Annotated in this window: 97 protein-coding genes and 1 tRNA gene (2 of these 98 only partly in view); 53 read left to right on the top strand and 45 right to left on the bottom strand. The window is 61.5% G+C overall.

The window, feature by feature from the left end; all coding sequences use genetic code 11:
- The 5 genes from GR197_RS08425 to xylA all read left to right on the top strand — a co-directional run.
- Nucleotides 1-34 carry the 3' end of an HlyD family secretion protein gene (locus GR197_RS08425; RefSeq protein ID WP_164008418.1) on the top strand. The gene continues 1,175 nt to the left of window position 1, outside the view, so the window shows 34 of its 1,209 coding nt (coding positions 1,176-1,209); its start codon lies off the left edge, out of view; it ends in the stop codon at nucleotides 32-34.
- Between the two features lie 27 nt (nucleotides 35-61).
- Complete coding sequence (locus GR197_RS08420) at nucleotides 62-1,663, top strand: DHA2 family efflux MFS transporter permease subunit (protein WP_164008416.1); 1,602 nt, start codon at nucleotides 62-64, stop codon at nucleotides 1,661-1,663.
- 207 nt (nucleotides 1,664-1,870) lie between these two features.
- The gene (locus tag GR197_RS08415) at nucleotides 1,871-2,893 is read left to right on the top strand and encodes a LacI family DNA-binding transcriptional regulator (protein ID WP_164008414.1); all 1,023 of its coding nucleotides are present in this window, start codon (nucleotides 1,871-1,873) and stop codon (nucleotides 2,891-2,893) included.
- 19 nt (nucleotides 2,894-2,912) lie between these two features.
- Complete coding sequence (gene xylB, locus GR197_RS08410) at nucleotides 2,913-4,367, top strand: xylulokinase (RefSeq protein WP_164008412.1); 1,455 nt, start codon at nucleotides 2,913-2,915, stop codon at nucleotides 4,365-4,367.
- Nucleotides 4,368-4,546: 179 nt separating this feature from the next.
- A complete protein-coding gene (gene xylA / locus GR197_RS08405) occupies nucleotides 4,547-5,857 on the top strand; it encodes a xylose isomerase (protein WP_164008410.1) in 1,311 nt (436 codons plus the stop codon).
- An 81-nt stretch (nucleotides 5,858-5,938) separates the two neighbouring features.
- On the opposite strand, the gene GR197_RS08400 is transcribed toward xylA, so the two are convergent.
- Complete coding sequence (locus tag GR197_RS08400; RefSeq protein WP_164008408.1) at nucleotides 5,939-6,970, bottom strand: substrate-binding domain-containing protein; 1,032 nt, start codon at nucleotides 6,968-6,970, stop codon at nucleotides 5,939-5,941.
- A gap of 169 nt (nucleotides 6,971-7,139) precedes the next feature.
- Between GR197_RS08400 and GR197_RS08395 the strand changes: the two genes are divergently transcribed.
- The 5 genes from GR197_RS08395 to GR197_RS08375 all read left to right on the top strand — a co-directional run bounded on the left by GR197_RS08395 (nucleotide 7,140) and on the right by GR197_RS08375 (nucleotide 13,580).
- Nucleotides 7,140-8,666, top strand: coding sequence for a sugar ABC transporter ATP-binding protein (locus GR197_RS08395; RefSeq protein ID WP_164008406.1), 1,527 nt, complete (start codon nucleotides 7,140-7,142; stop codon nucleotides 8,664-8,666).
- Between the two features lie 59 nt (nucleotides 8,667-8,725).
- Complete coding sequence (locus GR197_RS08390) at nucleotides 8,726-9,730, top strand: ABC transporter permease (RefSeq protein WP_164008404.1); 1,005 nt, start codon at nucleotides 8,726-8,728, stop codon at nucleotides 9,728-9,730.
- 112 nt (nucleotides 9,731-9,842) lie between these two features.
- Nucleotides 9,843-10,790, top strand: a complete 948-nt coding sequence (locus tag GR197_RS08385) for a substrate-binding domain-containing protein (protein ID WP_164008402.1) — start codon at nucleotides 9,843-9,845, stop codon at nucleotides 10,788-10,790.
- 351 nt (nucleotides 10,791-11,141) lie between these two features.
- Entirely contained in the window at nucleotides 11,142-12,194 is a 1,053-nt protein-coding gene (locus GR197_RS08380; protein WP_164008400.1) for a sugar phosphate isomerase/epimerase family protein, read from the top strand.
- A 198-nt stretch (nucleotides 12,195-12,392) separates the two neighbouring features.
- The gene (locus GR197_RS08375) at nucleotides 12,393-13,580 is read left to right on the top strand and encodes a Gfo/Idh/MocA family protein (protein ID WP_164008398.1); all 1,188 of its coding nucleotides are present in this window, start codon (nucleotides 12,393-12,395) and stop codon (nucleotides 13,578-13,580) included.
- 75 nt (nucleotides 13,581-13,655) lie between these two features.
- Here GR197_RS08375 and GR197_RS08370 read toward each other — a convergent pair whose 3' ends face one another.
- Entirely contained in the window at nucleotides 13,656-14,060 is a 405-nt protein-coding gene (locus GR197_RS08370) for a DoxX family protein (protein ID WP_164008396.1), read from the bottom strand.
- A gap of 214 nt (nucleotides 14,061-14,274) precedes the next feature.
- Between GR197_RS08370 and GR197_RS08365 the strand changes: the two genes are divergently transcribed.
- Entirely contained in the window at nucleotides 14,275-15,648 is a 1,374-nt protein-coding gene (locus GR197_RS08365) for a GH1 family beta-glucosidase (RefSeq protein ID WP_164008394.1), read from the top strand.
- 137 nt (nucleotides 15,649-15,785) lie between these two features.
- Nucleotides 15,786-17,999 carry a bifunctional diguanylate cyclase/phosphodiesterase gene (locus GR197_RS08360; RefSeq protein ID WP_164008392.1) on the top strand — a complete coding sequence of 738 codons (2,214 nt, stop codon included), beginning with the start codon at nucleotides 15,786-15,788 and terminating at the stop codon, nucleotides 17,997-17,999.
- Nucleotides 18,000-18,047: 48 nt separating this feature from the next.
- On the opposite strand, the gene GR197_RS08355 is transcribed toward GR197_RS08360, so the two are convergent.
- Genes GR197_RS08355 through GR197_RS08345 form a run of 3 tightly spaced genes read right to left on the bottom strand, consistent with a single transcriptional unit; the run spans nucleotide 18,048 to nucleotide 20,408 of the window.
- Nucleotides 18,048-18,977, bottom strand: coding sequence for a rhodanese-related sulfurtransferase (locus tag GR197_RS08355; protein WP_164008390.1), 930 nt, complete (start codon nucleotides 18,975-18,977; stop codon nucleotides 18,048-18,050).
- 56 nt (nucleotides 18,978-19,033) lie between these two features.
- Complete coding sequence (locus GR197_RS08350) at nucleotides 19,034-19,942, bottom strand: CHAD domain-containing protein (protein ID WP_164008388.1); 909 nt, start codon at nucleotides 19,940-19,942, stop codon at nucleotides 19,034-19,036.
- Nucleotides 19,920-20,408, bottom strand: a complete 489-nt coding sequence (locus GR197_RS08345; protein WP_164008386.1) for a CYTH domain-containing protein — start codon at nucleotides 20,406-20,408, stop codon at nucleotides 19,920-19,922. Before GR197_RS08345 ends, GR197_RS08350 begins: the two co-directional genes overlap by 23 nt.
- 153 nt (nucleotides 20,409-20,561) lie before the next feature.
- Between GR197_RS08345 and GR197_RS08340 the strand changes: the two genes are divergently transcribed.
- The 4 genes from GR197_RS08340 (at nucleotide 20,562) to GR197_RS08325 (ending at nucleotide 22,999) form a co-directional block, all read left to right on the top strand.
- Nucleotides 20,562-21,200: a 2-dehydro-3-deoxy-phosphogluconate aldolase gene (locus tag GR197_RS08340; protein ID WP_164008384.1), complete on the top strand. Its 639-nt coding sequence runs from the start codon at nucleotides 20,562-20,564 to the stop codon at nucleotides 21,198-21,200.
- 113 nt (nucleotides 21,201-21,313) lie between these two features.
- Nucleotides 21,314-22,033: a tellurite resistance TerB family protein gene (locus GR197_RS08335; protein ID WP_164008382.1), complete on the top strand. Its 720-nt coding sequence runs from the start codon at nucleotides 21,314-21,316 to the stop codon at nucleotides 22,031-22,033.
- Nucleotides 22,034-22,100: 67 nt separating this feature from the next.
- Nucleotides 22,101-22,796 (top strand): GNAT family N-acetyltransferase, encoded by a 696-nt coding sequence (locus tag GR197_RS08330; protein WP_164008380.1) that lies wholly within the window; start codon nucleotides 22,101-22,103, stop codon nucleotides 22,794-22,796.
- On the top strand, nucleotides 22,793-22,999 hold the full coding sequence (locus tag GR197_RS08325) for a hypothetical protein (RefSeq protein WP_164008378.1): 207 nt from the start codon (nucleotides 22,793-22,795) through the stop codon (nucleotides 22,997-22,999). The genes GR197_RS08330 and GR197_RS08325 overlap by 4 nt, the downstream gene beginning before the upstream one ends.
- 2 nt (nucleotides 23,000-23,001) lie before the next feature.
- On the opposite strand, the gene GR197_RS08320 is transcribed toward GR197_RS08325, so the two are convergent.
- The 3 genes from GR197_RS08320 to GR197_RS08310 all read right to left on the bottom strand — a co-directional run bounded on the left by GR197_RS08320 (nucleotide 23,002) and on the right by GR197_RS08310 (nucleotide 25,739).
- Nucleotides 23,002-24,078, bottom strand: a complete 1,077-nt coding sequence (locus tag GR197_RS08320; RefSeq protein ID WP_164008376.1) for a nickel/cobalt transporter — start codon at nucleotides 24,076-24,078, stop codon at nucleotides 23,002-23,004.
- Entirely contained in the window at nucleotides 24,072-24,713 is a 642-nt protein-coding gene (locus GR197_RS08315; protein WP_164008374.1) for a DUF1007 family protein, read from the bottom strand. The genes GR197_RS08320 and GR197_RS08315 overlap by 7 nt, the downstream gene beginning before the upstream one ends.
- A 132-nt stretch (nucleotides 24,714-24,845) precedes the next feature.
- Nucleotides 24,846-25,739 (bottom strand): LysR family transcriptional regulator, encoded by an 894-nt coding sequence (locus GR197_RS08310; protein ID WP_164008373.1) that lies wholly within the window; start codon nucleotides 25,737-25,739, stop codon nucleotides 24,846-24,848.
- A gap of 529 nt (nucleotides 25,740-26,268) precedes the next feature.
- Between GR197_RS08310 and odc2 the strand changes: the two genes are divergently transcribed.
- The 3 genes from odc2 to GR197_RS08295 all read left to right on the top strand — a co-directional run bounded on the left by odc2 (nucleotide 26,269) and on the right by GR197_RS08295 (nucleotide 29,476).
- The gene (gene odc2, locus GR197_RS08305) at nucleotides 26,269-27,402 is read left to right on the top strand and encodes an ornithine/lysine decarboxylase (RefSeq protein WP_049734760.1); all 1,134 of its coding nucleotides are present in this window, start codon (nucleotides 26,269-26,271) and stop codon (nucleotides 27,400-27,402) included.
- 94 nt (nucleotides 27,403-27,496) lie between these two features.
- Entirely contained in the window at nucleotides 27,497-28,087 is a 591-nt protein-coding gene (locus tag GR197_RS08300; RefSeq protein ID WP_164008371.1) for a GNAT family N-acetyltransferase, read from the top strand.
- Between the two features lie 231 nt (nucleotides 28,088-28,318).
- On the top strand, nucleotides 28,319-29,476 hold the full coding sequence (locus GR197_RS08295) for a GGDEF domain-containing protein (RefSeq protein WP_164008369.1): 1,158 nt from the start codon (nucleotides 28,319-28,321) through the stop codon (nucleotides 29,474-29,476).
- Between the two features lie 284 nt (nucleotides 29,477-29,760).
- On the opposite strand, the gene cysE is transcribed toward GR197_RS08295, so the two are convergent.
- The 5 genes from cysE to GR197_RS08265 all read right to left on the bottom strand — a co-directional run bounded on the left by cysE (nucleotide 29,761) and on the right by GR197_RS08265 (nucleotide 34,216).
- Nucleotides 29,761-30,579 (bottom strand): serine O-acetyltransferase, encoded by an 819-nt coding sequence (cysE, locus tag GR197_RS08285; protein ID WP_164008367.1) that lies wholly within the window; start codon nucleotides 30,577-30,579, stop codon nucleotides 29,761-29,763.
- A 112-nt stretch (nucleotides 30,580-30,691) separates the two neighbouring features.
- On the bottom strand, nucleotides 30,692-31,189 hold the full coding sequence (locus GR197_RS08280) for a GNAT family N-acetyltransferase (protein WP_164008365.1): 498 nt from the start codon (nucleotides 31,187-31,189) through the stop codon (nucleotides 30,692-30,694).
- 15 nt (nucleotides 31,190-31,204) lie between these two features.
- A complete protein-coding gene (locus tag GR197_RS08275; RefSeq protein ID WP_164008363.1) occupies nucleotides 31,205-32,194 on the bottom strand; it encodes a WD40 repeat domain-containing protein in 990 nt (329 codons plus the stop codon).
- On the bottom strand, nucleotides 32,194-33,282 hold the full coding sequence (locus GR197_RS08270; RefSeq protein WP_164008362.1) for a CobW family GTP-binding protein: 1,089 nt from the start codon (nucleotides 33,280-33,282) through the stop codon (nucleotides 32,194-32,196). Before GR197_RS08270 ends, GR197_RS08275 begins: the two co-directional genes overlap by 1 nt.
- 145 nt (nucleotides 33,283-33,427) lie before the next feature.
- Nucleotides 33,428-34,216 (bottom strand): creatininase family protein, encoded by a 789-nt coding sequence (locus GR197_RS08265; protein ID WP_164008360.1) that lies wholly within the window; start codon nucleotides 34,214-34,216, stop codon nucleotides 33,428-33,430.
- Between the two features lie 85 nt (nucleotides 34,217-34,301).
- Between GR197_RS08265 and GR197_RS08260 the strand changes: the two genes are divergently transcribed.
- From GR197_RS08260 to GR197_RS08230, 7 genes are all read left to right on the top strand, one after another.
- Nucleotides 34,302-34,814, top strand: coding sequence for a MarR family winged helix-turn-helix transcriptional regulator (locus GR197_RS08260; protein WP_164008571.1), 513 nt, complete (start codon nucleotides 34,302-34,304; stop codon nucleotides 34,812-34,814).
- 116 nt (nucleotides 34,815-34,930) lie between these two features.
- Nucleotides 34,931-35,953, top strand: coding sequence for a LacI family DNA-binding transcriptional regulator (locus GR197_RS08255; RefSeq protein WP_007631775.1), 1,023 nt, complete (start codon nucleotides 34,931-34,933; stop codon nucleotides 35,951-35,953).
- Nucleotides 35,954-35,982: 29 nt separating this feature from the next.
- On the top strand, nucleotides 35,983-36,939 hold the full coding sequence (locus GR197_RS08250; RefSeq protein WP_164008358.1) for a 2-hydroxyacid dehydrogenase: 957 nt from the start codon (nucleotides 35,983-35,985) through the stop codon (nucleotides 36,937-36,939).
- Between the two features lie 223 nt (nucleotides 36,940-37,162).
- Complete coding sequence (locus GR197_RS08245) at nucleotides 37,163-38,338, top strand: Toxic anion resistance protein (TelA) (protein ID WP_164008356.1); 1,176 nt, start codon at nucleotides 37,163-37,165, stop codon at nucleotides 38,336-38,338.
- Nucleotides 38,339-38,360: 22 nt separating this feature from the next.
- Nucleotides 38,361-39,068 carry a TerD family protein gene (locus GR197_RS08240; RefSeq protein WP_164008354.1) on the top strand — a complete coding sequence of 236 codons (708 nt, stop codon included), beginning with the start codon at nucleotides 38,361-38,363 and terminating at the stop codon, nucleotides 39,066-39,068.
- Nucleotides 39,069-39,084: 16 nt separating this feature from the next.
- Nucleotides 39,085-40,119 (top strand): hypothetical protein, encoded by a 1,035-nt coding sequence (locus GR197_RS08235; RefSeq protein WP_164008352.1) that lies wholly within the window; start codon nucleotides 39,085-39,087, stop codon nucleotides 40,117-40,119.
- Nucleotides 40,120-40,121: 2 nt separating this feature from the next.
- The gene (locus GR197_RS08230; protein WP_164008350.1) at nucleotides 40,122-40,901 is read left to right on the top strand and encodes a VWA domain-containing protein; all 780 of its coding nucleotides are present in this window, start codon (nucleotides 40,122-40,124) and stop codon (nucleotides 40,899-40,901) included.
- A gap of 48 nt (nucleotides 40,902-40,949) precedes the next feature.
- Here the strand turns inward: GR197_RS08230 and GR197_RS08225 are convergent, their stop codons facing one another.
- Entirely contained in the window at nucleotides 40,950-41,729 is a 780-nt protein-coding gene (locus tag GR197_RS08225; protein WP_164008348.1) for a gamma-glutamyl-gamma-aminobutyrate hydrolase family protein, read from the bottom strand.
- 290 nt (nucleotides 41,730-42,019) lie between these two features.
- Here GR197_RS08225 and GR197_RS08220 point away from each other — a divergent pair, with 290 nt between their 5' ends.
- On the top strand, nucleotides 42,020-43,126 hold the full coding sequence (locus GR197_RS08220; protein WP_164008346.1) for a TRAP transporter substrate-binding protein: 1,107 nt from the start codon (nucleotides 42,020-42,022) through the stop codon (nucleotides 43,124-43,126).
- 91 nt (nucleotides 43,127-43,217) lie between these two features.
- Here the strand turns inward: GR197_RS08220 and GR197_RS08215 are convergent, their stop codons facing one another.
- Together GR197_RS08215 and GR197_RS08210 are read right to left on the bottom strand one after the other, a co-directional pair.
- Nucleotides 43,218-44,705, bottom strand: a complete 1,488-nt coding sequence (locus GR197_RS08215; protein ID WP_164008344.1) for a TRAP transporter large permease — start codon at nucleotides 44,703-44,705, stop codon at nucleotides 43,218-43,220.
- A 21-nt stretch (nucleotides 44,706-44,726) separates the two neighbouring features.
- Nucleotides 44,727-45,266 (bottom strand): TRAP transporter small permease subunit, encoded by a 540-nt coding sequence (locus GR197_RS08210; protein ID WP_164008343.1) that lies wholly within the window; start codon nucleotides 45,264-45,266, stop codon nucleotides 44,727-44,729.
- A gap of 328 nt (nucleotides 45,267-45,594) precedes the next feature.
- Between GR197_RS08210 and GR197_RS08205 the strand changes: the two genes are divergently transcribed.
- The 6 genes from GR197_RS08205 (at nucleotide 45,595) to GR197_RS08180 (ending at nucleotide 52,519) form a co-directional block, all read left to right on the top strand.
- Complete coding sequence (locus GR197_RS08205) at nucleotides 45,595-47,898, top strand: putative bifunctional diguanylate cyclase/phosphodiesterase (RefSeq protein WP_164008341.1); 2,304 nt, start codon at nucleotides 45,595-45,597, stop codon at nucleotides 47,896-47,898.
- Between the two features lie 143 nt (nucleotides 47,899-48,041).
- Nucleotides 48,042-48,794, top strand: coding sequence for an N-acyl amino acid synthase FeeM domain-containing protein (locus tag GR197_RS08200; protein ID WP_164008339.1), 753 nt, complete (start codon nucleotides 48,042-48,044; stop codon nucleotides 48,792-48,794).
- Nucleotides 48,795-49,132: 338 nt separating this feature from the next.
- Nucleotides 49,133-49,357: an aa3-type cytochrome c oxidase subunit IV gene (locus tag GR197_RS08195; RefSeq protein WP_007631760.1), complete on the top strand. Its 225-nt coding sequence runs from the start codon at nucleotides 49,133-49,135 to the stop codon at nucleotides 49,355-49,357.
- A gap of 210 nt (nucleotides 49,358-49,567) precedes the next feature.
- Entirely contained in the window at nucleotides 49,568-50,716 is a 1,149-nt protein-coding gene (locus GR197_RS08190) for a Re/Si-specific NAD(P)(+) transhydrogenase subunit alpha (protein WP_164008337.1), read from the top strand.
- Nucleotides 50,716-51,114: a proton-translocating transhydrogenase family protein gene (locus GR197_RS08185; RefSeq protein WP_164008335.1), complete on the top strand. Its 399-nt coding sequence runs from the start codon at nucleotides 50,716-50,718 to the stop codon at nucleotides 51,112-51,114. Before GR197_RS08190 ends, GR197_RS08185 begins: the two co-directional genes overlap by 1 nt.
- A 7-nt stretch (nucleotides 51,115-51,121) precedes the next feature.
- Entirely contained in the window at nucleotides 51,122-52,519 is a 1,398-nt protein-coding gene (locus GR197_RS08180; RefSeq protein ID WP_164008334.1) for an NAD(P)(+) transhydrogenase (Re/Si-specific) subunit beta, read from the top strand.
- Nucleotides 52,520-52,558: 39 nt separating this feature from the next.
- Here the strand turns inward: GR197_RS08180 and GR197_RS08175 are convergent, their stop codons facing one another.
- From GR197_RS08175 to rpsU, 4 genes are all read right to left on the bottom strand, one after another.
- A complete protein-coding gene (locus tag GR197_RS08175; RefSeq protein ID WP_164008332.1) occupies nucleotides 52,559-53,041 on the bottom strand; it encodes a DUF992 domain-containing protein in 483 nt (160 codons plus the stop codon).
- A 59-nt stretch (nucleotides 53,042-53,100) separates the two neighbouring features.
- Nucleotides 53,101-54,753 carry a sensor histidine kinase gene (locus tag GR197_RS08170; RefSeq protein WP_164008330.1) on the bottom strand — a complete coding sequence of 551 codons (1,653 nt, stop codon included), beginning with the start codon at nucleotides 54,751-54,753 and terminating at the stop codon, nucleotides 53,101-53,103.
- Nucleotides 54,754-54,988: 235 nt separating this feature from the next.
- Entirely contained in the window at nucleotides 54,989-55,855 is an 867-nt protein-coding gene (locus tag GR197_RS08165; RefSeq protein ID WP_164008328.1) for a tetratricopeptide repeat protein, read from the bottom strand.
- Nucleotides 55,856-55,990: 135 nt separating this feature from the next.
- Nucleotides 55,991-56,203: a 30S ribosomal protein S21 gene (gene rpsU, locus GR197_RS08160; RefSeq protein ID WP_007631752.1), complete on the bottom strand. Its 213-nt coding sequence runs from the start codon at nucleotides 56,201-56,203 to the stop codon at nucleotides 55,991-55,993.
- Between the two features lie 269 nt (nucleotides 56,204-56,472).
- Between rpsU and GR197_RS08155 the strand changes: the two genes are divergently transcribed.
- Nucleotides 56,473-58,644 carry a CHASE2 domain-containing protein gene (locus tag GR197_RS08155; RefSeq protein ID WP_164008326.1) on the top strand — a complete coding sequence of 724 codons (2,172 nt, stop codon included), beginning with the start codon at nucleotides 56,473-56,475 and terminating at the stop codon, nucleotides 58,642-58,644.
- A gap of 4 nt (nucleotides 58,645-58,648) precedes the next feature.
- Here GR197_RS08155 and GR197_RS08150 read toward each other — a convergent pair whose 3' ends face one another.
- Nucleotides 58,649-59,707 (bottom strand): FecR family protein, encoded by a 1,059-nt coding sequence (locus GR197_RS08150; protein ID WP_164008324.1) that lies wholly within the window; start codon nucleotides 59,705-59,707, stop codon nucleotides 58,649-58,651.
- 301 nt (nucleotides 59,708-60,008) lie between these two features.
- Here GR197_RS08150 and GR197_RS08145 point away from each other — a divergent pair, with 301 nt between their 5' ends.
- The 5 genes from GR197_RS08145 to GR197_RS08125 all read left to right on the top strand — a co-directional run bounded on the left by GR197_RS08145 (nucleotide 60,009) and on the right by GR197_RS08125 (nucleotide 65,686).
- Nucleotides 60,009-61,262 (top strand): sarcosine oxidase subunit beta family protein, encoded by a 1,254-nt coding sequence (locus tag GR197_RS08145; RefSeq protein ID WP_164008322.1) that lies wholly within the window; start codon nucleotides 60,009-60,011, stop codon nucleotides 61,260-61,262.
- A gap of 106 nt (nucleotides 61,263-61,368) precedes the next feature.
- Complete coding sequence (locus tag GR197_RS08140; RefSeq protein ID WP_164008320.1) at nucleotides 61,369-61,710, top strand: sarcosine oxidase subunit delta; 342 nt, start codon at nucleotides 61,369-61,371, stop codon at nucleotides 61,708-61,710.
- A complete protein-coding gene (locus GR197_RS08135; RefSeq protein WP_164008318.1) occupies nucleotides 61,707-64,700 on the top strand; it encodes a sarcosine oxidase subunit alpha in 2,994 nt (997 codons plus the stop codon). Before GR197_RS08140 ends, GR197_RS08135 begins: the two co-directional genes overlap by 4 nt.
- A complete protein-coding gene (locus GR197_RS08130) occupies nucleotides 64,693-65,241 on the top strand; it encodes a sarcosine oxidase subunit gamma (protein WP_164008316.1) in 549 nt (182 codons plus the stop codon). Before GR197_RS08135 ends, GR197_RS08130 begins: the two co-directional genes overlap by 8 nt.
- A gap of 46 nt (nucleotides 65,242-65,287) precedes the next feature.
- Nucleotides 65,288-65,686 (top strand): VOC family protein, encoded by a 399-nt coding sequence (locus GR197_RS08125; RefSeq protein ID WP_164008314.1) that lies wholly within the window; start codon nucleotides 65,288-65,290, stop codon nucleotides 65,684-65,686.
- 17 nt (nucleotides 65,687-65,703) lie between these two features.
- Here GR197_RS08125 and GR197_RS08120 read toward each other — a convergent pair whose 3' ends face one another.
- From GR197_RS08120 to GR197_RS08055, 14 genes are all read right to left on the bottom strand, one after another.
- Nucleotides 65,704-66,192, bottom strand: coding sequence for a MaoC family dehydratase (locus tag GR197_RS08120; RefSeq protein WP_164008312.1), 489 nt, complete (start codon nucleotides 66,190-66,192; stop codon nucleotides 65,704-65,706).
- Between the two features lie 89 nt (nucleotides 66,193-66,281).
- Nucleotides 66,282-68,261 (bottom strand): glycogen debranching protein GlgX, encoded by a 1,980-nt coding sequence (gene glgX, locus GR197_RS08115; protein WP_164008310.1) that lies wholly within the window; start codon nucleotides 68,259-68,261, stop codon nucleotides 66,282-66,284.
- Between the two features lie 12 nt (nucleotides 68,262-68,273).
- Complete coding sequence (locus GR197_RS08110) at nucleotides 68,274-69,905, bottom strand: alpha-D-glucose phosphate-specific phosphoglucomutase (protein WP_164008309.1); 1,632 nt, start codon at nucleotides 69,903-69,905, stop codon at nucleotides 68,274-68,276.
- A 6-nt stretch (nucleotides 69,906-69,911) separates the two neighbouring features.
- Nucleotides 69,912-71,354: a glycogen synthase GlgA gene (gene glgA / locus GR197_RS08105; RefSeq protein ID WP_164008307.1), complete on the bottom strand. Its 1,443-nt coding sequence runs from the start codon at nucleotides 71,352-71,354 to the stop codon at nucleotides 69,912-69,914.
- A gap of 3 nt (nucleotides 71,355-71,357) precedes the next feature.
- The gene (gene glgC / locus GR197_RS08100; protein WP_164008305.1) at nucleotides 71,358-72,620 is read right to left on the bottom strand and encodes a glucose-1-phosphate adenylyltransferase; all 1,263 of its coding nucleotides are present in this window, start codon (nucleotides 72,618-72,620) and stop codon (nucleotides 71,358-71,360) included.
- 18 nt (nucleotides 72,621-72,638) lie between these two features.
- The gene (gene glgB / locus GR197_RS08095) at nucleotides 72,639-74,846 is read right to left on the bottom strand and encodes a 1,4-alpha-glucan branching protein GlgB (RefSeq protein ID WP_164008303.1); all 2,208 of its coding nucleotides are present in this window, start codon (nucleotides 74,844-74,846) and stop codon (nucleotides 72,639-72,641) included.
- Nucleotides 74,843-77,305: a glycogen/starch/alpha-glucan phosphorylase gene (locus GR197_RS08090; protein ID WP_164008301.1), complete on the bottom strand. Its 2,463-nt coding sequence runs from the start codon at nucleotides 77,303-77,305 to the stop codon at nucleotides 74,843-74,845. Before GR197_RS08090 ends, glgB begins: the two co-directional genes overlap by 4 nt.
- A 273-nt stretch (nucleotides 77,306-77,578) precedes the next feature.
- Nucleotides 77,579-78,814 (bottom strand): TadE/TadG family type IV pilus assembly protein, encoded by a 1,236-nt coding sequence (locus GR197_RS08085; RefSeq protein ID WP_164008299.1) that lies wholly within the window; start codon nucleotides 78,812-78,814, stop codon nucleotides 77,579-77,581.
- Between the two features lie 113 nt (nucleotides 78,815-78,927).
- Nucleotides 78,928-79,806 carry a transglutaminase family protein gene (locus GR197_RS08080; RefSeq protein ID WP_164008297.1) on the bottom strand — a complete coding sequence of 293 codons (879 nt, stop codon included), beginning with the start codon at nucleotides 79,804-79,806 and terminating at the stop codon, nucleotides 78,928-78,930.
- A gap of 5 nt (nucleotides 79,807-79,811) precedes the next feature.
- Nucleotides 79,812-82,232: a circularly permuted type 2 ATP-grasp protein gene (locus GR197_RS08075; protein ID WP_164008295.1), complete on the bottom strand. Its 2,421-nt coding sequence runs from the start codon at nucleotides 82,230-82,232 to the stop codon at nucleotides 79,812-79,814.
- 50 nt (nucleotides 82,233-82,282) lie between these two features.
- A complete protein-coding gene (locus GR197_RS08070; RefSeq protein WP_164008293.1) occupies nucleotides 82,283-85,609 on the bottom strand; it encodes a DUF2126 domain-containing protein in 3,327 nt (1,108 codons plus the stop codon).
- A gap of 156 nt (nucleotides 85,610-85,765) precedes the next feature.
- Nucleotides 85,766-87,148 (bottom strand): sensor histidine kinase, encoded by a 1,383-nt coding sequence (locus tag GR197_RS08065; RefSeq protein ID WP_164008290.1) that lies wholly within the window; start codon nucleotides 87,146-87,148, stop codon nucleotides 85,766-85,768.
- A complete protein-coding gene (locus tag GR197_RS08060; protein ID WP_007631715.1) occupies nucleotides 87,145-87,822 on the bottom strand; it encodes a response regulator in 678 nt (225 codons plus the stop codon). Before GR197_RS08060 ends, GR197_RS08065 begins: the two co-directional genes overlap by 4 nt.
- 194 nt (nucleotides 87,823-88,016) lie before the next feature.
- Nucleotides 88,017-89,885: an adenylate/guanylate cyclase domain-containing protein gene (locus GR197_RS08055; RefSeq protein ID WP_164008288.1), complete on the bottom strand. Its 1,869-nt coding sequence runs from the start codon at nucleotides 89,883-89,885 to the stop codon at nucleotides 88,017-88,019.
- 363 nt (nucleotides 89,886-90,248) lie between these two features.
- Here GR197_RS08055 and GR197_RS08050 point away from each other — a divergent pair, with 363 nt between their 5' ends.
- Nucleotides 90,249-90,761 (top strand): GNAT family N-acetyltransferase, encoded by a 513-nt coding sequence (locus GR197_RS08050; protein WP_164008286.1) that lies wholly within the window; start codon nucleotides 90,249-90,251, stop codon nucleotides 90,759-90,761.
- A 91-nt stretch (nucleotides 90,762-90,852) separates the two neighbouring features.
- Nucleotides 90,853-91,899: an ABC transporter substrate-binding protein gene (locus tag GR197_RS08045; protein WP_164008284.1), complete on the top strand. Its 1,047-nt coding sequence runs from the start codon at nucleotides 90,853-90,855 to the stop codon at nucleotides 91,897-91,899.
- 6 nt (nucleotides 91,900-91,905) lie between these two features.
- Here the strand turns inward: GR197_RS08045 and GR197_RS08040 are convergent, their stop codons facing one another.
- Nucleotides 91,906-93,519, bottom strand: coding sequence for a right-handed parallel beta-helix repeat-containing protein (locus GR197_RS08040; RefSeq protein WP_164008282.1), 1,614 nt, complete (start codon nucleotides 93,517-93,519; stop codon nucleotides 91,906-91,908).
- A gap of 474 nt (nucleotides 93,520-93,993) precedes the next feature.
- On the opposite strand from GR197_RS08040, the gene GR197_RS08035 reads away from it, so the two are divergent.
- The 4 genes from GR197_RS08035 to GR197_RS31925 all read left to right on the top strand — a co-directional run bounded on the left by GR197_RS08035 (nucleotide 93,994) and on the right by GR197_RS31925 (nucleotide 97,375).
- A complete protein-coding gene (locus tag GR197_RS08035; protein ID WP_164008280.1) occupies nucleotides 93,994-94,938 on the top strand; it encodes a tripartite tricarboxylate transporter substrate-binding protein in 945 nt (314 codons plus the stop codon).
- A complete protein-coding gene (locus GR197_RS08030; RefSeq protein WP_164008278.1) occupies nucleotides 94,935-95,426 on the top strand; it encodes a tripartite tricarboxylate transporter TctB family protein in 492 nt (163 codons plus the stop codon). Before GR197_RS08035 ends, GR197_RS08030 begins: the two co-directional genes overlap by 4 nt.
- Nucleotides 95,427-95,515: 89 nt before the next feature.
- Entirely contained in the window at nucleotides 95,516-97,033 is a 1,518-nt protein-coding gene (locus GR197_RS08025) for a tripartite tricarboxylate transporter permease (RefSeq protein ID WP_164008276.1), read from the top strand.
- A 171-nt stretch (nucleotides 97,034-97,204) separates the two neighbouring features.
- Entirely contained in the window at nucleotides 97,205-97,375 is a 171-nt protein-coding gene (locus GR197_RS31925) for a hypothetical protein (protein ID WP_204330109.1), read from the top strand.
- Nucleotides 97,376-97,511: 136 nt separating this feature from the next.
- Here GR197_RS31925 and GR197_RS08020 read toward each other — a convergent pair whose 3' ends face one another.
- Complete coding sequence (locus GR197_RS08020; protein WP_164008274.1) at nucleotides 97,512-98,603, bottom strand: DUF475 domain-containing protein; 1,092 nt, start codon at nucleotides 98,601-98,603, stop codon at nucleotides 97,512-97,514.
- A 351-nt stretch (nucleotides 98,604-98,954) separates the two neighbouring features.
- On the opposite strand from GR197_RS08020, the gene GR197_RS08015 reads away from it, so the two are divergent.
- The 3 genes from GR197_RS08015 to GR197_RS08005 all read left to right on the top strand — a co-directional run bounded on the left by GR197_RS08015 (nucleotide 98,955) and on the right by GR197_RS08005 (nucleotide 100,506).
- Nucleotides 98,955-99,200: a hypothetical protein gene (locus tag GR197_RS08015; RefSeq protein ID WP_164008273.1), complete on the top strand. Its 246-nt coding sequence runs from the start codon at nucleotides 98,955-98,957 to the stop codon at nucleotides 99,198-99,200.
- A gap of 61 nt (nucleotides 99,201-99,261) precedes the next feature.
- Nucleotides 99,262-99,441, top strand: coding sequence for a hypothetical protein (locus GR197_RS08010; protein ID WP_164008271.1), 180 nt, complete (start codon nucleotides 99,262-99,264; stop codon nucleotides 99,439-99,441).
- A 339-nt stretch (nucleotides 99,442-99,780) separates the two neighbouring features.
- Nucleotides 99,781-100,506, top strand: coding sequence for a hypothetical protein (locus GR197_RS08005; protein WP_164008269.1), 726 nt, complete (start codon nucleotides 99,781-99,783; stop codon nucleotides 100,504-100,506).
- Nucleotides 100,507-100,629: 123 nt separating this feature from the next.
- Here GR197_RS08005 and GR197_RS08000 read toward each other — a convergent pair whose 3' ends face one another.
- The 5 genes from GR197_RS08000 to cpdR1 form a co-directional block, all read right to left on the bottom strand.
- Nucleotides 100,630-101,139 carry a hypothetical protein gene (locus GR197_RS08000; RefSeq protein ID WP_164008569.1) on the bottom strand — a complete coding sequence of 170 codons (510 nt, stop codon included), beginning with the start codon at nucleotides 101,137-101,139 and terminating at the stop codon, nucleotides 100,630-100,632.
- A gap of 394 nt (nucleotides 101,140-101,533) precedes the next feature.
- Nucleotides 101,534-102,577 carry a porin gene (locus GR197_RS07995; protein WP_164008267.1) on the bottom strand — a complete coding sequence of 348 codons (1,044 nt, stop codon included), beginning with the start codon at nucleotides 102,575-102,577 and terminating at the stop codon, nucleotides 101,534-101,536.
- 538 nt (nucleotides 102,578-103,115) lie between these two features.
- Nucleotides 103,116-103,310: a hypothetical protein gene (locus tag GR197_RS32725; protein ID WP_164008265.1), complete on the bottom strand. Its 195-nt coding sequence runs from the start codon at nucleotides 103,308-103,310 to the stop codon at nucleotides 103,116-103,118.
- Between the two features lie 176 nt (nucleotides 103,311-103,486).
- Nucleotides 103,487-103,561 (bottom strand) — tRNA-Val (locus GR197_RS07985).
- Nucleotides 103,562-103,645: 84 nt separating this feature from the next.
- Complete coding sequence (gene cpdR1 / locus GR197_RS07980; RefSeq protein WP_003542883.1) at nucleotides 103,646-104,008, bottom strand: response regulator CpdR1; 363 nt, start codon at nucleotides 104,006-104,008, stop codon at nucleotides 103,646-103,648.
- 188 nt (nucleotides 104,009-104,196) lie between these two features.
- Between cpdR1 and GR197_RS07975 the strand changes: the two genes are divergently transcribed.
- Both GR197_RS07975 and hisN read left to right on the top strand, forming a co-directional pair.
- On the top strand, nucleotides 104,197-105,078 hold the full coding sequence (locus GR197_RS07975) for an N-formylglutamate amidohydrolase (protein WP_164008263.1): 882 nt from the start codon (nucleotides 104,197-104,199) through the stop codon (nucleotides 105,076-105,078).
- 313 nt (nucleotides 105,079-105,391) lie between these two features.
- Nucleotides 105,392-106,165, top strand: a complete 774-nt coding sequence (gene hisN, locus GR197_RS07970; protein WP_164008260.1) for a histidinol-phosphatase — start codon at nucleotides 105,392-105,394, stop codon at nucleotides 106,163-106,165.
- A 21-nt stretch (nucleotides 106,166-106,186) separates the two neighbouring features.
- Here the strand turns inward: hisN and GR197_RS07965 are convergent, their stop codons facing one another.
- Nucleotides 106,187-107,161, bottom strand: coding sequence for an alpha/beta fold hydrolase (locus GR197_RS07965; protein WP_164008258.1), 975 nt, complete (start codon nucleotides 107,159-107,161; stop codon nucleotides 106,187-106,189).
- A 421-nt stretch (nucleotides 107,162-107,582) separates the two neighbouring features.
- On the opposite strand from GR197_RS07965, the gene GR197_RS07960 reads away from it, so the two are divergent.
- Nucleotides 107,583-108,053: an Hsp20 family protein gene (locus tag GR197_RS07960; RefSeq protein WP_164008256.1), complete on the top strand. Its 471-nt coding sequence runs from the start codon at nucleotides 107,583-107,585 to the stop codon at nucleotides 108,051-108,053.
- A gap of 67 nt (nucleotides 108,054-108,120) precedes the next feature.
- Here the strand turns inward: GR197_RS07960 and GR197_RS07955 are convergent, their stop codons facing one another.
- On the bottom strand, nucleotides 108,121-109,170 hold the full coding sequence (locus GR197_RS07955; RefSeq protein WP_164008254.1) for a bile acid:sodium symporter family protein: 1,050 nt from the start codon (nucleotides 109,168-109,170) through the stop codon (nucleotides 108,121-108,123).
- Nucleotides 109,171-109,218: 48 nt separating this feature from the next.
- On the opposite strand from GR197_RS07955, the gene GR197_RS07950 reads away from it, so the two are divergent.
- The gene (locus GR197_RS07950) at nucleotides 109,219-110,073 is read left to right on the top strand and encodes a LysR family transcriptional regulator (RefSeq protein ID WP_164008252.1); all 855 of its coding nucleotides are present in this window, start codon (nucleotides 109,219-109,221) and stop codon (nucleotides 110,071-110,073) included.
- Between the two features lie 51 nt (nucleotides 110,074-110,124).
- Here GR197_RS07950 and GR197_RS07945 read toward each other — a convergent pair whose 3' ends face one another.
- Entirely contained in the window at nucleotides 110,125-111,177 is a 1,053-nt protein-coding gene (locus tag GR197_RS07945; RefSeq protein ID WP_164008250.1) for a threonine aldolase family protein, read from the bottom strand.
- Nucleotides 111,178-111,714: 537 nt separating this feature from the next.
- Between GR197_RS07945 and gltB the strand changes: the two genes are divergently transcribed.
- Nucleotides 111,715-115,343, top strand: partial view of a glutamate synthase large subunit gene (gltB, locus tag GR197_RS07940; protein WP_204330108.1) — the 5' portion only. The gene runs 1,096 nt beyond the window's last position; 3,629 of the gene's 4,725 nt are visible here — the first part of the coding sequence; it begins with the start codon at nucleotides 111,715-111,717; its stop codon lies beyond the right edge, outside the window.

Raw genomic sequence — 115,343 nt, 5'->3', positions numbered from 1 at the left:
CGACGTCGATACCCGCACGGCGCCGAGCAAGTAAGCCTTTAGACAAGGCGGAGGTTCTTCGATGGCCGGAAGTGCGACAGCAACAGCAGGGACGATTCCGGCAGCGCCCGCCCCCCATGCCGAGGATCATATGGATCCGAGGAAGCTCATCGCCTTCTTCGCGATGGTGCTCGGCATGTTCATGTCAATCCTCGACATCCAAATCGTCTCGGCTTCGCTTGCCGAAATCCAGGCCGGCCTTTCGGCCGGCAGCGACGAAGTCGGCTGGGTGCAGACAGCCTATCTGATCGCCGAAGTGATCATGATCCCGCTTTCGGGTACGCTGGCGCGCATCATCTCGACACGTTATCTCTTCGCAATCTCGGCTGCCGGTTTCACCATGGCGAGCGCGCTTGCGGCGACGGCGACGAATATCGACCAGATGATCGTCTACCGCGCCATCCAGGGTTTTATCGGCGGCGGCATGATCCCATCGGTCTTCGCGGCTGCCTTCACCATCTTTCCGGCGTCGAAGCGCAGCATCGTTTCGCCGATCATCGGCCTGATCGCCACGCTGGCGCCGACCATTGGTCCCACGGTCGGCGGTTATCTCAGTCATGCCTTTTCCTGGCACTGGCTGTTCCTCGTCAATATCGTCCCCGGCATCATCGTCACGCTCGTCACCTGGAACTTCATCGATTTCGACAAGCCGGAACTGTCGCTCTTCAAGAAGTTCGACTGGTGGGGGCTTTTCTCGATGGGCATCTTTCTCGGTGCGATGGAATACGTGCTCGAAGAGGGCAATTCGAACGATTGGTTCAACGACAGCTCCATCGTCATCGCCGCCGTCGCCTCGGGCGTTGCGGCCGTCATCTTCTTCTATCGTGCCTTCACGGTGGAGTTCCCCGTCGTCGACCTCAGGGCCTTTTCGAACCGGAATTTCTCATTCGGCTCGATCTTCTCCTTCGTCATGGGAATCGGCCTCTATGGCCTCACCTATATCTATCCGGTCTATCTCGGACGCATTCGTGGCTATGATTCACTGATGATCGGCCAGACGATGTTCGTGTCCGGGCTTGCGATGTTCTTCACCGCGCCGATTGCCGGTCGGCTGTCGACGAAGATGGACCTGCGCCTGATGATGGTGATCGGTTTCACCAGCTTCGCCGCCGGTACCTACATCATGATACACCTGACGGCGGATTGGGATTTCTACGAACTGTTCATCCCGCAGATCCTGCGCGGTTTCGGGCTGATGATGTGCATGGTGCCGATCAACAATATAGCGCTCGGCACCATGCCGCCGTCGCGCATCCGCGGCGCATCCGGCCTGTTCAACCTGACCAGAAACCTCGGCGGTGCCGTCGGTCTTGCGGTCATCAACACCGTACTCACCAACCGGCAGGACGTGCACTACGAACGGCTGCGGGAGAATTTGGACTGGGGCAATCCGGCCGCGATCGACCAGATGAATAACATGACCGCCAATTTCAACACCTATGGCATGGATGGCGCCTCGGTCGCGATTAAGCAGATGGTCGGTCTGGCCACCAAGCAGGCGATTGTCCTCTCTTTCAGCGACGTGTTCCTCATCCTGACCGCGCTTTTCGTTGCGATGATCCTCGGTGTCGCGATGATCAAGAAACCTGCGCCGCAAGGCGGGGGAGGCGGTGGCGGCCACTGACCTCCGGCCTGCCGCCCCTTGAAAGGCCCTCTCCGGAGGGCCTTTTTGTTGCCGGTTTCCGACCTCTATGCCATCGGGCGGATGATCGCTGGCGGGATCAGTCCGAAGCAGGTATCAATGCCGGAAAATCGGTGAGGAAATCGGCTTGTTCGATTTTTTGATTTACGTACATCAAATTTGGCGCTAATTGTCTCGTCAGGAGGAACGATGAGGCCAACAGTTCACGATATCGCCGCTGCCGCCGGTGTCAGTCTCGCGACTGTCGACCGGGTTCTCAACCAGCGTCCCGGTGTGCGTCACGTCACGCGGGAGAAGGTCGAAACGGCGATCCGTGAGCTCGGTTATATCAGAGACGTCGCCGCCGCCAATCTCGCCAAGGGACGTACGTATCCATTGGTGTTCATCCTGCCGGCCAGCGACAATTCCTTCATGCACGGGCTCAATGCCGAGATCCGGCAGGCGGTGCTCCGCTCGCCGGCCGAGCGTACCGATATCCGCACCATCGAGGTGCCGGCTTTCGATCCGGCCGCCCTTGTTTTTGTGCTCGAAGAGCTTTCCCGGGAGAGGCCTTGCGGCATCGCGATGGTCGCGACCGATGCGCCTGAGGTGCGCGCCACCGTCGACAGGCTGGTGCGCGAGCGCTTTCCTATCGTCACTCTGGTTTCCGATCTCACCGGGTCGCTGCGCCATCACTATGCCGGCGTCGACAACATTGCGGCCGGCCGCACGGCGGCCCGCCTGCTCGGGCGCTTTCTCGGGCCGCGAAAGGGTGAGATTGCGGTGCTTGCCGGTTCCATGCTGGTGCGCGACCATCGTGAGCGGTTGGAGGGCTTTGCCGCTGTTATGGCCGCGGAATTTCCTCATCTTGCGATCCTGCCGGTTCTCGAAGGCCGCGATGACCCCGAAGTCGCCCATAGGCTCGTCGCCGACGCGCTCGGGAATGCCGGTATCATCGGCGTCTACAGCCTTGGCGCCGGCAATCGCGGTCTGATCCGGGCGTTGAAGGAGAAGGCCGTCGACCGGACGCTGACGGTCATTGCCCATGAGCTCACCGCCCATACGCGCGCAGCACTTGTCGACAATACGATCGACGCGATCCTCAACCAGGATGCCGGCCATGAGGTGCGCAGCGCCATCCGTGTATTGAAAGCTAAGGCGGACGGGCTTGCCGTCATCGAAGCGCAGGAGCGCATCCGCCTCGACATATTCCTGAAAGACAATCTGCCGTAACGGCAAAGGAGAATACCCCATGTATCTCGGTCTCGATCTCGGAACGTCCGGCGTCAAGGCGATGCTGATCGACGGCGATCAGAAGATCGTCGGCTCGGCCAATGGTTCGCTCGACGTCTCGCGCCCGCATTCCGGCTGGTCGGAGCAGGAGCCGGCCCACTGGGTGCGTGCGACGGAGGAGGCTGTCGCCGGGCTCAAGGCGAAACATCCGAAGGAGTTGGCTGCAGTCAAGGGCATCGGCCTTTCCGGTCAGATGCACGGCGCGACGCTCATCGATGCCACTGATAAGGTGCTGCGTCCTTGCATCCTTTGGAACGACACGCGCAGCCACGTCGAGGCTGCGGCCCTCGATGCCGATCCGCGCTTTCGCGCGCTTACCGGCAATATCGTCTTCCCGGGCTTTACCGCGCCGAAGCTCGCCTGGGTCGAGAAGCATGAGCCCGATATCTTCGCCAGGATCGCTAAGGTGCTCTTGCCGAAGGATTATCTGCGTCTTTGGCTGACCGGCGACTATATCTCCGAAATGTCGGATTCGGCCGGCACCGCCTGGCTCGATACCGGCAAGCGGGCCTGGTCGTCCGAACTGCTGGCCGCCACCAATCTTTCCGAGGAGCAGATGCCGGCACTCGTCGAAGGCACCGGGCAGGCCGGCAAGCTGCGGGCGGAACTTGCTGCGCAATGGGGTATTTCCGGCGATGCCGTCGTTGCGGGCGGCGCCGGCGACAACGCAGCCTCGGCCTGCGGCATGGGCACGGTCAGCGATGGCGCCGCCTTCGTCTCGCTCGGCACGTCAGGCGTGCTTTTTGCCGCCAACGGTTCCTATCTGCCGAAGCCGGAAAGCGCCGTGCATGCCTTCTGCCACGCGTTGCCGAACACCTGGCACCAGATGGGCGTCATCCTGTCGGCCACAGATGCACTTAACTGGCATTCCGGCGTCACCGGCAAATCGGCCGCCGACCTGACCGGAGAACTCGGTGAGACGTTGAAGGCGCCGACCGGCGTCAGCTTTCTCCCCTATCTCTCCGGCGAGCGCACGCCGCACAATGATGCCGTCATCCGTGGGGCCTTCGTCGGCCTTGAACATGAAAGCAGCCGTGTCGTTCTCACCCAGGCGGTGCTCGAAGGTGTTGCCTTTGCCATCCGAGACAATCTCGAAGCGCTGCGCTCGGCCGGCACCGGCATATCCCGCGTCACGGCGATCGGCGGCGGTTCGCGCTCGCGTTACTGGCTGGCGTCGATCGCGACCGCGCTCGGCGTTCCGGTCGACCTCCCCGCCGATGGCGATTTCGGCGCGGCCTTCGGCGCCGCCCGCCTCGGCCTGATCGCGGCAACCGGGGCAGATCCGATTGCCGTCTGCACGCCGCCGGTGACATCGGGCACGATCGAGCCAGTGTCAGCACTGAGCGGCGCTTATGAGGATGCCTACAAGCGTTACCGCGCACTCTATCCGGCGATCAAATCGCTGGCGCATTGAGAACTGGAGCCAGCGGCCCCCTCATCCGCCTGCCGGCACTTTCCCCCCGCTGGGGAGAAGAGACACGCGGCGGCGCCTCATCACCTTCTCCCCTGGGGGAGAAGGTGGCCCGAAGGGTCGGATGAGGGGGCCAGACGGCACAAACGACAAGACTGAACTACGACCCAAGGAGACCCAAGATGAGCACCGGATTTTTCGGCGATATCCAGAAAATAAAATACGAAGGCCCCGACAGCACTAATCCGCTGGCCTTCCGCCATTACCAGCCTGATGAAATCGTCATGGGCAAGCGCATGGAAGACCATCTGCGTTTTGCCGTCGCCTACTGGCACACCTTCACCTGGCCGGGCGGTGACCCCTTCGGTGGTCAGACCTTCCTGCGTCCCTGGTTCGAAGACACGATGAAGGCTGCCAAGCTTAAGGCTGACGTCGCTTTCGAATTCTTCTCGCTGCTCGGCTCGCCCTATTACTGCTTCCATGACGCCGACGTGCGTCCGGAGGGCAAGAATTTTGCCGAAAACACCAAGAACCTGAACGAGATTGTCGACTACTTCGCCGAAAAGCAGGCTTCCACCGGCACCAAGCTGCTCTGGGGCACGGCGAACCTCTTCTCGAACCGCCGTTACATGTCGGGTGCGGCGACCAATCCGGATCCTGACGTTTTTGCTTTCGCCGCTGCGACGGTCAAGACCTGCATCGACGCCACGCAGAAGCTGGGCGGTGAAAACTACGTTCTCTGGGGCGGCCGCGAAGGCTACGAGACGCTGCTCAACACCGATCTCAAGCGTGAACTCGACCAGCTCGGACGCTTCCTCAACCTCGTCGTCGAATACAAGCACAAGATCGGTTACAAGGGCACGATCCTGATTGAGCCGAAGCCGCAGGAGCCGACCAAGCACCAGTATGATTACGACGTTGCGACCGTCTATGGCTTCCTCAAGAAGCACGGACTTGAAAACGAGGTGAAGCTCAATATCGAGCAGGGCCACGCGATCCTTGCCGGCCACTCCTTCGAGCACGAGCTGGCGCTTGCCAATGCGCTCGGCATCTTCGGCTCGATCGACATGAACCGCAACGACTACCAGTCCGGCTGGGATACCGACCAGTTCCCGAACAATGTTCCCGAAATGGCGCTCGCTTACTATCACGTTCTGGCAGGCGGCGGCTTCAAAACCGGCGGCACCAATTTCGACTCGAAGCTGCGCCGCCAGTCTCTCGACCCGGCGGATCTGCTGATCGGTCACATCGGCGGGATGGATTGCTGCGCCCGCGGCCTGAAGGCCGCTGCCAGGATGATCGAGGACAAGGCTCTGTCGCAGCCGCTCGCCGATCGTTATGCCGGCTGGGAATCCGCCGAGGCGCAGAAGCTCTTCCGCGGCGAGTATTCGCTGGATGAGATCACGACCTGGGTCGAGACCAAGGACGTCAATCCGCAGCCGAGATCAGGCAAGCAGGAACTGCTCGAGAACGTCGTCAATCGTTACGTCTGATCAAGCGCGCCGGCGGCCAGCGGTCGCCGGCGCAACCCTTTCAGAATGGCTGCGGGCGCTCAGTCCTCAGCCTCTATCGGCTCAACGCTTCGACCAGTTGCGCGACGGCGCAGAGACGGAGTTTCGAACCACTAGATCCGGCCGGAGCAGGATTTCCGTTTCGGTCGGCCGGCCATCGGACAGGAGTTCGAGCAGCAGCGCCATCGCCTGTTTGCCGATCGCCGTTCTCGGCTGGCGGATCGTAGTCAGCGGCGGTGATATGAAGACGGCCTGCGGCACGTCGTCGAAACCGGTCACCGAGAAATCTCCCGGAATGTCGTAGCCTCGCGCGCCGAGCCCGACCATGACGCCGATCGCCGTCTGGTCGTTGACGCACATGAAGGCGGTCGGAAGCGTGTCGCGCATGAAAAGCTGTTCGACCGCATGCCGCCCGCTCTCGATCGTGCCATCGCCTTCGAGCACGATCCGCAAGTCCGGCGGGACGCCGGCGGCGTCGAGGCCGGCATCATAACCCATGCGGCGCCTGGTATAGGCAAGCCGGGTGCGCGAATCGCCGATGAAGGCGATCTTGCGATGCCCTTCGGCCAGCAGCAGGTCCACCGCTTTCCTGGCGCCCTCGGTATCGTCGACGCCGACATAGGGAATGCCGCCGTTGAAAACAGGCTCGAAAACGCCGACGCTCGGCGGCAGCCGCGCAGTCATCGTCTGATGCCCGAAGGGCAGGATGCCGGTAAACAGGATCAGCCCGGCTGCCTGGTTGGAATTCAGGAATTTCAGATATTCGAGGCCGCGCTGGGCGTCGTTCTGCGTGTGGCCGATCAGGATGCCGTAGCCGTGGGCGCGGGCCTCGTTTTCCAGCCCGACGAGAATGTTGGAGAAATTGGGGTCGCCGATATCGGGCGCCACGACGAGGATCATGTTGGAGCGGCCGAGCCTCAGGCTGCGCGCCATGGCATTGGTGGTGTAACCGGTGATGGCGATCGCCTGGTTGACCTTGAGGCGGGTGGAATTGGCGACCTTCTCTGGCATATGGATTGCCCGGGACACCGTCGCGATGGAGACCTCGGCGATCCGGGCGACGTCTTCGATTGTTGCGGGCGTGGAATTCGACACTGGGCTCTGCCTTGGGGCTGTCTTCGCCGCGACACTACACAGACTTGTCGGGAGGTCAAAGGCAGGCTTCAACTGATCTGTGTAAATCAACGATGTAAACCTTTACACGATGTATGTAAAGGTTTACATAAGGTGCTTAGCGGCCGGAGAACCGCTTGGGGAGGATCTGATGACCGTGGAGACTGCCGACACCGCACCCGTGGTGCTGTCCGCCAGGCGCATATGCAAATCCTTCAGTGGGGTGCAGGTCCTCTTCAGCGTGAATTTCGATCTCCGCGCCGGCGAAATCCATGCGCTGATGGGTGAAAATGGCGCCGGCAAATCCACGCTTGTCAAGGTATTGTCCGGTTTCGAACAGCCGAGTTCCGGCGAAATTCTGCTTGACGGCAAACCTGTCGTCCTGCCGCCCAACGGTGCCGCCGAGGCGCTCGGCATCGTCATCATTCACCAGGAATTCAACCTCGCCGAACATCTGACGGTGACGGAGAGCCTCTTTCTCGGGCGCGAAGTCACGCGCTTCGGTGTGCTCGACCGCAAATACATGCGTTCGGAGACACGCAAGGTTCTTGATGTGCTCGGTTCGCATGTCGATGAGAATGCGCTGATCAGCACGCTTTCCATCGCCGACAAGCAGATGGTCGAAATCGCCAAGGCAATCAGCCGCGAAGCGCGGGTGGTGTTCATGGATGAGCCGACCGCGGTGCTGTCGCGGGAAGAGACCAATATGCTCTTCAAGCAGGTTCGCAAGCTGCGTGACCAGGGCACCAGCTTCGTCTTCGTGTCCCACAAGCTCGACGAGGTGATGGAGCTGACCGATCGTGTCACGGTGCTGCGCGACGGCCAATGGATCAAGACGTCGCAGACATCGATTCTGGACGGGGAATCGATCGCGCAATTGATGGTCGGCCGCGAACTTTCCAGTCTCTATCCCGCCAAGGTCGAGCCTGATGTCGACGAGGAGATCGTCCTCAGCGTCGCCTCGGTGTCGACGGGTTATGTGAGGGATGCGAGCTTCGAGGTTCGCAAAGGCGAGATCATCGGTTTTTCCGGCATGATCGGCTCCGGCCGCACCGAGCTGATGGAAGCGATCGCCGGGTTGCGGACCCGTCTCGAGGGTGAGGTGGTCATCAAAGGGGAAACGGTTCCCTCCGGTGATGTCCATGCCGCCAATCGCTGCGGGCTCGCCTACATGACCAAGGACCGCAAGTCGAAGGGCCTGCTGCTGCGCTCCGGCATGATGGCCAATTTGACGCTGCAATCGCTCGGAAGGCATTCGCGCCGCGGTTATCTCAGCCCCGGCAGCGAAGCGGCTGCTCTGGCGAAGGCCAAGCGGCGTTTCGATATCCGGGTGCGCGACGGCAATATCGTCGCCGGCCGGATGTCGGGTGGAAACCAGCAGAAGCTGCTGCTGGCCAAGGTCATGGAGACCGAGCCCGACATCATCATCATCGACGAGCCGACGCGCGGCATCGATGTTGGCACCAAACAGCAGATCTATCATTTCATCTCGGCGCTGGCGCGGGACGGCCGCTCGATCATCGTCGTCTCGTCGGAGATGCCGGAGGTCATTGGCCTCTGCACGCGGGTGGTGGTGATGCGCGAAGGACATATCGTCGGCATGCTCGAGGGCGACGAGATTTCCGAGCAGGAGATCATGCGTTACGCCGCCGGGCTGAAGAAGAAGGCGGCGGCCTGAGGGCTGAAGCGGACAGATAAAATGCCCAAAAAAGATGGGGCGGGAGGTTGGTTTTGGAAATGAGCGTCAACGAGGAGACCAGGGAAATCCGGCGCCGATCCTGGCGGGATGTCGATCTGCGTGCGGTCGCGCCTTTCGTCGCCCTGGCGCTGCTTCTGATCGTCGGAGCCCTGGTCAATCCCAATTTCATCGGCATCACCAACCTTGCCAATGTCGCGACGCGCAGCGCCTTCATCGCCATCATCGCGGTCGGGGCGACCTTCGTAATCTCAGCAGGCGATCTCGACCTGTCGGTGGGCTCGATGGTGGCCTTCGTCGCCAGCCTGATGATCCTGCTGATGAATTCGGGCGCCATCGAAAACCCGGTGCTGATGCTGACGGTTGCGGCCGTCTTCACGATCGTCGCCGGTGCGCTCTGCGGCCTGGCAAATGGCCTGATCACCACGGTGGGCAAGATCGAGCCCTTCATCGCGACGCTCGGAACGATGGGCATCTATCGTGGCCTGACGACATGGCTGTCGCAGGGCGGCGCGATCACCCTTCGCTCCGCCGATATCCAGACGCTCTATCGTCCTGCTTATTTCGGCAGTATCGCCGGTGTGCCGGTACCGATCGTGCTGATCCTGGCAGTGACGGCGGTTGCGGCCTTTATCCTCTATCGCACCCGCTACGGGCGCCACGTCGTCGCTGTGGGATCAAACAGCGATGTTGCCCGCTATTCCGGCATCGCGGTCAATCGCGTCAGGACGATTGCCTTCGTCATCCAGGGCCTGTGCGTCGCCATTGCCGTGTTGCTCTATGTTCCCCGTCTCGGCTCGACGTCGGCAACGACCGGAATCCTGTGGGAGCTGCAGGCGATCACAGCCGTCGTCGTCGGCGGCACGGCGCTGAAGGGCGGCGCCGGCAGGGTCTGGGGGACGATCTGCGGCGCCTTCATTCTCGAACTCGTCGGCAACATCATGCTGCTGTCGAACTTCATCAGCGAGTATCTGATCGGCGCCATCCAGGGTGCGATCATCATCATCGCCATGTTCGTGCAACGCTCGCTGGTGCGCAAATCATGAATCGACCCGGTTTGCTTTGACCAAGCTTGCAATTGACGACCTTGCAATTGATCGGGCTTCAGGGCGTCCGGTCCCGATATGGAAAAGTCCCTGAAATTTGGGAGGAAATAGCATGCATAGATTGATGTTGGGCCTGGCGGTTGCGGCGGTGACGTTTGCCGGCGCCGCTCACGCCGAGGACAAGAAATTCACTATCGGCGTGTCCATTCCGGCCGCCGACCATGGCTGGACGTCGGGCGTGGTGTTTCATGCCGAGCGCACCGCCAAGCTGTTGATGGCCGAACATCCTGGTCTCAACGTCATCGTCAAGACCTCGCCGGACGCTGCCAGCCAGGCAAACGCTGTGCAGGATCTCGACACGCAGGGCATCGACGCTCTCGTCATCCTGCCGTCGGATCCCGATCCGCTCGTCAACGCCATCAAGGAAGTCAAGGGCAAGGGCAAGTTCGTCGCCCTCGTCGACCGCGCGCCGTCGAGCAACGACAACTCCGTGCGTGACCTCTATGTCGCCGGCAACAATCCGGCTCTCGGCGAAGTCGCAGGCAAGTACATCAAGGACACCACGCCTGATGCGCAGGTCGTCGTCATCCGCGGTCTGCCGATCCCGATCGACCAGCAGCGCCAGGACGGATTCGATAAGGGCATTGCCGGCTCGAACGTCAAGGTTCTCGACCGCCAGTACGGCAACTGGAACCGCGACGATGCCTTCAAGGTCATGCAGGACTACCTGACCAAGTATCAGAAGATCGACGTCGTATGGTGCCAGGATGACGACATGGCGGTCGGCGTTCTGCAGGCGATCGAGCAGGCCAAGCGCACCGACATCAAATATGTCGTCGCCGGCGCCGGCTCCAAGGACATGGTCAAGAAGGTGATGGACGGCGACAAGCTGATCCCGGTCGACGTCCTCTATCCGCCGGCAATGGTCGGTACGGCCATGGAGCTGACGGCGGCAGCACTCTACGATCAAGTCCCTGTTCACGGCAGCTACATCCTCGATGCGACGCTCGTCACCAAGGACAATGCCAAGGACTTCTACTTCCCGGATTCTCCGTTCTGATCCATCGACTGGAGACATGCGCCCATTCGAAAGGATGGGCGCATTTTTAATGCGTCGATCCAATGTCCAGCCGAAAATGCTGCACGTACCTCTTGCCCGCCAAAGCCCACCATGATTAGCTCGCGCCATCGGCTTCCGGCCTTGCGCCAAATCCGCAGGCTACTGCATAATTCCTTAAATCGGAATCGATTTAAGGATAAAATTATGCAGCGATTTTAAGTGTTACAGCGTCCTTTGCGCGTCTTTTCAGACGCGCGGCGCTGTAAGGTAAATAGGTGCCTTGCGCCCGCCAAATTGCGTGCTACAACACTTCAGAAACGTTTACGGTCGATATTCAGGGAGGAATCTGACATGAAGACGATCAAAGGCCCCGGCCTTTTCCTTGGCCAGTTCGCGGGCGATACCGCTCCTTTCAACTCGTGGGACGCGATCACCAAATGGGCGGCCGATATCGGTTACAAGGGCGTCCAGGTGCCGACCTGGGCAAGCCAGCTGATTGATCTGCGGAAGGCCGCCACGTCCAAGGATTATTGTGACGAATTCGCCGGCAAGGCCCGCGAAAACGGCATCGAGATCACCGAACTCTCCACCCATCTGCAGGGTCAGCTCGTCGCCGTTCACCCGGCCTATGACGAAGCCTTCGACGGGTTTGCCGCACCCGAGGTGCGGGGCAATCCGAAGGCGCGCCAAGAATGGGCGGTTGAGCAGGTCAAGATGGCGTTGACGGCTTCGAAAAACCTCGGCCTCAAGGCGCATGCGACCTTCTCCGGCGCGCTCGCCTGGCCGTTCATCTATCCCTGGCCGCAGCGTCCTGCCGGTCTGGTCGAAACCGCCTTCGACGAACTCGCCCGCCGCTGGACGCCGATCCTCAACCATGCGGATGAGAACGGTATCGACGTCTGCTACGAGATCCATCCCGGCGAAGATCTGCATGACGGCATCACGTTCGAAATGTTCCTGGAGCGGGTGAAGAACCATCCGCGCGCCAACATGCTCTACGATCCCTCGCACTACGTTCTGCAGTGCCTCGATTATCTCGACAACATCGACATCTACAAAGACCGCATCAAGATGTTCCACGTCAAGGATGCGGAATTCAATCCGACCGGACGCCAGGGCGTCTATGGCGGCTATCAGGGCTGGGTGGAACGGGCCGGCCGCTTCCGCTCGCTCGGCGACGGCCAGGTCGATTTCGGCGCGGTGTTCTCGAAGATGACGGCGAATAATTTTGACGGCTGGGCCGTAGTCGAATGGGAATGCGCGCTGAAGCATCCGGAGGACGGCGCCCGCGAAGGGGCCGAATTCGTTGCCGCCCATATTATCCGCGTCACCGAGAAAGCCTTCGACGATTTCGCCGGCAGCGGCACGGACCAGGCGGCGAACCGGCGGATGCTGGGGCTCTGAGACATAGGGTGTGCCGCGAGGGCTGCCCCTCACCCTAACCCTCTCCCCGTGAACGGGGAGAGGGGACTTGCCCAACGAAGTGTTGGAGTGGGACGGAGGCGGCGCGGCATATCCCTTCTCCCCGTTTGAACGAGGAGAAGGTGGCGGCAGCCGGATGAGGGGCGCATCCGCACCAAGTTTAAATTTCAGGAGGACAGAATGGCAATCGAAGCATCATCCGAACAGACCCGCGAGCCGCGCATCCGGCTCGGCATGGTCGGCGGCGGCGCCGGCGCGTTTATCGGTGCGGTGCACCGGATCGCGGCACGCATCGACGATCAGTACGAGCTCATCGCCGGCGCGCTGTCGTCGACGCCTGAAAAGGCGGTTCAATCAGGCCGCGACCTCGGCCTTGATCCGTCGCGGACCTATTCCAGCTACCGCGAGATGGCGATCCGCGAGGCGAAACTGAAGAACGGCATCGAGGCGGTGGCGATCGTCACACCGAACCATGTGCACTATGATGCGGCCAAGGAATTCCTGAAGCGTGGCATCCATGTCATCTGCGACAAGCCGCTGACATCGAACCTTGCCGATGCGAAGAAGCTGAAGAAGATTGCCGACGAGAGCGGCGCGCTCTTCGTGCTGACGCATAATTACACCGGTTATCCAATGGTCCGCCAGGCGCGCGAGATGATCGCGAACGGCGAACTCGGCGATATAAGAGTCGTCCAGGCCGAATATCCGCAGGACTGGCTGACGGAGGCGGTCGAGCAGACCGGCCAGAAGCAGGCCGCCTGGCGCACCGATCCGGCGCAATCCGGCGTCGGTGGCTCGACGGGGGATATCGGCACGCATGCCTATAATCTCGCCGCCTTCATATCAGGCCTGGAGCTCGACAGTCTCGCCGCCGATCTCGACAGTTTCGTTCCCGGCCGCCGGCTGGATGACAACGCCCATGTCATGCTGCGCTTCAAGGCCAAGGGCTCGGAGAAGCCGGCCAAGGGCATGCTCTGGTGCAGCCAGGTGGCGCCCGGCCATGAGAACGGCCTGATGGTCCGCGTCTACGGTTCCAAGGGCGGGCTGGAATGGACTCAGAAGGACCCGAACTACCTCTGGTACACACCGTTCGGCGAACCGAAGCGGCTGATCACCCGGGGCGGCGCCGGTTCAGGCGCGGCTGCCGGCCGCGTTTCGCGCGTGCCGTCTGGGCATCCCGAGGGTTATCTCGAAGCCTTCGCGACGATCTATACCGAAGCCGCGCATACGATCAATGCCCGCAAGAAGGGCAAAGCCGTCGACAAGGCAGTGGTCTACCCCACCGTCGATGACGGCGTGAAGGGTGTGGCCTTTGTCGAGGCTTGCGTCGCCTCTTCCAAGAAAAACGGCGCATGGGTCAAGGTCTGAGTTTACAGATCCGCGTCGCCCAATGAAAAACGCCGAGGCGGGCTCAAAGTCGCCTCGGCGTTTTGTTTATGGTGATCAGGCAGCAGCAGTGCGGCCACGCTTCAGCAGGTTGTCCACGCTCAACGGTCCCGCGCCTGCCGCCACCAGATACAGAAACACGAAGCAGAACAGGATTGCCGCGACGCCGCCGTTCTGGGCGGGATAGATGCCCTTCGGCGCATGCCCGATGAAATAAGCGAAGGCCATCAGGCCGGAGAGCACGAAGGCTGCGATACGGGTCTGGAATCCCACCAGGACCAGGAAGCCGAGGGTGAGTTCGATAAGCCCGGCAATCCAGGAGAGCGAGCCGGCAGACGGTACGCTTGCCGCAACCGGAAAATGCAAAATCTTCTGCGTTCCGTAGCTGAAAAGGACAAGTGACGAGACGATGCGCAGCAGGCTCAGCAGATGAGGCTGCAGCAGATGGACGGAAGACAGCATGGGATTCCTTTCACATTTGTGATGCCATTTCCCGTGTAAGGATCGTGGCCTCAACAGCAAGTCACGCCTGCTGACATTGCCGTTATGAGTGCGGGCAGATGGGAAGAGGGGGACTTCCTGCAACGTTGCAGTTTTTCTCGCCGCCAGCCTGTACTTTGCCTTCACGCTTGGCTAAATCCCGCGCAAACGGCCAAGCTAGAGATAGGATTTTAAGGTGATCGATCCGAAAAAACTCGCACAGCGCTTCCCCGGCGACTTCACCTTCGGCGTTGCCACCGCCGCCTTCCAAATTGAGGGCGCCAGCAAGGCGGATGGCCGCAAGCCGTCGATCTGGGATGCCTTCTGCAATATGCCCGGCCGCGTCTATCATCGCGACAATGGCGACGTCGCCTGCGACCACTATAACCGGCTGGAGCAGGACCTCGATCTCATCAAGGAGATGGGCGTTGAAGCCTATCGCTTCTCGATCGCCTGGCCGCGCATTATCCCCGACGGCACGGGTCCGGTGAATGAGGCCGGTCTCGATTTCTACGATCGGCTGGTCGACGGCTGCAAGGCGCGGGGGATCAAGACCTACGCGACGCTCTACCATTGGGATCTGCCTCTGCTGCTTGCCGGCGACGGCGGCTGGACGGCGCGCTCAACCGCCTATGCGTTTCAGCGCTATGCCAAGACAGTGATGAACCGCCTTGGCGATCGCCTCGATAAGGTCGCGACCTTCAATGAGCCCTGGTGCATCGTCTGGCTGAGCCATCTCTACGGCATCCACGCTCCGGGCGAACGCAATATGCAGGCCGCCCTTCACGCCATGCATTATATGAACCTCGCCCATGGCCTCGGCGTCGAGGCGATCCGCTCGGAAGCCCCCGATGTTCCCGTCGGGCTTGTGCTCAACGCCGCTTCGATCATCCCCGGTTCCGACAGCCCGACCGATCTTGCAGCCACTGAGCGTGCGCACCAGTTCCACAACGGCGCCTTCTTCGATCCCGTCTTCAAGGGCGAATATCCGAAAGAATTCGTCGAGGCGCTTGGCGACCGCATGCCCGCCATCGAGGATGGCGACATGAAGCTCATCAGCCAGAAACTCGACTGGTGGGGTCTGAATTACTACACGCCGGAGCGGGTCACCGACGATGCCGAACGCAAGGGCGATTTCCCGTGGACGGTGAAAGCGCCGCCGACAAGCGACGTCAAAACCGATATCGGCTGGGAAGTCTATGCGCCGGGATTGAAGCTCCTGGTCGAGGGCCTTTACCGCCGCTATGAACTGCCGGAATGCTACATCACCGAGAACGGCGCCTGCGACAACACCGATGTCGTTGGCGGCGTGGTCGACGATAAGATGCGCCTGGACTATCTCGGCGACCATCTCGATGTCGTGGCCGGTCTCATCAAAGACGGCTATCCCATGCGCGGCTATTTCGCCTGGAGCCTGATGGACAATTTCGAATGGGCGGAGGGCTACCGCATGCGCTTCGGTCTCGTGCATGTCGATTATCAGACCCAGCTGCGCACGGTGAAGAAAAGCGGCAAGTGGTATCGCGACCTCGCAGCACAATTCCCGAAGGGCAATCACAAGGCGGGTTAGATGGGGCGGTTGACATTGCTTTCCTGAATTTTCCGTCATCGGCAGGCAAAGAATAAGGTCTCGCAAAGATTCAACAGGCGGTTGCTTAAACGTTTTTGAACCCTTGACTGGCAAAGTCGGACGGTCAGGGAGCCGTAATGCAGACAGCCGGAAAGCCGCAGAGCAAGGGATTGGGAATAGGCCGTCACATTACCGTCACGGGCGTACTTTTCTCCTTTGCCGTCATCGTCGCAATCGTCACCGTGATGGTGCTGACGGCGCTCGAACGCGTGGCCGAGAATTCCAATCTCCTCGATGATGAGCGCTCGCGCGAAACGACGATCGGGGCGTTGAAGACTTTCGAGGACCAGCTCGGCGCGACGCTCGACGATTACGCCGCCTGGGACGATGCCGCCGTCAATGTCTATTCGCCAGACGGCATGGCCTGGACGGCGAGCAATTACGGCGAGATGTCGGTCAACAGCGCGCTTTTCGACATGGCGATCATCATCGATGACGGGAAGACGCCGATCATGGCCTATCGCGACGGCAAGCCGATGGAGGAGCCGCTCGCGGATTACTTCGCGCCGTCGCTCTGGACCCTGTTCGAGACGGCGAAGGCGGCCGGCCTAGCCGGTACTCCCCAAGCGGTCGGGTTCGTCACTACCAAACGCGGTGTTGCCGCTGTCGGTGTCGCCCTGGTGCGGAAAAAATCCGGCGCGCTTGATGTGCCTGCCGGCCAACACCGCTATCTCGTTTTTGCCCGCCATCTCGACAATGACCGGGTGGCCGCGCTCGGCCAGACCTATGTCATCGGCGGGCTGAGGCTGGCGCCGGCGAGCTTCGAGGCCGATTATTTCGTGCCGATCGTCGATCCGTCCGGGGGAATACTCAAAAAGCTCGTCTGGACCTCGCGTTCACCGGGTGATGTCGGCTACGCACAGGTGCGGCCGATGGTTATCCAGGCGCTCGGCCTGGTCGGGCTGTTCTTCGTGGTGCTGCTGGTCATCGGCTGGCTTGCCGGCCGCCGGCTGAAGGCCGAGGAAAACAGCGCCCGCGAGGAGGCGCTACGTGACCGGCTGAGCGGTCTTTCCAATCGCGATGGTCTCGGGCTTGCCGTCGACCGCTTCGTCGTCGAGGCTCGCCAGTCCAAGCGCAACGTGCTGCTCCTTTATCTCGACCTCGACGGCTTCAAGGAGGTCAATGACAGTTATGGCCACGGCACCGGCGACCAGTTGATCCGCGCGGTCGCTGCCGGTCTCGACGTGCTCATCCCGCAAGGCGCGGTTCTCGCCCGCATCGGCGGCGATGAATTCGCGATCGCCTTTCTCTCCGACGGCGAGAATGCCGCCGCACTGCAGCTAGCCGAGCAGATCCTCGATTTTCTTGTCGAGCCGCTGGAGATTGGCCGCCGCGTCGTTGTCGTCGGAGCAAGCATCGGCATCGCCATGTCGCCTTGCGGCATGATCGAGCGTGAAGAACTGGTGCGCCGCTCCGACCTTGCCATGTACAAGGCGAAGGAAGCCGGCCGTGCGCGGATGATGCTCTACGATCCGTCGATGGATGCGGATCGAGAGCAGCGCAATGCGCTGGAGCTCGATCTCCGGATCGCCATTGAGAGCGGCGACCTGACGCTCGCCTACCAGCCGCTGATCGATGCGGCCTCCCATGCGCCGACCGGTGTCGAGGCACTGGTGCGCTGGAACCGTCCGGGCCATGGCCCTATCTCGCCCGAGGTCTTCATCCCGATCGCCGAGACCAGCGGTCTCATCGAATCGCTCGGTCTGTTCGTGCTGCGCAAGGCCTGCGAGACAGCCAAGCAATGGCCGGAACTCAACGTCTCGGTCAACGTCTCGCCCGGCCAGTTCCGCAATCCCGCCTTTGCCGACTATGTGCGCTACGTGCTGAAGCAAACCGAAATCGAGGCCGGCCGTATCACGCTCGAGATCACCGAAGGCTACATGATCCAGAATCCGCAGCGCACCCGCCAGTCGATCGACCGGCTGAAGGCGCTGGGTGTCAAAGTGGCGCTCGACGATTTCGGCTCCGGCTTCTCCTCGATCGGTTATCTCAGGCAGTTCGGTTTCGACCGGATCAAGATCGACCGCTCGCTGGTGATGGGTGTCAACGAGGACAAACGTCAGCGCGAGATGCTGCAGGCGACGGTGGCGCTTGCCCGCTCGCTCGACATTCCGGTGACGGCCGAAGGCATCGAGACCGAGGAGCAGGCAATAGCCATGCGCCTCTTCGGCTGCGATTGCCTGCAGGGCTATCTGTTCGGAAAGCCGGTGACGGCCGAGCTTATCACTGAGATGCTGAACGAGCGACGCGCAGCGGAACCGGCGGCCCGGCGCCGCATCGGCGCAGCCTGACCGGCAACGCCTGCCTCAGACAGCAAGGCTGATCCCCTGAATATCGGCTCAGCTGCCGATATGCCGCTGGCCGCGCTTTCGTGCGAGGGCGATCTGGTGCTGCCGCTGACGATAACGCAGCCGGTCTTCTTCCGTCCGCGTGTGATAGCAGTGGCTGCAGGAAACGCCTTCCTCGTAGTGCGGCGAGGTGACCTCCTCTGAAGTGATCGGGTTGCGGCAGGCGTGGCATAGCCGGTGTTCGCCTTGCTTCAACCCATGCTCGACGGACACGCGTTCGTCGAAGACGAAGCAGGCGCCATCCCAGAGGCTTTCCTCCTGTGGCACCTCCTCGAGATATTTCAGAATTCCGCCCTTCAGGTGATAGACCTCGTCGAAGCCCTCAGCCTTCATGAAGGCCGTCGCCTTCTCGCAGCGTATGCCGCCGGTGCAGTACATGGCGACCTTCGGCTTATTGTGCAGGCCGGGATTGTCGCGCACCCAATCGGGAAATTCGCGGAAGGTCTTGGTTTTCGGGTCGAGCGCGCCGCGGAAGGTACCGATTGCCGTTTCGTAGTCGTTGCGGGTGTCGATGACGATCGTATCGGGATCGGAAATCAGCGCGTTCCAGTCCTTCGCCGCGACATAGGTGCCGACCACCTTGTTGGGGTCGATGTCCTCGACGCCCATGGTGACGATTTCCTTTTTCAGCTTCACCTTCATGCGCAGGAAAGGCATTTTCGAGGCGCGGCTTTCCTTATGCTCCAGGCTTGAAAATTCCGGCTGGGCGCGCAGGAAGGAAAGCACGGCGTAAATGCCGGCATCCGGGCCGGCGATCGTGCCGTTGATACCCTCATGCGCCACAAGCAGTGTCCCCTTGACGCCGTTCTCCTCGCAAAGCGTCTGCAACGGGCTCTGCAGGCTCTCAAAGCGCGGCACGGAAACGAAATGGTAGAGTGCGGCCACGAGGAACGGGCTGGTGTGTGTGAGGCTGTCGGTCATGGGGCGGAAATACAGAAAATCGGCGGGTCGCGCAATTGCCTTCGCTGGTGCGCCTCTCACCTCCCGGCCGTCAGCCAGAGAAGCTCGATGCGTTGTGCTTCCTCGTCGGGATCATCGGCGAAGACGGTTTTGGCTTTAAGAAGCGCTTGCCGCCGGTCTTCCTGCTGGCGGAAGATGATGGCGTCGAGCAGATGGGCGAGGTCGTCATTGCGGGGGAAGAGCTGCGGCTCGGCCTCGACCAGTTCGCAGAGCACGGCAAGATCGTGAATGTGGCCGAGATCCTCGGCGAGTTCCTTGGCCGCATCGCGCTTGGCCTTCATCGCGCCGGGCCAGACGTCGCGCAACAGGCCGTGATAAAGCTGATAGTCGTAGGTGCGTTTGCGCAGATCGTGGAAATCGTCGGCCGATGCCTCGCCGTGGCAAGCTGCGAGTGCTGCCTTGGCCTTCCCAGCGGTGCGGCGCCAGCTCTTTGCCAGCATGCGGGCATTCTTGCGGTGGCCGCCATCAAAGGAGACCGCATCCAGGGCGGTGATCGCCGCCTTCAGAACGTCGGAAGTTTCCTTCAGCCGCTGTTCCAGGCCGCTTTCGGCTTCCACCATCCAGTCACGGCGGCCCTGGAGAATCGTGACGATACGGGCGAGTGCCTCGCTTTCCTCGTTCCCGCGGGCTGCATGCTGCAGATACTGCGCCGTGCCGATGAGGGCAGCCGCGTCGCGGATTGCTGAGAGCGAGCGTGCGGCATCGCGCAGCCTGGCATTTTCGCGGTCCTGGAAATCCGGCACCTCGCGCGCCACGAGGCGGTAGAGCGAGCGCAATCGCTTCAGGTTCTTGCGGAAGGAATGGATCGCCTTATGCGCGCCGTCCGGCTGCTCGTCGAGAACGATGACGGCGCGTTCCAGCTGATGCGTCGCGACGCTGCGGAACGCCTTGGTGAAATCGGCGTCAGGCCGAATGCGATAGCCCATGCCTGTCGCGCTCGTATTCTGTGGCAAGGGCTTGGTTGGAATAGCGGAAATCGCCGGTCACTTCACGGCCAAGCCAACGGGGCAGGGCTGGATTATCGGTTTCCGACCTCATCTCCACCTCGGCAATTACCAGTCCGCGATGCTCGCCGGCAAAGACATCAACCTCCCAGACGAAGCCCTCATACGGGACGCGGTAACGGGTCTTCTCGATGACGATGCCGATGGCGTTCTGCAACAGCTCTTTGGCCTCGGCGATCGGGATATCATATTCGAATTCGTCGCGGGTGATGGTGCTGCGGCCGATCTTGATCGTCAGCCTTGCCTTCCTGCCGTCAAGGATACGCACGCGGACGGACCGGTCGTCCATCGAGGCGATGTAACCCTGCCTCAGGGCAGACTTCGTCTCGACGGCTGAACGCCATCCATCGCTGCGTACGAGAAACTTCCGCTCAATCTCTTTCGCCATACGGTGAACCTTTGGTGACGATGACGGCACGGTAGTCCAATTTCCGCGCATTTCCTACCCATCTTGACATATCGCCCGGTTTTATCTCGACAAGGTTCCGCGAGGGCGTTATTCGGGAACCGAATTCAATCGTTTCAAGGAAGTCGCGCGACCATGGGCGAGAAAACAGAGAAGCTCCTTTCCATTCTGAAACTCCAGCCGGTCGTTCCGGTCCTGATCGTCGACGATGTGAAGTCGTCTGTACTGCTGGCCCGCGCGCTCGTTGCAGGCGGCTTGAGGGCGATCGAGATCACCATGCGCACGCCGGCGGCACTCGAGGCCGTACGCGCCGTCGCCGCCGAGGTCGAGGGCGCCGAAGTCGGCGCCGGCACGATCCTCAATGCCGCTCATTGGGAAGCCGCTGTCGAGGCCGGTTCTAAATTCATCGTCAGCCCGGGCACGACCCAGGAACTGCTCGATGCCGCCGCTGATTCGAACGTGCCGCTGCTTCCTGGTGCTGCGACTGCCAGCGAAGTCATGGCGCTGCGCGAAGAAGGCTACCAGGTGCTGAAATTCTTCCCGGCCGAGCAGGCCGGTGGCGCCGCCTATCTCAAGGCGCTCTCCTCGCCGCTTGCCGGCACGCTGTTCTGCCCGACCGGCGGCATTTCGCTGAAGAACGCCCATGATTATCTCTCGCTGCCGAACGTCATCTGCGTCGGCGGCTCTTGGGTGGCGCCGAAGGAGCTGGTCACAGCCGGCGACTGGGCGGGGATCACCAAGCTTGCGGCCGAAGCGGCGGCACTGAAGGCCTGACGTTCGGTAGACGGCGGGGAGCCTCGCGCTACAACCCCGCTTGCCCCCGATTTGTATTCCAGCCGTCGCAAACCTATGTACGCTTCCAGCTTCAAACAGGGAGATGACGAGGAATGTTCGACGCAAAGAAGCTTCTCGACCAGTTCTTGGGTTCGCAGGTGCCGGGTCTTGGTGGTTCGGTCCGCGACCGGGCAGGTGATGCGGCTCAGACGGCCAGAAACAATCCGCTGGCGGCAGGCGCGATCGCCGCCGCGCTTCTCGGCACCAAGACAGGCCGGGGTATTGCCGGCAATGCACTGGCGATCGGCGGTCTTGCCGCCATCGCCGGCCTCGGCTACCAGGCCTACAAAAATTATCAGTCAGGGCAGGCGCCCGCAGCCCCTTCGGATGCGCCCTCGGCCAACAATCCGGTTCTCCTGCCGCCGCCTGTCGAATCCGGTTTCGGGCCGGCGTCGCCGGCAGGCAGCAACGAATTCGTGCTGGTGCTGATCCGCGCGATGATTGCCGCCGCCAAGGCCGACGGCCATATCGACGATGCCGAACGCGCCCTCATTATGGACAAGGTCAAGGCCGCCGATGTCAGCGGCGAGGCTGCCGCCTTCATCGAGCGCGAACTCGCTTCACCGACCGATATCGATGCGCTGGTGGCCGCCGCAACGACGGAAGAACAACGGGTCGAACTCTACACCGCCTCGCGGCTCACCATCGAGCCGGATTCGCGCGCCGAGCGCGGTTATCTCGATCTGCTTGCCGGCAGGCTCGGCCTTGCCGACCAGCTGGTCGACCATATCGAGGCGACAGTGTCTTCCGCCAAGGTTACCTTGTCACAGTAACATCAGGCCGGTTGCCTTTGTCGGGCGGCTGGCCTATCCACTCCACTCCTGGACAAGGGGAGTGAACATGCGCGATCTAACAAATTTCAAGGGCTGCCCGGCGCCGAAGCCGGTGACACTGAAGGGCCGTTTCGTCACCGTCGAACCCTATCGGCGCGCCGAACATCTCGAAGCGCTGTGGGACGGGCTTGGCGGCATGGGCATCAATCCGCTGCTTCTCTATTTTGCGCAGGACGATTTCTCCGGCATCGAGGATTTCGCCAACTGGCTGGAAACCGTCTACACCAAGTCCGGCTGGCTCACCCATATCTTCCGCGACAATGCCACCGGCAAGATTCTGGGCATGGCGAACTATATGAGGGCGGACCCGGCAAACGGCGTCGTCGAGATCGGCGGGGTAGCGCACGGGCCTGAGATGAAGCGTTCGCCGCTGTCGACGGAAGTGCATTACCTGATGGCCAAGCATGTCTTCGAGGATCTCGGCTACCGTCGCTACGAATGGAAATGCGACAATAACAACGAGGCGAGCAAGACGACGGCCGCCCGTTACGGCTTCAGCTTCGAAGGGGTTTTCCGCCAGCACATGATCTCCAAGCGTCGCAACCGTGACACTGCCTGGTTCTCGATGATCGATACGGAATGGCCGCTGATCAACGATGCCTTCGAAACCTGGCTTTCGCCGGAAAATTTCGACGCCGCCGGCAACCAGATCCGTCGCCTGCAAGATATCCGCGCCGATCTGGAAAAGGAAAGGCTCGCGTGAGCCCGGAGAGCCGCTCGCAGGCCATTGCCGCCGCCGTCATCTTGCTTGGCGCCGGCCTCGTCATCTATTTCCTGCCAAGCATCGTGCTTTGGATCGGCAATTTCTCTCCGACGCTCGGCATCGCAGTCGGCGCCGGCCTGATCCTAGCGTTTTTCGCGGTCTTCTGGCTACGAGCGCGCTATCAACGGAGCAGGGGAAAGTAGGCCTACCCCTGCAGCGAGGCCGCGAGCAGCAGGGCGCCCATCAGCATGACGAGCACGGCGCCGAGGATTTCGATGGCGTTGCCGATCCAGATCGAGGCGGTCGAGCCGCGCCCGGAGAGGCGCACGGCGGCACTCTTGGCAGTGACGGCAAGCGTGGCAAGCAGGGAAACGGTAATCGCCGTGCCGAGCGACATGGCGGCGACCGACAACACGCCACCGAGATAGAGCCCGTTGAGCAGCGAGAAGGTCATGACCAGCAATGCGCCGGAGCAGGGGCGAAGACCAACGGCGACGATGGCCGACCAGGCCTCGCGGGCGCTGAACCTGTCGCCGGCGAGCATGGCGGGATCAGGCACATGGGCATTGCCGCAGGTCTCGCAGGCCATGCCGGGAACGAAGGTATGGGCGGCGTCGACAGGCTGCGCCTTGCCGTTGAAGGCATAGGTCTGGCGTTCGACGGCATTGTCCTTCCAATCGAGCATCATGCTGACCGAACCGGCAGGTGTCGCCACCAGACGGCGACGCGGTATGTTGGCCGTCATCGAACGCAGTTTACGGAACAGCAGCCAGCCGCCGAACAGGATGACCATGACGAAGCTTGCGATCTCCATCGCATGGGTCGCCGCCGTCAACGTGATGCCGGTGCCGCGCAGCACCAGCCAGGCGCCGCCGACTAGGGCCACCGCCACCACGCCCTGGACGAAAGCCGAAATGAAGGAGATCACCACGCCGCGCTTCAGCTCGATCTCGTTGGCGATCATGTAGGAGGAGATGACCGCCTTGCCGTGGCCGGGGCCGGCGGCATGAAAGACGCCATAGGCGAAGGAGAGGCCGATCAGCGAGGTCAATTGCCATGGGTCTTGGCGCATGCCCTTTAATGCGTCGGTCAGCGCCCGGTAGAAGGCCTGCTGCTCATAGTTCACATAGAGCAAGAGGGGTGCGAGCGGCCCGCCGGTCGGCTGGAAGCTTGGCTCCGCCGTGCCGATGCCGAGCGGCGATTGCGCATGGACAAGACTTGCCGCCGCCAGAAGCGCCAAGACCGCGGCAGAAAAGATGACGCACACGCGTTTCGTCAGCATGTGACCTCCAGCCGAGTGGCGAAGAGTTTGGACATGTTGGTGCCAGTGGGATCATTGAAGAAGGCGTCGGTCAGCGATTGCTTGTTCTGCGAGATCACCTGGTCGGCATCCGGTCGCACCACCTGATGTTTGCAGGCCTTGAAGCCGTCGCCGACGATTGCCAGTTCGTTGTCTGTGGGAAAGTCGATTGAGGTGTAGAGCGTCGGGTCGTAGACGCCGAAGGTGAGCCTGCCCTTAAGCGGCATCTTCTCCACCGGCTTGACCGCGAAAAACATCAGCAGCTGGCCGTCCTTATAGTCGACATGGATGATGTCGGGCTTCTGAACGGTGATGTTTTTCCCGTTGATGGTCAGGTTCATGTAATAATCATATTCGGAAAGCGACTGCTTCACCGTTTTGCCGACCTCCGCGAGCTCATTCGGCTCCAGCTTCAGGTCGGTGTTCTTGTCGAAATCCATGACCACTGAGGAAGAGAAGACTTCGTCGAAGCGCCAGACGTTGCGCAGTTCCTCGACGTTGCCATCCTTGTCGGCGACGACCTCGAGGCGGGCCTCCACGAAGATGTGCGGATGGGCAAGGGCGGCGGCCGGCGCCAGCGAAACAAGCGCGGCCATCAGTATCGTCGAATATCTCATCTAGTCCGCTGCCCTGTTCGGTGACCCTGACTTCTTGCCAGAAATTGGGACGGAATTGGGACCGGATTCGCTACTGGATTCAGATAGCCGCGGGTTGGCACGGGTCGCGATGTCGCAGCCGCAAGGGCGGCGCTACGGATGTTTCTTGAACCAGTTGTTGAGGTAGTCGACGAAGATCCTCACCTTGGCGGGCAGGTAGCGGCGGTGCGGATAAACGGCATAGATGCCGCGGTCGGTCGGGATATAGTCATTGAACAGTGTGACCAGTTCACCGTTCTCGATCGGCTTGCGAGCGATGAAATCCGGGATGAAGGCAATGCCGATGCCGGCGAGTGCGGCGCGCAATGTCGCATGCGGACTGTTAATCTCTATCGGCCCGGAAACGGCAACGGCGAACGAGGTATTATCGGGGTTGTGGAAGCGGATGCTCGCCTGGGTGCGCGCATTGGTATCGACGATGAAGGGGACGTTGGAAATATCGGTCGGATGCTCGATGTTGGGATAGCGCTCGAGAAATTCCGGCGTGGCGCAGAGATGGATACGGAAATCGGAGATCTTGCGGGCGATCATGCCGGAATCCTCGAGCTTGGTGATGCGGATCGCCACGTCGAAGCCTTCTTCGATCAGATCGACAAAGCGGTCGTCGGCGGCGATCTCCAGTGAAAGGTCCGGGTTCTCCTTGGCAAAATCGATCAGCGACTGGCCGACATCGGCATCGACGAAGGTGCGCGGTACGGAGATGCGAAGCCGTCCTTTGAGCTGCGCATTGTTTTCGCGCACGAGATCGGCGAGGTTGTCGATCTCCTTGAGAATATCGGAGGCGGTGCGGTAGTAGGTGTGGCCGGCCTCGGTCATGGAGAACTGCCGGGTGGTGCGGTTGAGCAGCAGTGCGCCGAGCTCATCCTCCAGCTCACGCACGTATTTGGAAAGCAGCGCCTTGGAGCGGCCGGTGCGCCGCGCGGCGGCGGAGAAACCTTCGGCTTCGACGACATCGATGAAAGCACGTATGCGGGTCAAGGTATCCATGGACATCCCTTACGCTGTTTCGGAATGTTGAACAAATCGGCTCGTTTTGTTCAATTATTTTTTTGGCCCCGCGATCAAAAAATCGCTTGATTATGAAGGCGAATATTCTTATCTCCACCTCAGCCCAAAGTCGCACGTGCCCATGGGTGTCCGCCGAACCCTCGAATTGGTGAGGAAATCGGTAAGGTACCTGGAATTAACCCCTCCAGTCGCTATTCCGGCCAACCGGAAAATGCGAGGACGCCTGAAGCAACGACGGTGCGGGCCTTTTTGTTCTCTCCCTGCTTTCCATCAGCGGGGGTTACTGAAGAGGCACACCATCATTGCCGGAAGTGCGGTTGGGATTCTCCCTCCAATCCATGGCAGACAAAGCCGAACTTACACCGCATGGCGGCGTTGGTTCACTATCTGCGCATCGAGCGTTTGCTATGGTTCCGGGGTCTCCACCGGCTGGTTCCAATGCGAGTTCCCGTATGCCCTTTGTCCTCCGGTTCATGCCGGAGCTCTGGAACTGGAAGAGGGAATCGATATGACCACCCAGCGCATCCGCGACTTTCTCGCAACCCGACGTCCCGATGGTCCCTGCCTCGTGGTTGACCTCGACGTCATCAGCGACAATTTCCACGCCTTCCGTCACGCAATGCCGGACAGCGCCATCTACTACGCCGTCAAGGCCAACCCGGCCCCGGAAGTGCTGAAGCTGCTCGCAGGCCTCGGCTCCAATTTCGATTGCGCATCCGTTGCCGAAATCGAAATGGCGCTCGAAGCCGGTGCGACCGCCGCCCGCATCTCCTACGGCAATACGATCAAGAAGGAACGTGACGTTGCCCGCGCGCATGCGCTCGGCGTCAGCCTGTTTGCGGTCGACAGCCACGAGGAAGTCGAGAAGATTTCGCGCGCCGCTCCCGGCGCCCGCGTCTTCTGCCGCGTGCTGACGGATGGCGAAGGGGCTGAATGGCCACTGTCGCGCAAGTTCGGCTGCGTTCCGCAGATGGCTGTCGACGTTCTCGTCTACGCCCATCAGCTTGGCCTGCAGTCCTACGGCGTCTCGTTCCATGTCGGTTCGCAGATGACCAAGGTCGATGCCTGGGATTCGGCGCTTGCCGATGCCAAGCGCGTCTTCGTCTCGCTTGCCAAGCAGGGCATCCACCTGCAGATGGTCAACATGGGCGGCGGCTTCCCGACCAAGTACCTGCGCGACGTTCCGTCCGCAGAAGCTTACGGCAAGTCGATCTACCAGGCGCTGCGCACGCATTTCGGCAACCAGATCCCGCAGACGATCATCGAACCGGGCCGCGGCATGGTCGGCAATGCCGGCGTCATCAAGGCGGAAGTCGTGCTGATCTCGAAGAAGTCGGACAATGACGATGCGCGCTGGGTATTCCTCGACATCGGCAAGTTCGGCGGTCTCGCCGAGACGATGGACGAAGCCATCCGCTATCCGATCCGCACGGAGCACGACGGCGATGAGATGGAGCCCTGCGTCATCGCCGGCCCGACCTGCGATTCGGCCGACGTGCTCTACGAGAAGAACCTCTATCCGCTGCCGATCTCCCTTTCGATCGGCGACGAGGTCCTGATCGAAGGCACCGGCGCCTATACGACGACCTATTCGGCGGTCGCATTCAACGGTTTCGAGCCGCTGAAGGCCTACGTCATCTAAGGTCGTTTCCGCCGGCCCCGTAACCAACCGGGGCGGCAATTTCACAATTTTCCTTCATCGCCGCTGATAACGGTATTGGGTACGGGAGGCCAAGATGGCCGCTGTTCTTGATTCTGTCCGCGCATTCTTTGCGCCTACCACTTTCGCCATCGACGCCGAAAATCCGTCGGACGTCGTTGCCCGTGAAAACCTGCTCGACCGGGTCATGGGCGCAGACCGCCGCAAGAAGTCGTCGGAAAAAATCCGCCGCAACCGTGTTCCGGCCGAGGGCCTGGCGCTGGTCGCGCGCGATCGCGACGGCCATGTCATCGGCTCGGTGCGGCTCTGGAATATCGAGGCCGGCGTCAATGACGAGGGCACGCCGATCAATGCGCTGCTGCTCGGTCCGCTCGCCGTTGCGCCGCATCACGGCGGCAAGGGGATCGGTTCGGCGCTGATGCGTGCGGCGATACTCGAAGCCAAGAAGCGTGGGCATGGTGCCGTCCTGCTCGTCGGTGACGCCGCCTATTACGAGCGTTTCGGCTTTTTTGCCGAGAAGGCTCGCCATCTCGTCATGCCGGGTCCGTTCGAACGCTCGCGCTTTCTGGCGCTCGAACTCACGGAAGGCTGGCTCGACGGCGCGGCCGGCATGATCGTCCCCTCGGGACGCATGCTGGCTGGCGCGCCGGTTCGCCGCGCAGCCTGAAGCAACGTCCGGTCGGGTTGGACTCGTTCCACCTGGCCGGCAATATCCGCGCCGCTTGACCATGGAGGCAGGCGGGCCTGCCGTGGTTGCGGCGCGGATTATTTTTCGGGTGCTGCGGCGCGTGGTGGCGTGCAGCGGGGAAAAAACCACAATCGTTAAATTTTTAGCGAAGCCCCCAATCAAACCGCAAAACGCCTCCTGTATGTTCCGAGAGAATTTCGAGAAAGCGTCATGCTGCTGGATCTCAGGACAATCTATTTCATTGTGGCCGTGAGCTGCTTCGTGCTGGGCATTCTCCAGCTTGCAGCCTATGCGACCGGCCGCTTCGAGAGGTGGCCGCTGTGGTGGGGCCTGAGCAATATTCTTGTCGGCGTCGGTTCCTTTCTCGTCGCCTTGCGCAATCTCGTTCCCTACTCCGTCTCGATCGACGGTGGCAATGTAGTGACCATCGCCGGCTACATGCTGATGTTCTTTGCCGTGCGCGTCTTTTCGGGCCGGGCGCTTGAGCAGCGCTATTTCTGGCTTGCCATCTTTCTCGTCAGCGTGCCTGTCGCACTTATCGTCAGAGATCCCTCGGCAGTGTCGGCGAGGCTTCTCTATGTCTCGGTCATCTGCTGCCTCTGCGATCTCGCCGTCGCGGGGGAGGCAATCGGTATTGCCCGGCGCGAGAGGCTGTATTCGGCAGCCCTGCTCGTCGGCCTCTATGTCTGCACTGCCTCGATCTTTGCGGTTCGCAGTGTTCTTGCGGCGACCGGCGAAATCGGCGGGCCGGATCCTTTCGGCAGCAGTGTCGTTCATAGCTGGATGGCGGTATCGGCGGTTGCTTTCATCATGCTTCGCAGCATGGCCATGGTGCTGATGGCTGCCGAGCGCAGCCGAAATCAGTTAACCGAACTCGCCCACCACGACCCGCTGACCGGCGCGCTCAATCGCGGTGGCCTTGCCCAGCATCTGCCCGCTCTCAATTCGCAGCCGGTATCGCTGCTCATCATCGATATCGATCATTTCAAGCAGTTGAACGACCGGCATGGCCACGCCGCCGGCGACGATATCCTGCGGCTTTTCGCCAGCGTTTCGAGAGGCATCATGCGCTCGGACGATCTGCTCGCCCGTCAAGGCGGCGATGAGTTTCTGGCCGTGCTGAAAAATTTCTCCCTCGAAGATGCTGTGGTGATTGCCGAGCGCATCCGTCTCGCCTTCGCCGCCGCCGTGATGCAGCGGCCCGATCTGGCCGTCTTTCCGACACTGAGTATCGGCGTTGCCGCGTGTGGGCAAAACGGCGGAGATTTTGAAAGACTGATGCAGAAGGCGGACGAGGCGCTCTATCGTTCGAAGCGGGAAGGCCGCAACCGGGTCGAAGCCTTCGGAGAAACGCACCAAGCCGCGTAGGAACGGCGCGAACTCGCCGATCTCAAAGGGGTTCTAGAGCCTTTCCTGGTTAGATTGAAGCATTCTGCCGGAGCAGGTTTTCGTCAGGGCAGAGGCGATTGGCGAAAGGCATACCCCTTGGTACGTCCGAGCCGATCGCCTCTGATCCTGGCGGAAAGATGCCCGGCCCTTCGGGTTGGCTGAAACGGGCCGGCTGATCGACCGGCCGGCTTGGCCGTAGAGCTGGGCTACGACGCGCACCGGCCGGTCGACCATCCGACTCCGTTTGAGCCAACAGAATGATTCTAGATATTTTGGTCCATCGTCTCGGCCGGGATTTCGTCGGCGCGGTGGACGCGCACGAGCGTTGCCGGCACGCCGGCGACCGTGCAATGTTCGGGAACCGGCTTCAGTACGACGCTGCCGGCGGCGATCTTGCTGAAGGCGCCGATTTCGATATTGCCGAGGATCTTGGCGCCCGCGCCGATCATCACGCCATGGCGTATCTTCGGGTGGCGATCGCCGGTCTCTTTGCCGGTGCCGCCGAGCGTGACGTTCTGCAGGATCGATACCTCATCCTCGATCACCGCCGTTTCGCCGATGACGATGCCCGAGCCGTGATCAAGCATGATGGAAGCGCCGATCCGCGCGGCCGGATGGATATCCGGGCCGAAGACCAGCGAGGCGAGATTGGCGAGCCACGAGGCGATCTCCGGCCGGCCGGCGTTCCAAAGCGCGTGGGCGATGCGGTGGGTCTGCAGCGCATGGAAGCCCTTGAGGTTCAGGAGCGCGTGCAGACATGTCGTGCAGGCCGGATCGCGTTCACGGACGGCGACAAGATCCGCCTCGATCTTCCGCATGATATCATCATCAAGCATGGACAGGATGAGATCGAACAGATCGCCCGCTGCCACCTGCGTCACGGACAGGCGCGCGGCCAGCACATGGGCGATGATTTCTTTGTTGCCTGCAGCGTTGGTTATCTGCACCGCAAGCAATTGCTGCAAAATCGGCTCGCGTGCGGCAAGCGCAATTGCCTCGGCGCGGATGACGGCCCAGACGGATGCGCCGCCCAAAGGCTGCGGCTGTTGCTCGGCCAAACCGAGGTCGGTCGATTTCGACATTCTCGTTTCCTCTGTCAGCAAAGCGGTGCAAGGCGCTCCCTGCGTAGGCTCATGTTTCGTCCGGGCAAGACATTTGGCAAGCCCGGCATTCTGCGGCCTTAGGTCCGTTGTTTTAGCCGCCAGACGGCTGCAGGCCGGGTGTCAGCTCCGGAAGCCTGCGCCAATGATAGAGCACATCCGGCTCTCTTTCCTCATTATCAGCACCGTCGGTCTCCTCCTCGGCGGCAAAACCGTGTCGTACGTAGAACGCCCGTGCGCCGGTATTGCGCTGAAACGCCCAGAGCCTGATCTCGTCCATTTTCTGCTTGGCACAGCCGAGGAGCAGAGAGCCGATGCCAAAACCCTGGAAATCCGGGAGAACGTAAAGCTGCTCTATCCAGCCGTCGCCATAGGCGATGACACCGACGAGCCGGTTTTCCAAGGCGGCGCCAAGGATCGTGCAGTTCGGCAGCAGATGCATGCGCCAGTACTGTTCTTCCTCTTCGGGCGTATGCAGATCCGGCAGCCAAGGCAGTCGTTGCCGGAGGGAGACACGCCTGATTCCGGCTGCGGCTTGCATGTGGTCGGCGGTGAGCGTCACGACTTCAGGCTCAATCGGGATGTCGTCCATTGCCGCCAATGTGCGTCAAGACGAAATATCGATGACGCCGCAATCGCCGGCTTCGGAAGCGAAGGCGAGCAGCTTGCCGTTCTTGCTCCAGCTCATCGCCGTGACGGCGCCTTTGCCTGGGCGGCGCAACAGCGCCTCCTTGCTGTCGGCGATGCGGACGGCCAGAATCATGCCGTCGATGAAGCCGATGGCGAGGATATCTTCCAGCGGATGGAATTTCACCGCGGTTGCCATGATATTGGCGCGGGTGCCGAGTTCGAGCGGCGCCTTGCCCATCGGTCCGTCCTTGCCCTGGAAGGGCCAGACGATGGCGGCCGGCGCGCCTGACGAGGCGAGCCATTTGCCCTTGACCGACCAGGAGAGCGATTTGACCTTGGCGGGGTAGCCGGTCATCCGCATGTGGCGGGCTTCGGAGCCCGGCTTGCTGTCGAGTTTCCAGCCGTGCAACGCGTTTTCCTGCATCGAAGTGACGAGGAAATTACCATCCGGCGAGAAGGTGACGCCGGTATGCGCACCCTTCCATTCCAAATCGACCGGTTTGGCGGTCATGCCGATCCAGTGCAGCGACACGCCGTTATACCGCGCGGCCGCGATGCGCAGGCCCTTCGGCGCAAAGGCAAGGCCTTCGACGGTGCGCTCCTCGGCAAATTCCTTCGTCGTGCCATCGGCAAGGCGCACGAGCGAACTCTTGCCGTAGGAATAGGCAACGGCCCCTTGCGGGCCGGCTGCGACCTGCGAAATCCACTTGCGCGGCGCGGTGGCAATCTCGCTGACGCTGCCGTCGGCCGAAATGCGCAGCACCTTGCCGTCCTCGCCGCCGGAGATCAGGCTCTCGCTATAGGGATCGCGGATGGCGGTGAGCATGCCCTGATGGGCTTCGCAAACCCTGTCGCCGCCGTCTAGCCGGTGAAACGTGCCGTCGGCGCTGGCGAAGAAGGGGACATCACCTAAAAATTCGACGGCCAGAACGTGGCCGTCGAGATCAAGCGGCGCAACTGTCGGCATCAGGCGGCTGCCTCGCAGGCCTTGAAGGAGGCTTCGAGCTTCTCGCGGTCAAGATCGCGGCCGATGAAGACGAGACGGCTCTCGTGCTTTTCGCCTTCCTTCCACGGCCGCTGGTGATCACCTTCGATGATCATGTGCACGCCCTGCACGACGTAACGCTCGGGATCATCCTTGAAGGCGATGATGCCCTTGAGGCGGAGAATGTTCGGTCCCTGCGTCTGGGTGATCTTCTGGATCCAGGGGAAGAAGCGCTCCGCGTTCATCTCGCCGCCGCGCAGCGATACCGACTGCACCGTCACATCATGGATCGCCGACATGGCGCCATGGTGATGATGCTCATGCCCATGGTGATCATGATCATGATCATGATCGTGATGATGGTGGTCGTGATCACAATCCGGGCCGCAGACATGGTCGTCGTGGCCGTGCTCGAGGAAATGCGGATCGTTTTCGAGCGCGCGCTCCAGGTTGAAGGCGCCCTGATCGAGCACGCGGGCGAGGTCGACGCCGGAGCGGCTGGTCTTGTAGACGCGGGCGGCCGGGTTGATGGCGCGGACGATGTCGTCGATCACATCAAGCTCTTCCGGGGTCACGAGGTCGGTCTTGTTGATAATGACGACGTCGGCGAAGGCGATCTGGTCTTCGGCCTCGCGGCTGTCCTTCAGGCGCAGCGGCAGGTGCTTGGCGTCGACCAGTGCGATGACCGCGTCGAGCTCGGTCTTGGCGCGCACATCGTCGTCCATGAAGAAGGTTTGGGCAACCGGCACCGGATCGGCAAGACCGGTGGTTTCGACGATGATGCCGTCGAAGCGGCCGGGACGGCGCATCAGCCCTTCGACGACGCGGATCAGGTCGCCGCGCACGGTGCAACAGACGCAGCCATTGTTCATCTCGTAGATTTCTTCATCCGACTCGACGATCAGGTCGTTGTCGATGCCGATTTCGCCGAATTCATTGACGATGACCGCATATTTCTTGCCGTGGTTTTCGGAAAGGATGCGGTTGAGCAACGTCGTCTTGCCGGCGCCGAGATATCCGGTGAGCACGGTAACGGGAATAGGCTTCTGGGTGGGGATCGCGTCGGTCATGAGAACCTCTAGGATTAGGCGTGCGGCCGAGTAGCTTCAGATCGGCTGCTTGAACGGTTGGTCTCATATAATGGCATGGGCGCGGCAGTTCAAAGGGTTTTATAATGTTATAAGATCACATCATCCGTCCGGCGCAGATGACCATTCATCGGAGCTGCGTGACATCGAAGGCATCGACATCTTCCAACAACTCCACCAGTCCCTTGACCGCATGCGCAATCAGCGCCTCGCCCTTTTCAGCCGTCGCCCCTGCGGCGTTGCCCGTCACGCCTTGCGGATTGAGATCGGCCATCTTCCAGCCGAAGGCGTGCGGCCCATAGGCGCGCAGATGCTTGAAGCGCCTGGCAAATTCACTCTGCCGCGAAGGGAAATCCGCCGCTTTCGCCATGTCAACCCTGCTCGGATGAAGCGCCAGCATCACCGAGGTCTCGATATCGCCGCCATGGATGCCGAGTGCCTTTTCCTCCGGCGGGATGACGCCATCGGGCAGGTCGAAGCGGGTCCAGCTGGTCGCCACCGCCAGCATGGCAAAGCGGACCCGCGCCTCGGTCGCGACGATGGTCATGATAGGCGAATTGCCGCCATGAGCATTCAGCATCACCAATTTGCGGATGCCTTGCTTCGCCAAACCTTCGGCGATGCCGAGCCAGCGGTTCACCGCTTGGTCGAAGGCAAGCGTCTTCGTTCCTTCAACATCCTTATGCTCTATGGAATAGCCGACGGATTCGACGGGCAGGAATGTGACGGGGAGCCCCGCCGGTAGGGCCGTCCTCAATCGCCCGGCGATGCCTTCGGCAATCAGCGAGTCGGTTTCGAAGGGCAGATGCGGGCCGTGCTGTTCATGAGCGCCGAGCGGCAGCACGGCGATCAGGCGGTGCACGTCAACGGCAGAGGCCGGGTCGCTGTCTTCGAAACGGGGCGAAGGCGTCATCATCCAGTCGTTGCCTCTTGTTTATGACGAGATCCTGGGCAATGTCATATCGCAGCGGCGCCAAGGCTTAAAGATCAAAGGGATGGCTATGGGAAAGAAGCAGAAGGACGGCAAGAAGCACAAGTCCAAGAAGAAGGACAAGACCGAGTATACGCTCGTCGACCTCTCTCCAGCGCTCACCCAGGCGGCTCGTTCCATGCGCACGGTGCTGTCGCGCAACCTTCTCGAAAGCGGCCTCTATGCCGGCCAGGACGGTGTCATCCTCTCGCTTGCCGAGAGCGACGGCATGACGGCCGGCGGCCTTGCCCAGAGGCTCGGCGTCAAGGCGCCGACGATGACGCGCACCATCGGCCGCATGGAGGCGCAGGGCTTCCTCGAGCGCAAGCCAGACGCCGAGGACGCGCGCCTCACCAAAGTCTATCTCACCGAGCTCGGCCGCGGCAGCGTGGAGGGGATCGAGATGGCGGCCGCAGCCTGCGACAGGCTGGCGACGCTGGAATTCTCCGAAAAGGAAATCCGCAATCTCGTCCGCCTGCTGAAGGCGATCGATGCCAATCTGCAGGCGGAAGCTCTTCATATCGAAGATCCGGATGAAGACTGAAATTTCGCAGAAAGACGAATTGCTTCCACCGATTAAATCTTTTAATTAAACATTTTAAGGGCCGCGCCGGTTTTCCGGCGGCTCTTGCTGCTTGCGTGCTGCCTGGAGGAGGACACGTGGTCCAGAAGATCAAGCTTTCGACGATCGCCGAAACGCTCGGCATTTCAACGGCGACCGTATCGCTTGCCTTACGCGACAGTCCGCTCGTCGCCAGCAATACGCGGGACAAGATCAAGGAACAGGCGCGCGCGCTCGGCTATATCTACAATCGCCGCGCTGCCAGCCTTCGCACCTCGCGTTCCGGCATTATCGGCGTCGTCGTGCACGACATCATGAACCCCTTCTACGGGGAGATCCTGAAGGCGATCGAAAGCGAGCTCGATCGCAGCCGCCACACCTTCATCCTTTCCAACCATTACGACAATGTCGAGAAGCAGCGCACCTTCATCGAAACGCTCCTGCAGCTCGGCGGCGACGGCGTCATCATGTCACCGGCGATCGGTACGCCGCCTGAGGACGTGCAACTGGCGGAAGACAATGGCATGCCGGCGATCCTGGTTGCGCGCTCGATGGAGGGCCAAGACCTGCCGACCTATCGCGGCGACGACAGCTATGGCATCTCGCTGGCCACCAACCACCTGATCGGCCTCGGCCACCGCTCGATTGCGATGATCGGCGGCACGGACCAGACGTCCACCGGCCGCGACCGCTACCAGGGTTACGTCAATGCGCTGCGCAAGGCCGGCATCGAGGTCGATCCGAACCTGCGCATTCCCGGCCCGCGCTCGAAGCAGGGTGGTTTCGAGGCCGCCGTGCATTTCCTGTCGCTGCCGCAGAAGCCGACGGCCGCGGTCTGCTGGAACGATCTCGTGGCGATCGGCCTGATGAACGGCATTGCGCGCGCCGGCCTGGTGCCGGGACGCGACATTTCCGTCACCGGCTACGACGATCTCGAGGAGGCCTCGATCGCCACCCCGGCGCTGACGACCGTCTGGAACGGCCAGACCGAGGTCGGGCGCCTGGCGGCCCGCGCTCTGCTCGATCGCCTTGCCGGCAGCCACGAGCCCGACGGCATGCATCTGATCAAGCCGGAAATGCGCATTCGTCAGTCCACCAGCCCCCATCGGCCCCGCGCCTGAGCCAAGACGGTCATCCAAGAGGAAAAGCCATGTCCCGCATCGCCATTCTCGTTCCTGGGAAGATACACGAACGTGTTGTCGAAAGGCTGAAGGATCGTTTTGAGATCATTGCCGTCACCCGCGAGGAAAGGCTTGCCCTCGACGGCGACACAGCCGGCCGCATCCGCGGCGTCGCTGTCTCGGGCTCGTTCCCCGGCGCCTGGATGGACCAGCTGCCGCATGTCGAGGTGGTCGCCAATTTCGGTGTCGGCTACGATGGCGTCGATGTGAAACATGCCGCGGGAAGGGGTATCGTCGTCACCAACACGCCTGATGTGCTGAACGACGAGGTGGCCGATACGGCGATCGGCCTGCTGCTCAATACCGTCCGAGAGCTGCCGCGGGCCGAGGCCTGGCTACGTGCGGGCAACTGGAAGCCGGGCGCGACCTATCCGCTGTCGCGCTTCTCGCTCAAGGGCCGTCATGTCGGGCTTTATGGCCTTGGCCGCATCGGGCTTGAGATCGCCAAGCGGCTGGAGCCGTTCAAGGTGAAGATCAGTTACCATACACGGTCGCGCCATGCCGATGCACCCTACGATTATCACCCGACGCTGAAGGGGCTGGCGGAAGCGGTGGACACGCTGATCGCCATCGTTCCGAAGACGTCGCAGACGCATAAGACGATCGACGCCGATATTCTGGCAGCACTCGGCCCGAACGGCATTCTGGTCAATGTCGGACGCGGCTGGACGGTGGACGAGGCGGCACTGAGCGCCGCCCTTATCTCCGGCGCTCTCGGGGCGGCCGGCCTCGACGTCTTTTATGAAGAGCCGACCGTACCGGGCGACCTGCTGGAGCCGACCAATGCCGTGCTGCTGCCGCATGTCGCCTCCGCATCGGTGCCGACGCGCAATGCGATGGCCGATCTGGTCGCCGACAATCTCATCGCCTGGTTCGAGAAAGGTGCAGCGCTGACACCGGTGCCGGAGACGCCGAAAAAGGGCTAGCGTGCCGCATAGACGTTGATTTATGCCAGGTGCATCCGGTCTCTGGCGTCTATAACAGCGCTGTCAATTGACTTTAGTTCGTGGACCATATGTTGCCCAGTGGAATGCCTTCGGTTACATTCTCGCTGATTTTACAACTAGATTTCTCAATCTTTGCGTGTGTTGGGGAATCGCGCCGGGAGGCGCCGGCAGACTATAGGGCCGAATAAAAGGGATTGACGGCATGTCGGAGCCAAATGCGTCGGATATGAAGACCCTCGAGATCAGCCCGGGTTTGATGCCCGCGCTTTCGACCGGCGGCCTGCCGGCCGTGGTGACGGTCGTTCTTCCGCCAGAGAAAGCCGGCGAGGTCGGCGACCTCGCGGAGCGGTACAGGCTGGCAATGGTCGAGCCGCATCATTTGATTACCTTCGGCCAGGAAGCGATCGGCGGCTTCGGCGCCAAGCTCGATGCCATCCTTTCTCAGATCACCAATGCGCAGTCGCCGGTGCTGTTCGAATTGTTCCGGACGATCCGGGACGGCATCAATGATGCCGATCTCAAAGGGCTCGAAGCAAGCATCCGCGAGAAGCTGAAGGGCAATTTCCTCGAACGCCTGTTGACGGCCGTCGGTCTCGGCGACCCCGCCAAGCGCCTCAAATCGGTGACGGACGAGGTTCGCGGCATGCTGCAGAGCAAGGCCAAATCCCTCGGCGATCTGGTCAGACCGATGGAGGCGCGGATCGACGAGGAGAGCGGCAAGCTCATTCTCGAAGTGTCGCGCATGAGCACGCTGGCCGAGGGATATCGCGATACGATCGTGTCTCTCGGCGTTTTCGTCGAGGCCGGAAGACGCATCCTTGCCGATGCCGGCCGCGAGCTCGACCGGTTGAAGGAGGAGGCTGCCTCCGGCGACCCGCTCAAGGTGCAGGAAGCCCGCGACTTCTCGCAGAAGCTCGATATCTTCCAGAACCGGGTCCTCGTTCTCGAAGCCGCCTATGCCAAGGCGCCGGCCGACCTCGACTCGATCGGCATTGCCCGGGGTGCAGCGCTTGCCACCCTTGCAGATACCGTCACCTCGGCCAATGCGGAATTCAACGACATCAAATCGATGCTGATCCGGCTGCACGCGCTCTTCCAGATGCAGTCGATCCAGCAGATGAACACAATGCGACGTGAACTGCGCGCGTCGCTGCAGCACTATGGATCCGAGGTGCTGGAGGATGTTTCGGTGAATTCGGTCAGGGCGGCCGGCGAGACCCGGCTTGCCGATGCCGATCTGGTGCTCGGCACCGCGCAGCGGCTGCGCAATATCGCCGACAAGGTGGTCGCCGAAGGCGAGCGAAACAAGGAACGTTTTGCCGCCGCCCGCGCCAAACTCGAACAAGCCCGGCAAATCGTGACCGATCGTCCGATCTGAGACTTCAGGAGAAAGACAGCGCATGGCAACTTTCAAGCTCAACAAGGGGCAATCATTCCAGATACAGAAGGAGATTCAGCTCGTCCATTCGGGACTTGTCTGGGATCCGCCCGAAGGTTCGGGACCGGCCTTCGATCTCGACGTGCATTGTTTTGCGCTGGTCCATCCCGGTGGCGATGCGAACCGCGCGCGGCTCTACAATGACGGCTCGCATGCACTCTGCTATGCTTTCGTGCGCAGTTCCGGCAATCCGGAAGGCTCCCTGAGCAAGAATGCCGACGGTTCTTTCCAGACGGATGACGGCTCGATGTGGCACGAACGCGACGACCGGACCGGGCGTGGCGGCCTGGTCAAAGGGTCGGAACCCGATGAGGATGGCGACGATGACGATCATGGCGGCGGCCACCATGACGAGGGCTTCCGCGAGGAGTTCAAGATCGTGCTGGCGAAGCTGCCGAACGAGGTTTCCGAGCTTGCCGTCTGGGCGACGATCCATGATGCCGAGCGCAAGAAACAGGATTTCGGCAAGGTCAAGAATGCCTATATCGAAGTTTGTGACGCGATGGATGACGAGCTTTGCCGCTATCAGCTCACCGCCGAGTTTGCCGGCAAGACGACGATACAGGTGGCTTCCTTCCTGAAGCAGCCGGACGGATCCTGGCGATTCCATGCCGTCGGCGCGGGCTCGAATGCCGGGCTTGGCGACGTCATCCAGGCTTATTTCAACTGAACCGGAGCCTCGTTTGATGAGCGGCAAGGCAGATGGACCGCCGGGAAGGGAGCCTGGCCGGTTGCCCAAGGTGCTTTTTCCGGAAAGCGCCTCGCCTGACGTTGCCCAATCTCCCGGACAATCCACCCAGCCGAAAGTCCTGTTCGGTTCGCCGCGGCCGCCGATGCTCAAGAGCGACAAGCCGCGTGTTCTCGGCGCCGGAGAAATTCGCCGGCGCATTCCCTGCAGCGTGGAGGCGTTCCTGAAGATCGATCCCGGCGCTGCCGCATCGGTTGCGACGGCGGCGTTGCGCATCGTCGACGGCACCAATCTCGACGATCATTATTTCGACGACGTCGTACGCTTCGGCGCCCGCCTTCAGACAGAGCATGGCAGGCTTGCCGAAAGCGAACTCGCGCTTGCCGACAGCTACGCCTTGGCGACGGGAAGGCGTCTTGGCGCCGAGCTGCTCCAGCGTCTCGGCGATCTGGATCCAGACCGTGTGTTTGCCGTTCGCGGCGGCGTCTTCAAGGCAATCAAGGCGCTGGCGGCTCCGCGCGATCCCGACAGTCTCTTTCTGCAGCTTTATCCCGACGTGCAGGCCCTGGCGAAGGAGCTCGATGCGCTTGCGCCCGAAATCGTTGCGGTCGCAAAACGGCTTCGCGCCGTCGGCAAGGCCTATGCGGCGCTCGGCCGTGATCTCGCCGCACACATCCTGGCGGCGCGCTTCCTGGTCGATCATATCGGCGGAGTTCAGTTTTCGGATCGCGAACGGCAGGCGCATTACACCTCGCAAGCCGAAGCGATCGAGACGAGGATTGCCAGCCTGTCGGCGACGAAGGCCACGATCGAGATGAGCATGCATACTGTTGCCGGGCTCGCGCGGCACGTGGATGCACTCGGACACGCTGGCGATGGCCTGTTGCACGAGGAATTGCCTGCCTGGCATGCAGCCTATTCCGCGGCGCTGACGGCGGCCCGAAGCGCGCAATCGCCAGCGCAGGCTGGCACCAGATCACTGCTTCGCGACATTCATGCGCGCATTCTTGGAAAACTCAGACCGGAGGGATGACAATGACGACATTCAAGCTGCACAAGCCCGAGGAAGAAGTTCGACGCGTCGGCTTCGTCCTTCAGAAACAAGGCATTCACGAGCGCATTCCCGCCCAGGTCGGCATCAACATCGATGTCTCGGGCTCGATGACCGACCTTTTCAAATCTGGTGTGGTCCAGGCGGCGCTTGAGCGCATTCTTCCCGTCGCTCTTTATTTCGATGACGACGGGCGTATCGATACTTGGGTGTTTTCCAATCAGGAAAGGATGGCATCGATCGCACCGGCCACCGCCAAAAATTACGAGGGTTACGTCGAGCGTGAAATCATCGGCAACAATGCGCTGAAAGCCGTACTTTGGGGCGGCACGGATTACGGACCGGTCATCCGCTCGAACCTGATGACGTACGGCTTGATGGAAGAGGAGGCGGCTGGCGGCCTGCTCGGCATGATCTTCGGCATGAGCCGCGATACATTCGGCGAGGAGACACGGTCGGGCATTCCGGCGATCAATTACTTCCTCACCGATGGCGAGAATGCCGACAGAGATGCTGCCTGGGCCCTGCTGCAGAAAGCCGAGCATGCCGAATCGCAGATCTATTATGTCATGGTCGGTGTCGGTGACGAGGGTTTCGACTTCTTGCGCAGCGCGGCCGAGCAATTTCCGAATGTCGGCTTCGTCAGCGTCAAGGATCTTGGGGAGTTCGTCGGCAGCGACGATGCCTATGAGAAACTGCTGCCGGCGGAGCTCTGCACCTGGCTCAAGCACGAGCATGACGACGAGGACGACGATCACCATTGATGGTTGCTGCTCAACGCTCGGCGGGCTGATGGCGCGCCGGCCGCACCGTCAGACGATCGCCTTTGCGGGGGTGAGCGGGAGCTTGGCGGCGGCGTAGGCGCGGACGGCGTCGCCGAAAGCGGCAAACAGCTTGTTCGAAGGCCTGTCGGTTTCGGCCCAGTATTCCGGATGCCATTGCACGCCAACGGCAAAGGCCTTGGCGTCGATGACGGAAACGGCCTCCACCGTGCCGTCCTCGGCGCTCGCCTCCACCTGTAGCCGCGGTGCGGTTCTGGCGATTGCCTGCCGGTGCAGCGAATTCACCCGGACCTCGCCCGGGCCGAGAATGCCTGCGATGCAGGAGCCTTCCTTGACGTGGACGCTCTGGCGAATGGCGTACATGCCGTCGCGGTCGACGCCCTCAGGCCGGCGGTGGTCTGAGATGCCCGGCTGCTCCTGGATCTCGCTTGCCAGCGAGCCGCCGAGCGCGACATTCAGTTCCTGGATGCCACGGCAGATGGCAAGCAGCGGGATGGCGCGGTCGATGGCGCGGCGGATGAGCGGCAGGCTGGTGGCGTCGCGAGCAGGGTCGAAGGGACCGTCCCTATCGCTGGCATCGGCACCATAGAGCGAAGGATGCACGTTGCTGGCCGAGCCGGAAACCAACAGGCCATCGACACGGTCGAGGATCGCGTCAGTATCGTAGCCCTGCTCGAAGGCGGGGATGATGAAGGCCATAATGCCGGCCGCATTCAATGCGGCACTGAGATATTGATGTTGTACGGCGTGCCAGGTCGCGCCGTCGAAGCTGCGGATATCTGCAGGAATGGCAACGATTGGTTTCGTCATATTAGCCCCGATAAATCTTTCTCCACATCGTTTTGCCGCCAGAACGGCGGTCAAGTCAACGCTTGGCTGTGTCAGGTGACCAAAATGCGGCGGAAGCGCTGCCGTGGCTCCGGGTTCGCTGCTAAGCCGCTGATTTTGATGGATGCGTGGCCGTTGTCTTATTGCCGTCTTGATGCCAAAGGCTAACAGACTAACGCTTGAATCGCGGCTCTCGCCATGCTTAGCTTCCCCCTCGCTGCGGGTAGGGGTGAAGATTGCCCGCGCAGTGCCATCTATATGGGAGGTTTTTGATGGATCGTCGTTCGTTTTTCAAGAAGGCGGGAACCGCCGGTGCCGGCGCGGTGGCCGCAACGGCATTGGCCGCGCCTGCGATCGCGCAGGAGAATCCGAAGATTGCGTGGCGCATGACGTCGTCGTTTCCGAAGAGCTTGGATACGATCTATGGCGGCGCCGAGGATATCGCCAAGCATGTCGCCGCAGCGACAGACGGCAATTTCACGATACAGCCTTTTGCTGCCGGTGAAATCGTGCCCGGCCTGCAGGCCGTCGATGCTGTGGCTGCCGGTACGGTCGAGGCAGCGCACACGACCTCCTATTATTTCGTCGGCAAGGACCCGACCTATGCCATCGGAACGGCCATTCCGTTTGGCCTGAACAGCCGTCTGACCAATGCCTGGTATTACGAGGGCAACGGCAATAAGCTGATGAATGAATTTTATGCCACACAGGGCATGTATGCGCTGCCGGCCGGCAATACCGGTGCGCAGATGGGCGGCTGGTTCCGCAAGGAAATCAATACGCTCGATGATCTCAAGGGCGTCAAGATGCGCATCGCCGGCCTTGCCGGCCGCGTCATGGAGAAGGTCGGCGTGATCCCGCAGCAGATTGCCGGCGGCGACATTTATCCGGCGCTGGAAAAAGGCACGATCGATGCGGCGGAATTCGTCGGTCCCTATGACGATCTGAAGCTCGGCTTCCACAAGGTGGCGAAATATTATTATTATCCCGGCTGGTGGGAAGGCGGCCCGACGGTGCATGGCTTCTTCAATCTCGAAAAATGGAGCAACCTGCCGAAGCATTATCAGGCGGCGCTGACCGATGCCTGCGCCTTCGCCAACACCAACATGCTGGCAAAGTACGACACGAAGAACCCCACCGCGCTGAAGCAACTCGTTGCCGAAGGCGCAACGCTGCGCCCGTTCAGCCAGGAAATCATGGAAGCCTGCTTCCAGGCGGCAACCGGCATCTACAGCGAAATCTCGGGCACCAACCAGTATTTCAAGAAGATCTACGACGACCAGACCGCCTTCAAGCGCGACGCCTATCTCTGGATGCAGCTTTCGGAATACACTTTCGATACGTTCATGATGATCCAGCAGCGGGCCGGAAAGCTCTGAGAGCTTCCATCGGCGCATACCACGAACGCGTACCAAAACCCCGGATCATATTTGGTCCGGGGTTTTGTTTTGGCTCTGTTACTTGGTGGGGTTATTTGGCGGGTGCAGGCGGTGCTCCCGGCAGGCCGAGTGGCGGCAGGGTCAGGCCGGGGATCTGCGGCGAGCCATTGCCGCCGCCCAGCGGCGGAAGGCCGAACTGGCCGCCGAAGCCCGGGACTTCGATCTTGATCGAGTTCGGGTCGACCTTCGGCCCGTGATCCAGCCAATAGGTGACCGATTGCGGCCAGAAGATCACGATCGCCACCAGGATCAACTGCATGCCGACCCAGGGAAGGGCGCCCATATAGATATCCGAGGTCTTGACGTCCTTGCCGGCAATCGAGCGCAGGTAGAACAGCGCGAAGCCGAAGGGTGGATGCATGAAGCTCGTCTGCATATTGACGCAGATCAGGACGCCGAACCAGATCAGGTCGATGCCGAGACTGGAGGCGACGGGGGCGAGCATCGGGATGACGATGAAGGCGATCTCGAAGAAATCGAGGAAGAAGGCGAGCACGAAGATGAAGATGTTGACGAAGATCAGAAAGCCGACCGGGCCGCCCGGAATGCCCGACAGCATGTGCTCGATCCAGCGCGAGCCGTCCATGCCCTGAAACACCAGGCTGAAACAGGTGGAGCCGATCAGGATCATCACCACCATGGATGTGATGTGCGTGGTCGAGGCCATCGCCTCGCGGATCAGCGGCCAGGTGAGGCGGCGATGCAAGGCTGCGAGCGCCATGGCGCCGACAACGCCGAGCGCGCCTGCTTCCGTCGGTGTCGCAAGGCCCATGAAGATCGTGCCGAGCACCAGGAAGATCAGCACGATCGAGGGCACCATGCCCATCAGCACCTTGATGAGCAGCGCCCAGTTGAAATCACCGCGCACCTCTTTCGGCAGCGGCGGCATCGATTTCGGCCGGATGATCGACATCACCAGGATGAAGAGCACGAAAATCGTCACCTGCAGGATCGAAGGGCCGATGGCGCCGAGATACATGTCGCCGACCGACCTGCCGAGCTGATCGGCGAGAACGACGAGCACGAGCGAGGGCGGGATGACCTGGGTGATCGTGCCCGAGGCGGCGATGACGCCGGTGGCAAGGCGCGGGTTGTAGCCGTAGCGCAGCATGATCGGCAGCGAGATCACCCCCATGGTGATGACGGAGGCGGCCACCGTGCCGGTGATTGCGCCAAGCACCGCGCCGACGAGGATGACGGCATAGGCGAGGCCGCCGGGTATGCCGCCGAAGAGTTTGCCGGTGCCTTCAAGCAGGTCTTCGGCCAGCCCGCAGCGCTCCAGCACCGCACCCATGAAAGTGAAGAACGGGATGGCGAGCAGGAGGTCGTTGGAAAGGATGCCGAAGAAACGCAGCGGCAGCGAATGCAGGAAGACTTCGCCAAAATGGCCGGTGACGATGCCGATGATGCCGAACAGCAGGCCGACGGCGGCGAGCGAAAAAGCGACCGGGAAGCCGTAGAGCATGAAGATGACCATGCCCAGGAACATCGCCGGCGGGATGATACCGAAATCAAACAAATGTGTTTCTCCCAGCCCGCGTTACTGCAGCGGCTTTTCGTAGGTCATGTCGATGCTGATATGGCCGGTGAGGGCTGCGATCCGCTTGATCAGTTCGGAAACGCCCTGAAGGGAAAGCAGCGCGAACCCGGCGACGAGCACCAGCTTGACGGGCCAGCGGATCAGCCCGCCGGCATTGCCCGAGATTTCTCCCTGTTGGTAGGAAAGAGCAAAGAAGGGCCAGCAGACCCAGGTGAGGAAGACGCAGACGGGGATGAGGAGGAGGATCAGGCCGACGATGTCGATCCAGATCTTCGCCTTGTCGGAAACCGAACCATAGATCAGATCGACGCGGACATGCTCGTTGTTGCGCAGCGCATGCGAGGCGCCGAGCATGACGACGAAGGCGAAGAGATACCATTGGATCTCAAGCCAGCCGTTCGAACTGTAGTTGAAGGCATAGCGGACGATGGCGTTTCCGGCGCTGATCAGACAGCAGAGCAGCACCATATATTCGGAAATTTTGCCCATGACGCGGCTGACCCAGTCGATCAGCCGACTGGCGGCCAGGAATACCGACATTCGCCTCCCCTTGTTCTTGTCCTGCCGGTTTTCCGGCAGTTTTCCCTCTTGCAATCGATGTAGACCACGGCCTTTGAAATTGGAAGGATAAATGCCTGGCGTTGGAGTATAGTCTTAGATGCGCCGGTTGGCCGATATGACCGCCGAATATTTCAGCAACCCAGGCGTGGATAAAATATTTCAATAATCTCGCCACAAGGCTGCAATAACGCGCGTAAGGTGTGCTGTTCATCCTGTGGTTTTAGAAAATTTGACCAAATGTTTGATTCCATTGAAATCAATTTTTAAAGGGTTGGGCTTAGAATTCCGGCGCACAGGGAAAGTGTGGATGAAGCCAGATAACCCGAACAGGGTCCCTTTAGACGTTTATCTGTCGTTTGTGAGTTCCCTTTCCGGGAACCGCATGACGCTTTTTGTTGGCGTGATCGTGCATATTGCTACGTGCCTTGCCGTGGCCGCCAAAACGCAATCCTCCGTCTATATTCCGCTGTCGGTTGCCTTCCTTCTGGTTTTCACCGTTCGCATGGCCATTTTCCGGCGGTTCGATCAGGTCGACAAGGAGAGCCTGTCGCACGCCGGGATCGAGCGTTGGGAACGGATTCTGGTTGCCAGTGGGGCCTGCACCACCGCCCTGCTTGGCTTTGCCAGCGGCTACGCCATCTTCGTCGTCCACGATTCCTTTGCCGAACTTGCCTGCATTTCCGTCACCATGGCGACCATGGTTTCCGTCGTCGGCCGCAACTACGGCTCGCGCTTCGCAGTCGATCTGCAGACGTTCTTCTGCTGCCTGCCGATGATCGTCTGCAGCCTGCTGGCTATGGATTTATATCGCGGCCTGCTGTCGATCTTCCTCATTCCCTTCTGGCTGACGACGCGGGCGATGGCGAACGGTGTGCGCGAGTTCCTTTATGAGAATGTCATCGCGCGCCGGGAAATCACCATCATCGCCGACCGCTTCGATACGGCGCTCAACAACATGCCGCATGGCCTGGTGATGGTCGATGCCGAAAACCGTATCCAGGTCGTCAATCGCAAGGCCTGCGAGCTTCTGAAGATCGGCGCGCCGGAGCGGCTGAAGGACCGCGACCTCGGCGCAGTGTTGCGCTATGGCGCTCGCTACAGTTTCATGGACGCCTCGCAGCCGGAGCTCATCCTGCGCCAGCTCACCCAGGTCGCCGAAGGCAACCTGTCGCGCACCCTCATTCATTTTCCCGAGGGCCTGTCTCTGGAATTCTCCGCCAGCCGACGGGCTGATGGCGGCGCCGTACTGATCTTCGAGGACGTTTCGAGCCGCGTGAAGGCGGAGCAGAAGATCATGCACATGGTCCGCTTCGATGCGCTGACCGGCCTGCCGAACCGGGAATATTTCGGGCAGCTGGTACAGGACTATCTCGCCAAACATCAAAGGAAGTCCGGGCCGCTCGGCTTCATGGTTCTCGATATCGATGAATTCAAACATGTCAACGACATGCGCGGCCATGTCACCGGCGATCATCTGCTCTGCGCTATCGCCGCCCGCGTCAAGCAGGCCTCCGGCAACGCCATTCTCGGCCGGCTGATGGGCGACCAGTTCATCCTGTTCTTCCCGCATGCGAAGGACCCGGCCTTGCTCGACGTCGAGATCCGCCGCGTGCACGCCGCGATCCAGGGTCACTACGAGGTCGATGAGCTGACCTTCCTCGTCTCGCTCAGCGCCGGCTACGCGATCCTCGAAAGTACCGCGTTCGCGATGGACGAATGGAGCGTCAAGGCAGATCTTGCCCTGTTCGAAAGCAAGTCGCGCTTCAAGGGCGGCATATCAGGCTTCGAGCGGGAGATGGATGGCCGCTATATCGAGCAGCAGAAGCTGAAGGCGGATCTGCGCGATGCGGTTTCGGCCCAGGCGCTGCATCTCGTCTTTCAGCCGATGTTCCGCGCCGACGGTTCGCGGATCGAATGCGCCGAGGCGTTGGCGCGCTGGGTGCATCCCGAGAAGGGCTCGATCCCACCCGATGTCTTCATCCGGCTCGCCGAGGATATGGGCATCATTTCCGACATTACCCGCTTCGTCATGTTCAAGGCATGCAGCGAATGCATGAACTGGCCGGACCATATCGCCGTCTCGGTCAACCTCTCGGCGCGGGACCTCAGGGATGCCGACATTCTCCAGGTCGTCGCCGACGCGCTTGCCCATTCCGGCCTCGATGCGGCGCGGCTGCATCTCGAAGTCACCGAAAGCTGCCTGATTGACGAGCCGGCCGCCGTGCGCGCCATCCTGGCGGAGCTCAGGGCCCGCGGCATCACCATCGCGATCGATGATTTCGGGACTGGCTTCTCCAGCCTCAGCTATCTCGACACGCTGCCGCTTGATATCGTTAAGATCGACCGCTCCTTCGTCCGCAACATCGTCGAGGATAACCGTCGCCACAAGCTCCTGCGCGGTACGGTCCATCTCGCCCGCGAACTGGGGCTGAAGATCGTCATCGAGGGCGTCGAGACCGAAGAGCAGCTCGCTCTCCTCAACAAGCACCGCAGCACTGATCTGGTGCAAGGCTATGTTTTTTCGCAGCCGGTGCCTTCCCAGAATATCCCGCTATTGCAGCAGGGCATCGGCCGCCGCCCCGTTCAACGTCGGCGCAACAAGGTCGCCTGAGCGCTCTGCTACGGCCGCTTTTCAGCTGACAATCCTCCGCGCCGTTAACCTTAATACTTTATAAACGGCTCGAATTATCGGATTTTCTTGCCTAAATCTCGCCGGCATATGATTAATGATCCGTTAACGAGCGGATCGAAAGAATGTCAGAGACACTGTTCAAGCGTAGCGATTTCAGCGCGAAAATATTGGAAGTTTTGGATCATGTCGAGTATCGCCGCGTCGAAAGCAGCGAAGACATGGAGCAGGTGGAACGCCTGCGCTACAAGGCCTACAAGGCCCACGACGCGCTGTCGCTTGCCCCGGGAGGCCTATTGGACGATGTCGATTTCGACAGCCATGCTTATGTCTTCGGCCTGTATTATTATGGGGAATTGGTCAGCACCATCCGGGTTCATTATGTGACACCGGAGCACCGTATCAGCCGGTCCGGAGAGGCCTTTCCCGAGGCGATGGATGAGCTTTTGGACGCCGGGTTGACCTTGATCGACCCCGCGCGTTTCGCGGCCGATCCCGAGCTCACCGCCGATCTGCCCTGGGTTCCCTATCTGACGCTGCGGCCGACCATCGTTGCGGCAGCGTATTTCAGGGCGGACCGCGTTCTTCAGTCCGTCCGGCCCCCACATGCCGCCTTCTACAAGCGGGTTTTCTACGCTGATACCATTGTGCCCGGCCGACTGGCGGAGAGTTACGGGGTTGACGTGACATTGATGGCGACGAATGTGATCGAGGTCGGGCGCAAGCTGTTGACGCGCTACCCCTTCTTCATCTCCAGCGCCAGCGAGCAGCGCATGATGTTTTCGCGCAATCCCAACGACACATTGCCGCCGCTCACCATCATTCCGACGGCGCGCTTCGTGCCGCAAGGCGAACTCGGCACCGACCTGCCGCTCTGATTTCTTCTTCTCTCGCCGGGCGAGCATTTGAGTGAGAACAATGAGGGGCGGCGACAATATCCGCAGTCGCCGCCCTCATGGTTTTTCGCCTGGAAACAGCTGGTTTTGAAGCCTAAAGCGCGTCGCATCAAATTTGATTCATGCGCCGCGCTTTAGGCCTTTGTTTTATGCATGTCGTTGTCCCGGAACCGCTGCACACTGCCAGCCGACATGCATTGGCTGCGGCATTCTCATGCATTGCGCTTTCGCCCGTCATTGTGTAATTCCTGCAGGCAGGGACTTCCCTCGCGGGGCGGGGGAATCAGGCAGCGCAGAGGCATTTCAGGGAGACGATATTTATGGCCGAACATCATACCGGACCGGTCGAGACCGGCGCGCCGATGGATTACAAGGAACATGAAAACACCTACGACATGTTCATTGCCGCCGCGAAATACGGCTCGATGCTTCTCATCTGCCTCCTGCTTGCGATGACCGCCGGTTTCTTCGGCGGCGCCGGCCTTCTTGGCGGCCTCTTCGTCTTCATCATTCTTCTCGCCATCGGCATCTTCCTGTTCCGCTGATCGCGGCAAGGGGAGGAGAGGGGCTTCTCCGAAGCTTTGTGACTAAAGCGCGTCGCGATCTTTAAGATCCGCTCCGCGCGCTTCAGGTCTTTATTTTCGCGCATGTCGTTATCGCAAAGCGCCGTACAGTTTTGCGCGACGACATGCTTTAGGTGCTTGGCCCGCGCAGGAAAGCCTGCGGCGGTCCGGCTGACCCGGAGGAGGGGGCAGTTGGGCAATATCGTTTTCGTTGCAAGGGAAATTGCGGGCGAGGAGACGCGTGTCGCGGCCTCCGCCGAGACCGTGAAAAAAATGAAGAGTTTCGGCTTCGATATTATCGTTGAAGCCGGCGCAGGGGCGGCTTCGCGCATTCCGGACGGAGAGTTCGAGGCCGCGGGCGCCAGGATCGGCGGTTTTGCCGATGCAGCCTCGGCCGACGTCGTGCTGAAGGTTCGCCGCCCGAACGAACAGGAAATCGCAGGCTACAAAAGCGGCGCCGTGGTCATCGCCATCATGGATCCCTATGGCAATGACGAAGCGATCGCAGCCCTGGCAAGCGCCGGGCTTTCGGCTTTCGCGATGGAGCTGATGCCGCGCATTACCCGCGCCCAGTCCATGGACGTGCTTTCATCCCAGGCCAATCTCGCCGGCTACCAGGCGGTCATCGAGGCGGCGGCGGTCTATGACCGCGCCATGCCGATGATGATGACGGCTGCCGGCACCGTGCCGGCCGCCAAGGTCTTCGTCATGGGCGCCGGCGTCGCCGGTCTGCAGGCGATTGCGACGGCGCGGCGCCTCGGCGCGGCGGTTTCGGCCACCGACGTCCGCCCGGCCGCCAAGGAGCAGGTTGCCTCGCTCGGCGCCAAGTTCATCGCCGTCGAGGACGAGGAGTTCAAGGCGGCGGAAACGGCCGGCGGCTATGCCAAGGAAATGTCCGCCGACTATCAGGCGAAGCAGGCCGCACTCGTGGCTGAACATATCGCCAAGCAGGATATCGTCATCACCACCGCGTTGATCCCCGGTCGCGCGGCCCCTCGGCTCGTTTCGCGCGCCATGCTCGCAGCGATGAAACCGGGCGCGATCGCCGTTGACCTTGCGGTCGAGCGCGGCGGCAATATCGAGGGCGTCGTTGCCGGCGAGATTGCCGATGTCGAGGGTGTCAGGGTAATCGGTTTCGCCAATATGCCGGGCCGCGTTGCGTCCAGCGCCTCGGCGCTCTACGCCAAGAACCTCGTGACCTTCCTCGAGACCATGATCAACAAGGAAAGCCGGAGCGTCGTCGTCAACCTCGACGATGAACTCGTCAAGGCGACGATGCTGACCTATGCCGGCGACGTGGTTCATCCCGCCTTCGGCGGCGCGAAGAAGGGAGATCTCTGATGGCCAGTGAAGCAATGGACAGAGCGCTGGAGCAGCTCGACCAGGCGGTGACCGCCGTCGTCACGGCAGCCGCCCACGCACCGGAAGCGGCAAGTGTTGCGACCGGCGGGGCGATCGATCCGTTCGTCTTTCAGCTGGCGATCTTCGTCTTGTCGATCTTCGTCGGTTATTACGTCGTCTGGTCGGTGACGCCGGCGCTGCATACGCCGCTGATGGCCGTCACCAATGCGATCTCCTCGGTCATCGTCGTCGGCGCGCTTCTGGCGGTCGGCATCTCCACAAGCGGGCTTGCGACCGGCTTCGGTTTCGTCGCCCTCGTGCTCGTCTCGGTAAACATCTTCGGCGGCTTCCTCGTGACGCAGCGGATGCTCTCCATGTACCGCAAGAAGGACAGGTGAGGATCTGATGACCAATATCGCAGCTTTCCTCTACCTCGTCTCCGGCGTTCTCTTCATCCTGGCGTTGCGCGGCTTGTCGCATCCGGCCACAAGCCGCAAGGGCAATCTCTACGGCATGATCGGCATGGCGATCGCCATCCTGACGACGCTGGTGCTTGCCACGCCGAATTTCGGCGGCTTCGTGCTGATCGTCCTTGGTCTTGCCATCGGCGGCAGCGTCGGCGCCTATGTCGCCCGCACCATCGCCATGACCTCGATGCCGCAGCTCGTCGCCGGCTTCCATTCGCTGGTCGGCCTTGCCGCCGTGCTGGTCGCGGCTTCGGCGCTCTATACCCCCGCCTCCTTCGGCATCGGCGAGATCGGCCACATCCACACCGAAGCGCGCGTCGAAATGGCGCTCGGCGTGGCGATCGGGGCGCTGACCTTCACCGGCTCGATCATCGCCTTCCTGAAGCTAGACGGACGCATGTCCGGCAAGCCGATCCTGCTGCCATACCGGCATGTCATCAATGCCAGCCTGCTGGTGCTGATCGTGCTCTTCATCATCGGGCTTGCCGCCACCGAGAGCCATTTCGATTTCTGGGCAGTGGTGGCGCTGTCGCTGGCGCTCGGCGTTCTGCTGATCGTGCCGATCGGCGGCGCCGATATGCCCGTCGTCGTTTCGATGCTCAATTCCTATTCGGGATGGGCTGCCGCCGGCATCGGCTTCACGCTGGGCAATCTGGCGCTGATCATCACCGGCGCGCTGGTCGGTTCCTCCGGGGCGATCCTCTCCTACATCATGTGCAAGGGCATGAACCGCTCCTTCGTCTCCGTCATCCTCGGCGGTTTCGGCGGTGAGACGGCGTCCGGCGGGCCCGACACATCGGACAAGACGGTCAAGCTCGGCTCGGCCGAGGATGCCGCCTATCTGATGGCCAATGCATCGAAAGTCATCATCGTGCCGGGCTATGGCATGGCGGTCGCCCAGGCCCAGCATGCGCTGCGAGAACTCGCCGACAATCTCAAGAAGAACGGCGTCGAGGTGAAATATGCGATCCACCCGGTCGCGGGCCGCATGCCCGGTCATATGAACGTGCTGCTTGCCGAAGCGAATGTACCCTATGATGAAGTCTTCGAGCTGGAGGACATCAACTCGGAATTCGCCCAGGCTGACGTCGCCTACGTCATCGGCGCCAACGACGTCACCAATCCGGCGGCGCGCGACGACAAGACCTCGCCGATCTACGGCATGCCGATCCTGGACGTCGACCGGGCGAAGACCTGCCTGTTCGTCAAGCGCTCGCTCGGTTCAGGCTATGCCGGCATCGACAATACGCTGTTCTACAAGGACGGCACGATGATGCTGCTCGGTGACGCGAAGAAGATGACCGAGGATATCAACAAGGCGATCGCGCATGGATGACGCAGATGCAGCCGCTCATCTCGGACGAGGCCCTATTGATCAGGTTTCACCCGGGACCAGCGTCATCTTCTCGACGCCGATGGCGAGGTTCAGTCCTTCCTGGGCCTGAACATTCAGCGGCTGCAGCATGAAAGCCTTGTTGTTGCCGCCGGCGATCACCTTGGCGCCAGCGCCGGCTCCGATGCTCGCATCGGCGCCGACCCCGTAATATTCGCCGGCCAGCGCGAATTGCGGCATGTCGGTGCCGGTCTTTGCAAGGACCTGCCAGATCATCACGGTCTTGCCGGTCTGGCCGAGATCGATGCCGAATTTCTCGATCTTGCCTGCGTAGACCGCCTTGGCGCCGCCTGATGCCGGGGTATAGGTGCAGATGAGGTTCTTCTGCGAGGTGACGATCAGACCCTGACCGCCATCCGATCCGCAGATCAAACGGCCAAGCGTGACATAATTTTCCGCGCCGGCCTGATTTGCCCAGGCAGCGGACGCCAGTGCTGCGGCTGCGATCATCGTTTGCTTGAACATGGTCTTTCTCCTTGGGAATGACCTGTTCGAAACGGGTAGGGGTGGCGAATGTTCCTGGCTTATTCCCGCTCCAGCGTGCCACGCTGTGCCGTCAGCACCCATAGCAGGCCTTCGGGCCGGAAATCGACCTGAACCGTGCCGCGGAAGGCGGAGGCAGCATGGGCCTTGATAACGGTCGTGCCGAAGCCCGAGCGCGATGGCTCGACGACCGGCGGACCGCCGCGCTCCTCCCAGCTGAAGCGGAGCAGGGCATCCGGCTTGTCTTCCTCCGTGACATCGTGCCATTCGAAGCGAACACGGCCTTGCGGGACGGAGAGCGCACCGTATTTCACCGAATTGGTGGCGAGTTCATGCAGGGCAAGACCAAGATTCTGCACGGCGTCCGGCTTCAGGACGAAATCGTCGCCTGTGATTTCGATCTGTTCGCGCGATTGCGGAAAGGCCTGCAGGTGAATGTCGACGACCCGCCGCAGCGACACGCCTCCCCATTGCTCGCTGGTCAGGAGCTCGATCGACCGCACCAGCCCCTCGAGGCGGTCGGCGACGGCAGCCTGGAACGTCTCGACGCTATCGGCTTGTTTGGCGAGCTGGCGCATCATCGCCTGGGCAAGCGTCAGGAGGTTCTTAGTGCGGTGGACGAGCTCGTGCATGACGAAGCGCAACCGGTCCTCGGTCTGGCTGCGATCGAAGGAGGCGTTCGAAAGGGCGATCGCCACCTGGTTCGCCTCGATGACGCTGGTTTCGACCGGCGAGACGATATGGCCTTCGCCCATGCGGTTGGCCATTTCGGCGATATCGCGGATGGTGGTGCGCACCTGCCTTGCGACGGCATAGGCGCCGAGCACGGCGACGAGCACAAGGGCCACGCCGCCGATGATGAGGAAACGCCAGGTGCTGAGGATTGATGCCTGGGCGATCGGTCCCCAGATCACTGTTTTCCACGACCAGCCTGGAATCCTGGCATAACCGAGCAGCGTGTGCGGCAGGATCGCCTCATCCTGGAAGACGCCGCGTGAAGCGGTGAATGCCGGCAGGATGCGCGGATCGAAGGGCGTGCCGGGTTCGAGATTGGCGGGTCCTGTGGCGGCGACCACGTGGCCGCTCTGATCGATGACGGCGGCCGACCAGCCGGGGGCAAGGCCCTCGGTTGTCACGAGCTTGCTTAGATCCTTGGCATCCTGGGTGATGATGAGGGCTGCGACGGGATCGTTCGCCCGCGGCAAGGTGACATTATAGACCCAATCGCCGCTGACGCGGCCGCGAAAGACGTCGGAAGCCTCGATTCGACCGGAGGTCATGGCCGACTGGAAAGAGGTGATATTCGCTATCGTGCCAAGTGGCGTGCCGAAGGCCCGGCGCGTGTTCAGCAGTTGCTGGCCATTGCGGTCGACGGCGATGACGAACAGCGTATTGTCTCGGAGGGCGGTTTCCGTGCGCTCGTGGAAGGCGGCAAGATTACCGTTTTCGAGCTCCGGTGAGCTCGAAAGCAGCCGCAGTGTCGTCGCCATGTCCTGAAGCTGACGGTCGACGATGCGCGAAAGGGCGAGTGCATCCTGGGCCGTCTCGCGTCTCAGCGTCGAACGCTGGTTGTCTTCCAGCTGCAGCAGAAGCAGCGTCACAAAGGCGAAGATCGGCAGTGCGATCGCCACCGCCATGGCGACGAGGTAAGTGCCGATCGAGGCTTTGGGAAAAAACAGCGCGACGATCTTCATCTGTTGCGCCAAGTCTCATGCGCTGGCGAAAGACAACAGAGTTCGCGAGCGGTCAGGAAAGCAAAGATCCGCATCTCTCGCAAGCCGCCCTCAATAAGTTTCGAACACCCGATAGCAGGCTATCGAAGCAGCGCCATGTTAGGGGGAGCAAGAGCAGGTTGCAACATACTATGATATGTCATCGAGGACGACGAGCCCTGCGGCGGCCGATTTTGCGGCCGCCCGGCTGATGTCCTTAGCCGGCGGAAGCGCCTACGCGGGCGAGACCGTCGCGAGCCGGCTGGTACTTCGGATCGAGGCCGACGGCGTGACGATAGGAGCGTGCGGCCTTCGCCTTGTCGCCGCGGCGTTCGTAGACGAGCGCCTGGTTGGCCCAGGATTCGGCGATGTTGCCGTTGAGCTCGATCGCATGGTTGAAATCGGCAAAGGCGTTGTCGTTGTCGTTCAGCGCGATGTAGGAAATGCCGCGGCCATTATAGGGCTCGGGCGAATTCGGCGCGAGCGAGATCGCCTTCGAGAAATCGTCGATCGCCTTATCCTGCTGATTGCGCTTCTGATAGATCAGGCCACGATTGTGATAGGCGCGGCCATCGGTGGTGCCAAGCTGGATCGCCTTGTCGAAATCGTTGAAAGCCTGATCATCCTGGCCGGCCGTTCGGTAGACATTGCCGCGGCCGATATAGGCGACGTCGTAGCTTGGATTGATCTGCAAGGCGGCATTGTAATCGCCGATCGCCTGGGCCTGTTGACCCATGTTGCGATAGACGAGGGCACGGTTGGCGTAAGCCTGGAAAAACCGTGGATTGATCTGCAGCGCCGTGTTGAAATCGTTCAGTGCCGGACGGAATTGGCCGGCCCGGCCATAGGCGGAGCCACGGACATTGTAGCCTTCGGGATCCTTGGGATTGGCATTGATAACAGCCGTCAGCGAGGCGATATTCTCTTCCGAGCCTTGCGCCTTGTCGATGCGGATGACGGCATCTGAGGTATTGGTCGTCTCGCAACCGGCGAGGCCGACCATTGCCGCCAGCGCCAAAGCGCGCAGGAATGCGGTTTTCTGCAAGCGCAATGCGCGGGACGGATTGAAGGTGTTGACAGCCATTCGGGCTCGCTTTCCCCATGCGGCATATCCGGTGCGCGGATATGCGATCTTCAGCGGCAAACTAAAAAAGGCGGCGGCGAACCCATCGCCCCCGCCACAATGCATCTGAAAACGTCGAAAAAACGACGGCAACGCTCAGTGTGCGACCAGACCTTCGCGCTGGGCGCGCTTGCGGGCCAGCTTGCGAACGCGACGAACAGCCTCGGCCTTTTCGCGAGCACGCTTCTGTGACGGCTTCTCGTAGTAGTCGCGCATCTTCATTTCGCGGAAAATGCCCTCGCGCTGCATCTTCTTCTTGAGAGCGCGGAGAGCCTGATCAACATTGTTATCGCGGACAAGTACCTGCACGAGAATCACGTTCCTTTGGTTGGTCGATGCCTGCGGCGGCGCAGCGCCAGAGGCAAAAAAATAACGTTCGCGCGGCCGCAGCCTTGCGATTGGTGATGCGAGATAGCAGATCGGGTATCGGAAGTCCAGATGGATATGGGGCGCGGGCAAAAAATCACGCTTGCCTCTATCCGGTCACGATCCGGCACCGGGCATGCATGTGCGAATGGCGTTTGAACCGAAAGCAGCGTAGCCTGCCGGCAGGTGCGGAGGGGACACCCGGTGAGATCATGACGCGCGTCCAGCAAATCGGTGTCGCTATCGGCCTGGCGATCGTGGCTCTGCTCACGATGCTGCGGGCAGGCGATCCCGGGATTTTTAAGCTGATCCGCGGCGTGACTTTCGACGAATATCAGCGGCTGGTTCCCAGGACCTTCGAGCCGATGCCGGTCCGCGTGATCGACATCGACGAGACCTCGTTGCGTGAATTCGGCCAGTGGCCCTGGCCGCGGGACCGGATGGCCCTGCTGGTGGACCGGCTTTCCGAGATGGGCGCTTCGGCCATCGCCTTCGATTTTATTTTCGCCGAGCCGGACCGGCTGTCGCCGCGCAATGTTATCCGCGAAGTTGCAGGCGTCGATCCTTCCCTTGCCGAGAAACTGCCTGACAATGACGAAATATTCGCCCGCTCGATTGCCGGCAAGCCCGTCGTGCTCGGTTTCGGCCTTTCTAATGAGGGCCATTACCGGCCGCCTGTGAAGGCGGGTTTCGCCTTCAAAGACGAAAGCCCCGTTTCTGCTCCTCCCTATCTCGGCGCCTCGACGCCGCTCAGGCCGCAATTGGAGGCCAACGCGGCGGGGCTCGGCCATATCAGCCTCAACCCCGGCAACCCCTCGCCGGTGGTGCGGGCGGTGCCGCTGTTTTTGACCGACGGCGAGCAGCTCTATCCAAGTCTTGCCATGGAGGCGCTGCGCGTTGCGCAGGGGGCGTCGACCTATGTGCTGTCGGGCGCGCCCGATCGCGCCGGCATCATGACATCTGCGAAAATCGGCGATTTTGTCGTGCCGCTGACGGCGGCGGGCGAACTCTGGCTCTATGTCAGCCCCGACCGGGCCGAGCGGTACATATCCGCCCGGCAGGTGCTTGCGGCCGAAGGGGCCTCTCCCGAGATCGCGGCCGCCATTAACGGCAGCATCGTGTTCGTCGGCACATCGGCGGCCGGCCTTCAGGACATTCGCGTCACGGCGCTCGGCGAGAACGTTCCCGGCGTTTCGCTGCATGCTCAGGCCGTCGAGCAGATCCTCTCCGGCCATTTCCTGTCGCGGCCCGACTGGGCCGACGGGCTGGAAATTCTGGTGATCGCGGTGCTCGGATGCCTGCTCGTCGTGGTGACGACCTTCGTCAGCCCGGCCGTCGCGCTGATCTGCGGCCTGATGGCTACGGCAATGGCGCTCTTGGCATCCTGGTTGTCATTTCTTTATGCCGGGCTTCTTTTCGATCCGCTGGCGCCGATCGTCAGCGGATCGATCATCCATTTTGCCGCGACCTCGTTCAAGATCCTGGTGATCGACCGGGAGCGGCGGGCGGTGCGGCGCGCCTTCGGGCACTATCTTTCGCCATCGCTGCTCCATCGCATCGAGCATACTCGCGATGCATTGCGCCTCGGCGGCGACGACCGTGAACTGACGGTCATGTTTGTCGATGTCAGGAACTTCACCGAGATCAGCGAGCGGCTGGCACCGACCGATGTCGTCGCATTCCTGAACACGTTGCTCGATGCGCTGAGCCGCCATGTGGTGGCCAATGAAGGCACGCTCGACAAGTTCATCGGCGATTCGATCATGGCGTTCTGGAATGCGCCCATCGATGTGGCCGATCATCAAACCAAGGCGGTTCGGGCAGCGCTTGCCATGCGTGAAACGCTCGCCGAATTGAACGCCGGCGACGCCTTCGGCTTCGGACCCGGACAACGGGTCGGGATCGGCATCGGCATTCATACCGGCCTTGCCTGCGTCGGCAATATGGGCGCCAAGACCCGCTTCAACTATTCGGCGGTCGGTGATGCCGTCAACGTCGCGGCCCGGCTGGAATCATGCTGCAAGGAAGTCGGCTTCGATATTCTGATATCCGACAGCACGGCAAGGTCGGTGCGGGGAATGGCGCTGATCGAGGCTGGCGCCATTCCGCTCAAAGGAAAGAGCAGCCGAACGCAGATTCTTGCCGTCGTCGGCGATGAACGCGTTGCCGCATCTGCGGAATTTTCAGCCCTTGTCGTCACCCACCAGCAACTGATGCAGGCCCTGCTCGCGCATTCGAAGAACACTCGCAAGCTTATCGGCGCGGCAAAGCTCAGGGCGGCGGGGGTGATCGACGGCCTGGCGGAATTCTATCAGCGGGTATCCGGCCGGACCGATCATTTTCGCGAGGCGAATGATCGCTTCGAGAAGAGCGCGGCTGACTGATAGGTCAGCGGTTGTGATTGAAACCCCGGCCTCTGTCGTGGTGTCGATCTCTGTCGTGATCGCGATCGCCATCGTAGCCGCGGTTGTGTTCCTGGTGATCCTGGTCATTCCCATGATGCTGGTCGTGGTTTGTGGGCCGGTCGTGATTATCATGCCCGTCGGGCTTATCGGGGCGATCAGGCCTGTCATGATGCGGCCTATCGTGATCTGGCCTGTCGTGATCTGGCTTGCCCTGGTCTGGCCTGCCGTGATCGGGCTTGTCGTGACGCGGCTTGTCCGGCTTATTCGGCTGTTCCTTCTGCGGCTCGGCCTGCCTTTGCGGCGGGTCCTGTTTTCGCGGAACGGGTGCAATCGCCGGCGGAGGCGGTTTTCTGTCTTTTCTCTCCGGTGCGGCTGACGCCATATTGCAGCCGCCGAGCATGCCGATGCCGCCTGAAAGCCGCTGATTGCCGGAGAGGAAGGGGAGCGCGCGGGCATTTCCGAGCGTTTCGAGAATGCTGGGGTCGACCCGGCCTGCCGCCGACATATTGCCGTTCGGCTTGGCCACCAGGCAATCGCAGCGCTGCTGCAATTGCCGGCAGCCGCCGGGGCCGCAAAACCGGGCCGCGCCATTCAACAGGACGATGGCGGTCGTGCCATCAGGGCCGACGTAGAAATCAAAAGCGGTGCCGCGCACGCCGATCGTGCCGGCGGGCGTCAGGATCTGATAGGCCGAGGAATTGGAATTGCCGCTCACCCATCGGAACGTGCCCTTTGCCGCTCTGATGGTCAGTTTCTTGACCGATTGGGAATCATCGAAGACATATTTGTCGATCACGACCGACGAACCCCAGCCGACTGCGAGCTTCGTGCCGTCCCGGAACAGGAACTGACCAAGCCCCGATGGGGATGTCTTGATGCGTTCGTTGCGATGGACGCTGGTGTCGACTTCGATCGGGCCGCTCTCTCCGGTTACCTCCGTCTTGATGACGACAGCCTGGCCGACCGGCTCGGCGGCGAGTGCCGGTTGCGCGACGGCAACCACAATGCAAAACGCCTGGAGTAATGAACGCCGACCCCACATGATACAGGAACCCCGGGAATACAGGGTGAATTAACATTTTAGTAACTGCTTGTCTTCTCGCCCACTTGGGTTAGGACCGGGCCAGCGGTTCTCGGCGAAAGGTCGGGTTTGCCTCTTCCTGCCGAACGGCCTTCGGAAACGGCACACTATGTCGTGCGAAAACCGCGCGGATTTTCGACATCATGTCGCTTAGTGTCAAAAGCAAAGCTCTTACGCGTCGCAAAACAACCGTTGTGCCGCATTTGGATTTGCGATTTGTATGGCGCGGAGAACAGCCCTTTCCCGAAGGAGAACAAGTCGGATGCGGAAATATTCGGTTTTTGCCGTGGCGAGGGAGGCCCTTCGTGGCCACAAGGGCTGGGAGAAGCAGTGGACTTCGCCTGAGCCGCGCGCTGAATATGACGTCGTCATCATCGGCGCTGGCGGCCACGGACTGGGTGCTGCCTACTATCTCGCCAAGGAGCACGGCATCACCAATGTGGCGGTGATAGAGAAAGGCTGGCTCGGCGGCGGCAATACCGGGCGCAACACCACCATTATCCGCTCGAATTATCTCTACGAAGAGAGCATGCACATCTACGAGCATTCGATGAAGCTCTGGGAAGGGCTTTCCCAGGAGCTCAACTACAATGTGATGTATTCCCCGCGTGGCGTGATGATGCTCTCGCACAATATTCACGACCAGCAGTCGTTCAAGCGGCATATCCATGCCAACCGGCTCTACGGTATCGACAATGAATGGCTGACACCGGAGCAGGCGAAGGCCTATTGCCCGCCGCTCGATATTTCGGCCAGCGCGCGTTATCCGATCAATGGCGCAGCCCTGCAGCGGCGCGGCGGCACGGCGCGGCACGACGCGGTCGCCTGGGGTTATGCGCGCGCAGCCTCGGACCGCGGGGTGCATATCATCCAGAATTGCGAAGTGACCGGCATCCGGCGCGGCCCCGATGGACGCGTGACCGGGGTCGAGACCTCGCGCGGCTTCATCGGCGCCAAGAAAGTCGCCGTTTCGGCGGCCGGCCATACGACGACGATCATGAAGATGGCCGATGTGCGCGTGCCGCTGCAATCGAGCCCGCTGCAGGCGCTGGTCTCCGAGCCGTTGAAGCCGATCTTTCCGTGCGTCGTCATGTCGAACACGGTGCATGCCTATATCTCCCAGTCCGATAAGGGAGAGCTCGTCATCGGCGCCGGCACCGACCAGTATAATTCCTATTCGCAGACCGGCGGCTTGCAGATCATCACCCACACGCTCGACGCCATCTGTGAACTCTTCCCGATGTTCCGCCGCGTCAAGATGATGCGGCAATGGGGCGGCATCGTCGACAATACGCCGGATCGTTCGGCGATCCAGTCGAAGACGCCGGTTCCCGGGCTCTACGTCAATTGCGGCTGGGGCACCGGCGGCTTCAAGGCGACGCCGGGCTCGGCCAATCTCTTCGCGCATCTGATTGCCCGCGACGAGCCGCACAAATTCAATGCCGGGCTGACGCTGGAGCGTTTCCGCAGTGGCCGGCTGATCGACGAGGCGGCGGCGGCGGCGGTGGCACACTGATGTTGACTGCTATTTTGACGTTCGTTCCTTTCGTCGCTCACCCCCTCATCCGCCTTTCAGGCACCTTCTCTCCGCTGGGGAGAAGGGGAGGAGAAGGAAATCACACATGCTGCTGATCCATTGCCCTTACTGTCAGGAAGAGCGCTCCGAGCTTGAATTCCGCGGTGCCGGTGACGCGCATATCGTGCGGCCCGCCGATATCGCCTCGATCTCGGACGAGGAATTCGAGGCCTATTTCTTTCTGCGCGATAATCCGAAGGGGCTCATCTTCGAACGCTGGCGGCACATCCATGGCTGCGGGCGGTTTTTCAACGCGGCGCGCGACACGGTGAGCGACAAGTTCATCGTGACTTACAAGGCGGGTGAACCGAAGCCTGAGATCGGTGCGGCGGCTGCAAAACATGCGCCTGTCGAGACATATGAAGCCGTGGAAGGAGAGGCGCAATGAGCGGCGTGAACCGTATCGTCGGCAAGGGCCGCCTGACACCGGCCAAAACAGCGCGCTTCAGCTTCGACGGCAAGACCTATACGGCGCTCGAAGGCGATACCGTCGCCTCGGCGCTGATCGCCAACGGTGTGCATCTTGTCGGACGTTCGTTCAAATATCACCGGGCCCGCGGCATTCTGTCGGCGGGGGCCGAGGAGCCGAATTCGCTGATCGACGTCGCCCGCGACAAGGCGCGCAAGCAGCCGAACGTGCGCGCCACCGTGCAGGAAGTGTTCGACGGCATGATCGTCAACTCGCAGAACCGTTGGCCGTCGCTAGCCTTCGATGTCGGCGCGGTCAACAACCTGATGTCGCCGTTCTTTGCCGCCGGTTTCTACTACAAGACCTTCATGTGGCCGCGTGCCGCCTGGAAACACGTCTATGAACCGATCATCCGTCGTGCCGCCGGCCTCGGCGTCGCGCCGACGGAGGAGGATCCCGACCATTATGCCAGCCGATATGCCCATTGCGACGTGCTGGTGGTTGGCGCCGGCCTTGCCGGGCTTTCAGCGGCGCTGGCCGCGGCCGACAGCGGCGCCAGGGTGATCCTGTGCGATGAGCAGGCGGAAGCGGGCGGGGCGTTGCGTTACGATATTGGCGTGACGATCGACGGACAGGACGGTAACAGCTGGGCGCAGAAGGCCGTGGCTCGCCTGAAGGCGATGGACAATGTCGAGGTGCTGGTCCGTACGACCGCCTTCGGCTATTACAACCACAATTTCATCGGTCTTGCCGAGCGCGTCACCGATCATGTCGCCAAGCCTTCCCGCGATCTGCCGCGCGAGCGGCTATGGCAGGTCCGGGCCAAGCGGGTGATTCTGGCCACCGGCGCGATTGAGCGGCACATGGTATTTCCGAACAACGACCGGCCGGGCATCATGCTGGCCTCGGCCGGGCGGATGTATCTCAATCACTACGGCGTCGCCGTCGGGGCCAAGGTCGGCATCTACACGGCGCATGATTCGGCCTATGAGGCGGCCTTCGATCTGAAACGATCCGGTGTGTCGATCGCCGCTATCGTCGATAGCAGGCAGGCGCCGGGAGCGGCGGTGCTGGAAGAGGCGCGTGCGCTCGGCATCGATGTTCTGGCCGGCCAGTCGGTCGTCAATACGTCGGGGCGGTTGCGCATCTCTTCGATGACGGTGGCGCGCAACGGCGGCGGTTCGCCGCGCAAGATCGCCGTCGATGCGCTGCTGGTTTCGGCCGGCTGGACGCCGTCCGTGCATCTGTTCTCGCAGTCGCGCGGCAAAGTGGCCTTTGACGCCGAAAGCCAGCGTTTCCTGCCCGGCTCCTATGCGCAGGACTGCCTCTCGGTCGGCGCCTGCAACGGCACCGACGATCTGCAGCGGACGATCGAGGAATCGCTTGCCGCTGGCGAACTGATGGCGCAGGCGACCGGCGGAAGCAGCGGCGAGAAGATCGCAATTTCGGCCGAGCAGGCCTATGACTGGACGGGCGGCATGATCGGTGCTGCCGAAGGCGCCGGGCCGAAGACCAACGCCAAGGCCTTTATCGATTTCCAGCACGACGTCTGCGCCAAGGATATCCGCCTTGCCGTGCGCGAAGGCATGCATTCGATCGAGCACATCAAGCGCTTCACGACCAATGGCATGGCTTCGGACCAGGGCAAGCTTTCCAACATGCATGGCCTGGCGATTGCCGCCGAAATGCTCGGCAAGGAAATCCCGCAGGTCGGTCTCACCACTTTCCGTGCGCCCTATACGCCGGTCACCTACGGCACGCTGATCGGCCATTCGCGCGGCCCCCTGTTCGATCCGACGCGCAAGACGCCGCTGCACGGTTGGGAGGAAGCCCATGGCGCGGTCTTCGAGGATGTCGGCAACTGGAAGCGTGCCTGGTTCTATCCGCGGGCGGGCGAGACCATGCATCAGGCGGTCAACCGCGAATGCCGCACGGCACGCGAGGCGGCAGGCGTCTTCGACGCCTCGACGCTCGGCAAGATCGAGGTGGTTGGGCCTGATGCGGCAAAGTTCCTGAACCTCATCTACACCAATGCCTGGGATACGCTGAAGCCCGGCAAGGCCCGCTACGGCATCATGACCCGCGAGGACGGCTTCGTTTATGACGATGGCGTTGTCGGACGGCTGGCCGACGACCGTTTTCATGTAACGACGACGACCGGCGGTGCGCCGCGCGTTCTCCATCACATGGAAGATTATCTGCAGACGGAATTCCCGGATCTGAAGGTGTGGCTGACCTCGGTGACCGAGCAATGGGCTGTCATCGCCGTGCAGGGGCCGAAGGCGCGCGAGATCGTCGCGCCGCTGGTCGAAGGGCTCGATCTTTCGAACGAAGCCTTCCCGCATATGAGCGTTGCCGAGTGCACGGTCTGCGGAGTGCCGGCGCGGCTCTTCCGCGTCTCCTTCACCGGTGAAACCGGTTTCGAAATCAACGTGCCGGCCGATTACGGCCAGTCGGTGCTCGAAGCGGTCTGGGCCAATGCCGAGCCGCTCGGCGCCTGCGTCTACGGCACCGAGACGATGCACGTACTTCGCGCCGAGAAGGGGTACATCATCGTCGGGCAGGATACCGATGGGACCGTGACTCCCGATGACGCCGGACTTTCCTGGGCGGTCTCGAAGAAAAAGACGGATTTCGTCGGCATTCGCGGGCTGAAGCGGCCGGATCTCGTCAAGGATGGGCGCAAGCAGCTCGTCGGCCTTATCACCAAAGACCCGAAGCTGGTGCTCGAAGAAGGCGCACAGATTGTCGCGAGCCCGAACGAGCCGAAGCCGATGACGATGCTTGGTCACGTCACATCGGCTTACTGGTCGGAAAATTGCGGCCGGTCGATCGCCTTCGCGCTCGTCGCCGCCGGCCGGGCGCGGATGGGCGAGACGCTCTATGTGCCGATGGAGGACCGAACGATCGCCGTCGAAGTGACGGATATGGTGTTCTTTGACAAGGAAGGAGGCCGCATCCATGGCTGATGTCGCAATTCGCAGGCCGGCGCTTGCCGGCCGTCTCGGCGGCTCCGCAACAGTACGGCTGACGACGGCGCCGGCAGCGAGCCGTGTGGCGCTGCGCGCGCCGGCGGAATCGCTTGCAGCACTTTCCTCCGCGCTCGGTCTGTCCGTGCCGACCGATCCGAAAACATCGGGCCGGGCCGGTGCCCGGTCGGTGCTCTGGATCGGACCGGACGAATGGCTGCTGATCGACGAGAACGGCGCCGATCTGATGGCGGTGCTTTCGGTCGTGGGCGCCGTGCATTCAGCGACCGACGTTTCTCACCGCAATCTGGCGATCATTGTCTCGGGACCGGGTGCGGAAAAGACGCTTGCCGCCGGCTGCCCGCAGGATTTGTCCTTGTCTTCGTTTCCGGTCGGAGCCGCGTCGCGCACGATCCTCGGCAAGGCGGAAATCGTACTTCTGCGCACAGATAAAGACACGTTCCGGGTGGAGTGCTGGCGGTCGTTTTCCGATTACGTCTTCGGGCTGCTGGCGGAAGCGGCAGAAGATGCGGGACATTAAGGCCGGGCCAATCCGGCTGCGTAAGTCTCATTCGAGGGATAGATGAATGCTGCACCATGCCTCCCTCGGCGTTTCCGATATCGAACGATCGGCGGCATTTTACGATGCCGCCCTTGCCGCGCTGGGTTATGTCAGGGTCTGGGACGACATCCGGCTGGGGCAGACAGGACAGGCGGTCGGCTACGGCCTTCCCGGTGGTGGGGACAAGCTGGCGATCAAACATCGACCGGATGGCCAGCGCCCGGCCGGCCCGGGTTTTCATCTGGCTTTCGCCGCTCCGAGCCGCCAGGGGGTCGATCGATTTCATGCCGCGGCAATCGCCCATGGCGGCGGTGACAATGGTGGTCCAGGCTTACGCCCCGACTACGGCGAACATTATTATGCGGCGTTCGTGGTGGATCCGGACGGACACGCACTCGAAGCCGTCTTCAATTCAGCTATCTAACAAAAGCGCCGTTCTGCCTACACGTCCTCGGGACGGTCCTTCGGGTCGAACTGGATGATGGTGATCCATTTTGCCGTTAGCGCCGGCTTCTTCTCGTTTTCGATCTCGATGGAAACGTCATAGGTGGTCATCAGCATGCCGGCGCCGCGGAAGCGGGCGTCGGAGAGCAGGAAGCGGCCGCGGACGCGGGCGCCGCTTTTCACCGGCGTCATGAAGCGGACGCGATCGAAGCCGTAATTGATGCCCATGGTCTGCTCACGCACTTTCGGCAAGCAGTTGTAGTTCATCGTCGACAGCAGAGACAGAGTCAGGAAACCGTGGGCGATGGTACCGCCGAAAGGGCTCTCGGCCGCGGCGCGCTCGGGATCGACATGAATGAACTGATGGTCGTCGGTTGCCCCTGCAAAGGCGTCGATCATCGTCTGATCGACGGTGATCCAATCCGAAAGGCCCGTTTCCATGCCGATCAATCCCCGCACGTCGGAGAGTGAGATTTCCGTGACCATGAATTCCTCGTGAAACAAGCCGCCGGCCCAAGCCTTATCGTGCATTTGTGACGATTGCGACAAGGATTTGCGCAAGCAAGCGGAGGCGGTCAATTTTCTACGAAAAAGGCGACGGAGCGTGGCTCGACGGTGACGCGGGCTCCGGTTTTCTTGACGCCATCCGGTGTCAATTGAAGCCAGCCCGGTTCGGCCCCGGACGGGAGCGTGAAATATTGGCGGTCGCCCGAGCGGTTGAAAAGCACCGCAAGCCGAGTCTGCCTGCCGCGCGCAGAGCGGTCGCCGGTGGAAAGCAGCATGCCGAGGGTGGAAAGCGACGGCGTCTCCCATTCGGCAACGCTCATCGGCTCGCCGGACAGCGAAATCCATTCGACATCGCCGTTTCCTGACAGCAATCCCATCTCGGAGAAGGCGGTGAAGCGGCGACGCAGGCCTGCGACGAAGGCGGTATGGGCAACCAGACCTTCGTCCAGCGCCTTCCAATCCAGCCAGGTGATCTCGTTGTCCTGGCAATAGGCGTTGTTGTTGCCATGCTGGCTGCGTCCGCCCTCGTCGCCCGCCGTCAGCATGATGCTGCCGCGGGTGGCAAAGAGCGTCGATATCAGCGCCATCACATCGTCCCGGCGACGCTTGCGGATCGTCGGATAGACGGTTTCTCCCTCGACGCCGCCATTCCAGGAGTGGTTCTCGTTGTGGCCATCCCGATTGTGTTCGCCATTGGCGTCATTGTGCTTTCCGGCATAGGAGACGAGATCTGTCAGCGTGAACCCGTCATGGGCGGCGAGGAAGTTGACGCTGCGCGTCTGCCTGCCGTCGTTGCGGGAGAAGATGTCGGAGGAGCCGGCGAGTGCGGTCGCGAGCGCGCCGGTCTTCCAATCGTCGCCGCGCCAGTAGCAGCGCAGATCGTCACGAACACGATCGTTCCATTCGAGGAAGGGCGGCGGGAAATTGCCGAGCTGATAACCGCCCGGGCCGATATCCCAGGGTTCGGCAATCATGATTCGGTCGGCAAGCACATTGTCGGCGAGGATCGCGGCAAGCGTTCCGCCGTCGCGCTCGAAGCCCGTCGCGGTGCGGCCCAGAACCGGGGCAAGATCGAAGCGAAAGCCGTCGACGCCGGCGTTCAACACGAAATGGCGCAGGCTATCGATGATGAGACGCCGGACCTCGGGATGGTCGCAGGCGAGCGTGTTGCCGGTGCCGGTGTCGTTGACGAGCTCGCCCGGCCGGTTCTGCGCATGGCGATAATAATGCAGGTTGTCGAGACCGCGCAGCGACAGCGTCGCGCCATAACGGTCGCTCTCGCCGGTATGGTTGAAGACGAGATCCAGGATGACGGCGATGCCTTCGGCATGGAGGGCCGCGACCGTCTGGCGCAGCTCGGCCATGCCGCCGGGGGCGAGCCGCGGATCGAGCGCCATGAAGGCGACGGGATTGTAGCCCCAGCCATTGGTGAGGCCGAGCGGCGGCAGGTGGCGTTCGTCGATCCAGGCGGCGATCGGCATCAGCTCGACGGCATCGACACCGATCCGCTTCAGATGGGCGATGACAGAGGGATGGGCAAGGGCAGCGACCGTGCCGCGCTCGGCCTCCGGTACGTCGGGATGGAGAATGGTGAAGGGCCGCACCGCCACTTCATAAATAAAGCCGCCCGGTTTGAAGAACGGCTTGCGGATTTCGGCCCGCGTATCGGTGGTGACGATCGCCTTCGGCATCAGATCCTGGCTATCCTCGCCATAGATGCCGAGGCGGGGATCGTAGCGGAATGGCCTATCGATTTCCTTGGCGTAGGGATCGATCAGCAGTTTGGAAGGATCGTACCAGAGGCCGTTGTCAGGGGCGTAGATACCGTCGGCACGATAGCCGTAGCGAGCCCCCACCTTCAGCCCGTCGACAAACAGACGGTGGGTGTAGTTGCTGTCGCGCGCCATCGGCAGGCGCGCGAATTCCCTGTTGCCGTCATCCTCGAAGAGGCAGAGTTCGATCTGTGCGGCATGATGCGCCCACACGCCAAATTCGACGCCGGTCTCAAAGACGATCGCGCCGCTTTGCGCCGAACTGTTCCCCCGCATGTTCCCCCCGGATCAGGTGATCACGGTTGGCGCATCGCGTCCCGTGCGTTCACGAATGCTGGCAATGCTTTCGGCGGCCGCAATCAGATCGGCGAGCGCTTCCTGCGTTTCGATGTTGTGGCGAGTCGAATCCGGCTCGTAACGCTCGATATAGACACGCAAGGTTGCGCCAGACGTGCCGGTGCCGGACAGGCGGAAGACGACGCGGGAGCCGCCTTCGAAGAGCACGCGGACACCCTGATGCTCGCTCACCGATTTGTCGATCGGGTCATGATAGGCGAAGTCGTCGGCCTTTTCGACCTTCAGGCTGCCGAAGCTCTTGCCGGGCAGGGTGGAAAGCTGGCTGCGGAGGTTGTCCACCAGGCCGTTTGCCGCATCGGTGTCGAGCCCTTCGTAGTCATGGCGGGAATAATAGTTGCGGCCGTAGGTCTGCCAGTGCTGGGTGACGATATCGGCGACGCTTTCGCCGCGTACGGCTAGGATGTTCAGCCACAGCAGCACGGCCCAGAGGCCGTCCTTTTCACGGACGTGATTGGAGCCGGTGCCGGAGCTTTCCTCACCGCAGATCGTCGCCATGCCGGCGTCGAGCAGGTTGCCGAAGAACTTCCATCCGGTCGGCGTTTCGTACATGCCGATGCCGCGCTTTTCAGCGACACGATCGGCCGCGCCCGATGTCGGCATCGAGCGGGCGATGCCGGCAAGGCCGCCGGAATAGCCGGGAGCGAGATTGGCGTTGGCGGCCAGAATCGCCAGGCTGTCGGAGGGCGTGACGAAAATGCCGCGGCCGATAATCAGATTGCGGTCGCCGTCGCCATCGGAGGCGGCGCCGAAATCGGGCGCGTCATCGCCCATCATCTCATCGAAGAGTTCTTTGCAGTGAACCGGGTTGGGGTCCGGGTGATGGCCGCCGAAATCCGGCAGCGGCATGAAGTTGCGCACCGATCCCAAGGGAGCGCCAAGACGATTTTCGAAGATTTCCTTGGCATAGGGACCGGTAACGGCGCTCATCCCGTCGAAGGCAATGCGGAAGCCGAGGCTGATCAGATTGCGGATGGCGCCGAAATCAAACAACTCTTCCATCAGCGCGGCATAGTCTTCGACCGGGTCGATGACCGAGAGGATCATGCCGCCGGGAAGCTCGTCCTTGCCGATGCGGTCGAGATTGACGTCGGCGAAATCGGCGATCTTGTAGCTGTCGATCGTCTTGGAGCGCGCATAGATCGCGTCGGTGATCTTTTCCGGGGCGGGGCCGCCGTTGTTGATGTTGTATTTGATGCCGAAATCTTCGGTCGGACCGCCGGGATTGTGGCTGGCGGAGAGAATGATGCCGCCGAAAGCCTTGTATTTGCGGATGATATGGGAGGCGGCCGGCGTCGACAGAATGCCGCCTTTACCGACCATGACCTTACCGAAGCCGTTGGCGGCGGCCATCTTGATCGCCTTCTGGATGGCTTCGCGATTGTAGTAGCGTCCGTCGCCGCCGATGACGAGGCACTTGCCCTGAAAGCCTTCCAGCGAAGCGAAGATCGACTGGATGAAGTTCTCCGCATAGTTCGGCTGCTGGAACACCGGAACCTTCTTGCGCAGGCCCGACGTGCCGGGTTTCTGGTCCAGATAGGGTGTGGTGGGTACGGACTTGTTCATTTTAGTTCACATGCCTTTCGAGACGAGGCTTGAATAGAGGGCAGCGTAGCGTTCGGCGCTCTTCTCCCAAGAGACATCCGATTTCATGCCTTGCTTTTGCAATTGGGTCCAGAGTTTTCGGTCCGCATAAAAATGCATCGCACGGCGGATTGCCTGTAGCATGCCCGTTTCCGTCACGGGTGAGAATTGTATGCCCGTTGCCACTTTCGCCGCAAGTGCGGCGTGATTGGCGTCGATCACCGTGTCGTTCAGTCCGCCGGTGCGGGCGACAATCGGCACGCAGCCATAACGCAGGCCGTAAAGCTGGGTCAGGCCGCAGGGTTCGAAGCGCGAAGGGATGATGATCGCGTCGCAGCCGGCTTGCATCAGATGCGACATCGGCTCGTTGTAGCCGATCGAGACGCCGATGCGGCCAGGATGGCGGGCGGCGGCGGCCAGCAAGGCGCCTTCAAGTGCCGCTTCGCCGGAGCCGAGCACGACGAGCTTGCCGCCCATGGCAACAATCTCGTCGGCGACGTTGGCGACGATATCCATGCCCTTCTGCCAGGTGAGGCGGCTGATGACGCAGAAGATCGGAGCGTTGTCATTGTCGAGATGGAAGAATTCGGCAATGGAGCGACGGTTCTCCTCGCGGTTCTTCAGCGTCGTTGCGCCATAATGGGTGTGGACGACGGGATCGGTCGCCGGGTTCCAGACGTCGGTGTCGATGCCGTTGACGATGCCGTGCAGATTGTCGATGTGGCTGGCAATGACGCCCTCGAGCCCCATGCCGAATTCCGGCGTCAAAATCTCGTCGGCATAGGTCGGGCTGACCGTCGTGATCGCATGGGCGGTCTGCAGGCCGCCCTTGAGGAAGCCGACAGTGCCGTAATATTCGATGCTGTCGGTGGCGAAAGCATGGGCGGGAAGGCGCAGGCCGGGAAAGATCTCGGAGCCGAACTGGCCCTGGAAGGCGATGTTGTGGATGGTCAGCACGCTCGGCAATTCCGGCGTCGGATAATAGCGCATGTAGACCGAGGTTAGCGCCGCCTGCCAGTCGTGGGTGTGGACCAGATCCGGCCGCCAGCCGGGCAGCAGGCCGGCGGCGATCTCGGAGGCGGCGAGCGACAGGGCGGCGAAACGCCGCCAGTTGTCGGGATAGTCCTTGCCGAGCGGATCGACATAGGGGCCGCCCGGCCTGTCGTAATAGGCAGGCGCATCGAGGATGAGCAGATCGAGGCCCTCGTGCTGGACCTCAAGTACGGTCGCCGGCTCACCGAGCAGGTCGGGGAGTTCGAGCCTGACGACCGGGTCGCGAATGACCTTCAAGACGGCGGGATAGCCGGGCAGAAGGGTCTTGGTCTCGACTTCGAAGGCTTGGAGAGCAATCGGCAGGGCGCCTGACACATCGGCCAGGCCCCCTGTCTTGATCAAAGGGAAGACTTCGGATGAAACCGAAAGAACTTTCATAAGTCAGATATCCAGCTTGTCGATCATCGGTTGGGTGATCAGGCAGATGCCGCTTTCCGTCCGCCGGAAACGTTTGGCATCGAGTTTGGGATCTTCACCGACGACCAAGCCTTCCGGAATGACGACACCATGGTCGATCACCACATCCTTGAGCTGCGCCCGCCGCCCGATCTTCACGTTCGGCAGGATGACCGCTCCTTCCAATTTGGAGAAGGAATTGGCCCTGACACCGGTAAAGAGCAGGCTGTTGTTGAGGCTGGCGCCGGAGATGATGCAGTCGCCTGAGACAACGGAGGAGGTGGCCGAGCCGCGGCGATCCTCGTCGTCATGGACGAATTTCGCCGGCGGGGTGATTTCGGCATAGGTCCAGATCGGCCAGGACTTGTCGTAGATGTCGAGCTCCGGAACGATCGCCGTCAGGTCGATATTGGCCTGCCAATAGGCGTCAATCGTGCCGACATCGCGCCAATAGGGCTCGTGCTCGAAATCGGAGCGGACGCAGGACTTGGCGAAACGGTGGGCGACCGCCTTACCGTTCTTGACGATGTAGGGGATGATGTCCTTGCCGAAGTCGCGGCTGGAGTTCGGGTCGGCGGCATCGCGGCGCAGCGCATCGAGCAGGAACTTGGTGTGGAAGACATAGATGCCCATCGAGGCGAGGGCGAAATCCGGCTTGTCGGGAATGGGCGGCGGATCGGCCGGCTTCTCGACGAAGGCGATGATCTCGTCCTTGTCGTTGACATGCATGACGCCGAAGCCCACCGCCTCCATGCGCGGCACTTCCAGGCAGCCGATGGTGACGTCGGCGCCGGAATCGACGTGCTGCTGCAGCATCCATTCATAGTCCATCTTGTAGACGTGGTCGCCGGCGAGAATGACCATGTATTCAACACCATAATCCTCGATGATGTCGATGTTCTGATAGACGGCGTCGGCTGTGCCTTCGTACCACTGCGTTTCCGAAACGCGCTGGCTGGCCGGTAGGATGTCGAAGCTCTCGTTGCGCTCAGGGCGGAAGAAGTTCCAGCCACGCTGCATGTGGCGGATCAGCGAATGCGCCTTGTATTGCGTGGCAACCCCGATGCGGCGGATGCCGGAATTCAGGGCATTCGACAGGGCGAAATCGATGATGCGGGCCTTACCGCCGAAATAGACGGCCGGCTTGGCACGACGGTCGGTGAGTTCCTTGAGACGGCTCCCCCTGCCGCCGGCCAGAACATAAGCCATTGCATCGCGGGCAAGTGGCTGAACGCGCTTTTCTACCATTTTCTCCTCCCACCAGTACTAATTTTCAGGTTCAAGCATGATTGTCGCCAAGGGCGGCAAGGTAATCGAGCAGGTGATGTCGCCGCCGGCATCGACGGCCTGCACGCGCCCGCCATTGCCCTTGCCGCTGCCGCCGTAGATGTCGGCATCGGTATTCAGGATTTCCCGCCAGCGGCCTGCAGACGGCAGGCGGATCGTGTAGTTCTCGCGGTAGACGGGGGTGAAATTGGTGATGACGGCGACCGGCTTCTGGCCCGGCGACTTGCGCAGCCAGGCAAAGACGGAATTCTGGTGGTCGTCGGCGACGAGCCATTCAAAACCTTCGCCCTCGCAGTCACGCTCATGCAACGCCGGCTTGCTGCGATAGGTGAAATTGAGATCGCGCACCAGGCGCCGCATGCCCTCATGCATGCGATACTGAAGCAGGTTCCAATCGAGCGACTTCTCCTCGCTCCACTCGCTCCACTGAGCGAATTCCTGGCCCATGAACAGCAGCTTCTTGCCGGGATAGCCCCACATATAGGCGTAGTAGGCGCGCAGATTGGCGAATTTCTGCCAGTCATCGCCCGGCATCTTGGCAATCAGCGAGCCTTTGCCATGGACAACCTCGTCATGCGAGAGCGGCAGAACGAAGTTCTCGGAATAGGCGTAAAGCAGGCCGAAGGTGAGTTCGTTGTGATGGTGTCCGCGGTATATGGGGTCGCGGCTCATGTAGCTCAGCGTGTCGTGCATGAAGCCCATATTCCACTTGAAGCCGAAGCCAAGACCGCCTTCATGGACCGGCTGCGAGACCTTCGGCCAGGAGGTCGATTCCTCGGCGATGGTCATGACGTTGGAATGATTGCCGTAGATGCGGATGTTGAGATCCTGCAGGAAACGGACCGCTTCGAGGTTTTCGTTGCCGCCATATTCGTTCGGTATCCATTCGCCGTGCTTGCGCGAATAATCGAGATAGAGCATCGAGGCGACGGCATCGACGCGCAGACCGTCGAGATGGAATTTCTCGGCCCAATAGAGCGCGTTGTTGACGAGATAGGACACGACCTCGGTGCGGCCGAAATTGTAGATCGCCGTGCTCCAGTCCGGGTGGAAGCCCTTGCGCGGATCTTCATGCTCATAGAGTGCCGTGCCGTCGAACCAGCCGAGGCCGTGCTCGTCGGTCGGGAAATGCGCCGGCACCCAGTCGAGGATGACGCCGATGCCGACCTTGTGGCAGCCGTTGACGAAACGGGCGAAACCTTCCGGCTCGCCGAAACGAGCGGTCGGCGCGTAGAGGCCTGTCGTCTGGTAACCCCAGGAGGGGTCGTAGGGATGCTCGGTGATCGGCAGGAATTCGATATGGGTGAAGCCCATGTCGTCGCAATAGGGGATGAGGCTGGAGGCGAGTTCGTCCCAGGAAAGCATCGTGCCGTCGTCCCGGCGCCGCCAGGAGGCGGCATGCACCTCGTAGATCGAGATCGGCTGGCGGCGCTTGTCGGTCTCGCGCCAGTGCTTCAGATGAGCTTCGTCTTCCCAATCCTGCTCCAGATCGGCGGCTGTGATAGAGGCGGTCTTCGGTCGGAGCTCGCTGCGGCGGGCGAAGGGATCGGCCTTTAGTGGCAGCAGCACGCCGTCCTGGCCGCGGATCTCGAATTTGTAGGCAACGCCGATCGGTACGTCTGGGGCAAAGATTTCCCAGATGCCGCTATCGGAGCGGAAACGCATGACGTGGCGGCGGCCATCCCAATTATTGAAATCACCGACGACAGAGACGCGTTGCGCATTCGGAGCCCAGACGGCGAAATGGATGCCCTGGGCGCCATCATGCTTGATGAGGTGGGCGCCCATCTTGTCGAACAAGCGCAGGTGTGAGCCTTGGCGGGCAAAATAATCGTCCATCGGCCCGAGCACCGGACCGAAGCTGTAGGGATCGGTGACAGCCCATTCTGCATCGCCGCGCCTGGCGCGGTAACGCACCGGCTGGAGCTTGGTGAGGGAAACCGGGCCGGCGAAGACGCCGTCGGCATGGAGCTGTTTCAGTTCGCCGATGACGCCGCCGTCAAGCGTCATGGCGGTCACTTCCTCCGCACCCGGGATGAAACACCGGGCAACGAAGGCATCGCCTGCCTGGTGCACACCCAATACGGCAAAGGGATTGGAATGCGAGCCCGCCAGGATCGCCGCGATTTCATCTGCCGAAATTTCCCAGGAAAGCTTTACTTCAGGGACGGTTTTCGGCGTTTTCATCCGGCTCTCCAGATTTCGGCTGCATATTGTCTGATCGTACGGTCGGAAGAGAACCAGCCCATCCGCGCCGTGTTGTTGATCGTTTTGGTGTACCAGGCGGATTGGTCGGTCCAGATCTGATCGACTTCGCGCTGAGCCTGGGCGTAGGCGTCGAAATCGGCAGCGACCATGAACCAGTCGTGCGAATAGATGCCGTCGATCAGCGCCGTGTAACGGTTGCGGTCATCGGGCGAGAAAACACCGGAACCGATGGCGGCGAGCGCCTGGGCGAGTTCGCGCGAGCCCTCGATGATGGCCCGGGGATTGTGGCCATCACTGCGCACCTTCGAGACCTCATCGGCCTTGAGGCCGAAGATGACGATGTTGTTCTCACCGACATTGTCGCGCATCTCAACGTTGGCGCCATCGAGCGTGCCGATGGTCAGCGCACCATTGAGACCGAACTTCATGTTGCCGGTACCGGATGCTTCCATACCGGCGGTCGAGATCTGTTCGGAAAGGTCGGCGGCCGGAACCATGACTTCGGCGAGCGAGACATTGTAGTTCGGCACGAAGACGACCTTCAACAGGCCGCGCACCGACGGATCGTTGTTGATCGTGCGGGCGACGTCGTTGATCAGCTTGATGATCAGCTTGGCATTATAATAACTCGGCGCCGCCTTGCCGGCGAAGAGTTTGACACGCGGCACCCAGTCGAGCTCGGGATGCGAGCGAATCTGGTCGTAGAGCGCGACGGCTTCGATAATGTTCAGCAACTGGCGCTTGTATTCATGGATGCGTTTGATCTGGATGTCGAACATTGCCGACGGATCGAGCTTCACGCCCATGCGGCTGGCGACCAGATTGGAGAGCGCTACCTTGTTCGCCCGCTTTACCGCTGCGAACTTCTGCTGGAAGCTCGGATCCGAAGCATGCGCCTCAAGCGGGCGCAGCTTCTCGGCGTCGTCGAGGAAATCGTCGCCGATCGCCTCGCGGATCAGGCCGGTGAGACCGGGATTGCACTGCTGCAGCCAGCGGCGCGGTGTGATGCCGTTGGTCTTGTTGTTGATGCGGTCGGGATAAAGTTTGTGCAGGTCGGCAAAGACCGTGACCTTCATCAGGTCGGTGTGCAGGGCGGAGACGCCGTTGATCGAATGCGAGCCGACGAAAGCAAGGTTGCCCATGCGCACGCGGCGGTCGCCACTTTCATCGATCAGCGAGATCGAGCGAATTTCCCCATCGGAGAAGTTTTTGCCCTTGCGGGCGTCAATCAAAATCTTGGCATTGATCGCATAGATGATCTGCATGTGGCGCGGCAGCAGACGCTCGAACAGCGGCACCGCCCAGCTTTCCAGCGCTTCCGGCAGAAGCGTGTGGTTGGTGTAGGAGAAGGTCCGGCGGGTGATTTCCCAGGCCTGGTCGAAATCCATCCCGTGTACATCACAGAGCAGGCGCACGAGTTCGGCGACCGAGACGGCGGGATGGGTGTCGTTCAGCTGGATCGCCACCTTGTCTGGCAGCGAAGTGAAATCGTCATATTGCTGCAGATGACGGCGCAGGATGTCCTGCAGCGAGGCCGACGAGAAGAAGAATTCCTGGCGCAGGCGCAGTTCCTGGCCGGCCGGGGTGGCGTCGGCAGGATAAAGAACCCGGGTTAGGCTTTCGGCCTTGTTGCTTTCGCGCAGCGCCCCAATGTGGTCGCCGGCATTGAAGGCATCGAGCAGGATCGGATCGATCGGCTGCGCCGACCAGAGGCGCAGGGTGTTGACGCGCTTGCCGCGCCAACCGACCGCCGGCGTGTCGAAGGCGGCGGCGATGACGCGTTCGGCCGGTTTCCAGACGTAACGCGGCTGGTCGTCATGGGTTGTGATGAATTCGACGGCGCCGCCGAAGCCGATTTCATAGGCGCTTTCGCGGCGCTCGAACTCCCAGGGATTGCCGTGGGCGAGCCAGTTTTCCGGCAGCTCCACCTGCCAGCCGTCGGCCAGCTGCTGGCGGAAGAGGCCGTGCACATAGCGGATGCCGTAGCCGTAAGCCGGGACGTCGACCGTCGCCATGCTCTCCATGAAACAGGCGGCGAGACGGCCGAGACCGCCATTCCCCAGTGCGGCATCCGGTTCCAGGCCGGCGATGACGTTGACGTCGACCCCGAGCGAGGTAAGCGCATCGCGCACCTCCTCCATCAGCCCGAGATTCGAGACGGCGTCGCGCATCAGGCGGCCGATCAGGAATTCCAGGGAAAGATAATAGACGCGCTTGGCGCCGGTCGCGTAAACTTCGCGGGTGGAGGCCATCCACCTGTCGATGATCCGGTCGCGCACCACCAGGATCGTCGCCGTCAGCCAGTCATGCGGCTTTGCCACCTTAGCATCCTTGCCGATGCGGTAGGTCAGGCGTTCGATGATTTCTTCGGCGAGAATTTCCGGCTTCGAGCTGCGCGGGGCGGGGGAAGGGATAACTGGCTTGGAAATGGTGTTCATTGTCAGGTCTCGCCAATTTTAATTTGGTTTCAGGATGTTATCCCTGATTCAATCAATTTGTCGCTTGTGCCGACGACAGTTTATGCATCGTTACTAAGCACTTGCAACAAAGGATTTAGGCAAACGAAAAAATTGCGAAACCTTCATATTCACGGGGTTTGAGGGGATTGATTTCAATTGCTTTTCCCGATCAGATGGATGGGATAGTGATAACGAAAAGCCGCGCCGGTTTGTTCCGGCGCGGCTTTTCGTTTTCCGTTTCCCGGGCCTTTATCAGTTCGTCAGACGTGTTATCTGAGCAGAGGCCTTCGCTCCGATCGCTTTGAACGCGGCGAGCAGGTCTTCCATTTTTTCCGCCTGGAAATAGTGGGAGTCATCTGAGGCGCAATAATGCAGCAGCGTTTGCCCCCCCGCGGGCGCCATGAAGGCGATCGTATAAATTTCGATGCCCTTGGATTTGGCCGTGTCGCACGTTGCCTTGGTCAGCGTATCGTACGAACGGCCGCCGCGGCTATCGTCATTGTTATCACCATCAGTCATGAAGACGATGTACTTCTTGGGCACCTGCCCGGTCTTGAGTTTATGAGCGGCGTCTTCCGCGTCATTGCCTGCGGCGTTCTTGGCGGTCAGAGACGTATAAGCCGTGTTCACTGCACCGCTTGAATTCGTGCCGCCTCCCGATTCAAGTGCGTTAACGTAGCTCGTGACAGCGGTGATTCCCCAAGCGAGCTTACTCGGCGTATACTCAACGAGATCATAGGATACAGCGCCGGTGCGCACATATTCCGCATTCGGATCGGCGTTGTTGAGCTGGCTGAAAAGATTGCCTGCGGCGATCTTCAGCGCCTCTATTTTGCTGTAATAGTGCGCGCGACTGCCGGTGCAGGTGTCGTAGATTATTTTGGTGCCCTTTTTGTTGAGGTGGGGGTTGCAGTCATAAGTGAAAGATTCCGTCGGATCATCCACGTTGACGGTTGCGGTAGGATCTCCCATCGATCCCGACTTGTCGAGCGCGAGGAACATGGAGATCGAGCCCTGGCTCTGCGAATGTCCGCTGACCGTCGTTCCTGACGTCGAAAGATGCTGCGTCTTGAAGCCGACCGCCTGCATCAGTGGATTGACCGTGAGATCGTAACCCGGTGAAACCGTAACCTGGTAGGATGTCGACTTGCCAGATGTCGTTGTCTTGATATCGACCCCTGTCGCGCTCTTGATGTCGGCGCCGCTCTGCAGGTAATTCGCCATTTGTCCGGCGACGAAATTCCGCGCGAAGGTCTCGGCCTGCGAAGTTTGAATCGTGCCGTTCGCCAGGGCGGTCGCGGTTGCGAGCGCGGCGGAATCGGCGGCTTCCTGCAGTTGCTGTTTGGAGAGCAATATATCGCCCACCTGGATCGCCATGCCGGCTGCGCCGAAAAGAACCGGCAGCAAAATCGCCGTCATCATAGCGAAATTCCCGCCACGGTCGCTCAACATGCGACGCAGGCAGGGATGCAAAAAAGAGGTGCTCATCATGTTCACCCGAAATAGACCCTGTGGATGACATTAGGCACGCTCCTCCTTTCCGTTGTCCTTACGGCGTCAATAGAATTTTAACGAATCGGCGGATTCTTCCAGTTTTGGGATTATTTCAACGGGATGACATCGACCGCCTGGACGGCACGTTGGCCGCCATAGCTTTTCAACACGCCGATGACGGGAACGACGTCGGAATAGTCCCGGCCGTAGGCGACGACGATGTGGTCGGTGCCGGCGGGGATGTCGTTGGTCGGGTCGAGCTCGATCCAACCGATCGTCTCGCCGCACCAGACCCGCACCCAGGCGTGCATGGCGTCGGCCCCTTCCAGCCTTTCCTTGCCGGGCGGCGGGATGGTGCGCAGGAAACCGGAGACGTAGCCGGCCGGAATGCCGAGGCTCCTGAGCGCCAGGATCATGATATGGGTGAAATCCTGACAGACGCCGCGCTTCAACCTGAATGCTTCGAGCGGCGTCGTGTCGACCGTCGTCGCCTCTGGGTCGTAGGTGAAATCCTCGTTGATGCGGGCACAGAGCGCATGGGCGATCTGCATCGCCGTCAGATCAGGCATGGCGCAGCTTCGGGCATAATCGCTGATCTCGCGGGCTTGGGTGAGGCGCGGGCTGTCGCCGAGGAAGTGGTGCGGCGAATCCGGCGCCAACGACCAGATGCCTGATATTTCCTCCGGCAAGTCGGCGAGCAATGGCGAGAAATCGGCGGCGATCGGCTGGCTTTCCACTTGCACACGCGCCTGCATGCGAATGTCGAGCGTCTCGTGCGGTGCGCGCAGCATGAAGGAGGTGGCGGGATGATCGAAGAAATCGACGAAATGCGACTGCTCGTCCGGCGTTGGCGAGATGGTGATCGAGCCGGCGACCAGACGTTGCCGGTTGGTCAGCGACAGCGGCATCAGGCGCATGATGTGGCGGGCGCCGGAGGCCGGCACGTCGTAGCTGTAACCCATGCGAAGGGAAAGATCGTAGAGCATTGACGTCACCCGAGATAAGTCTGGGCGAGCAGATCGGAAAGCTGCTCCAATTCGCGTTCGAGCCGCTGATAGACCTCGACCCCCATGCCCTCCGGTGTCATCACCGCCAGGCCGGAATGGAGCCGCATCGCCTCGCGGTAGAAGGGCGACATCTGGCCGTTGATCAGGGCGTTCGGCAGTTGCTCGACCTCGTGGTGGATCTCGTTCACCTGGAAGAGCACCGAGCGCGGGTTGAGGGGGTCGAGCGCCAAAAGGTCGGTGACGGTCAGCCTTGCCGTGTTGACGTTGTAGCGGCGGCGATGGGTCATGACGCTGTCGCCGATCTCCAGCAGCATGTCGAGCGCGCCGTCGGGCGCTTCCGGGCCGGACATGTGGCCGAGCAGGCGCGTCATGTGCAGGCCGCGCTCGATATAGCGGCCGAGCGAGAGGAAACGCCAGCCCATGAAGCGGTACATGTTTTCGTGCACCAGGCCGGCGAAGCCCGCGAGCTTGCGCAGAAGGATCGTCATCGCGTGGCTGGCGTCATCGCCGGCAGCGACGGCGACATGGAAGCGGCGGGCGGTTTTGGCAAGATCGTTGAGTGCGAGCCAGCCATCCGGCGAGAAGCGGTCGCGGATGTTGCTCGCGGAATAAACCGCGCTGTCGATGTGGCGCAGGAGCGTCTCCGGTACGGCCGCGGCGGTATCGATATCGACGGCGGCGAGATAGTCGGAGACGTCGGCGAGCAGCGGCTGACTCGGATCGGCGGCTTCGGCATAACGGGCATGCCAGGCGCGCAGGATGCGCAGCGCCCCTTCGGCGCGCTCGATATAGCGGCCGAGCCAGAACAGATTGTCGGCCGCGCGGCTTGGCAGGCTGCCCGGCATGTTGCGGGTGAAGCTGCCTTCGGCCGGCAGCAGTGTGTGGCGTTCGACGGGCTTGTCGCTGACGATCCAGACGTCGGCGGCCGCTCCGCCCGACTGCATGGCGATCGCCGCGACATCGGCATCGGAGCCGATGCGCGCAAAACCGCCGGGCATGATCTGCCAGCCATTTGCGGTGCGGGCGGCAAAGACGCGCAGCGACATCGGCCGCGGCACGAGCTTGCCGTCCACCCAGGCGGGCGTCGTCGAGAGCGTGACGACCTCCTGTCCCACAAGTTTCGGTCCGTCCGAACGCAGCCAGTCGGTGATGGAATCCTTGGCGGCCGCACGCAGTGACGAGCCGAGCACGGATTCGCCGCTGTCGTCGAAGAAGGGGGCGCGGGAATAGGCCGGGCCGATCACCATCTTCTCGATGTTCTTTGCGACGTGCTCGCGCTCTTCCTCCTGGCCGCACCACCAGGTGGCGATTGAAGGCAGTTGCAGATCCTGCCCCAGCAGCCGGTGACAGATGGTCGGCATGAAGGCCAGAAGCGCCCGGGTCTCGAGAACACCGGTGCCGAGCGCATTGACGATGGTGACGCTCTCGGCGCGCAGCGCCTCGACGAGGCCTGGCGTGCCGATATGCGAATTCTGGTTCAGCTCCAGCGGGTCGGCAAAGGCCGAATCGAGACGGCGCCAGAGCACGCCGATCGGCTTCAGGCCAGCGACGGTGCGCACCATGACGCGGCCCTTGACGACGGTGAGGTCTTCGCCCTCGAGCAGCATGAAGCCGAGATAGCGGGCGATGTAGGCGTGCTCGTAATAGGTCTCGTTGGCGGGGCCTGGTGTCAGCACGGCGATGCGGTCGTCGCCCGAATGTTTCATGCCCTGCAGCGCGTCGCGGAAGGCGCCGAAGAAGGAGGCGAGGCGGTGGACGGGGGTTTCAGCGTAGATATCCGAGAAGGCCCGGGTCGTCGCGACGCGGCTTTCCAGCGCGAAACCGGCGCCCGATGGCGCCTGCGTCCTATCGGCCAGCACCCACCAGTTGCCATCGGGTCCGCGGCCGATCTCGAAGGCGCAGAAATGCAGATAATGGCCGGATGCCGGCCGGATGCCGGCGAGCGGGCGTTGGAATTCGGGATTGGCGGCCATCAGCGCCGGCGGCAGTACCCCTTCCTGCACCAGCCGGTTGTCGCCATAAATATCGGCAACGATCGCCTCCAGCAGGTCGGCGCGCTGGACGAGGCCGGCCGACAGCGTCTGCCATTCACGCTCGTCGATCAGCACCGGAATATGCGAGATCGGCCAGGCGCGTTCGCCGGTGCCCTTGCTGCTGCCATAGGCACGGTAGAAGACGCCGGCATCCCGGAGATAGCGGTCGGCGCGGGCGAAACGCTCGGCGAGATCCTTTTCCGGCATTGCGCTCAGATGCGAGAGGAAATTCTTCCAGACCGGGCGGACAACACCTTTGTTGTCGACCATCTCGTCGGCGGTGCCAGGAAGCGGCGCATAGTCGAAGGCCGCACGTCTGCTGGCGCGGTTCTCTGCCTCTTCCCTGCGCTCTACTGCCGGCCTCTTACCCATCAAAACCCAAGCCTTAAACCCCCGGCCTTAACCTCAGCTTCACCCCGGCTTCAAATTCCGGCGGGCCGCCGCAGATCCAGCGTCAGCGGGAATTCAAGCGAACCCGTCTCGGCGCGCGGGATATAACCGCCCGCCGTATGTCCCCACGGCTCGAAGCGGGCGAGCCGCCTTGCTTCCGCCTCGTTGCCGTTGACCGGGAAGGTGTCATAGGTCCGGCCGCCCGGATGGGCAACATGATAGATGCAGCCGCCGATCGAACGCTTCGACCATGTATCATAAATGTCAAAAGTCAAAGGCGTGTTGACCGGCAGGACGGGATGCAGGCCGGAGGCCGGCTGCCACGCCTTGTAACGGACGCCGGCGACCGATACGCCGGAGGTGCCGGTCGGCGTCAGCGGCAGGGTGCGGCCATTGCAGGTGACGGTATAACGTGCGGTATTGCTGGTCTCGAGCCGCACTTGAAGGCGCTCGACGGAGCTGTCGACGTAGCGGGCGGTGCCGCCCGGCGCACCTTCCTCGCCCATGACGTGCCAGGGTTCAAGCGCCTGGCGCAGCTCCAGTTTGGAGCCTTCGTATTCGACCTCGCCGCAGAAGGGGAAGCGGAATTCGAGCTGGGCCTTGAACCATTCCGGACTGACGTCGAAGCCGTTTTCGCGAAGGTCGGCTAGCACGTCGATGAAATCGGCCCAGACAAAATGCGGCAGCATGAAACGGTCATGCAAGGTTGTGCCCCAGCGGACGAATTTGCCGTCGACGGGATTGACCCAGAAGCGGGCGATCAGCGCGCGCACCAGCAATTGCTGGGCGAGCGACATGCGGGCGTTCGGCGGCATCTCGAAGCCGCGGAACTCGATGAGGCCGAGCCGTCCGGTCGGACCGTCCGGCGAGAACAGCTTGTCGATACAGATCTCGGCGCGGTGGGTGTTGCCGGTAACGTCGGTCAAAAGGTGGCGGAACAGGCGGTCGACGAGCCAGGGCAGCGGCTGCTGGCCTTGGCCCGGGGCAGCGATCTGCGCCATGGCGATCTCCAGCTCGTAGAGGCTATCGTGACGAGCCTCGTCGATGCGTGGCGCCTGGCTCGTCGGGCCGATGAACATGCCGGAGAAGAGATAGGAGAGCGACGGGTGGCGCTGCCAGTGGAGGACGACGCTCTTCAAGAGATCGGGACGGCGCAGGAAAGGGCTATTGTTCGGATTGGCGCTGCCGACGACGACATGGTTGCCGCCGCCGGTGCCGGTATGACGGCCGTCGATCATGAACTTGTCGGCGCCGAGCCGGGTGTCACGCGCCTCTTCGTAGATCGCCGTGGTGATCGCGACGCATTCCTTCCAGTTCGAGGCTGGATGGATGTTGACCTCGATGACGCCGGGATCCGGGGCGACGCGGATGACGTTGATGCGCTCGTCCTGCGGCGGCGGGTAACCTTCGATATGGACGGGAAGCTTGAGCTCGGCGGCGGCGTTTTCGGCGGCGGCGATCAGTTCGAGATAATCTTCGATGCGCTCGACCGGCGGCATGAAGACGCAGAGCCTGCCATCGCGCGGTTCGACCGACATGGCTGTGCGCACGGCGCCGCCGATTTCACTGAGCGTCTGTCCAATCCGGCTTCCATTCCTCTCGCCGGCCTGGAAGGAGGCTTCAGGCATGGCGCGGCCGGCCGGGACGAAAACGTCAGGCAGCGGTTTGCGCGGGATCGTCGGATCGGCGGGATGGATATAGGGATAACGCGCCGGGGGGACATAGGGCAGGGTGCCGAGCGGCAGGCGATAACCGATAGGGCTGTCGCCTGGGAAGAGAAAGATCTTGCCGCGGCGGGTGCGCCATTTCTCGCTAACCCAGACGCGCCTTTCAGCCGCCTTGGCGTTCCATGCCTGAACCGGCAGGATGTAACCTGTGGGGACGGTGAGGCCACGGGCAAAAACCCGGGCGATGCGGTTGCGTTCCTCGGGATCCTTCAGTTTCGAATTCGCCGGATCGACGTTTTCGGGAAGATTGCCTTCCTTGATGATCCAGTCGGCCGGATCCTCATAGGCCGGCTGCACCATGTCGGGCTTGATCGCGAGTTCCTTTGCGATCGCCGTCAGGAATTTTTCGGCATCCTCTGAAGTGACGCCGGTATCCTTGCCTTCAGCGGCGACCAGATCGAGGTTCTGCCAGACCGGCTTGCCGTCCCGGCGCCAGTAGAGCGAGAAGGTCCAGCGCGGCAGGCTTTCGCCCGGATACCATTTGCCCTGGCCGTAATGGAGAAAGCCGCCGGGGGCGAAGCGTTCGTGCAGCCGACGGATCAGGCTGTCGGCCTTTTCGCGCTTGGTCGGACCGACGGCGGCAGTGTTCCATTCCTCGGACTCGAAATCATCGATCGAAACGAAGGTCGGCTCGCCGCCCATCGTCAGATGCACGTTTTCGGCCTCGAGGATACGGTCGACCTTCTCGCCGAGGTCGTTGAGCTTATCCCAGCTTTCATCGGAGAAGGGCTTGGTGATGCGCGGGTGTTCGGCGACGCGCGAGACCTTCATGTCGAAGGCGAATTCGGTTTCGGCTTCGCCGAAATAACCGCCGGAGATCGGCGCGGCGTTGCGGTAATGCGGCGTGGCGGCAAGCGGGATATGGCTTTCGCCAGTCAGCAGGCCGGAGGTCGGATCGAGACCGACCCAGCCGGCGCCGGGCAGATAGACCTCCACCCAGGCATGCAGGTCGGTGAAATCGACTTCAGTGCCGGAAGGGCCGTCGAGCGCCTTCAGGTCCGGCGTCAGCTGGATGAGGTAACCGGAGACGAAGCGGGCGGCCAGGCCGAGATGACGAAGGATCTGGACGAGCAGCCAGCTGGTATCGCGGCAGGAGCCCTTGGCGCTTTCCAGCGTTTCCTCCGGGGTCTGCACGCCGGTTTCCATGCGGATGACATAGCCGATTTGCCGCTGCAGACGGGCATTCAGGCCGACGATCATATCGACGGTCGGCTGGTCGGGCGACCAGTCGAGCGTCGGCAGCAGCGCCTTCAGGCGCGGGCCGGCCGGCTCCGGCGTCATGTAGATCGACAGATCTTCCTGGATCGTTTCCGGGTAGCCGAAAGGCCACTTGGTCGCCTCTTCCTCGACGAAGAAGTCGAACGGATTGTAGACCGTCATGTCGGCGACCAGATCGACCTCGATCTTGAATTCCGTCACCGGGTCCGGAAAAACGTAGCGGGCAAGGTAATTGCCGTAGGGATCCTGCTGCAGGTTGACGAAATGGTTGGAGGGCGTGACCTTCAGCGAGTGGCTGAGCACCCTTGTCTTCGAATGCGAGGCCGGTTTCAGCCGGATGATCTGTGGGCCGAGGCGGATCGGTTTGTCGTAAGTATAATGCGTCAGATGATAGATACTGGCTTTGATCGACATATTTCTCTTTTATCCGGCGCGCATCGTCGTGCGGCTTGCTGTTCCCAAAATCAGTGTGTGCAATGCAGCGAAAGAAAGCAAGCTGGAAAGGTCACCGGCATAATTCGTCCTTGGCGCGTCTGAAAAGACGCGCGGCGCTGCAGGGGCCGAAGTCGTTTACGCCGCCTTGGCGAAGGTGACCGCCGCCTTCAGGCCCTTGCCATCGGGGCCTGGCTCCAGTGTCAGATCGGCATTGAAAAGATTGGCGATTTCCTCGACGATCGGCAGGCCGAGGCCCGCGCCCGGCGCACCGGAATCATTGCCGCGCGAAAAGCGCCCGCGCACCGCCTCCAGCTTGTTGCGTGGAATGCCGGGGCCGTTATCCTCGACTTCGAGGCGGATCGTTTCCGCTGCTGCGATGATGCGAACGGTGACCTCGGCGCCCTTGCCGGCATAGGCGATGGCATTTCCGGCAAGGTTGCGCAGCATTTCGCCGATCAGCAGCGGTTCGGCGCGGATCATTGCCGGGCTCTCGCCCTCGAAACCGAGATCGATGCCGGCGACGGCGGCCGTCGGAATCTGCTCGCCGGTAATTTCCTGGGCGATGGCGGCAAGATCGATGGCGGAGGCGGTCAGCGCCTCCTTGGCGGTGGCGGCATCGATCTTTGCCATCAGCAGAAGCTGGGCGAGGATGCGTTCGGCATGCGCCACCGCCTGATCCCCCTTCAGCGCTGCCGCCTGCGCCTCTTCAAGCGAGCCGGCGCGGGCGGACAGAGCAAGCTGGGTGCGGATGATCGCCAGCGGCGTGCGCAACTGATGGCTGGCATTGCCGGTGAAATGGCGGAGCGCATCGAGGGCCGATTGCAGACGGACCATGAAGCTATTTACCGTATCGACCAGCGGCTGGACCTCGCTCGGCACGGTCTGCTCGATCGGATGCAGATCATCGGGGCTGCGTTCGCCGATGGCGTCGCCGAGCTTATAGAGCGGACGCAGCGCCACCGTGACCGAGATCCAGACGATGACGGCGGCACCGGCGATCATGAAGGCGAGGCGGAGTGCCGAGCGAACGAGGATTGCTTGCGCCAGCTGCCGGCGGCCGATGGTGGTTTCGGCGACCGTCACCACGAAGGGCACGGAGCGGATGCCCGTCGAGGCGGAGCGTTCGAGAGTGGCGACGCGGATCGGCTCGCCGCGGAAGCTGTCGTCGGCGAAGGCGGCCGCATTGGCGGGCGTCTTCTTCAGGACCGGCAGCGACTGGTAGCCGGTGATGAATTTGCCCGGCGGACCGTCGACGCGGTAGAAGACGCGGTCCTGCGCGGCCGAGGTCAGCATTTCAAGCGCGACATAAGGGATATCGACCTGCAGCGTTCCGTCCTCGGCAACGACGACGCGTTCGGCGATCGCCAGCGCCGAGCCGGCGAGCACGCGGTCGGAGACGATGTTCGAGGTCTGGACCGCCTCGCGATAGGTATCGGCAAGCGCCAGCGTGCCGATGACGGCCGTGGAGACGAGCAGCCAGAAAAGCAGCCGGCGCCTGAGGGAGTAGGCGGCTTTCATGAGGCCTCGGGGAGCTTGTCGAGATAATAGCCGATGCCGCGGGCGGTCTTGACCGTCAGGCCGTGCGGCGAGAGACGTTTCCTCAGGCGGCTGACATATTGCTCGATGGCGTTAGAAGAAATGTCGTCGTCGAAGGCTGTCAGCGACTGAATGATCGCTTCCTTGGCGACGACTTTGCCGGCCCGCATGAAGAGAATTTCGAGCAGTCCCAGTTCGCGGGCGGGAATATCAAGCGGCGTGGCGCCTGCCGAAAAGGCTCGGGAATTGAGATCGAAGGAGATGCCGCCAAAACTGACAGTCGCCGAGCGCAGACCGGCCTGGCGGCGCAGAAGCACGCGCACGCGGGCCTCGAATTCTGATATGTCGAAGGGTTTGATCAGATAGTCGTCGGCGCCGAGATCGAGACCCTTCACCCGTTCTTCCGGCGTGCCGCGCGCGGTCAGGATGAGCACGGCTGCCTGGTTCTGCCGGGCGCGCATGGCGCGCAGCACGTCGAGCCCGTCCATCTCGGGCAGGTTGAGGTCGAGGATCACCAGATCGAAATTTTCAGCGGCGATGACTGCATTGGCGGATGCGCCGTCGTGGACGACATCGACGGCATGGCCCGTGCCGCGCAAGATCGCCGACAGGCCGTCGGCCAGCGCGATATTGTCTTCGGTGAGCAGGATGCGCACGGATCTCCCCCTGTTTTCAAAGGAGATTATAGAGGTGGGAGAGCGATGTCACAGCGATTTTGGAGATTGAAGCGCCGCGCGTCTTTCAGACGCTCAAAGGACGCTGAAACACTTTCAATCCTCGCATCGTGCTTTCCGAAAATCGATTCCGATTTTCCGGCCGATTCGCCAGTGAACGCCGGGAAAGCCCGGCGTCAGCTCCCGGTCCTTTCGACCCGTTCGCGCTGCATCATTGCGGTGGTGAGCAGCCTCTGGAAGCGGGGATCGTCGCGGATGTTGTCGAGATCGGAATCATTGTTGAACCATTTGATATGGTAGACGGAGCTGTGCGGCAGCAGCCTTTCCAGGAGGTCGATGGCCTGGTCGACATCGCCGAGGACGGAATAGACGCAGGCGAGATTATATTGCGCAACAATGTCGTCAGGATCGATAGCGATGGCGCGGGCGGCCCAATCGCGTGCCCTCTTGACATCGCCCATATGCGCAAGCGCCAGCGCGCCGCGATGGGCGGGGCCTGAATTTTCCGGATTGACGTTCAGCGCGCGTTCGGCGCGCAGCAGGCCGAGGCGCGCCCAGTTTTCCGTATCCGACACACGGCCGAGCGAGCGGTAGGCGGACATCAGGTGGATCGGCGAGACGTAGTCGTCAGGGCGGATCGCGGCGGCGCGGGTGAAATATTGAACAGATTCGGCAAAGTTGCCGTGCATGAAGAAGAACCGGGCATAATGGAAATTCGCCTCGAAGAGGTTCGGGTCGAGCGCCAATGCCCGTTCGAAGGCCGCCGCTGCCCTGTCGTCGAAGCCGCTCTGATGCAGGGCCAGACCATGAGAGGCGTGGGCCTCGGGAAGGTCGGGATCAAGCGAAAGCGCGCGGGCGCTCATCTCGAGGATGCGCCTCAGCGGCACGTCGTCAGGTGCCCAATCGCGGATCGCCGCGTCGCAATCGGCGATGCCGGCATAGGCGCGGGCATAGTCAGGGTCGAGTTCGACCGCCTTGCAGAACATGCGCCTTGCAAGTTCGAGATAGGATTTGGTCCAGGTATGGGAGAGCTGGCGGCCCCTGAGATAATAGGTATAGGCCTCGACATTGGCGGTCGGCTCATTGGCGATCGCCTTCTTTTCCTCAGGCAGCAGACGCACCTTCAACTGGCCGACGATCGCATGGGTGATCTCGTCCTGGATGGCGAAGATGTCGGTCAGGTCGCGGTCATAACGCTCGGCCCAGAGATGATCGCCATTGGCGGTGTCGATCAACTGGCCGGAAATGCGCACGCGATTGCCGACGATGCGCACGCTTCCCTCGAGCACGTAGCGCACGCCAAGTTCCTGGGCGAGCCGCTTCACCTTCACCGATATGCCCTTGTAGGTGAAGATGGTATTGCGCGGCACGACGTGCAGGCTGGAGATCTTGGAGAGATCGGTGATGATGTCTTCGGTGATACCGTCGGAGAAATAGTCCTGGTCGGCATCGCCGCTCATATTGGTGAAGGGCAGCACGGCGATGAAGCAGGTATTGCGGTTCTGCGCGACCAATTTCGCCGAGGATGGCGGCGCCAGGGTGACGGTATAGACCTGAACGGGCTGCCGGATGTTCTTCAGCATATGCTCGCCGATGAATTCGAAGCCGAGATTGAGGCGCGAGCCGACCTGATCACGCACCGAGGCCGACACGGCGATGCCGCCCGGCGCCGCGATACGCTCAAGCCTGGCGGCGAGATTGACGCCATCTCCGAAGATATCGTCGTTCTCGACCACGACGTCGCCGAGATTGATGCCGATGCGGAATTCGACGCGTTCGTCCTTGGGCACGTTCTCGTTGCGGGCCGCCATGCTGCGCTGGATTTCGGCGGCGCAGGCGACCGCGTTTACCACGCTCTGGAATTCGGCAAGGATGCCGTCGCCGGTGAGTTTGACGATCCGGCCCTTGTAGTCTGAAATACGAATGTCGACCAGTTCGCAGCGATGGCGGTTCAGCGCCTGCAACGTGCCGGACTCATCGATGCCCATCAGTCGGCTGTAGCCAACGACATCCGCAGCGAGAATAGCGCTCAGTCGTCGTTCCATGACCCCTCCCATGGATCTTCCCAGTTTAGTCTAGCTTTTTATAGAGTTTTTGTCGCGTGGAGTCGTCCACCGAATAGAAATTTGGGTGGTTTCGACGTTTTGACACGGCTGCGCGACCATATAGCGTCGCCGATCTTCATCAATACTCTGAATGGGTGAAGGGCCGCGTTCGGTGCTAATCCTTTGTGATGAAAAGCTGGTTCTAATCGACGGAAGCGAAGTGGTCTGCTTCAGCCGATGCTTTGGTATCGGTATTATGAAAAATGGTCGCCGATCAGTTTGGGGCTTGGGCCGGACCTAGTTCGATCTCCACGGCGCAGCTTGTTCGTGATAAAAGCGATGAGGCAGCGGGAGGTTTGGCAAATGGCGGAACTGACGGTCGAGCTCGCTCAGAGCCAGGCGGAAATGACTGCGGTGCAGGATCTCTGCCGATCGTTCCGGCAATGGCTCTATGACAATTACCCGCGGCATCGACCAGTCATCGATGTCTATTACAATCCGCAGAAATTCGAGGCGCTGCTCGTCGACCTGCCGCAGATTCACAGAGGGCCGAAGGGTGCCATCCTCCTGGCGCGGCTCGATGGAGAGCCTGTCGGCTGTGTCATGCATCACGAGCAGGCGCCGGGCATTGCAGAGATGAAAAGACTTTTCGTCTCTGCAGCGTCACGCGGTCGCGGCATCGCCGCAGCGCTCTGCGAGGCATCGATGGCCCGGGCAAAGGATGACGGCTACCACTCGATGCGGCTCGATACCGGCATTCTGCAGATAGCCGCGCAGGGGCTCTATCGCCGCCTCGGTTTCCGCCAACGGGATGCATATTATCCGGTCCCACCGGAACTCGAGCAGATCCTGCTGTTCTTCGAGCGCGAACTCTGACCCGCAAACGGGCGTCATCGACGGTCTGACCGGCGCCCTTGCTCCTCCCGGCGCGCTCAGGCATTGTCGGGGTATGAGGAGAGTTTTCATCTTGTTGCTGGGGTGTTGGCCGGGCTTTGCGCTCGCCGATCAGGCCTTCTATCCGGCGAAGTCGGGCAATTCAGATGCGCCGGTGCTGACGGTTTATTCCTCGCTCGACGAGCCGTTGGCGCAGCCGATGATCCGGGGTTTCCAGGAAGCCAATCCCGACGTCTCGGTCAAATACGAAGACATGCTGACCGGCGATATCTACGACCGGATCGTCAGAGAGACGGATGCCGGCAAGAAGACGGCGGACTTTGCCTTTTCCTCGGCGATGGACCTGCAGGTGAAGCTCTCCAATGACGGATATGCGCAAGTCAGCAACCTGCCGATGAGTGCCGCCTGGCCGAAATGGGCGAACTGGCGCAACACCGCCTATGCGCTGACCTTCGAGCCGGCGGTGTTCGTCTATCACAAGCCGAGCTTTGCGCATGAGCCGGTGCCGAGCTCGCGGGCGGAATTCGTCGATTACTTGAACCGCAAGGGCAACGACGTCTATGGACGGATCGGCACCTACGATATCGAGCGCTCCGGCGTCGGTTTTCTGTTCATGGCGCGCGACCAGGAGCAGTTCGGCGATATCTGGTCGGTGATCGGCGCGATGGGGGCAGCCGGCGTCAAACTCTATTCGACGAGTTCGGCGATCCTCGAACGTGTTGCCGACGGGCGCTTCGTGCTCGGCTACAATATTCTCGGCTCCTATGCGGCCGACTGGGCCTCGCGCTATCCGGATGTCGGCATTGTGCTGCCGAAGGACTATACCGTGGTAATGTCGCGGATCGGGCTGGTGCCGCAGGCGGCCGCCGAGCCGGCGCTCGGCCGGCGCTATCTCACCTTCTTCATGTCGAGGGAAGGGCAGACGATCATGGCGCGCGAACTGCAGATTCCGGCCGTCAGTCCCGAAGTGGCCGGCGAGAACACCGCCAATACGCTGCAGGAACTGCTCGGCGCCCAACTTCGGCCCGTGCCGGTCAGTCCCGGGCTGATGGTCTATCTCGACCAGGTCAAACGGGCACGGCTGATCGCGCACTGGAACGAGGTTTTGCGGGCGCAGTGAAGAGCCTCACGTTTCGGCTACTTCGCCCTTTCCGTAAGGGTCGGCGTAAAGCCAGTATTCGTAGAACATGGGCTTCTTAACCGTGAAGGGGTCTTCGCCCTGCCAGGCGCCGACAGTGTAATCCGCGCAGCCGACCGCCTGCGTGCGTCCGTCGGGAAGCTGCATCAGGAAAGCGATTGCCGGAACCTTTGTGGTCAGCTTCAGCCCCTCAGGCATGCCGAGGTCGGGCGAGCGGAAAGGAACCGGCCCGGGATGGGCGTCCACGCCGATCGCATATCCCGCCTGGCGCAGCAGGCCGGGGAAATATTTGTGATCGATCAGATCGCCGTCGAAGCGGATGTCGAGGTCCTGCCAAAGCCTGGTGAAATGCTCGCCTTCGAGTGAGCTTTCATCCTGCCCCTCCTTCGGCACGCTCTGCCAGCCCGCGCCAAAGGGGACGGAATCCTGCGGCGTCGAGAGGCTGGCCGCGCGGTAATAGCCGATCGCATTGTTCAGATGGTGAAACCGGCGGAAGCGATTGCGCTTGCTGATCGGCCCTCTCAGCATCCATGAATTGTTGAAGACATAGTGCGGGCCGACCGCTTCGTGCTCTTTGGGAAATTTGAAAAGCTGGCCGAAATTGCGATCGTCGTCATCCGGGCCAGGCCGGTGTTGGTTCCAGCCGAGATTGCCGTAGATGTAGAAATAGCCGGATCGTCGCATCTCCAGTGAAAAAGGCATGTAGCAGTCGACGAAGCGGTTGCCGCTCACGGTCCAATTCCAGGCATAGTCCTCCGCCTCGACGGCGTTGTCACGAATGCGGACGAACCAATTGTTTTCGATGACGATGTTGCGGCAGAAATCCTCTACCGTCGAATCGGACGCATCGTTGAAAAAATGGATGCCGTTGAAGGCATCGAGAATGACGTTGTCGCGCAGCACGACATAACCGGCGATGGTCCAAGCGCGGAAGAAGTCGCCGTCAAAACCGCGCTCGTCCTTTTCGACGTTCACGCGGCTCCCGGTGTCCTCGATATTGCCGTGAACCTGGCCCCAGTAGGTTTTTCGCCAGAGCCTGCAATGCTCGGGATCGAGCGCGGCATCGACCGCGCCGGCTTTCCGGATCGCGGCAAGGTCGGCCTCGCCGTGCGACCGCAGATCCTGAATCCAGTCGCAACCTTCGATCAGCAGGTGGCGCGTATAGGCTCCGGCCGCGCCGATGGCGATCGTGCTGCCGCGAATATGCAGGCGGCGCAGAGTGATGTGTTGGCAGTTGTCGAGATAGATCGCGGTCGGCCAGCAGCCTTCGAAGGTGAGATCCTCAATGACGACCCATTGGCAATTACGCAGTATGAGCGCGGCGTTGTCGGCAAGGTAGTAGATGCCGGGGAAGCGGCCATTGGCTTCCTGCACGGCGGAGAGCCGGTTGGCCGTGTCGCGATAATCGTCATAGCTTCTGCCGCCGTCGATGACGGCACCGGCGCCCCCGATCACCACCGGCTGCTGTTGGGAGCCGCTGACCGAGGAGAGGACGAGCGGCGTTGCATATCGTCCGCCCTCCAGTGTCAGTGTCGCGTCGGCACGCAACGATCGCAGGTCGTCATAAATCCGGTCGGGATCTGTGTGCAGGCAGCGCGACATATCGTTTCCTAACGGGCCGGCGAAATAAAAGTCTGCAGAAATCGAAATAGTGGAAACAAAACCCTGAATTGTGAAAGATGTAATTGACTTAAGGTGGTGCCGACAAGGGTTAAGCCGCAGGTAGCTGCCAAGAATCCAGAGACTGCGAGCCAATGGGCCTTTCCCAGATAGTGTCCGATAACGGTGCATTGGCCCGGATGACCTGCCTGGTACGGCGGAGAGGAGCGAGATTGGACCCGGGTATGGGAATTGCGGCTAAAAAGTGGCCTTTGCTCCTGGATATCTCGCCGGTGTCAGCTAAATGACAGCTTGTTGTGGTGGCTTTGGCTACTTCTTCTCCGTGGAGGCGGAGAGCTGAAGCTTTGGGAGGTATTCCGCTCGTCATCAGGACACTTGCGTCCGCTGGCCGGCCATTCCTTCCGATTCCCTGGAGAATAACAGGCGGTTCGCTCGGCCGCCGACGGAGGAAACATCGTGAAGCATACGTTCATCGCAACCCTTTTTGCCGCGACCATTGCGCTGCCGGCCTATGCGGCCGACTACACCATCATCGCGCCGGCGGCTCCCGGCGGCGGCTGGGACCAGACGGCCCGTTCGCTGCAGACCGCGTTGCAGCAGGAGAAGATCTCCGGCAACGTGCAGGTCCAGAACGTTCCGGGCGCCGGCGGCACCATCGGCCTTGCGCAGTTCAGCAGCCAGGCTGCCGGCAATCCGAGCTCGCTGATCGTCGGCGGCTATGTCATGGTCGGCGCCATCCTCACCAACAAGTCGCCGGTGACGCTCAAGGACGTTACGCCGATCGCCCGGCTGACCGGTGAATATGAAGCCGTCGTCGTTCCTGCTGCGTCCGAGATCAAGACCATGGCCGATCTGGTTGCGGCGCTGAAGAAGGATCCGGGCGCGGTTTCCTGGGGTGGCGGTTCGGCTGGCGGTACCGACCACATCGCGGTCGGCCTGATTGCCAAGGCCTCCGGCGTCGATCCGACGAAGATCAACTATGTCGCCTTCTCCGGCGGCGGCGAAGCGCTCGCCGCCATTCTCGGTGGCCAGGTCACGGCGGGCGTCTCGAGCTACAGCGAGTTCGAATCGCAGGTGAAATCCGGCACGCTGCGTCTTCTCGCCGTCTCCAGCGACAAGCGCATCGACGGCGTTGATGCGCCGACGCTGAAGGAAGCCGGCACTGACGTGGTCATCCAGAACTGGCGCATGGTTGCCGCAGCTCCCGGCCTGTCGGCAGAGCAGGTGGCAAGTGTCACTGCCGATTTCGAGAAGCTGCACAGCTCGGCCACCTGGCAGGAAACGCTGAAGACCAAGGGCTGGGCCGACACCTATCTGTCCGGCGATGCCTTCAAGGCGCAGCTCGAGAAGGATGTCTCCGCCACCGAAGGCATTCTCAAAGATATCGGGCTTGTTCAATGAGCGAGGATAACACCTCCTCGGCAACGACACGCCGCCCTGATTGGGCGGCGTTCATCATTGCCGTTTTCCTCTTCGTCGTCGCCGGTGTGATGGCCTGGGATGCCTCGCATCTGAAGACGATCGCGCAATACGACCGCATCGGCCCGGCGACAGTGCCTCAAGTGGTGGCGTTCGGCCTCTTCTGTCTCGGGGTCTGGACCGTCGCCGAAGCCTGGCGCGGCGAGTTTCCGGAGCGCGAGCGGCAGGAAGTGGCGCCCGTCATCTGGATCGTTGCGGGTCTTGCCGGCCAAATGCTGCTTCTGCGCGTCGCCGGCTTTTCGATTGCGACTGGCATCCTCTTTGCGCTGACGGCACGCGGCTTCGGCAAACGCAAGCTCTGGATCTCGCTGCCGCTTGGCATCGTCCTCAGCTTCGTCGTCTGGGCGATCTTCTCGCAGCTGCTGCAGCTGACGCTGCCGGCCGGCCCGCTCGAACATCTGTTCTTCTGACCGCGCGGGACGCGCTGTCAGCTCTTTTGATTTTACGCGGCGCCTGACCTCGAAATCGCATGGTCGGGAAGGCTGCTTGGGACACCAAGATGAGCACATTCGAATTTCTATGGCAGGGTATCCTGGTTGCGATGCAGCCGATGAACCTGGTTTATGCGCTGGTCGGCGTGACGCTCGGCACCGCCGTCGGCGTGCTGCCCGGCATCGGCCCGGCGCTTACCGTGGCGCTGCTATTGCCCGTCACCTACAAGCTCGATCCCGGCGGCTCGCTGATCATGTTCGCCGGCATCTATTATGGTGGCATGTATGGCGGCTCGACGACCTCGATCTTGCTCAACACGCCGGGCGAAAGCGCCTCGATCGTCACGGCGCTCGAGGGCAACAAGATGGCGCGCGCCGGGCGCGGCGGACCGGCGTTGGCGACGGCGGCGATCGGCTCCTTCGTCGCCGGCCTGATTGCCACGCTCGGGCTTGCCTTCATCGCGCCCTATATCGTCAAGCTGGCGCTGGTCTTCGGGCCGCGCGAATATTTCGCGCTGATGGTGCTTGCCTTCGTCACCGTCTCCTCGGCCTTCGGCGATTCAGCCCTTAGGGGTCTGACGGCGCTGTTTATCGGCTTCGCGCTCGCCATGGTCGGCATCGACCAGCAGACGGGACAGGCGCGGTTGTCCTTCGGCATTCCCGACCTGCTCGACGGTGTCGAGGTGACGACGCTTGCGGTGGCGATGTTTGCGATCGGCGAGACGCTTTATATCGCCGCGCAGGGCAACCGCATTGCCGAGAAGGTCGAGGCGGTCAAGGGTTCGCTGTGGATGACGGCAGAGGACTGGGCGCGTTCGTGGAAGCCGTGGTTGCGTGGCACCTTGATCGGCTTTCCGATCGGCGCAATGCCGGCGGGCGGCGCCGAGATCGGCACCTTCCTGTCCTACGCCACCGAAAAGCGGCTGGCGAAGAACCCGGAGGAGTTCGGCCATGGCGCGATCGAAGGCGTGGCCGGCCCTGAGGCGGCCAACAACGCATCGGCCGCCGGCACGCTGGTGCCGCTTCTGACACTCGGCCTGCCGACGACGGCAACCGCGGCCATCATGCTTGCCGGCTTCCAGCAATACGGCTTGCAGCCGGGGCCGCTGCTGTTTGCCACCAATCCCCAGCTCGTCTGGGGCCTGATCGCCAGTCTTCTCATCGCCAATGCAATGCTGCTGGTCTTGAACCTGCCGATGATCGGGCTCTGGGTAAAGCTACTGACGATCCCGAAGCCGTGGCTCTATGCGGGCATCCTGCTGTTTGCGACGCTCGGGACGATCGGCGCCAACCCGTCGGTGTTCGAGCTTGGCATGCTGCTCGCCTTCGGCGTTCTCGGCTATCTCATGCGGCTCTTCGGCTATCCGATCGCGCCTGCGGTCGTCGGTCTGATCCTTGGGCCGCTGGCCGAGCAGCAGCTGCGCCGGGCGCTGGCGATCAGCCAGGGCGACGTCACGACGCTGGTGATGTCGCCGATCGCGGCGGGCCTGCTTATCGTGGCGGCGGCGGCATTTCTCATCCCGCTGATCCTGCGGCTTCGTGGCCGCGGCCAGGTGCTGGCGCAGTTGGCGGCAAACGAAGACTAGAACGAAGAAGGCTAGAAGAAAAAGACGACATTACCCCTCCCTCGAGGCCGGCCACGGAAACGTGTGCCGGCCTCCTGTTTCTGCATGGCTGAGGTGATTTTCTGAGGATTGTTGCGGCGGGTGCGGGTGCACAGCTATGACTGGTCAATCATAGAGAGAGAGGAAGAGACAATGTCCGCTATCCGCAGTTCAATCCATACCGGTTTCCTTGGCCGCGCATTCGCTGCGCTCGGTGCTGCAAACGCCGTCAGCGCCGCTGTTGAAGCAGGCCGCCGTCCGCGTGCCCGCGATCTGAGGGAACTCGGCATCGACCCGGTCTCCTTTGGTCAGGTCATCCGCTAAAACCTTCAAGGCATGCATGCATGAAATAGCCCGCAACCGGTTGGTCGCGGGCTTTATTTTTGTCCAATGGGGATGTCTTGTTTATGCATGTCGCCCGGGACGGCTGCACACTTCCAAGCGACATGCATTGTAATCGTCAGGCGTGAAGCTCTTCTTGCTTGGCGGTGTGACCCTCTAGCCGCTCACGCTTGTTGTGGCGGATGGACGACCAGAGCGACAGGCCGATGAGGGCTGCGCCGCCGAGACCGGTGATCACCTCGGGGATGTGCACCAAGGTCTGTGCATACATGATCACCGCGAGGATCAGGATGGCGTAAAAAGCGCCATGTTCGAGATAGCGGTATTCGGCAAGCGTTCCCTTCTCCACCAGCATGATCGTCATCGATCGCACATACATGGCGCCGATGCCGAGGCCGATCGCGATGACGAAGAGGTTCTGCGTCAAAGCGAAGGCGCCGATGACGCCGTCGAAGGAGAAGCTGGCATCCAGCACCTCCAGATAGATGAACGCGCCGAGGCCGCCCTTGGCGGCAGCGCTCATTGTCTGCTGCGAGGCATCAAGCAGCCCGCCGACCACTTCGACCGCGAGGAAGGTGAGCAGGCCATAGATGGCGCAATGGACGAAGACGGTGGCGTCCTCGCCGCCGATCAGCCAGGAGAAAACGAGCATCAGCGTCAGCACGAAGGCGATCTCGATGCCCTTGATGGTCGCCGAGCGGGCCATCATCCTTTCCAGGCCCGGAAGCCAGTGGATCTCCTTCTTGTGGTCGAAGAAGTAGTTGAGGCCGACCATCATCAGGAAGGTGCCGCCGAAGGCTGCGATCGGCAGATGCGCGTCATTCATGATGCGGGCGTATTCGGCAGGCTCGCGGGCGGCTAGCACGAGAGCATCCCAAGGGCCGATCTGTGCGGCGATCGCGACAATTGCCAGCGGAAAGACGATGCGCATGCCGAAGACGGCAATGATGATGCCCCAGGTGAGGAAGCGCTTCTGCCAGACCGGCGTCATCTCCTTCAGCTTGTTGGCATTAACGATGGCATTGTCGAAGGACAGCGAGATCTCAAGGACCGCAAGCACGGTACAGACAAAGAAGACGGTCGCCATACCGCCGATCGTGCCGGTCGTCTGCCAGCCGAGCACGGCGCCGAGAACGAGGCCGAGAGCGGTGACGATGAAGGCCCAGCGGAAATAGCTGAGCGAGGATTTGTGGGTCACGGACTGGATCATGGCCGCACCTCGCGGCCGCAAATCGCGTTGGAAAGGGTGGCTATATTGGAAAGAGGAGGCATGCCACAACGGGCATGCGGGTCAGGCATGGTGAGCTTGTTCATCGATGAAACATCCGCCGGCTAAGCTGCAGGCGGTACCGACATCACGAGAGCGCCGTTAAAAACTCTCGCCAGAGGGGCCCGGCACCAAAGTTTCCCGTCGGCCGATGTCTGGAAGGCTGCGGGATAGGCCCTAGGTAATGAACTTCCTCGGCCTGTCAAGACCGGTCGCCGTATGGATTTCACGTGTTTTTTGGGAACCATCCCGATGCCCGCCCGTTAGCCACCGGTTGAGCTTAAAAGGAGGCCGATGATGCACACTTCGACCCATGTCCCCGACAAACGCGCAGAGGCTGCCGACCGCATGAAGCGGGCAAAGCCGAACCGCATGCAGAAGGCACAGGTGTTGCCGCCGCATCAGGTCGATCTGACGCTGACGCCCGGCGTCTATCACGACATTCACGTGCCGGCCCATGTTACCGGTGCGGATCTTTCCAAGGGTGGTCCCGACATCAAAGGCCCCGAGATCAAGGGCAATGCGGAGACCAAGACGTGACCGGCATTCCGGAAGGCTCTTTTGCGCACTAACGGCAGATTTGAAACAGGGTGAGAACAATATGACGATCAACTTTGTGCCCCGCGAGATCTTCATCCGGCACGAGAATGAATGGCAGGCCGTACGCGAGGCGGCGGACGAGCGCATCAATATCGGCAAACGCCAAAAGCTACTGGCCGCGTCTATCGGCGGAACGGCACCGATTGAGAAAAACGGTCCTTCAGCTGCCCGCTGCGAATGAGCGACACACAGTTACGGAGATACTGGCGCCCGGCATGATGCCGGGCGCGTCTCGCTTTCTCTCGGTCCTTATTCCGATCGATATGCCCGGCGGAATTGCAGCCGAACCGTTCTTTTCCTCACAACATCCGAAATTTTTCGCTGGCTAACGAATGAACGCTAGATTTGTTCGACTTTTTCCCCTCAGGCGTTTCAGTTCTCAACAGGCTTCTCCAACACAGCCCAGCGGCTATGGATCATTCGAGCTAGAGATCGGCCGATCAGGCATCATCCTGTCGCCGCGCCAACCTTTCCGAAAGGATTGGGCGGCGATAATCCCGGCCTCACGGGAATCGGACAGATGGCCAAGACAGCGACACGCGGCCGCCGCAGGGCGCCGGCGAGGGGAAAGAGCAAAGCGCGCAGCAGCGGTGGCGGATTGTTGCCCTGGGCGGTGATCGGCATCGCCGCGATCGGCGGCATTGTCGCCCACGACCATTGGAAGAGCATTCAGCCGATGCTTGCACGGCAATCAGCTGCGATCACGCGGGAAGCGGCGGAGCCGAAACCCGCCGTCGGGAAGGACGTGCCGCCAAAGCAGGTTGCGCTTGCCACACCCACGCCGAAAGCCGTACCGCCGACGCCACAATCGCAGCAGCTGCCGCCGGCGCCGATCCCGACGCCGGCCATCCAGCCGGTCAAGGCGGTGCCGGCCCCGCTTACCCCTGCCATTCCGGAAACCGGGACGATCGCCTTCGGCTATTGCGGGCAGGGCGCCCATATCAACTGCGTCGGCGATGGCGGCGTCTTCTGGTACAAGGGTGAGAAGATCGTGATCGCCGATATGGCAAGCCCTGTCGTCGATCAGGCGCGGTGCGATGGCGAACGCAGGGTGGCCTTTGCCGCCAAGTCGCGGCTGCTGGCGCTTTTGAACGCCGGTCCCTTCACCATGAATGCCGCGGGCAAAGCCGAGCCCTCAGGCACGCCGCGCGTCGTCTCGCGCGACGGACGCTCTTTCGGCGCGCAGTTGATCAATGAAGGGCTGGCGCGCAAGCCGGGAACTGCCGGCGGCGCCTGGTGTGCCTGACGGCCAGAGCGTTTCCGTTTTTCTTCGAATCACGGAAACGTTCTGTCTCTTTGTTTTCACGCAATCTCGGGTTTTCACGTAGTCCCGAACGCAAAACCGCCGCGCACTTTTGCTGGAATTGCTCTACTTTCCCTTTTTCACCAGCTTGCCGCCGGTGCGGAAGCTGCCGGTAAACGAGGAATCCTTGCTTTCGGCAGTGCATTCGATCGCGATCGGCTTGCCGGCATAGGGATTGCCGAAGGTGCAGAAGCCGGCGACCTTGACCTCGCCGGTCATCTTGTTACCGACACCCGTGGTGACGAGGCTGAGCGGCAGGCGGGCATTCCCGTTGGAAGCGGGCTTGATGCCGCTGCCATCGCCCTGGAACCCAAGCGCCTTGCCATCCGACGTGAAGATGAAGGTCACCACGCCATTGGCGAGGGTGACGCTGGCAAGCTCGTTCTTGCAGCCCTTGGTGGCATCGAACTTGGCGACAACAAGCTTGGCGCATTTGCCGGAAAGCGTAATGACGCCGGGAGCGCCCGGAAACGTCTCCACAGGAGCTTGCGCGGCAGACGCCGGCAAGGCCAGGGCGGCGGAAAAAATGGCGGCGGCAACAAACGCAGATAACTTCATTTCGATCTCAAACCCCATGTCCCGGCGAGGCGAATCACGCCTCTCAGCCTCGATTCGCCATGGCATGGCTCTGTGTCCGAATTTGGTTCCATTGTCCCTGCGGCATAAAGATACCGTCGGGCGCCGGGCCTGCCGGCGATCGATTACAAGGTCAAGCAACGGGGATTGGTGGTGAGACATCGACAAAGGACCGATGTGACACGACGGTGGCAAGGCGCTCATCGAGCGCCTGCCGTATTGGACGCACTTCTGGTCAAGGGGAATGGGCCCAGGCAGGGAAGTCCAGGCCCATTCTTTCCCGATCGGAGGTCAGTCAGATCAGGAATTTCTAGCTGCCGGTTTACAGTGCCTTTGCGCGTCTTTTAAGACGCGCAAAGGACGCTGCAGCACTTTGAAGTGCTGCAGCCTTTTATTAGAACGCGCGCTGCAGGCGGAAGAAGCCCGAGGTTACGTCGTCAGCATTGTCGGCATCGAGGTACTGAACCGAGACCTTGGCTGCGAGATTGTCGACGATCTGATAGTCGATCGTGACGCCGGCCTTCCAGGCGCTGACGTCGTCGTTGAACTCGCCAGCAGTGATACCGTAGTTGTCGTAGTACTGGACAGCCGGGGTGATCTTGAGCTTGTCGGTCGCCTTGATGGCGTATTCGGCAGCGATCGCCCATTCAGCCTTGTTGTAATAGGCGTTCGGGTTGGTGGAGTAGACAACTGCGAGGCCGAGCGTGCCCGGACCGACAGCAACCGTACCCATGGCGCGAACGGCGCCTTCTTCGTCGTCGGTGTCGTAGCCAGCAGTGATCTGGTAGCTGAATGCACCAGCCTTGCCGCCGAGACCGACGGCAACGCCGACGTTGTTGGCGGTTTCGCCATCATAGAACGGGCTGTCTTCCAGCTCGTCGACGCTGACGCCTGCGTAGAAGGCATCGGTTTCGTACTGATAACGGATGGAGTTATGCAGCGTTACCGGCGAGCCGATATCGTCGGTTTCGCCCGAGAGGCCGTCATCCCACCACGAGTAGAAGAGACCAGCGCGGAAGCCAGCGATGTCGATGTAAGCGGAGTCGAGCTGGGCCTTCTGAGCCGTTGCGTTGTCAGCATTGAACTGCATGACGATGACGCCGGTCAGCGGACCGTATTCGGTGTCGCTCTTGGCGGTGAACTGAACCTGGCCACGCGTACGGGCGTCCCAATCCGAATCGTTGGCGACGGAACCGCCGCCGCTGGCGCCGATCGAGCTGGCGTTCGGAGCAACGTCAACCTGGAAACGGATGTAGCCGTTGATCTTGAGGCAAGTTTCGGTGCCCGGGATATAGAAGTAGCCGGTGCCGTAAGCGTCGCAGACGCGAACGTATTCAACCGGTTCCGGCTCGGCAGCAACGATAGCGTCAGCGGCCTGAGCGCCGGATACTACTGCAAGTGCAGCAGCGGAGCCGAGAAGAAGGCTCTTAATGTTCATGGAATAACCTCCAGTTCAGATGCAAGAGGATGAAGACCGTTGCCATCGGCAGTCCCTACGTATCTTCATCCCGTGTGACCGAAGCGGCACCCTTTAGCTTGGCGCCTGCCTCGCCGCGGAAATTACATAGGCCATGCTGCGCTGCAACGAGATTGTCGATCATGACAGTAGGCCATGTTAGCTATGTTGCTGAAATAGCACGTATTTTGTCACAAACCTGTCATCTCTCCGTCACAAAATTGGGCTGCCGGATACTTGAGCAACGAGGGGCTGAACCTTGAGCCGGCCGTGTGCAATTGATGATCGTGTGAGCACGTCCTCATATGCGAGCGCACCAAGACGGCAATCTGCACGAACCGGCCAAAGTCCGGCAACCGCCATGGTTTGCCAGGCGGGCCAAAGTCGCGCCACAGGTTCTAACTGACGGTGATCCGTGACCGACGAGACGTCGCCTACGGCCTAATTCCTTAAAGAGGATCGATTTAACGCCTTTGCGCGTCTGAAAAGCCGCGCGGCGCTGTAGGGCGTCGAACGGGCGTTAGGGGCTTTTGAAGTCATCCCAGAGGATCGCTACCCCAGCCGCGAATATCGTGATCGGAATCAGCCAAAACTTGATGCTGATGGGTTCGACGACATGGAGCTGCAGATAACCGAAACCGAGGAGGCCAGCCCCCGCCAGGGTAAGGCCGAGGATTATGGATATCGCTTTGCGTGTCCGCGTCCTTTGCGTCATACGTCGCTCTATTTCCCACGTGCATGGGGTCATCCCATCGTCGACTGAACCCGACCCGGGCCCTGGTCCGAGCCAATCATGCGCAAGCCCACAGTGCCGGATTTGGATTGCTTCCGGTCTGGGCAAACCGAAAAATCCCCAGGTGGGTATCTGTCAACGATGTCAGGGGGATCGGATGGTGGGCGTGACAGGGATTGAACCTGTGACCCCTACGATGTCAACGTAGTGCTCTCCCGCTGAGCTACACGCCCATCCGATGGCGGCGGATAAATCACAAAACCTTTGGAGCCGTCAATAGGCTTTTTTCAGTTTTGTGACGAACCGCCCGGCAAGCCTTACGCGGCAAGCATCTTGTTGACCTCGTCGACGAGGTCGCGCAGGTGGAAAGGCTTGGAAAGCACCTTGGCATCCTTCGGCGCCTTCGAATCAGGGTTCAGCGCCACCGCCGCAAAACCGGTGATGAACATCACCTTCAGGTCGGGGTCGAGCTCGGTGGCACGGCGCGCCAGCTCGATGCCGTCCATTTCGGGCATGACGATATCGGTCAACAGCAGGGAAAACGGTTCCTCGCGCAGCCGGTCATAGGCGCTGGCGCCATTGTCATAGGAAAGGACCTTGTAACCGGCCTTTTCGAGCGCTTTCACTAGGAAGCGGCGCATGTCGTTGTCGTCTTCTGCGAGAAGTATCTTCTGAGTCATCAATCCAGACCGCTGATCAATAAGTTTTCGGTGGGCTGCCAAGCGTTTACACTAGACTTTACCCGGTAAACAACCGGTGAATTGCCCGTGCCCGACCGTCATCCCTGCTACATAGTATGGACTTGCGGCCGGGCAACTGGCAACATGGGCAAAGCAGTCAGTTCATGACATGGTAAAGAGGGCCGAAAGTGCCGGAAATACGCGAATACGAGCTTTTTGAGGTTCATGAGCCCGTGTCGCAGACCATCCCCTTCGTCTACAACTCCCCCCATAGCGGCCGTATTTATCCACCGGAATTTATCGCGCAGTCCAGGCTTGAGGGCATCGCCATCCGCCGTTCCGAGGATCACTATGTCGACGAGTTGTTCGGCTCGGCCGTCGCACTCGGCGCCCCGCTGCTGGCGGCCAACTTTCCGCGCGCCTATCTCGACGTCAATCGTGAGCCCTACGAACTCGATCCGCGGATGTTCGACGGGCTGCTGCCACCCTATGCCAATGTCAATTCGCTCCGGGTCGCCGGCGGGCTCGGCACCATTCCGCGTATCGTCGCCGAGAACATGGAGATCTATGCGCGGCGCCTGCCGGTGCAGGAGGGGCTCGACCGGGTCGAGGCGGTCTACAAGCCCTATCATGCGGCGCTCCGCCGGCTGATCGCGAGGACGCATGTGCAGTTCGGCTTCGGCGTGCTGATCGACTGCCACTCGATGCCCGGCAATGTGCGCGTCGCCGGCAGCACCGCGCGGCCTGATTTCATCATCGGCGATCGTTATGGCACCAGCGCTTCGGCCGAGCTTTCGCGCGCGGCCATCGCCATTCTCGAGGAAATGGGCTTTGCGGCGATCCGCAACAAGCCTTATGCTGGCGGCTTCATCACCGAACATTACGGCCGGCCTTCGCGCGGATTGCACGCGCTGCAGATCGAAGTAAACCGGGCGATCTATGTCGATGAGGTGACGCTGGAGAAGCGCGCCGACTTCGCCGCGGTGGCTGAGGCGGTCACGGGTTTCATGCAGCAGATGGCGGATTATGTCGAGAAATTCGCCGGCGATCGGGCGCTGGCTGCCGAATAATCTCTGTCGATTATACCGACGTCTTTAGGCCTGGTCTTCCCGGTCAAAAAAAACCGCGCTTGTAAGCGCGGCTAAGTCTAGGGAGGAAACACCCAAGGAGGGTATTTACAGTCAGAAGACTGTACCAAGGACGCTACTATTGCATTGCACAAATGTCAAGCAATATATTGCGCTGCGACATCTTTGGGCAGTGGGCGTGCAATGGAAGCGATTGGAGGGTTCGTCGCAACCCTATCGAACTGCCTGCTGTGTTTGCATTCCCGCTGCTTTTCGTTATGAAAAGCGTCACTCCCGCCAGCCAAACGGATCCCTCATGCTTCCTGACCGTTCGTTCTTCAACCGCCTTGCGGAAGCCGCCCGAGCCGAGACGCTGCCGCGCTTCCGCTCCGGCCTCGATGTCACGAACAAGCTTTCCTCCGGTTTCGATCCGGTAACAGAGGGCGACCGGGCGGCCGAACTCGCCATCCGGGCGCTGATCGAGGAGAATTTCCCCGGCCACGGCATTCTCGGCGAGGAACACGGCAATGTCGGGCTGGACCGGGAATATGTCTGGGTGATCGATCCGATCGACGGCACGCGTGCGTTCATTTCAGGCGTGCCGGTATGGGGAACGCTGATCGGCCTGCAGAAAGACGGCCGGGCGATCATGGGGATGATCGAACAGCCCTTTACCGGCGAACGTTATTTCGCCGACCAGAACGGCTCGCTCTATACCGGGCCGGAGGGCGAACGGCGGCTGGCGACGCGGCAGTGCGACAAGCTTTCGAACGCCATCCTATTCACCACCTCCCCTCATCTCTTCGCCGGCGACGAGATGGAGAAATACCGCGAGATCGAGAGCCAGGTCCGGCTCTTCCGCTACGGCTGCGACTGCTACGCCTATGCGCTGCTTGCCGCCGGCCATATCGATCTCGTCATCGAAAACAGCCTGAAACCCTATGACGTCGGCGGCATCATTCCCGTCATCGAGGAGGCGGGCGGCATCATCACCACCTGGGACGGCGGCCGGCCTGAGAACGGCGGCTCGATCATCGCCGCCGGCAGCCGGGCGGTCTACGAGCAGGCGATCGCTGTCCTGCAGCGTTGATCCCCCGGTTGTAGAATCCTGTCACGTGCCGAGGGCGGCGACGTCCTGGTTTTCTTCGGCATCGCTGCCGGGAATGAAGGCGTGGAAGGCGGCAAGGGCGGCGGCGCGGTAGGTATCGCGTTCCTGGAAGATCTCGTGGCGGGCGCCGTTGATCGGCACCAGCTGACCGGCGCGGAAATACCGCGAGAGCCGCTCCTGCGCCGTGTAGGGCACGACGCCGTCACGCGTCGGGGCGATGACGATGGTCGGGATGGTGATCGAAAAGAGATGGTAGGGTGAGGTCACCCGGTCCATGGTGCGAAAAGCCTCGGTCAGCCAGCGGGCCGTCGGCGGCCCGAGCGTCAGCTCCGGATGGGCTTTCATCATCGCGACATTGCGCTCGAAACGATGTTCGTCCGAGGTCAACGGATTGTCGCGGAAATCCGGTTCCTTCAGTTTCGACGTCAGCGGCAGGGAACCAAGACCGATTGCGGTCAGCGTGCCGGCAAGCGTTCGGATGACGCGGGGCGAGGCCGACTGGCCGGTCAGGCCGATGAAGGGAGCCGACAGCACCATGCGATCGATACGGGTGGTGAGATAGGGGGCGGCCGAGAGCGCGATCAGCCCGCCGGTGGAATGGGCGAGCAGGTAAAAGGGCAGACGGGTATCCGGCAGCACCACCTTTTCGAGGAAGGTGTCCAGATCACGCTCGTAATCGACGAAGCGGCGGATGTGGCCGTGATTGCGGCGCTTCAGCAGCCGCGGCGAACCGCCTTGGCCGCGCATGTCGAAGGTAGCGACCCAGAGGCCTTTGGCCGTCAGGTCGCGGATCGTCTCGAAATATTTTTCGATATATTCGTTGCGGCCATGCAGGATGACGACCGTGCCCTTGGCGACCTGGGCACTGGCGCGGAAGACGGCATAACGCAGCCGGTGGCCGTCATGGGTTTCGAAGAACCCCTCCGTGCGGTTTTCCGGGGCGGGATTGTCGGGCGTCGAATAGAGAACCTGATCCATGACTTTGCCAATGCGCCGCTGCTGACTGCTTCGTGTTCAGGGATAACGCATGGCATCCGGCTTGGAAAGCGTTGGGGCCGCCAAGCCGCGGCTCTAAAAGGGCCGGCAGGAGCATGAGGTGCCCACAGCCGGCCGAGTTTGAGGCTGAAGAAGAAGGGACGATGCACTTCAGCCGCCGGGACCAGATTCACCCGACGTTGCGATCTCTAGTCTCTCGCGTGTGAATGCGCTCCGAACCGACCGTTCATGCGGGGTTCACGGGCCGATCGAGGCGATTCCGAAAGGGTCTTGAACTCGTCAAATCCCATCACCATCTCCTCTCTGCGGGTGCCGAAGAGGGCCCGCGCAACCGTCCCGAGGCCGCCAATGATGGGGTTTCAGGGGCTTTCATCGCAACACGTCGCTTCCACAGGAGGACATCATGCGTCACGTAGACTTCTCTCCCCTTTATCGCTCGACCGTCGGTTTCGACCGGCTTTTCACCATGCTCGACAGCCTTGCCCAGCCGGAGCAGGCCCAGACCTATCCGCCCTACAATATCGAGCGCACCGGTGAAAACACCTATCGCATCACCATGGCAGTTGCCGGTTTCGACGAGACCGAACTTTCGATCGAAGCTCACGCCCATGTGCTGTCGGTGAAGGGTGAAAAGGCCGAGGAACCCGCCGAAAGCGGCGAATTCCTTTACCGCGGCATTGCCAAGCGCGCCTTCGAGCGGCGCTTCCAGCTTGCCGACCATGTCGAGGTGACTGCCGCATCGCTGAAGAACGGCCTGCTGCACATCGACCTTCTGCGCAACATTCCCGAGGCCATGAAGCCGCGCAAGATTGCGATTGCCGCAGAACCGGTCGAGGCTCCGAAGGCCATCGAAGCGCAGATCATCAACGGCTGATCGTTCCCCTTTCGGGTAAAAGAGACGGCGCTCCCATCGGGGCGCCGTTTTTATTATGGCATTCCGGTTACGCCGGGCTTGCAGCTTCGTCTATTTCTTTATCCGTCGCCCGGCGGGCCGCGGCGGCCGCGTATTTCTGAGCGATGACGGCGCAGACCATCAACTGGATTTGGTGGAACAGCATCAGCGGCAATACGATCGCACCGATCGACTGGCCGGCGAAGATGACGTTGGCCATCGGCACGCCGCTTGCGAGGCTCTTCTTCGAGCCGCAAAAAGTGATGGTAATCTGGTCGGGTTTGTTGAAGCCCAGGCCGCGGCTGCCGAACATCGTCAAAACAAGGACAATTGCCAGCAGAACCATATCGGCAACGATGACGACGGCAATGTCGGCGATCGAGAAGGTGTGCCACAGCCCCTCGACGACAGCCGTGCTGAAGGCGAGATAGACGACCATCAGGATCGAGCCGCGATCGACCGGCATCAGGATCTTTTTCTTGGCGCGGATCCAGTCGCCGATCCAGGGCTGCAGGATCTGGCCGACGATGAAGGGGGCAAGCAGTTGCAGCAGGATCTGCTGCAAGGCGTCGAAGGAGAAGCTGCCGTGGCCGCCGACGGAAAACAGCAGGCCGACGAGCAGCGGTGTCAGGAACATGCCGAAGATGTTGGATGCCGAGGCCGAGCAGATGGCGGCTGGCACATTGCCACCGGCCATCGAGGTGAAGGCGATCGACGACTGTACGGTCGACGGCAGCACGCAGAGGAAGAGAATGCCGAGATATAGCGGCTGCGGCAGGATGGTGTCGGGGATCAATCCGAGCGCCAGGCCCAGCAAGGGGAAGATGCCGAAGGTGGTCAGCAGAATGACGAGGTGCAGGCGCCAATGCAGCAGCCCGGCAATGACGATATCGCGCGAGAGGCGGGCGCCGTGCAGTAAGAACAGCAGCGCGATAGCAAGATCGGTGGCGATGCCGAAATAACCCGCGAATGTGCCGCGCGCCGGAAACAGCGAGGCGAGGATGACGGTGCAGACCAGCAGGATGGTGAACGTATCGGGCAGAAAGCGGCGCATGGCGATCTCGCGGCGTGACAAAACATTCATTGTTTTCTCGCCCATTGTGATCCAGGATGCAAGGAATAACAGTTATCGAGAAACTGGATTTCAATGCTCGACCTTTCGCAATTGCGCAGTTTCGTCGCCGTCGAACAGATGGGCAGTTTCACGCTTGCTGCAGACAGGTTGGGGCTCGGCCAGTCGACGGTCAGCCAGCATATCCAGCGGCTCGAGGCGGCGCTGGGGCGCAAGCTGCTCGTCCGTGACACCCATAAGGTGATGCTGACCGGCGACGGTGAAGCGCTACTGTCGCATGCGCGCGCGCTGCTTTCGATCGAGGGGCAGGTGCAGTCGCTGTTTCAGAACAACAGTTTGCGTGGCAGCCTGCGGCTCGGAGTGTCGGAGGATTTCGTCACCAGCCAGTTGCCGGCGGTGCTTGAGGATTTCGTTCGTTCGCATCCGTCCGTCGACCTGGAACTGACGGTCGCACTCTCAGGCGTCCTCTACGAGATGCAAGACAATGGCGAGATCGATCTGGTGCTCGCCAAGCGCCGGCTCGGCGATGACCGCGGAAAGCTGGTCTATCGCGAGCCGCTTGTCTGGCTGGCGCGTGATCCGGAGCGAGTGCTGGCCTCCGGCCCTTTGCCGCTGATCGCCTTTCCGCCGCCGAGCGTCACACGGGTAATCGCGCTGGAGGCGCTGGCACGAAACGGCGTCGCGTGGCGGATCGTTTGCACCTGCGGGAGCCTCAGCGGATTGACGGCGGCGGCGCGGGCCGGGATGGGCGTGCTGGTGCAGCCGCGCAGCATGGCGCCTTCGGGCCTGAAGGAGATCGCCGCGGGTAAACTTCCAGTGCTGGAGGATGTGGAATTCGTGCTGGTGCCGCGCAAAGGGGCGGATCAGGCACTGGTCTCGGCGCTGTCGGACGATATTCTGCAAAAGGTGAGGGGGCTGAGGTCGGTGTGAGTCACTGCCCTGGAAAGGCCCGCTGGACAGGCAAGCCTTTCCGGCGGGCGATCAGGCGGCCAGGCACTTGAGGAAACCGTCCACGTCGGCTTCCGTCGTCGCGAAGCTGGTGACCAGGCGGATCAGAGTTTCACTGTCGGAAACGAGTTCGGGCGTTGCGGTGGGGGTCGGCCATTCGTAGAATTTCGCCCCCTTTTCCTCGGCGGTTTTTGCCGCATGCTTGCTGACGACGGCAAAGACTTCGTTGGAGGCGGTCGGCCAGGCGAGGCGCGCGGCGTTGCTTATGGCTATGCCGGCGCGCAGTCGATCGGCCATGCTGTTCGAGTGGCGAGCGAGATCGAGCCAGAGGCCATTTTCGAAGTAGGCATCGAACTGAGCGGCGATGAAACGCGACTTGGAGAAGAGCTGGGCGGCGCGCTTACGGATGAACGGCATTTCCCGGGCTTGATCCCGATTGAAGAAGACGATCGCCTCAGCGCACCAGCAGCCGTTCTTGGTGCCGCCGAAGGACAGCATGTCGACGCCGCGTTTCCAGGTCATTTCGGCCGGCGTCGTGCCGAGGGCGACCAGCGCGTTGGCAAAGCGGGCGCCGTCCATGTGGAGCGGCAGGTTGCGTTTCCTTGCTATGGCGGCGATCTCTCCGATCTCGGGAAGGGAATAGACGGTGCCGATCTCGGTCGCCTGGGTGATGGTCACCGCGCTGGCGCGGCCTTGACGGACGGCATCCTCCGGAAAGCCTGCGATTTTGGCGACGAGCTTTGCCGGGTCGATCTTGCCGGCTTCGCCGTCGACGGCAACGAGGCGGGCGGAGCCGGAGAAAAATTCCGGAGCCCCGCATTCATCCTCGATCACATGCGCCTGCGAATGGCAGAAGGTGATGCCGCCGGGGCGCTGCACGCTTGCCAGTGACAGCGAGTTGGCGGCCGTGCCGGTGGCGACGAAGAAGACCGAAACGTCGCGCTCGAAGATCTCGGAAAAGCGAGCCTCGATCTTCTTGTCGAGATCGCCGGCGCCGTAGGCGGCGGCAAAACCGGTCGATTCCGCCAGCAGACGTTCGGCAATGGATCGATGGGCGCCGGCCCAATTATCGGAAGCAAAGAACATGAGGGGAAACCGTTGGAAGGGAAAGGTTGGCAAGTCGCAGCGGAGATTACGCCAAAGCTTCGCGGGATCAAGGTTGCCACTCGAGACACATCATGGAAATTGAACTACGCAATCAATAAAAAGAATAATTACAAATATTGTAATTTTATTTCGCTGCAGCCATTTCCCGGGCAATCTTCCGTCGCAAATTAATGTTTTTTGGCGGCGCGCTCTTGCGGAGCGAAATGCTTTCTGGCATAGAACTAATGAATTAGGACAGTGTTGCTGTCCTATTTTGGCCTTCACGGCCGAAGAGGCGCTGAAAACTCTGGAAGAGATGGGCTTTCACGCTATAGTTCCTCCGAGCGTCAAGCCCCAAGGGGCGGCGCGCGGAGGCGAATGGCAGGCGCGGAACGCGACGGTTTGCTTTCCTTCAAAGCAGATGTCTGCGACCGATCTTCACCATGCAACAGCGCTGTCATGAGCCGAACCTATGTTCGGGTTGCGGCGCGGGACGAAAAGCCGCCCGCGGCCCCGCGGGCTTCGACAGGAGGAAAGATGATGACGAAGACGCCATCCATGGAATTTGACCGGTTCGCTGCTGCAGAAGTGCGCCCCACGGCCAATACGTCCAAATCCGCCTCCGGCCTGCCGAAGAAGCAGGGCCTCTACGATCCCCGCAACGAACACGACGCCTGCGGCGTCGGCTTCGTCGCGCATATGAAGGGCCAGAAGTCGCACCAGATCGTCAAGGACGGCCTGTTTATCCTCGAAAACCTGACGCATCGCGGCGCCGTCGGCGCCGATCCGCTGATGGGCGACGGTGCCGGCATCCTGGTGCAGATTCCCGACCGTTTCTTCCGCGAGGAAATGGCCGCGCAGGGCATCACGCTGCCGCCAGTCGGCGAATATGGCGTCGGCCATATCTTCATGCCGCGCGATGAAAAGCAGATCGAGCACTTCAAGAAGGTGATCAAGGACGTCATCACCGAGGAAGGGCAGGTCTTCATCGGCTTTCGCGACGTGCCTGTTGATAATTCCTCGCTCTCCAAGGCGCCGGCCATTGCTGCAACCGAACCGCATCACGTGCAGGTCTTCATCGGCGCCGGCGAGGATGCCGAAAACAACGACGAGTTCGAGCGTCGGCTGTTCACGCTGCGCAAGGTGATCTCCAACCGCATCTATGACGAGTTCGACGGCGAGGAGAGCAATTTCTATCCGGTGTCGCTGTCGTCGGCGACGGTGGTCTACAAGGGCATGTTCCTGGCCTACCAGGTCGGCGTCTATTACAAGGACCTGTCGGACCCGCGTTTCGAAAGCGCGGTCGCCCTGGTGCACCAGCGCTTCTCGACCAACACCTTCCCGTCGTGGAAGCTGGCGCATCCCTACCGCATGGTCGCCCACAACGGCGAGATCAACACGCTGCGCGGCAACGTCAACTGGATGGCGGCGCGCCAGGCGTCGGTGTCCTCGCCGCTGTTCGGTGAGGATATCTCCAAGCTCTGGCCGATTTCCTACGAGGGTCAGTCGGACACGGCCTGCTTCGACAATGCGCTCGAATTCCTGGTGCGCGGCGGTTATTCGATGGCGCATGCGGTGATGATGCTGATCCCGGAAGCCTGGGCCGGCAACCAGTCGATGGCTCCAGAACGCAAGGCCTTTTACGAATATCATGCCGCCCTGATGGAACCCTGGGACGGGCCGGCTGCTGTCGCTTTCACTGACGGCAAGCAGATCGGTGCGACGCTCGACCGCAACGGCCTGCGGCCGGCGCGCTACCTCGTTACCGATGACGACCGCGTCATCATGGCGTCGGAAGCCGGCGTGCTGCCGGTTCCGGAGGAGAGGATCATTCAGAAGTGGCGCCTGCAGCCGGGCAAGATGCTGCTGATCGATATGGAAGAAGGCCGCATCATCTCCGACGACGAGGTGAAGTCGCAGCTGGCGACGGCGCATCCCTATCGCAGCTGGCTCGGCCGCACCCAGCTTATCCTGGAAGAGCTGAAACCGGTGGAGCCGCGGGCGCTGCGCCGCGACGTGTCGCTGCTCGACCGTCAGCAGGCCTTCGGTTACACGCTCGAAGACACCCGCATCCTGATGTCTCCGATGGCGACGACGGGCCAGGAGGCGATCGGCTCGATGGGCACGGACACGCCGATCTCGGCAATGTCGGAAAAGCCGAAGCTGCTCTATACCTATTTCAAGCAGAACTTCGCGCAGGTGACGAACCCGCCGATCGACCCGATCCGCGAGGAACTGGTCATGAGCCTCGTCTCCTTCATCGGGCCGCGGCCGAACATTCTCGACCACGAGGGGGCGGCGAATGCCAAGCGTCTCGAAGTGCGGCAACCGATTCTGACCAACGGCGATCTCGAGAAGATCCGCTCGATCGGCCATACGGAAGACCGTTTCGACACCAAGACGCTCGATTTCACCTATGATATCGAGCGCGGTGCTGCCGGCATGCCCGAAATGCTCGACCGGCTCTGCGAGCGCGCGGAAGCCGCCGTCAAGGGCGGCTACAACATCATCGTGCTCTCCGACCGCCAGATCGGGCCGGACCGGATCGCTATTCCTGCGTTGCTTGCCACAGCGGCCGTGCACCATCACCTGATCCGCAAGGGGCTTCGCACCTCGGTCGGTCTCGTCGTCGAGACCGGCGAACCGCGCGAGGTCCATCATTTCTGCCTGCTCGCCGGCTATGGCGCCGAGGCGATCAATCCCTATCTTGCCTTCGACACGCTGCTCGACATGCATGCCAAGGGCGAATTCCCGAAAGAAGTGGATGCTTCCGAAGTCGTCTACCGCTACATCAAGGCGGTCGGCAAAGGCATCCTCAAGGTGATGTCGAAGATGGGCATCTCGACCTATCAGTCCTATTGCGGCGCGCAGATCTTCGATGCGATCGGCCTGCAGTCGGAACTGGTCGACAAGTATTTCTTCGGCACGGCGACGATGATCGAAGGCGTCGGCCTCGAGGCGATCGCCGCCGAGACCGTCGACCGCCATAACGCGGCCTTCGGCACGGATCCGCTGCTTGCCACGACGCTCGACATTGGCGGCGAATATGCTTACCGCATGCGCGGCGAAAGTCATGCCTGGACGCCCGACGCAGTTGCCGCCCTTCAGCATGCCGTGCGCGGCAATGCCGAGGACCGCTACCGCGAATTCGCCGATATGGTCAACAATTCGGCGCTGCGCATGAACACGATCCGCGGGCTCTTCAGCGTCAAGAGTGCCGAGGCGCTCGGCCGCAAACCGGTTTCGATCGACGAGGTCGAGCCGGCGGCCGATATCGTCAGGCGGTTCTCGACCGGGGCGATGTCCTTCGGCTCGATCTCCAGAGAGGCGCATACGACGCTGGCGATCGCCATGAACCGGATCGGCGGCAAGTCGAACACCGGCGAGGGCGGCGAAGAATCCGACCGCTACATGCCGCTCTCCGACGGTTCGATGAACCCGGAACGTTCGGCGATCAAGCAGATCGCGTCGGGCCGCTTCGGCGTCACCACCGAATATCTCGTCAATGCCGACGTGCTGCAGATCAAGGTGGCGCAAGGCGCAAAGCCCGGCGAAGGCGGCCAGCTGCCGGGTCACAAGGTCGACGCGACGGTTGCCAAGACCCGCCACTCGACCCCGGGTGTCGGCCTGATTTCGCCGCCGCCGCACCACGACATCTATTCGATCGAGGATCTGGCGCAGCTGATCTACGATCTGAAGAACGTCAACCCGACCGCGGATGTCTCGGTCAAGCTGGTCTCCGAAGTCGGTGTCGGCACGGTCGCCGCCGGCGTCGCCAAGGCGCGCGCCGATCATATCACCGTCTCCGGTTTCGACGGCGGCACGGGTGCGTCGCCGCTGACCTCGCTGAAACATGCCGGCAGCCCCTGGGAGATCGGCCTTGCCGAGACCCAGCAGACGCTGGTGCTGAATGGCCTGCGTTCGCGCGTCGCGCTGCAGGTGGATGGCGGCCTGAAGACCGGCCGCGACGTCATCATCGGGGCGCTGCTCGGCGCTGACGAGTTCGGTTTCGCCACCGCGCCGCTGATTGCGGCAGGCTGCATCATGATGCGCAAGTGCCATCTCAACACCTGTCCGGTGGGTGTGGCGACACAGGATCCGGTGCTGCGCAAGCGCTTCAAGGGCGCGCCGGAACACGTCATCAACTACTTTTTCTTCGTCGCCAA

Source organism: Rhizobium phaseoli (genome assembly GCF_010668805.1).
GTDB lineage: Bacteria > Pseudomonadota > Alphaproteobacteria > Rhizobiales > Rhizobiaceae > Rhizobium > Rhizobium phaseoli_A.
The sequence above is the reverse complement of the archived record's forward strand: the minus strand, read 5'-3'. Positions and strand labels throughout refer to the sequence as shown.

Excerpts from the sequence above, each read along its gene's own strand:
- GR197_RS08170 (WP_164008330.1), bottom strand. The coding sequence starts at position 54,753 with ATGAAGATCGTCGCGCTGTTTTTTCCCAAAGCCTCGATCGGCACTTAC.
- GR197_RS08260 (WP_164008571.1), top strand. The coding sequence starts at position 34,302 with ATGGGAAAGAAGCAGAAGGACGGCAAGAAGCACAAGTCCAAGAAGAAG.
- GR197_RS08245 (WP_164008356.1), top strand. The coding sequence starts at position 37,163 with ATGTCGGAGCCAAATGCGTCGGATATGAAGACCCTCGAGATCAGCCCG.
- GR197_RS08040 (WP_164008282.1), bottom strand. The coding sequence starts at position 93,519 with ATGTCGCGCTGCCTGCACACAGATCCCGACCGGATTTATGACGACCTG.
- GR197_RS08120 (WP_164008312.1), bottom strand. The coding sequence starts at position 66,192 with ATGGTCACGGAAATCTCACTCTCCGACGTGCGGGGATTGATCGGCATG.
- GR197_RS08265 (WP_164008360.1), bottom strand. The coding sequence starts at position 34,216 with ATGATGACGCCTTCGCCCCGTTTCGAAGACAGCGACCCGGCCTCTGCC.
- GR197_RS08335 (WP_164008382.1), top strand. The coding sequence starts at position 21,314 with ATGTTCGACGCAAAGAAGCTTCTCGACCAGTTCTTGGGTTCGCAGGTG.
- GR197_RS08195 (WP_007631760.1), top strand. The coding sequence starts at position 49,133 with ATGGCCGAACATCATACCGGACCGGTCGAGACCGGCGCGCCGATGGAT.
- GR197_RS08270 (WP_164008362.1), bottom strand. The coding sequence starts at position 33,282 with ATGACCGACGCGATCCCCACCCAGAAGCCTATTCCCGTTACCGTGCTC.
- xylB (WP_164008412.1), top strand. The coding sequence starts at position 2,913 with ATGTATCTCGGTCTCGATCTCGGAACGTCCGGCGTCAAGGCGATGCTG.
- cysE (WP_164008367.1), bottom strand. The coding sequence starts at position 30,579 with ATGTCGAAATCGACCGACCTCGGTTTGGCCGAGCAACAGCCGCAGCCT.
- GR197_RS08025 (WP_164008276.1), top strand. The coding sequence starts at position 95,516 with ATGAGCACATTCGAATTTCTATGGCAGGGTATCCTGGTTGCGATGCAG.
- GR197_RS08140 (WP_164008320.1), top strand. The coding sequence starts at position 61,369 with ATGCTGCTGATCCATTGCCCTTACTGTCAGGAAGAGCGCTCCGAGCTT.
- GR197_RS08185 (WP_164008335.1), top strand. The coding sequence starts at position 50,716 with ATGGCCAGTGAAGCAATGGACAGAGCGCTGGAGCAGCTCGACCAGGCG.
- GR197_RS08320 (WP_164008376.1), bottom strand. The coding sequence starts at position 24,078 with ATGCTGACGAAACGCGTGTGCGTCATCTTTTCTGCCGCGGTCTTGGCG.
- GR197_RS32725 (WP_164008265.1), bottom strand. The coding sequence starts at position 103,310 with ATGACGCAAAGGACGCGGACACGCAAAGCGATATCCATAATCCTCGGC.
- GR197_RS07960 (WP_164008256.1), top strand. The coding sequence starts at position 107,583 with ATGCGTCACGTAGACTTCTCTCCCCTTTATCGCTCGACCGTCGGTTTC.
- GR197_RS08005 (WP_164008269.1), top strand. The coding sequence starts at position 99,781 with ATGGCCAAGACAGCGACACGCGGCCGCCGCAGGGCGCCGGCGAGGGGA.
- GR197_RS08390 (WP_164008404.1), top strand. The coding sequence starts at position 8,726 with ATGAGCGTCAACGAGGAGACCAGGGAAATCCGGCGCCGATCCTGGCGG.
- GR197_RS07950 (WP_164008252.1), top strand. The coding sequence starts at position 109,219 with ATGCTCGACCTTTCGCAATTGCGCAGTTTCGTCGCCGTCGAACAGATG.
- GR197_RS08080 (WP_164008297.1), bottom strand. The coding sequence starts at position 79,806 with ATGCTCTACGATCTTTCCCTTCGCATGGGTTACAGCTACGACGTGCCG.
- GR197_RS08130 (WP_164008316.1), top strand. The coding sequence starts at position 64,693 with ATGGCTGATGTCGCAATTCGCAGGCCGGCGCTTGCCGGCCGTCTCGGC.
- GR197_RS08200 (WP_164008339.1), top strand. The coding sequence starts at position 48,042 with ATGTCAGAGACACTGTTCAAGCGTAGCGATTTCAGCGCGAAAATATTG.
- GR197_RS07995 (WP_164008267.1), bottom strand. The coding sequence starts at position 102,577 with ATGAACATTAAGAGCCTTCTTCTCGGCTCCGCTGCTGCACTTGCAGTA.
- GR197_RS08345 (WP_164008386.1), bottom strand. The coding sequence starts at position 20,408 with ATGGCGAAAGAGATTGAGCGGAAGTTTCTCGTACGCAGCGATGGATGG.
- cpdR1 (WP_003542883.1), bottom strand. The coding sequence starts at position 104,008 with ATGACTCAGAAGATACTTCTCGCAGAAGACGACAACGACATGCGCCGC.
- GR197_RS08415 (WP_164008414.1), top strand. The coding sequence starts at position 1,871 with ATGAGGCCAACAGTTCACGATATCGCCGCTGCCGCCGGTGTCAGTCTC.
- GR197_RS08125 (WP_164008314.1), top strand. The coding sequence starts at position 65,288 with ATGCTGCACCATGCCTCCCTCGGCGTTTCCGATATCGAACGATCGGCG.
- GR197_RS08210 (WP_164008343.1), bottom strand. The coding sequence starts at position 45,266 with ATGTCGGTATTCCTGGCCGCCAGTCGGCTGATCGACTGGGTCAGCCGC.
- GR197_RS08360 (WP_164008392.1), top strand. The coding sequence starts at position 15,786 with ATGCAGACAGCCGGAAAGCCGCAGAGCAAGGGATTGGGAATAGGCCGT.
- GR197_RS08225 (WP_164008348.1), bottom strand. The coding sequence starts at position 41,729 with ATGACGAAACCAATCGTTGCCATTCCTGCAGATATCCGCAGCTTCGAC.
- GR197_RS08135 (WP_164008318.1), top strand. The coding sequence starts at position 61,707 with ATGAGCGGCGTGAACCGTATCGTCGGCAAGGGCCGCCTGACACCGGCC.
- GR197_RS08015 (WP_164008273.1), top strand. The coding sequence starts at position 98,955 with ATGATGCACACTTCGACCCATGTCCCCGACAAACGCGCAGAGGCTGCC.
- GR197_RS08315 (WP_164008374.1), bottom strand. The coding sequence starts at position 24,713 with ATGAGATATTCGACGATACTGATGGCCGCGCTTGTTTCGCTGGCGCCG.
- GR197_RS08150 (WP_164008324.1), bottom strand. The coding sequence starts at position 59,707 with ATGTGGGGTCGGCGTTCATTACTCCAGGCGTTTTGCATTGTGGTTGCC.
- GR197_RS08155 (WP_164008326.1), top strand. The coding sequence starts at position 56,473 with ATGACGCGCGTCCAGCAAATCGGTGTCGCTATCGGCCTGGCGATCGTG.
- GR197_RS08075 (WP_164008295.1), bottom strand. The coding sequence starts at position 82,232 with ATGGGTAAGAGGCCGGCAGTAGAGCGCAGGGAAGAGGCAGAGAACCGC.
- GR197_RS08385 (WP_164008402.1), top strand. The coding sequence starts at position 9,843 with ATGCATAGATTGATGTTGGGCCTGGCGGTTGCGGCGGTGACGTTTGCC.
- glgX (WP_164008310.1), bottom strand. The coding sequence starts at position 68,261 with ATGCGGGGGAACAGTTCGGCGCAAAGCGGCGCGATCGTCTTTGAGACC.
- GR197_RS08340 (WP_164008384.1), top strand. The coding sequence starts at position 20,562 with ATGGGCGAGAAAACAGAGAAGCTCCTTTCCATTCTGAAACTCCAGCCG.
- glgC (WP_164008305.1), bottom strand. The coding sequence starts at position 72,620 with ATGGTAGAAAAGCGCGTTCAGCCACTTGCCCGCGATGCAATGGCTTAT.
- GR197_RS08355 (WP_164008390.1), bottom strand. The coding sequence starts at position 18,977 with ATGACCGACAGCCTCACACACACCAGCCCGTTCCTCGTGGCCGCACTC.
- GR197_RS08370 (WP_164008396.1), bottom strand. The coding sequence starts at position 14,060 with ATGCTGTCTTCCGTCCATCTGCTGCAGCCTCATCTGCTGAGCCTGCTG.
- GR197_RS08070 (WP_164008293.1), bottom strand. The coding sequence starts at position 85,609 with ATGTCGATCAAAGCCAGTATCTATCATCTGACGCATTATACTTACGAC.
- GR197_RS08220 (WP_164008346.1), top strand. The coding sequence starts at position 42,020 with ATGGATCGTCGTTCGTTTTTCAAGAAGGCGGGAACCGCCGGTGCCGGC.
- GR197_RS08310 (WP_164008373.1), bottom strand. The coding sequence starts at position 25,739 with ATGGATACCTTGACCCGCATACGTGCTTTCATCGATGTCGTCGAAGCC.
- GR197_RS08235 (WP_164008352.1), top strand. The coding sequence starts at position 39,085 with ATGAGCGGCAAGGCAGATGGACCGCCGGGAAGGGAGCCTGGCCGGTTG.
- GR197_RS08375 (WP_164008398.1), top strand. The coding sequence starts at position 12,393 with ATGGCAATCGAAGCATCATCCGAACAGACCCGCGAGCCGCGCATCCGG.
- GR197_RS07945 (WP_164008250.1), bottom strand. The coding sequence starts at position 111,177 with ATGTTCTTTGCTTCCGATAATTGGGCCGGCGCCCATCGATCCATTGCC.
- GR197_RS08395 (WP_164008406.1), top strand. The coding sequence starts at position 7,140 with ATGACCGTGGAGACTGCCGACACCGCACCCGTGGTGCTGTCCGCCAGG.
- GR197_RS08380 (WP_164008400.1), top strand. The coding sequence starts at position 11,142 with ATGAAGACGATCAAAGGCCCCGGCCTTTTCCTTGGCCAGTTCGCGGGC.
- xylA (WP_164008410.1), top strand. The coding sequence starts at position 4,547 with ATGAGCACCGGATTTTTCGGCGATATCCAGAAAATAAAATACGAAGGC.
- odc2 (WP_049734760.1), top strand. The coding sequence starts at position 26,269 with ATGACCACCCAGCGCATCCGCGACTTTCTCGCAACCCGACGTCCCGAT.
- GR197_RS08090 (WP_164008301.1), bottom strand. The coding sequence starts at position 77,305 with ATGAACACCATTTCCAAGCCAGTTATCCCTTCCCCCGCCCCGCGCAGC.
- GR197_RS08300 (WP_164008371.1), top strand. The coding sequence starts at position 27,497 with ATGGCCGCTGTTCTTGATTCTGTCCGCGCATTCTTTGCGCCTACCACT.
- glgB (WP_164008303.1), bottom strand. The coding sequence starts at position 74,846 with ATGAAAACGCCGAAAACCGTCCCTGAAGTAAAGCTTTCCTGGGAAATT.
- GR197_RS08350 (WP_164008388.1), bottom strand. The coding sequence starts at position 19,942 with ATGGGCTATCGCATTCGGCCTGACGCCGATTTCACCAAGGCGTTCCGC.
- GR197_RS08000 (WP_164008569.1), bottom strand. The coding sequence starts at position 101,139 with ATGGGGTTTGAGATCGAAATGAAGTTATCTGCGTTTGTTGCCGCCGCC.
- GR197_RS08295 (WP_164008369.1), top strand. The coding sequence starts at position 28,319 with ATGCTGCTGGATCTCAGGACAATCTATTTCATTGTGGCCGTGAGCTGC.
- GR197_RS08110 (WP_164008309.1), bottom strand. The coding sequence starts at position 69,905 with ATGAACAAGTCCGTACCCACCACACCCTATCTGGACCAGAAACCCGGC.
- GR197_RS08085 (WP_164008299.1), bottom strand. The coding sequence starts at position 78,814 with ATGAGCACCTCTTTTTTGCATCCCTGCCTGCGTCGCATGTTGAGCGAC.
- hisN (WP_164008260.1), top strand. The coding sequence starts at position 105,392 with ATGCTTCCTGACCGTTCGTTCTTCAACCGCCTTGCGGAAGCCGCCCGA.
- GR197_RS08240 (WP_164008354.1), top strand. The coding sequence starts at position 38,361 with ATGGCAACTTTCAAGCTCAACAAGGGGCAATCATTCCAGATACAGAAG.
- GR197_RS07965 (WP_164008258.1), bottom strand. The coding sequence starts at position 107,161 with ATGGATCAGGTTCTCTATTCGACGCCCGACAATCCCGCCCCGGAAAAC.
- GR197_RS08330 (WP_164008380.1), top strand. The coding sequence starts at position 22,101 with ATGCGCGATCTAACAAATTTCAAGGGCTGCCCGGCGCCGAAGCCGGTG.
- GR197_RS08145 (WP_164008322.1), top strand. The coding sequence starts at position 60,009 with ATGCGGAAATATTCGGTTTTTGCCGTGGCGAGGGAGGCCCTTCGTGGC.
- GR197_RS08030 (WP_164008278.1), top strand. The coding sequence starts at position 94,935 with ATGAGCGAGGATAACACCTCCTCGGCAACGACACGCCGCCCTGATTGG.
- glgA (WP_164008307.1), bottom strand. The coding sequence starts at position 71,354 with ATGAAAGTTCTTTCGGTTTCATCCGAAGTCTTCCCTTTGATCAAGACA.
- GR197_RS08175 (WP_164008332.1), bottom strand. The coding sequence starts at position 53,041 with ATGTTCAAGCAAACGATGATCGCAGCCGCAGCACTGGCGTCCGCTGCC.
- GR197_RS08065 (WP_164008290.1), bottom strand. The coding sequence starts at position 87,148 with ATGAAAGCCGCCTACTCCCTCAGGCGCCGGCTGCTTTTCTGGCTGCTC.
- GR197_RS31925 (WP_204330109.1), top strand. The coding sequence starts at position 97,205 with ATGTCCGCTATCCGCAGTTCAATCCATACCGGTTTCCTTGGCCGCGCA.
- GR197_RS08280 (WP_164008365.1), bottom strand. The coding sequence starts at position 31,189 with ATGGACGACATCCCGATTGAGCCTGAAGTCGTGACGCTCACCGCCGAC.
- GR197_RS08420 (WP_164008416.1), top strand. The coding sequence starts at position 62 with ATGGCCGGAAGTGCGACAGCAACAGCAGGGACGATTCCGGCAGCGCCC.
- GR197_RS08230 (WP_164008350.1), top strand. The coding sequence starts at position 40,122 with ATGACGACATTCAAGCTGCACAAGCCCGAGGAAGAAGTTCGACGCGTC.
- GR197_RS08050 (WP_164008286.1), top strand. The coding sequence starts at position 90,249 with ATGGCGGAACTGACGGTCGAGCTCGCTCAGAGCCAGGCGGAAATGACT.
- GR197_RS08275 (WP_164008363.1), bottom strand. The coding sequence starts at position 32,194 with ATGCCGACAGTTGCGCCGCTTGATCTCGACGGCCACGTTCTGGCCGTC.
- GR197_RS08205 (WP_164008341.1), top strand. The coding sequence starts at position 45,595 with ATGAAGCCAGATAACCCGAACAGGGTCCCTTTAGACGTTTATCTGTCG.
- GR197_RS08165 (WP_164008328.1), bottom strand. The coding sequence starts at position 55,855 with ATGGCTGTCAACACCTTCAATCCGTCCCGCGCATTGCGCTTGCAGAAA.
- GR197_RS08010 (WP_164008271.1), top strand. The coding sequence starts at position 99,262 with ATGACGATCAACTTTGTGCCCCGCGAGATCTTCATCCGGCACGAGAAT.
- GR197_RS08180 (WP_164008334.1), top strand. The coding sequence starts at position 51,122 with ATGACCAATATCGCAGCTTTCCTCTACCTCGTCTCCGGCGTTCTCTTC.
- GR197_RS08020 (WP_164008274.1), bottom strand. The coding sequence starts at position 98,603 with ATGATCCAGTCCGTGACCCACAAATCCTCGCTCAGCTATTTCCGCTGG.
- GR197_RS08055 (WP_164008288.1), bottom strand. The coding sequence starts at position 89,885 with ATGGAACGACGACTGAGCGCTATTCTCGCTGCGGATGTCGTTGGCTAC.
- GR197_RS07955 (WP_164008254.1), bottom strand. The coding sequence starts at position 109,170 with ATGGGCGAGAAAACAATGAATGTTTTGTCACGCCGCGAGATCGCCATG.
- GR197_RS08250 (WP_164008358.1), top strand. The coding sequence starts at position 35,983 with ATGTCCCGCATCGCCATTCTCGTTCCTGGGAAGATACACGAACGTGTT.